This window comes from Massilia sp. PAMC28688, from assembly GCF_019443445.1.
Classification (GTDB): Bacteria; Pseudomonadota; Gammaproteobacteria; order Burkholderiales; family Burkholderiaceae_D; genus Telluria_A.
Map to the genome: position 1 here is coordinate 5163458 of NZ_CP080378.1, position 115343 is coordinate 5278800.

Genomic DNA, 115343 nt, shown 5'->3' on the forward strand with positions numbered 1-115343 from the left:
CGACTGCCTCCCCACTGTCGATGGCGTCGCTGTCGATGCGGCTGACAATGTCGTCAATGGTGCGTCCGAGGTCACCCGCAGGCTGGGACACCGGCGCTTGCGGCGCCGCCTGGCCCGGCCCCACCCAGTAACGCTCGCGCGCGAATGGATAGCCCGGCAGTACCATCCGGTTCGGCCGGCCCTGCGGGTACAGTGCATGCCAGTCGAACGCCAGCCCGCGGCACCACCAGCGCGCCAGGCTGCCAAGCTTGCCGCTGGCCAGCCAGGTGGACACTGCAGCGCGCATGCCTTCGTCTTCAAGCATGTCGGCCACGTCGCCTCCTGCCGGCTCCACCTGGCCGGCGTAACAGCCCGCGACATCGCTGTCTCCTGCAAGGTAAGCACGCAGCATCGCCGCCAGCCCATCGAGGGACGAGGCGACAAAGCCGGCACGCTGCTCCATCGCCTCGCGCCCCGTCTGCAGCGTGTAAGCGAGTGACGCAAGGCTGCACTCGGCACCCTCGCCGTCGATGAATGCCAGCAGCCGCACCGCGCTCTCGCGCAGCTGGGCAGCGCTCTTGGCCGACAGCGGCACCAGCACCGGCCCGGACGTGCCGGCGCCCTGGCGGTAGCGCGGCCAGGCTGCGGGGTCGAACTCCTTGACGATGACATGCGCGTTGGCCCCGCCCGCACCAAAGGCGGAGATGGCAGCAATGCGTGGCTGCGCACTGCCGTCAGCCGCCACCGGGTTCCATGGTGCCAGGGCGGTGTTGACCACGAACGGCGTGTTGGAAAAATCGATGGCAGGGTTGAGCTGGGCCGCATGCAGGCTCGGTGCCAGCTGGCGGTGCTTCATCTGCAGCAGAATCTTGGCCATGCCGGCCATGCCCGCCGCCGCCTCCAGGTGGCCGATGTTGGATTTGGCCGAGCCGATGCGGCAGTACCCTGCCTCGCCGGTATCGCGGGCAAACGCCTGGCGCAGACCTTCGATTTCAATCGGGTCACCCAGTGCCGTACCGGTGCCGTGCGCCTCCACATAGCTGATGTCACGCGCGTCGATCCCGGCCTTGCTGATGGTGTGGGCAATCAGCTCGGCCTGGGCGCGCGGACTTGGCACCGTGTAGCCATTGGTGCGGCCGCCATGGTTGACGTGAGTGCCAAGGATCAGGCCATGAATCACGTCGCCATCGGCCAGTGCCTCTGACAGGGGCCGCAGCAGCAGTACGCCCACGCCTTCGCCAGGCACAAAACCATTGGCTCCGGCGCCAAAACTGCGGCAGCGCCCGTCCGGCGAGAGTGCGTACTGGGATGCCATGTCCACGTAATTGGACGGGTGGGTGTACAGGTTGACGGCGCCGGCAAAGGCCAGCGCGCAGTCGCCGCGGCGAATCTGCTCGCACGCCTCGTGGATGGCGGTGAGCGAGGACGAGCACATGGTATCGATCGGCATGCTCGGACCGGTGATGTCGAGCAGGTAGGACAGGCGGTTGGCCAGTGAACCGAACGAGGTATGCGGGTGAAACTTGCGCTCGCGCCGCGCGCTCTGGGTGCCGTGCAGGTTGTAGCCCTGGCGGGTGATGCCGGCGAAGACTCCCACCTTGCGCTGGAACCTGTCGCGCAGGTCGGCCCGCGTGTAGCCGGCGCTTTCCATGCAGTGCCAGGCAGCCTGCAGGAACATGCGCTCCTGCGGGTCCATGCTCATCGCCTCGCTCGGGGCGATACCGAAAAACAGGGGATCGAACTGGTCAAACTGTTCCACGAAGCCGCCCCACTTGGAGTAGCTCTTGCCCTGCTCCACCGCGCGCATCATGTCCGCTTCGTAAAAGCCCTGCTGCGGCCAACGCACGGCAGGCACTTCACCCACGCAATCGAGGCCAGAGCGCAGGTTGTCCCAGAACTGTGCCAGCGATTCGGCTTGCGGAAAGGTGCCGCTCACGCCCACGATGGCGATTGGCTCCGTGCTGGTCGATGCGCGCAGCGGGGCCGGCATGGCCGGGACAGGTAGTGGTGGCAGTGGCGGCAGCGGCAGCGCCATTTGCGGGACCTGCTCGCCCACGCCAGTCCAGGCCTGGCACTGGTCACGGTGATGCTCCACAAAATACGCGCTCAACGCCGCCAGGGTCTTGTACTCGAATACCAGGGTCTTGGCGATGGCGCCGAACACCTTGGCGAATTCACCATTTAGCCGCGTGACCATCAGCGAATCAATGCCATAGGCCGACAGCTCCTTGTTCGCATCAATCCTGCCCGGCGCGAGCTTGATGACCGCGCCGAACAGCTCCTTCATCTTGAGCAGCGTCTGTTCTGCCAGCAGCCGGTCCAAGCCGGTGGATGGCGTCAGACGCGGCGCCATGCCGGCAGCCGGCGCCGCTCCACTTTCCACATACTGCAGCAGCTTGGCAACGTCGCCTGCCACTGCCATGCACTGGCCCTCGCCAAGTGCCAGCGCCTGATGGAAGGCAGCCATGCCAGCGGCCGTGGACAGCGGCCGCATGCCCGTCATGGCACCAAGCTGGTCGAGCGTGGCGGCATCCGGCCGCATGCCGCCGTCCTGCCACAGGGACCAGTTGATGGACACCGTAAGCGACGCCGCGCCGCTGGTGCGAAGCGCCGCGAATTGATCCATGAAGCCGTTGGCCGCCGCGTAATCCGCCTGGCCGGCATTGCCCAGTGCGCCGGCGATGGACGAAAACAGGACCAGGAAGTCGAGATCGAGCGCGTCGCACGCGCCGGCCAGGTGCAGCGTGCCAGCGACCTTGGGTGCCAGCACGGCGTCCATCTGCCCACCGTGATTGTGGATGATGAACTGGTCGGCGGTTTGTCCTGCAGCGTGCAGGATGCCGTCAAGCCGGCCATGGGTGGCGGCGATGTCGGCCAGCGTGCTGCGCACTGCGTCCTCGCACGACAGGTCAAGCTGGCGATAGCTGACGCGGCCAGCATCGCCACCGAGGTCACGCAACAGGGCCTGCCCCTGGACGGAGAGCGGACCGCGCCCGGCGAGAATCACCTTAGCGTGTCGTGCCTGGCGCAGGATTTCGCCGGCAAACAGCCGGCCCAGTGCACCCATGCCTCCGGTGATGAGGTAGGTGCCATGCTCCCTGAAGGCGATTGGCGCCCGGGTTGACGGCGCGGCCTGCCAGCGCAGCGCCTGCCGCCGCCCGTCGCGGTAACGCACCAGGGTTTCACGGGGAGTAGCGGCCTCCGACGCGAGCAGGCGCGCCAGCGCCGGTGTGGCAATCCCGGCATCGACCGTGATCACCTGCCCGGCAAAGCGGGGGTTTTCCTGCGCCGCGGTCTTGAGCATGCCCGCCAGGCCGGCCACCAGGCCCAGTTCCGGCGTGTCGCCGGCGACGATCTGCAGCAGACGGCGCCCGGGGCCGGCCAGCATGTCACGCACCAGCGCGTGGCAGGCCTGCGCCATGGCGCAGAAGCTGCCGGCCAGATTCGCCGCATCCAGCGCCGGCCATACCACGCAGCGGCCGGCCGGCACCAGCGTGGTCAGCTCGCCGGTATTGATGGCCACCGTGCCGCACAAGACCAGCACGTGCTGGTCGTACAGGACCTGTTGCTGCGGCGCGGCCGGCATGTCCTGCCAGCGCGGCAAGAGCACGGTTCCATCCGCTCCTGCAGGCGTGGGAGCGGGCCGCACCGGCGCCGTGGTCAGCGCCGGCGCTACATCGGCTGCGATCCAGTAGCGTTCACGCGCAAACGGATACAAGGGCAAGGCAATGCGACGCGGGCGCGTTCTGCCAGCATACAGCGATGCCCAATCTGCCTCGGCGCCGGCAAGCCATGCTGCCGCCAGTTGCGGCGCCACGTCCCCTGCCGGCTCCGGCGCCGCGCCCTGCAGCCAGGCGGCCAGCCTGGCTGCCAGCTCACCGGCTGAAGCAGCACTGAAGAGCAACCGGTGCTCCATCGGCGTCCTGCCCAGCTGCAGCGTGAATGCCAGCTCGGCCAGCGAGAAGGCAGCCGGCTCCTGTGACAGCACCGCCAGCAAGTCTTGCGCGCGCTGGCGCAGCTGCTCTGGCGTCCTGGCCGACAGGGGGACCAGCACCGGCCCTGCCGGGCCGCTTGCGGTGGTTTGGGGATGATATTCTTCCAGCACCAGGTGGGCATTGGTGCCACTGAAGCCGAACGAACTGATGGCCGCGCGGCGCCGAACGCCGGCGGCGCTTTGCCACGGACGCAGCTGGGCATTGATGTAAAACGGGCTGCCGGCCAAGTTGATATGCTCATTGAGCTGGTCGAAGTGGATGGTCGGCGGCAGCTGGCGGTGCTTGAGCGCCTGTACCAGCTTGATAAAGCCGGTGGCGCCGGCCGCCGTCAGGCAGTGGCCGATATTGCTCTTGACCGAGCCGAGGGCGCAGTGCGCGCCAGCCCCGGACAGGCCAAAGCTCTGCTTGAGCGCCTGCACTTCGATCGGATCACCAAGCTTGGTGCCGGTGCCGTGCGCCTCGATCAGGCCAATGGTGGACGGATCAATGCCGAAGCGGCTGTAGACGTCGCGCTGCAGCGCGGCCTGCGCCTGCGGGTTCGGCGCCGTGATGCCGTTGGTCTTGCCGTCCTGGTTCACTCCCCAGCCGCGGATCACGCCGTGAATGGTGTCGCCATCACGTTCTGCATCCGACAGGCGCTTGAGCATGATGGTGGCCACCGCCTCGCCAGGCACGAAGCCGTTGGCGCGCTGGTCAAAGGTGAAGCAGCGCCCGTCGGTGGACAGCATGCCCGCCTGGGCGGTCTGGATATGCAGGTCCGGACCCGTCATCACGTACACGCCGCCAGCCAGGGCTGCGTCGATCGTGCCCGCAACCAGGCTGTCGCAGGCCTGAGCAATGGCCACCAGCGACGACGAACAGGCCGTATCGATGGCAATGCCAGGTCCCTGCAGATTGAGGAAATAGCTGATGCGCGCGGCCAGGATGGAATTGGCGGCACCGGTGAATCCCTGGGCGCTCAGGCGCTGCGCCCCTGAACGCTGATGGTAATCGGTGCCGGCGCAGCCGACAAACACGCCGCACCGGCTGCCCGACAGGTCGGCTGCGTCGTAACCGGCATGCTCGATGGCGTGCCAGCTCGCCTGCAGGAACAGCCGCTGCTGCGGGTCCATGCTTTCCGCTTCGCTGGGCGAGATATTGAAAAACAGCGGGTCGAAGCAATCGAAATCTGCCATGGCGCCCAGCCAGCGGCTGTTGGTCTTGCCGGGAGCCGGCTCGCCTGGCTGATAAAAGACGCCGCTGTCCCAGCGCGAGGACGGTATCTCGCTGATGCAGTCGCGCCCCTCGGCGATATTGCGCCAGAATGCATCGATGTCCCCCGCCTGCGGGAACTGGCCGGCCATGCCGACTACCGCGATTGGCTCGCGCTGTGGCGTGGCCGGCATGCCGGCCTGCGTGCCGGTGGTGCGGGTGGTGCGCGTGAGCGGCGCTCTCGATGGCCGCGGTACTGAAGCCGGCGCCGTGGACGCGCCCGGGCTGGCCACGCCGGCGATCGCGGCGCCGGACCCTGCCACCTGCCGCACATGTTGGGCCAGCTGGTGCAGCGTGGGAAAGCTGTAAATCTGGGTTGCCTCGATATCGGTTCCAAACAGCGCATTGATCTTGCGCATCCAGGTCACGGCGCTCACTGAATCCAGACCCAGGTCGACGAACTGCATGTGTTCATCAATGTCTTCTGCGCGCATCTGCAGCTCGTCCGCCAGCAGCGCCGCCAGGCTATCGAGGATGGCAGCGGGCGCTTGCGGCGCCGCGACGCTTGCGGCGGCAGCCACAGGCGCAGGCGCCACCGGGGCGGCGCTGCCGGCCGCGTGGCGGACGTAGGATGCGAACTGTTTCAGGGTCGGATAGCTGTAGATCTGCGTCGCTTCGAGGGCAATCCCGAACTGTTCATTGATCTTGCGCACCCACGTCACGCCGCTCACGGAGTCGAGCCCCAGGTCGACAAACTGCATGTCGTCGTCGATATCGGCCGCCGCCATCTGTAGTTCCTGCGCCAGCAGCGCCTTCAGGCTTGCCTGCAGATCGCCCGTATCGACTGCCGCTTGAGCAGGCATTGCAGGTGCCTGCGGCTGCGGCGCCACGGTGCCGGGAGCCTGCGCGAAGCGTTCCTCGATACGCTGCAGCGTATCGGCGCGGCCGACGAACGTCTGGGCGTGCATTTCAAGTTCGAGCGCGCACACCTCGTCAATGGCAAGGCGCAGTGGCTCCGCCAGCTGGGATTTGTACGCCACCAGCAGGCTGCGAGGAAGGCTGGCGATCTGCAGCGCCAGGGCCATGGCCTGCGCCGCTACCTCGCCCTGCTCCAGCACCGGCAGGCATAGGCCGCGCCGGCGCAGCGCCGCTCCGCTGTACTGCTGGCCGGTGAGCATGGTTTCACGCGCCAGGTCATAGCCGATCCGTTCCGGGAATACCAGCGTGGCGCCGGCGCCCGGCGTGAAGCCATAGGCCATGTATGGGCTCGAGTATTCGCCACGTTCGCTGAACAGGGTGAAGTCGGCGTACATGCCAAGCGACCAGCCGGCGCCGATGCCGTGTCCCTGCATGGCGCTGATGACGGGCACCGGGCAGCGCAGCGGCAGTTCGAACAGGCGCGAGTCGGTAAACTGGGCGCTGCCCGCCTGGATCGCCAGCAGGTTTTCCTTGGTGCCCCCGCTTGCGAAGTAGCGGTCGTACCCGGTCAGGATCACGACCTTGTAGCCGGGAGATGAAGCCACGTGCCGGAACACTTCGTTCATGCCGGCGACAAGTTCGTCCGAAAACATGTTGCGGGCACGCCGGTCTTCCATGCGCACTTCCAGGATGCCGCCCGGGTGGGCCAGTGCTGCCACCACGCCGGAGGCGAGCGGCACGCACACCGGCGCAGCGCCGTCAGGCACGGCAAGCGGAGCATCGGCCACCCAGTCTGCAATCGGGGCCGCGACCACGCGCCCGGCGCTGGCGCAGGCATCACGCCAGGGTGCCAGCGCGGCTGGCGGCAGCGCCGACAAGGCGCGTGCCGCTGCCACGGCGGCCGTGATCACGCCCGCACGTTCGGTCGCAGTGATGCGCCCTGCCAGTGCTTGCAGCGCAGTGCCGCCGAGCCGTGCGCCGGTGAGCAGGATGTTCTTGCCGGCGGCGTCGCCGAAGCGCTGCGCCAGCAGCGGCGCGATGTCCCCTGCCATGCCGGCTGCCAGGCGCGTGGGCGATGCGCCGTAGTGCGCCTGGGCGCTGATGACGCAGGCGTCGGCAAGCAGGGCGAGCATGAAGGTGCCGTCATTCCCCTCGCCTTCCAGCGCAACCACCACGGGTACGGGCGCCTGCGCGATGAATGCTTTCAAAGACCGGAACAGGCCCGCAGCTTCATCTGCGCTCCAGAGCATGCCTTCGGCGCACGCCAGTACCAGGGCGCGCAAGCCTTCCTGTGCTTTCAACGCCTCGCTTGCCGTGATCCATACCGTATCGTTTAGCGCTGCCTTGTTGAGCTGAACGAGCGCGATTCCGTCTGCGTGCCAGGCCAGCGGCATTTGCTCTGGCCACGATGCGGCCGGCATTTCGCTGACAGGCATGGCGGCAGCTGCGGGGTGACGGGCGATGATGTCGCTGAAGCGGCGCGCGAGGTGAAGTTTGAGCAGGCGCAGGCCGTCGCTGGTGTGCGCAGCGAGCACCTTGGCCAGCTGTTCGGCGTGACCTTGCACCTCTGGCGCCGGCACCACCGCGCACGCCAGCCCCTTGCCTTGCAATGCGCGGCCGCTGTCCGGCTCACCGCGTGTGACAAGATGGTCGGCCACGACAGCACCGAAACGTTCGTAGACCAGCGCCAGTTCAAGCGCAGCCAGACCGCCGTCGCCGCCAGGCTTGGCGCAGCCATACTGGGCATCCTCGGCGCAGATCATGAAGTCGCACATGGCCGCGGCGATAAAGCCGGCACCGGCGGCTCCATCGGGCAGGACCGCGATGATGGGGAACGGTGCCCGTACCAGGGCCGCATACAGCTGGCGTGGCGCTGCCTCACCGGTGGCAGAGAGACGGGACAGGAATTGCCCTTCGGCGCCAAACAGAAGCAGTATTTTGGCCTGCCCTGCCAGGTCAGGACTGGACAGGGTGGCCAGCGCGGCGACCATGCTGGAGACGACGCTGCCCTCCTGGTCACGCTCAACAACGTGCAGCAAAAAGATACCGCCGCCCTGGTCAAACAGCCTGACCGGGGACACCTCACCCGGGGCAGGCAGCTGGAATGCGGGATCGGACAGCGCCACGCGGACCCTGGGCCGCGTGGCCATGCCCTGCCCGGCGACAGCGGCCGGAGCGGGCAGGGTCACATTGTCGGGCTTGGCGCGCACGGTGGCGGCCGGAACCGGCCCGGAAACGAAGATAATTTCGCGCTGCTGCAGTGGTACCGGCACGGCCACGACTGGGGCGGCTGCGACAGCCGGCGCCGGCACGGCGTCCGGCAGGCGGTTGGCCGCCATCACGACCAGGCCGCGCAATTCCAGCGCGACCTCGCCCTGTTCGTCCGCGATATCAATGTCAAAGTCACTGCTGCCAGCAAGGCGAATCCATGCCATCCCCTGGCCCGCCACTTGCCCTGCAAAGCGAGCAGATTGCACAGCGCAAGGAAGGCCGCCGCCGGATGCCAGTTGTACTGCCTGTGTTACAGCTTCCAGCACCCGCAATGTCACCGTCGCCCCATCATGTTCGGGCACGTTGACGGAAAACTCCATCAGCCACTGGTCCTGGCCCGCGAACAGCGCGCGAATGTCTGCGCTATCAGGCATGCCTGGGGAGCGCTGCGAAATGCCGGCCCGCAGGGCTACAGGATCGAGGCGCCTGGGCGCGGCCGCAGCGGTGCATGCCATGCCCTGGCAATGGACACGCTCCCTGGCGCCGGTGCCACTGAAGATATCAAAACTGGTATCAGCACCGGCAGGCAGCAATGCGATCTGCAGCGCGCTATCCGGCTGCGCCACGAAGGGCTCGCCCCAGCGCACGCCGCGCACTTCCAGCAGGCCGGTCCCGTTGGCGTCTCCCCGCGCCAGAGTGAGCGCTGCACGCGCCATTTCCAGCAACGCTGCTTCTGGCAGCACCCGCTCATCGCCGCGGGTGGCAAAGAAGGATTCGGTCCCATTGAAGCGGGAAGCGTAGCCATGCTGCTCCAGGGTCGAGGTATTGGCATGCACCAGTGGGTGCAGCGCGGCCGAGTGGGCGACGTTCGCCGCCGCGTTTCCCTGGCCTGCTTCGACCCAGTAGCGCTCGCGCGCGAATGGATACAGCGGCAGGCTGACGCGACGCGGCGCGGTGGCACCGTACATGGCACGCCAGTCCACCTCCACACCCTTGCCCCACAGATCCACCAGTGCCGGCAGCTTCTTTTCCGTTACCCACGTGCGCACCATCTGCTGCAGGTCGCCGTCGCTGCCGAACATGGACAGCGCCTCGCGGTGGCGCCTGGCCTGGTTGCGGGCCACGCCCTCGACTCCCTCTTCGCCCGCGATCCAGGCGCGCAGCCTGTCGGCCAGCTCGCCGGCGGAAGCTGCCATGACGCTCAGACGTTCGTCCATGGACTCGCGGCCGGTCTGCAAGGTGTACGCAATGCCGCGTATGGCAGCGGCGTCGGGCGCCGTGCGCTGAACGAACTCCAGCAGGGACAACGCTTTGGCAGTTAGCTGCTCGGGCGTGCGGGCCGACAGCAGCACGGCGTGCATGGTGGCGCCTTCAGGCTGCGCTTGCGCGTTCTCCACATATTCTTCGATCACCACGTGCGTATTGGAGCCGCCAGCCCCAAAGGATGAAATGCCCGCGATGCGTGCCGGTGGCATGCCGCCGGCGCTAACCGCACTCCACTCGCGCAGCGACTGGTTGACCTCGAACGGGCTGCCGGCAAAATCGATATTCGGATTGAGCCGCGTGGAATGCAGCGACGGCACGATCTGCCGGTGCTTCATCTGCAGCAGCACCTTGGTCAGGGCCGCGATGCCGGCGGCCGACTCGCAGTGGCCGATATTGGACTTGACCGAGCCAATCAGACAGCTCGCGCCAGGTGCCATATGCGGCTGGAACACGGCATGCAGGGCCGCGATCTCGATCGGGTCGCCCAGCTTGGTGCCGGTGCCGTGCGCCTCGATATAGCTGATCTGGCCCGGTTCCACGCCAGCGTCCTGCAGCGCGCGCCGCACGGCGTTGGCTTGCCCGCGCGGATTGGGCACCGAAATGCCGTTGGTCTTGCCGCCGTGGCTCAAGGCGCTGCCGCGAATGGTGCCGTAGATATGGTCGCCGTCGCGCTCTGCATCCGACAGACGCTTGAGCATGACCACTCCCACGCCCTCGCCCGGAATATAGCCGTTGCCACCCTCGCCAAAACTCTGGCACTGGCCGGCGCTGGAAATGAACTGGCTGGAACTGAGCAGCAGATATTTGTTGGGATGGACGCTCACGTTCACGCCACCTGCCAGCGCCGCGCTGATGCGGCCACTGCGCAGGTCCTGGCAGGCCAGGTGCAGCGCCGTGAGCGACGACGAGCACATGGTATCAAGCGTCATGCTCGGCCCATGCAGGTTGAGAAAGTAGGAGACGCGATTGGCAATGCTGGCGGTGCTGCCGTTTAAGCCCATGCGCTGGCCGCGCATGCTCGCCTCCACGCCATACATCTGGTATTCGCTGTACATGACGCCTGCATAGACACCCACTTCGCCGGGCTGCTCACCGCCAGTTTCAAGCGCCGCGCGGGTATAGCCCGCGTCTTCCAGGGCCAGCCAGGCGTGCTGCAGGAACAGCCGTTCCTGCGGATCGATCAGTTTTGCTTCGCGCGGGGCGATGTTGAAAAACTGCGGGTCAAATTCGTCGACGCCTTCGATGAAACCACCCCAGCGGCTGTAATGATGGCCGGCCAGCGTGCGGTCTTCGCTGTAGTAGTCGCGCCAGTTCCAGCGGCTGGCCGGGACCTCGGTGACGCAATCGCGTCCAGCGCGCAGGTTGTCCCAAAAGGCATGGACGTCGGGCGACTCGGGATAGCGCCCTGACAGGCCCACGATGGCAATCGGATCCCGGCTGGTGCTGTTCTGGCGCGGACGTTCCATGGGGCCGGGCGCCGGTGCGGCAGGCGCAGGCGTGCCGCCCAGGCGGCGTGTGCGCCCCGCTGCCGCGCGTGGCGGCGGCGCAGGCGGGGACGGCGGCGCGGCCGATGCCTGGTGCAACGCCGCCAGCTTTGCCGCATGGACCTGGCCGAAATGGACCGCCAGTTCGGCAATGCTCTGGTATTCAAAAAACAGGGTCTTGGACAGCGGCCCGAATGACTTCTCCAATTCGGCCGTCAGCTTCATGGCCAGGATGGAGTCGATTCCGTACTGCTCCAGCGGAGCGCGCACGTCGATCTTGTTCGGCGCCAGTTTCAGCACGCCGGAGAGTACCTTGCACAGGTACTGTTCGGCCTGACCGTGACCGGCGGGGCCAGGCGCGTGTGCTGCCGGCGCGGCAGGCGCCGTGGGCGTGCTGTCCTGGGCGGCAATCCAGCGCCGCAGCACGGGATTGGCGCCGCCCGTGGCCAGGCACTGGCTGCCCGGCATGGCCAGGGCCAGATGGAATGCACGCAGCGCCGCCCCTGTCTGCAGCGGCTGCAGCCCGGTCTGTTGCGCGATGGCGGCCATGCTGTCGGCATCGAGCTGCATGCCGCCGTCCTGCCACAGCGACCAGTTGACCGACACGATGCGGCCCTTGCGCCCCTGCGCACTCAGGCGCGCGTTCCCGTAGGCCGCAAACTGGTCCATGAAGCCGTTGGCCGCCGCGTAATCGGCCTGGCAGGCGTTACCCAGGGCGCCGGCAATCGATGAAAACAGCACCACAAAATCCGGCTCCAGTGCTTCACAGGCGTGCGCCAGGTGCAGCGTGCCGGCCACCTTGGGTGCCAGCACGGCATCGAATTCGCCCGGCAGCTTGCGGACAAGGTACTGGTCGGCGATCTGGCCGGCCGCATGCAGCACGCCATTGAGCTTGCCGTATTCCGCTGCCACTGTTGACACGCATTCGGTGACGGCGTCCCGGCTCCCCAGGTCAAGCTGACGGTAGGCCAGCCGGGCGCCTTCAGCGTCAAGCTCGCGCATTGCTGCCTCGCCTTTGGCAGAGAGCGGCGCGCGACCGGTCAGCACCACGCGGGCACGGCGCGTCTGGCGCAGGATCTCGCCGGCAAACAGCAATCCCAGGCCACCGAGGCCGCCGGTGATCAGGTACACACCGTCTTCCTTGAAAGCGATGCGCGCTGCGGTAGGGGCAGGAGCGAGCTGCCAGCGCAGCACTTCGCGGCGGCCGTGGCGATGCCGCACCAGCGTTTCGTTCGGCGCCGATGCTTCGGCTGCCAGCAGGCGCGCCAGCGATGGCGTGCAGGTGTGGGCGTCGACCAGGATCAACTGCCCGGCAAACTGGGGATTTTCCTGGCGCGCTGTCTTGAGCAGCGCCGCCAGGCCCGCCATCAGGCCCAGTTCGGGCGTGTCCGCCACGACCACCTGCAGCAGGCGCTGGCCATTCTTGCCACGCCCAAGCATCTCCTGCACCAGCTGCAGGCAGGCGCGCGCGCGGGTGGCATAGGCGCCGGCCAGATCGGCCTCGGGCAGCGGTGGCCACACCACGCAGCGGTCGGCGGGAATCAGAGTAGTCAGCTCGCCGGTATTGACTTCGGCCGTGCCGCACAGGACCAGCACATGCTCCGTGTGCAGGCCATGCTGCTGTTCCGGCACTGCCACCTGCTGCCAGCTCGGCACCATCAGCGCCAGCTCCCCACCCCCGCCCTTGAAGGCCCTGACCCGCTTGAGCGCCTCGTCTTTGCTGATTCTCTCTGCGCGTACGTCTTCGTAAATCTGCTTCAACTGATTATGCATTTCAAACATACCTCAAGCGTTTCGTGGGGCCGGACGCAATTGCGCAGACGTGCAAAAGAATCAATGTTTCTATCAATATACACTTACATTTCGACCACGTCCATGGACAATGGCGCACTCGTCAAACTGTCGTTTAATTGCCTCAGATAGAGCTTTTCCAGGCTGATCAAGAGCTCGCCACGCGCATTGCAGACCTGCACATTGAGCTTGCGAATATCCTGGCGGGCGCTTGAGGGCTGCTCGGCATACTCCACCAGCACGTAGCATTCGGGCGTCATCGGGCGGACCAGGTCCAGCCCGTCCAGCGCAAATGGCAGGAACGGGCCGCCCTGGTCCACCAGCAGGGCTGCGACACTGTGCAGGGCTCCGTCGAGCAGGGCCGGATGCAAGGTGTAGTCGCCAAATCCGTCCAGCAGCGCGGCCGGCAAGGCAAGGCGCAGCAAAGCATAGCCTTCACCGATATGGACTTCCTGGATCACGTGGAACGAGTCGCCGTACACCAGGCCGCCGCGCGCCATCTGCTCGTAGAACTGGGCGCCGCCGTAGTGCACCGTGCAAGCGCTCTCCAGTTCGTCCAGGGCGATTGGGGCGCTGCCCGCCGCGGCCGGGGTGGTGGCCCCCTCCAGCAGAAGGCGCCCTTCCGCGTGCACGATGCGTTCGTGGTCCGCGCCCATGGAAGTAACGGCAAACTCGACGCCGTCGGAGACCGGCGTGAGCATGGTGCGCAGCGTCTGCGATCCGTCGGCAAAACTGAGCGGCCGAATCCACACAATGTCCCGCAAGGCCACGACTGGCCGTTCTGCCGCCAGTGTGCCGCAGGCCACCGCGATCTCCATGCAGGCCGCCCCGGGCAGCACCGGCGCGCCATCCACGGCGTGATCAACGGCGTAAAACGCGGTATCGGGCAGCAGGGAGCTGAAGCTCACCTGCGTGAGCGTGGACGCATTGTGCGACACCATGGGGTGCAGCCCGCTGCTGGCAATGGCAGGCACCGGCGCGGGCACGGGCGCGGGCGCGGCGGCGGCTGCCCCCTCGGCCGCGAACCAGCAGCGCTGCTGCTCGAACGGATAGGTCGGCAGGCTCACGCGCAGCGGTGGCCTGGCGCCATACAGCGGCGCCCACTGCACGGCAGCACCTTCCACCCATGCCCTGGCCAGCGCATGCAGCTGTGAAGCCGCGGCGCCATGGGCGGCCACGGGCGGCTGCTTGGCGCGCGCCCTGCCTTTCTCCGCGCGGGCGTGATGGACACCATCGGCGTGCCCGTCGCGCTGCCAGGCCAGCAGGCGGGCGCGCAGCTCCGCGTGGCTGGACGCCACCACTGCCAGCCGCTCTTGCATGGCCTCGCGCCCCGTTTGCAAGGTGTGGCAGATGGCTGCCAGGTCGGTCTGTGGATGCCGTTCCAGGTAGTCCAGGAACAGGCCGGCGTACGTGGACAAGGTGCCGGTACTGCGCGCCGACAGGGTGAACACGACCGGGCCATCGTCGGCCGCCGGACAGGCTGGCTGCAGGTACTGTTCCAGCACCAGGCAGGCATTGACCCCACCCGCGCCAAAGGAATTGACCAGGGCACGGCGCGGCCGCGCTGGTTCGCTGTGCCACCCGGCCAGGGTGCGCTGCAGGTAGAACGGGGAATCGTCCCATTCAATGTTGGGATTGCGCTCGTCGGCGTGCAGGCTTGGCGCCAGCTGGCCGTGCTGCATCTGGAGCAGCACCTTGGTCAGACCGGCGATCCCGGCCGCCGACTCCGCGTGACCGATATTGGCCTTGACGGAACCGAGCGGGCACGATTGCGGCCGCACGGCGTCGCTCCGGAATGCCTTGGTCAGCGCCGCCACCTCGATGCCATCGCCCAGTGGCGTGCCGGTACCGTGGCCTTCGACATAGCCGACGGACGCCGGATCGACCCCGGCCTGTGCCAGGGTGTGCTCAATCAGGCTGGCCTGGGCATTCGGACTTGGCGCCGAATACCCATTCGAGCGCCCGCTATGCGCACTGGCGCTGGCGCGGATAACGGCGTAGATCCGGTCGCCGTCCGCAATGGCACGGCTAACTGGCTTGAGAATCACACTGCCCACGCCCTCGCCCGGTACGAAGCCGTCGCCGCCGGCGCCGTAGCTGCGGTTGACGCCATCGCCCGAGACCATGCGCCGGCCACATAGCGACTGGTACTTGGAAGGATGCAGGTACAGATTGACGCCGCCTGCCACTGCCACCTCGCATTCGCCGCTGCGCAGGCTGTTGCAGGCAAGGTGAATGGCCACCAGGGATGAGGAACAGGCAGTATCGACCGGCATGCTCGGGCCTTCAAAATCGAACACGTATGAGGTGCGGTTGGCGATGGACCACGGCAAGGCACTCGGCGTGACCACGCCCTCCGGCGCCGGGCCGGACAGATTGAGGTTGTAGGTATTGGTGGTCACACCCACATACACGCCCACGGCCGCACCCTTGCCGCGCGGGTGGCGCGCGCGCAGGGCTTCGCGGCTGTAGCCAGCATCTTCCAGCGCCGACCAGACCGACTGCAGGAACAGACGCTCCTGTGGATCGGTGGAGCGCGCTTCGTCCAGCGTCATGTTGAAAAGGGCCGGATCGAACCTGTCGGCATGGTCGACAAAGCCGCCCCACTTGCAGTAGATCTTGCCGGCAGCCGCAGCCTGCGAATCGGCGTCGTAGTGGGCAGCGTAATCCCAGCGCTCGGCCGGGACCAGCTCCACCAGATCGTTTCCTTGCTTGAGATTGTTCCAGTACGCTTCCAGGTCCGGCGAACCAGGGTAGCGGCCGTGGATGCCGATGATCGCAATCGGCTCCAGCTCGCCCGCCGCAGTTTGGACTGGCCGCGCCTCCTTTGGCACCGGCGCGGCCACGGCGGGAACCGGACCAGCATCCTGCGCGCCGAACATGCGCGTGACAGCGGCGCCGGCGGCGCCAACCAGGTAACTGGCCAGCTCCGCGATCGTTTCACGCTCGAACAAGAGTGTCTTGGGCAGTGCGCCAAAGTGCTCTTCCAGGCGCGCGTGCACCCGCGCCACCATGACCGAATCGAAGCCATAGGCTTCGAAGCGTTCGCCTGTATCGACGTGGGCTGGATCGAGCTTGATTTCCTCTCCCACCAGCGCCTGCAGGAAGCGTTCGGTGTGGCCCAGCAGGGAACCGGCGCCGGGACCGTCGCCGGTTGTTGAAGGCGCCGGCGAAGCTGAGGCGGCCCGCCGTACATGCGCGTCGATACGCGCAGCGTCGCCATAAACTGCCATGGCCTGGTCCACGCCAGATGCGAGCAGCGCTTCGAAGCACTGCAGGCCAAGGGCCGTCGGCAACGCGCGCAGGCCCGTTTCCTGGGCAATCAAGGACTCGGTGGCAGGGTCAATCCGCATGCCGCCTTCCATCCACAGCGGCCAGTTGATTGACAGGGTTTGCCCGGAACGCTGCCCCTGCCGGCGCCAGACTTCGCGCAGCTGTGCAAAGCTGTCCATGAAGTGGTTGCCGTAGGCGTAGTCGCACTGGCCGGGATTGCCCGTTTGCGCCGCCACCGACGAGAACAGCACGAACCAGTCCAGGGCATCCTCGCGCGTAGCCAGGTCCAGCTGAATGGTGCCGTCAATCTTGGGCGCCAGCACCTGGGCCATGTCTTGCGCGTTCTTCTTGAGCACAAAGGCATCGCGCGTGACGCCGGCCGCGTGGATGACGCCATCGATGGCGCCAAAGTGTTCCCGCGCCTGCCGCACCAGCGAGTCCACATCGGCGGCGCGCGATACGTCGGCGCGAATGTAGCGCACCTGCGCGCCGTGCGCGCACAGGCCGGCCATGGCCTGCTGCTGCGCCGGCCCCGCTTCGCCGCGCCCCGACAGGATCAGGCGCGCCTTGAACTGGCTGGCCAGGTAGCTGGCAAATACCAGGCCCAGTCCTCCCAGACCGCCAGTGATCAGGTACACCCCGCCCTGGCGCACCGGCAACGCCTCGCTTGCCGCGGGCGTGAACGGCAGCAGCGAGCGCACCAGGCGCTCGGTTCCTTTTTCGTTGTGCGTCATGCGCACTGCCCCTGGCGTCGCATGCAGTTCTGCCAGCAGGGCACCGGCCAGCGCTGTCCACGCAGGCTGCTGATCCTCGCTGTGCACTTGCAGCTCCAGCGTGGTACCGGAAAAACGGGGATTTTCAGCGGCGAGCGAACGGAAAAAGCCACCCAGCGCGCTGCCATATGGCGCTGGCGCTGCCGCCGAGGATACCGAAACCGACAGCATGCGCAAGTCTGAAGCAATCCGCTGGACTTGCCACACTTTACAAAGACGCATCAAGGCATACACGCCACCTTGCATCCTGGCGTCGCCAAGCGGACGTGCATGATCACTCCAGCAGGCGTTTTCATGAATGACCGCCGCCGGCAGCCGTCCCTGCGTCCGCAGCGCATCAAGCAGCTGGCCGAAATGCGCCTCGCTGGATGGATTGAGCACAAAGGAACCGGCACCATCTTCGCTGAACCCATCGCCCCATGATGCGTGCACCAGCGCCGCACCGGTATGGCGCAGGGAATCGGCCAGCCCACCGGAGACACCGAGCAGCAGGATTGGGCCGGCAGGCAGCTCATGCGCTTTAACTTGCTCCGGCGTCCACTGCGGGCGGTAGAACAGCAGGCTGTCTGACTGCGTGCCCCCCGCAGGCTTGGCCTGCACAATGGCGGCACCGCTGCCTGGCGTCACCCAGTAGCGCTCGCGCGCGAACGGATAGGTAGGCAGCGCAACACGCCGTGGCGAGGCATGGCGCGGCAGCTGGCGCCAGTCGATGTCCGCTCCCAGTGCCCATAGCTGCGCCAGCCGCGCAAGGTCGCGCTGTGCCAGCAGCTGGGCTGCAAAGCTTTCGCCGGCGCCCGAGAGCAGGTCGCCGACCTGGTCGCGCAGGCCACGCGCATCGCCCTGCACCACGCCGTCCGGCAGCGGCAGCTGCTTGCCACCTGTCTTTTCAGGCAGGGCAAGCCACTGTGCAAGGCGCTCTGCCAGCTCGGCGAAATCATTGGCCACGATGGCCAGGCGTGTGTTGAGAGCCACGCGTCCCACCTGCATCGTGTAGGCGACATCGGCCAGGCTGGCTGCGGCCGGGGTGGCCACCCAGCGGGCCAGCGCCGCCGCATAGCGGCGCAGGCCCGCGGCGTCCCGCGCAGAGATGATCACCAGCTGAGGCGCCGCCATTGGCGCCGGTGTACTGTGCTGCACCACTTGGTCCAGCACGATATGGGCGTTCGATCCACCGGCACCAAAGGAGCTGACGCATGCGCGCCGCACGTGCTGATCACGCGGCGTCCAGTCGGCCAGCTGCTTTTGCACCGCAAACGGCGAGGCAGCAAAATCAATGTAGGGGTTTTCCACCTGCGCGTGCAGGGAGGGCACCAGCTGGCCATGCTGCATCTGCAGCAGCACCTTGCTTACTGCTGCAACGCCTGCCGCAGCTTCCAGGTGGCCGATGTTGGATTTCACCGAGCCGATCGGGCAGGACTGCGGTGCGCAGCCGGCGTCGGCAAACGCTGCCAGCAGCCCCTTCATTTCAATCGGATCACCCAGTGCCGTGCCGGTGCCGTGCGCTTCCACGTAGTTGACGCTGGACGGCGCCACGGCGCCGCGTGCCAGCACCTCGCGGATCAACTGGCCCTGCGCGGAAGGATTGGGAACGCTGTAGCCATTGGTCTTGCCGCCGTGGTTGACGCCACTGGCGCGGATCACGGCATATACATGATCGCCGTCGCGCAGTGCATGATCCAGGCGCTTGAGCACCAGTGCACCCACGCCTTCACCCGGCACGTAGCCGTCACCGCCCGCGCCGAAGCTGCGGCAGCGGCCATCGCTGGCCAGGAATTTACCTTCACTCAGGCCCAGGTATTTCTGCGGGTGGATCGACACGTTCACGCCGCCGGCAATGGCGGCATCGCTGTCACCGCTGCGGATCGACTCGCACGCCAGATGGATAGCCGTCAGGGACGAGGAGCACATGGTATCGAGCGCCATGCTCGGGCCATGCCAGTCGAACACGTAGGAGACACGGTTGGCGATCGACGCGTGCGATGACCCGGCCACGCCGGTGCCGCCACGGTGCGCCGCATCGAGCCCCACCAGATCATACTGGGCCCACATCACGCCCACGAATACGCCCATGCGGCTGCCGGCCAGGTGCTGCCTGCTGTACCCGGCATCCTCAATCGCCTTCCAGGTGGTCTGCAGGAACAGGCGCTCCTGCGGATCGATGCGCTCTGCCTCCATTGGCGAAATGCCGAAGAACAGCGGGTCGAAGCAGTCCACATCGCTGATGAAGCCACCCCACTTGGCATAGCTCTTGCCCGCCTGGCTGCGGTCTGCGTCATAGAAGCCATCGAGCTCCCACCGCTCGGCCGGAATCTCGGTGATGCAATCCTTGCCCTGACTGAGGTTTTCCCAATACGCAGCCAGGTCGGCCGCCTGCGGATACTGGCCGCTGACGCCGACGATGGCAACTTCCACCCGTCCCGGGCCGACTTCTGGATCGGCAGCGGCGAACCGGCGCCGCGTACGGGCCGCCGGCGCCGGCTCAGGCGGTGCCGCCATCGCAGGCGCAGCCGCCGGGGCCTGGCCGGCGTGGAACAGCCGGCCCAGTGTGGCCGCATGGTCAAGCACGAAGTAGCGGGCCAGCGCTTCCAGGCTCTGGTATTCAAACAGCAGTGTCTTGGACAGCGGGCCGAAGGTCTGCTCCAGCACCCGCACCAGGTCCATCGACATGACCGAGTCGATGCCGTAGGTTTCCAGCGGTGCGCGCACGTCGATGCGGCTGGCGGGCATCTGCAGGATACCTGCCAATGCCTTGCGCAGGAATTCCTGCGCCGGCGCCTCCAGCGCTGCGGCTTGCGGCGCCGGCAGCGAGGCCGCCGCGGCGGGAGGCTCGGAGCGCGGGCCCTGTCCCAGGTAGCGGCGCAATTTGGCCGGTTCACCCTGCACCAGCAATACCTGGGCTGCGCCCTGCGCCAGTGCGCCGTACAGCGCCTGCAGGCCCGCGGCGGTGGACAGCGGCTGCATGCCAAGTGTGCGCAGGCGCGAAAGGCTGCCGTCGTCAACCGCCATGCCGCCCTGCTCCCACAGCGGCCAGTTGATAGCCACCGTGCGTCCCTGCCGCTCGCCGCGCGCCACCAGATCGTTGCGGTGCGCTGCAAACTGGTCCATGAAACCGTTGGCTGTAGCGTAATCAGCCTGGCCAGCATTGCCAAGCGCGGAAGCCAGTGATGAGAACAGCACCATGAAGTCGAGCGCCAGGTGTGCGCTGGCCGCGTCCAGGTTGACCGTGCCACTGACCTTGGGACCGAGCACGCGGTCAAATTCAGCCGCCGTCTTTTTAAGGATCAAGCTGTCCGACACCTGGCCCGCGCTGTGGATGATGCCGGCCAGCGGACCACGCTCGCGCACGATGCCGTCAACCAGCGCCGCAACGGCGCCTGCGTCCTCCAGGTCCAGCTGGCGGTAATGGGCGCGGACTCCAAGCTGGTCCAGCTGCTTCCGGCGTGTCGCATCCAGGGCGCCGCGCCCGGTCAGCACGACCTGCGCGCCCGCCGACCGGCCAAGGATTTCCCGGGCAAACAACTGGCCCAGGCCACCCAGGCCGCCGGTGACAAGGTAGACACCGTCGTCGCGCAAGGCCACCGGCCAGGCTGCGCCTTTCCAAGGCTGCTCCTGCCAGGCGCACACTTCACGGCGCCCGCCGTGGTAGCGCACCATGACGTCGGCGCCCTCATTGGCCAGCAATGCGGCCAGCGTATCGGCGCCAATGCCGGCTTCGACCAGCACCACCTGGCCGAGCAGCAGGGGATTTTCCTGGCTGGCCGTGCGCAGCAGGCCGGCCAGGCCAGCCAGCAGTGCGCCGCCGGCGTCCGGCACGACCACTTGCACCAGCGTGGGGCCGGCAAGCCTCGACTGAAGCAAGGCCTGGATCTGCTCAAAACAGGCCGTTGCCAGCGCCGCGAAACGAGCAGCCGTGCCATCTGCCTTGCTGTGCATATGCTGGCAGCGGCTCGTTGGCAGCAAGGCTTCCAGGGCGAGGACATCGACCTGCGGCAGCTCCAGCAGCCACACATGGCGCGGCCCGGCGGCCGGTGCCGGAGCTGCTGCCGCTTCCCACACAGGCACGGCCCACAGCAGGCCGGAAACCTCCGAATCCACCGCCCGCACACTGAAGCCGCGCAGCTGCACGCGGACGTCGCCCTGTTCATCGCACAAGTCGATGTCCAGCTTGCGCAGCGATGCAAGCGAGCCTTCGCTTTCACGCACCCATGCCCGCATGTTCGCGATGCAGGGCCCGTACACGCACACTGTCTCCACGGCATAGGGGAGCATCAGCGGCGCATCGACCTGTTCGCTCAGCAGGCCCATACAGGCTTGCAGGGCAGCGTCCACCAGGCTTGGATGGAGCACGTAGGCAGCGCTATCGGCTTCCAGCGCCGCTGGCAGCTGCAGGCTGGCCAGCAGCTGGCCGCTGCCCAGCGTCAGCGCCCGCACGGCGCGGTGCCCGGCGCCGTATTCCAGGCCCCTGGCGGCAAGTTGTGCGTACAGCGCTTCCGCTTCCACCACGCCACCCTGCATCTGCAATTCCAGTTCGGCCAGTGCCAGCGCGGCAGGCACCATCGCCGCCACATGGCACGCGCGGCCATGGCAATGCACGTGCTCATGGCCTGCGTCATCGCGGCTATAGACCTCGAACTCCACTTCGCCGCCTTCGCCAGCCTGCAGGCCTATGTCGATGCGGGTGCGTCCTGCCACAGTCAGCGGGCGGGCCCACACCACCTGGCGCAGCTCCATCGCCCCCTGCTGCCGCGGCAGCGCCAGGGCAGTGGCCGCGCGCGCCATCTCCAGGTACGCAACCGCCGGCAGCACGGCGCGCGTGGCCTGGCCGCCAAAGCGCACCTGATGGTCAGCCAAAAAGAATTCACTGCCTTCAAACCAGCTTGCATAGCCCTGCTCATGCAGGTCGGAAGTATTGGCGTGGACCAGTGGATGCAGCGCGGCGCCGGTGCCTGCGGCAGCTGGCGCCGTCTCGATCCAGTAGCGCTCCTGGGCAAATGGATAGGCCGGCAGGCTTACGCGGCGCGGGAGCGCGCCTGCATAGAGCTTGCTCCAGTCCAGGTCCAGCCCACCGGTCCACAGTTCGACCAGCTTGCCCAGCTTGCGGCGTGCGATCCATTTGTCGATCGCCTCCTTCATGTCTTCGTCCTGGCTGATCAGGCCCATGCCGTCGCGGCTGCGCCTTGCCTGGCCGGTGTGCAAGCCTTCAACCTCGTGCCTGCCGGCGACGAATGCCGCCAGCCGCTGGCACAGCTGGCCAGCGTCGGCGGCAAGGATGCCAAGCCGCTCATCCATCGCCTCACGCCCCAGCTGCAGCGTGGCTGCCACCGCCGCCAGGTCCAGCGTTTCGCCCTGCGCCTGCACATGGTCCAGCAGGTCCTGCGCCTTCTGGCGCAGCTGCGCAGCGGTACGCGCGGACAGCACAAAAACCGTTTGGGCATCGGAGGCCGGCACCGCCGGTGTGCGCTGCCGGTACTCCTGCACGATCACGTGTGCGTTCGAGCCGCCCGCGCCAAATGACGACAGGCCGGCTATGCGGTCGATCTCACGCCCGTCCACTACGGGACGTTCCCACGCCGTCAGGCTGCGGTTGACCACAAAGGGCGTCTGCTCGAAATCGATATGCGGATTGAGGGTGTCGGCATGCAGCGACGCGGCGATTTCGCCGTGGCGCATCTGCAGCAGCACCTTCATGAGGCCTGCGATCCCGGCGGCCGACTCGCAATGGCCGATGTTGGACTTGGCCGAGCCTATGCGGCAAAAGCCGGTGTCCTGCGTATGCTGGCCAAACGCCCTGGCCAGGGCCGCGATTTCAATCGGGTCGCCCAGTTTGGTGCCGGTGCCATGCGCCTCCACATAGCTGATGTGGCGCGCATCGATCCCGGCGTCGGCCAGCGTGCGCGCGATTGCGCTGCTCTGGGCCAGCGGATTGGGCACCGTGTAGCCATTGGTCTTGCCGCCGTGATTGAGGCCGCTGCCGCGAATCACGCCGTAGATCGTATCGCCATCGCGCTCGGCCTCGGACAGGCGCTTGAGTATCACGACGCCGACGCCCTCACCGGGGATGTAGCCATCGCCACCTTCGCCAAAGCTCTGGCAATGGCCGTCGCTGGAGATAAACTGGCCCGCCGACAGTGTCAGGTACTTGTGCGGGTGGATGGTCACATTGACGCCACCGGCAATGGCCATGTCGGTCCGGCCCAGTTTCAGGTCCTGGCACGCAAGATGGATGGCCGTCAGCGAGGAAGAACACATGGTATCGAGCGTCATGCTCGGGCCATGCAGGTTCAGGGCGTAGGATACGCGGTTCGCGATGCTGGCCGTGCTGCCGCCCACCGGCGTGCCCTGCCCCTGCGCCCCGAACAGCTGGTACTGGCTGTACATGACACCTGCATACACGCCGACCTGGCCGGCCAAATCGCCTTCTCGCGGCAGCTGCAGGCTGGCCCGCGTGTAGCCGGCGTCTTCCATCGCCATCCAGGCGTGCTGCAGGAACAGGCGCTCCTGGGGATCGATGTAGCGCGCCTCGCGCGGGGAGATGTTGAAGAATAAGGGGTCGAACTGGTCCACCCCTTCGATGAAGCCACCCCATTTGCTGTAGTGGCGCCCCGGCTCGGTGCGGTCGGCGCTGAAATACTCGCGCCAGTTCCAGCGTTCGGGCGGCACCTCGGTCACGCAATCGAGGCCGTCGCGCAGGTTGCGCCAGAAGGCGTCGAGGTCGCGCGCTTGGGGATAGCGCCCGCTCATGCCAATGATGGCCACCGCTTCATCAGTCCTGGCCGCGGCAACACGCGCCTGGCTGTTGCTGCGGCCGGACTTCCTGCGCCCGCTGGCAGGGGAACGTGCCGCCGGCGCGGGCGCTGCCGGCAACGATACAGGCTGTGCGAACAGGGTGGCCAGGCGCGCGCCGTGCGCGCCGATGAAAAAGCGCGCCAGCCCGGCCAGGGTCTGGTGCTCGAACAGCAGCGTCTTGGACAGTGCGCCGAAGGTTTTCTCCAGTTCCCGCACGAGACTCATGGACATGACGGAATCGATGCCGTATGTCTCAAGTGGCGCATGGACGTCGATCCGCCCGGACGAGAGCTGCAAAATGGCGGCCAGCTGCCTGCGCAGGTAATCCTGGGTCCGTTCTTCGAGAGCAGCGCCGGACATGGCTGGCGCCGCCAACGCGCTTGCCACCGGCGGCTCCGCCGGGGCAGCAAGCATGGAGCGGAGCTTGACCAGCTCGCCCTGAACGACCAGCACCTGGCTTGCGCCAAGCGCGAGGGCGCCGTGCAAGGCTAGCAGGCCCACCCGCGATTGCAGCGGGACCATGCCGCCGGCGCGCAGCAGTGCGACGCTGCCCGGGTCCAGCCGCATGCCGCCCTGCTCCCACAGCGGCCAGTTGATGGCAACCGTGCGCCCCTGGCGTTCACCGCGCGCCACCATGGCATTGCGGTGCGCCGCATACTGGTCCATGAAGCCATTGGCGCTGGCATAGTCGGCCTGGCCGGCATTGCCAAGCGCAGAGGCCAGTGATGAAAACAGGACCATGAAGTCCAGCGCCAGGTCGGCGCTTGCCGCATCCAGGTTGACAGTACCTGCCACCTTGGGCCCAAGCACGGCATCGAATTGGGCGGCGGTCTTGTTGAGGATGAAGCTGTCGGCTACCTGCCCTGCACTGTGGAGGATGCCGGCCAGCGGGCCCAGCTCGCGCCCAATGGCGGCGATGAGCGCCGCGACCGCGCCCGCATCTTCCACATCCAGCTGGCGGTAATGCGCCCTGCCTGCGCCGCCCAGCTCATCGAGCTGAGACTGGCGCCCATCGGGCGCGCCGCGCCCGGTGAGCACCACCTGGGCGCGCGCCGTGCTGGCGAGGATATCGCGCGCAAACAGCTGCCCCAGCCCACCGAGACCACCAGTGACGAGGTATATGCCATCCTCGCGAAACCCGACCGGCCACGGCGCATCCCGCCCTGGCTGCTCCTGCCAGGTGCGCACTTCGCGCCGTCCACCCTGGTAGCGCACCAGTGGCTCGCTGCCGCTACTGCGCAGCAGCTGCGCCAGCGCGGCTGCGTCCATTCCCGGCTCCACCAGCACGAGCTGGCCGAGCACGTGCGGATTTTCCTGGCTGGCCGTGCGCAGCAGACCCGAAAGGCCTGCCAGCAGCGCGCCGTCCGCGTCCGGCACGACCACCTGCACCAGGGTCGATGCGTGAACGCCGCCGTGCAGCAAGCCTTGCAGCTGTGCGAAACAGGCCATGGCCAGTTCGCGGTAGCGCCCCGCTGCATCCCCGGCAGCGCTGTGCAAGTGAGTGCACCGGGTCGATGGCAGCCCCATTTCCATCACGCTCGCGTCAAGCTGTGGCATCTGCAGCAGCCAGACCTGACGCTGTTGCACGCCCGGCGCGGCGGCCGGCCGCGCAGTTTCCCAGGCCGGCACTGCCCACAACAGCGAAGGCGCCCCGGTTTCTACCGCGCGTACGCTGAAGCCGCGCAGTTCCACGCTGACCTGGCCGCTCTCGTCGCACAGGTCGATATCGAGCTTGCGCATGGCAGCGCCGGATCCTGCACTCTCGCGTACCCAGGCCAGCATGCGCTCCGAGCACGCCGCTACCACGCGTACCGATGCAAGGGCGTATGGCAGCATCAGCGGCGCACCATCCTGCTCAGACAGCAAACCCATGCACGCCTGAAGCGCGGCATCGAGCATGCTCGGATGCAGGACATAGGCAGACGCTGCACCCTGCAGTTCACGCGGCAGCTGAAGCCGTGCCAGCAGCTCGCCCTGGCCGCGCGCCAGCGAAGTTACTGCCTGGTGCGCCGAGCCGTATTCCAGTCCCATCGCACGCAGCCGGGCATACAGTGCATCAGCCGGTACCGCGTCGCCCTGCATCCGCAATTGCAGCGCCGGCAGGTCCAGTGCATGCAGACCGGCCTCCACATAAGCCGCCTGACCCTGGCAGTGGACCCGTTCATCACCGTCCTGCCCCTCGCTGAAAATCTCGAAGTCAATCTCGCCCGGCGCGCCCGCCTGCAGCGCAATACTGACCTTGGTGGGACCATCGACCAGCACCGGCTGGGCCCATACGGTCTGCCGCAGTTCCAGGCACATTCCCGGCACAGCCGGCACCGCCAGGCGCACTGCCTCGCGCGCCATTTCGAGGTAAGCGACGGCGGGAAGGACCTTGCGGCTGCCGGCGCCGTCGATCCTCACCTGGTGGTGAGCCAGGAACGGCTCCTGTCCGTCAAACCAGCTGCTGTAGCTTTGCTCGAGCATGTCCGAAGTATTGGCATGCAGGAGGGGATGCAGGACTGCGGTGGCCTTGCGCTCACCCAGCAGCGACAAGTCGATCCAGTGGCGTTCACGCGCGAACGGATAGCTCGGCAGGCTCACGCGGCGCGGGGCAGTGCCGCTGTAAAGGCGCGACCAGTCCAGGTCCAGCCCCTTGCTCCACAATTCCAGCAGCTTGCCCAGCTTGCGGCGCGCAATCCACTTGTCGATCGCCTCTGCCATATCATCGTCCTGGCCAATCTGGCCAAGGCCCTCGCCGTTGCGCCTGACCTGGCCGCGGTACATCTCGCCCTGCTCCTGACGACCCTGCACGAAAGCGGCCAGCTGGGCGCGCAGTTGCGCCGCGCTGTCCACCACCATGGCGAGCCGTTCATCCATGGCCTCGCGCCCCACCTGCAGGGTGTAAGCGACGGCGGCAAGGTCGAGCGCGTCGCCTTCCTGCTCGACATGGTGCAGCAAATCGCGCGCCCGCTGGACCAGCTGTTCCCCGGTCCTGGCCGACAGCACGATCGCCTGCGCGCCGCCTTGTTCCGCAGCGTGGGCCGGGCGGCGATATTCCTGCACGATCATGTGGGCATTGGAGCCCCCGGCGCCGAATGACGACAGGCCGGCAATGCGGTCGATCTCACGCCCGTCCACCACGGGACGCTCCCACGCCATCAGGCTGCGGTTGACGACAAATGGGGTCTTGTCGAAATCAATGTGCGGATTGAGGGTGTCGGCATGCAGCGACGCGGCGATTTCGCCGTGGCGCATCTGCAGCAGCACCTTCATGAGGCCCGCAATGCCGGCGGCCGACTCGCAATGGCCGATGTTGGACTTGGCCGAGCCTATGCGGCAAAAGCCCTTTTCCTGCGTGTGCTGGCCAAAGGCCCGGGTCAGCGCCGCAATTTCAATCGGGTCGCCCAGCTTGGTACCAGTGCCATGTGCCTCCACATAGCTGACGTGGCGCGCGTCGATGTTCGCGTCTGCCAGCGTGCGCGCGATTGCGCTGCCCTGGGCCTGCGGATTGGGCACCGTGTAGCCATTGGTCTTGCCGCCGTGATTGAGGCTGCTGCCACGGATCACACCATGGATCGTGTCACCGTCACGCTCGGCCTCGGACAGGCGTTTGAGCACCACAATGCCCACGCCTTCGCCAGGGATGTAACCGTCGCCGCCTTCGCCAAAGCTCTGGCAGTGGCCATCGCTGGAGATGAACTGGCCGGCCGAGAGCATCAGGTACTTTTGCGGATGGATCGTCACGTTCACGCCGCCCGCAATGGCCATGTCGGTACGCCCGAGCTTGAGGTCCTGGCAGGCCAGGTGGATGGCGGTCAGCGAGGACGAGCACATGGTATCGAGCGTCATGCTCGGCCCGTGCAGGTTCAGGGCATACGAAACGCGGTTGGCGATGCTGGCGTAGCTGTTCGCAATCGGCATGGTGGTACCCGCGGCGGCGGCCTGCGCGCCAAAGAGCTGGTACTCGCCATACATCACGCCCGCATAGACACCGACCTGGCCCGCCAGGTCACCCTCGCGCGCCAGCTGCAGGCCGGCCCGCGTGTAGCCCGCGTCTTCCATCGCCATCCAGGCGTGCTGCAGGAACAGGCGCTCCTGCGGATCGATGTAGCGCGCCTCGCGCGGGGAGATATTGAAGAACAGGGGATCGAATTCGTCCACGCCTTCGATGAAGCCGCCCCACTTGCTGTAGTGGCGGTGCTGCTCGCTGCGGTCGGTGCTGTAATGCTCGCGCCAGTCCCAGCGCTCGGGCGGCACTTCGGTCACGCAATCGAGGCCGTCGCGCAGATTGCGCCAGAAAGCGTCCAGGTCGCGCGCCTGCGGATAGCGCCCGCTCATGCCGATGATGGCAATCGGCTCGTTGTGCTCATTGCGCTCGTTGTGCGCGATGCGCGCAGCACTGGCATGCGGCTGTGGCAGGCGGCCGCGCCTGTGGCGCCCGCGCGGGCTGGCGGCAGGCGGCGCAGCAACGGTGGCCACCGGCGCCTGGTCCGGCTGGGCAAACAGGGTGGCCAGCGTGGCGCCGTGCTCGTCGACGAAGTAGCGCGCCAGTGCGGCCAGCGTCTGGTATTCGAACATGAGCGTCTTCGACAGCGCGCCGAAGGTTTTCTCCAGCTCGCGGGTGAGCTTCATGGCCAGGATGGAATCCATGCCATAGGTCTCCAGCGCGGCCTGGGCGTCGATCCGCCCAAGGGGAATCTGGAGCAGATCTGACAGCTGGCGGCGCAGGTATTGACGGGTCGGTTCCTCCAGCGTGCCCGGTGCTGCCACGGCTGCGCTCTGCACCGGGGGCCGTGCTGGCGGCGCCGCCAGCGGCTGGCCTGCCAGCACGCGCCTGACCGGTTCGGCCGCCCCCTGCATCAGCAGTACCTGGGCCTGACCCAGCGCCACCGCGCGCTGCAAGGCCTCGATTCCCACTTCTTCCGGCAGTGCCTCCATGCCCAGGCTGCGCAGCGCGGCGCCCGTTGCGGCGTCCATCTGCATGCCGCCGGCGGCCCACAGTGGCCAGTTGATCGCCACCGTCAGTCCCTGCCGCTGGCCCTGGGCAGCGAGGGCATTGCGGTAGCCTGCATACTGATCCATGAAGCCATTGGCGCTCGCATAGTCGGCCTGGCCGGCATTGCCCAACGCCGACGCCAGCGACGAAAACAGGATCATGAAGTCGAGCGGGAGACCCCGGCTGGCCAGGTCCAGGTTGACCGTGCCGGCCACTTTGGGACCGAGCACGGCGCGCATGGCTGCAGCGTCCTTGTTGATGATGAAACTGTCGGCTAGCTGGCCGGCGCTGTGAATGATGCCGTCCAGCCGGCCGAGCGAGGCGCTGACTTCCGCTACCACGGCAGCTGCCTGCTGCGCGTCTTCCAGGTCCAGCTGGCGGTAATGGACACGGCCACTGGCGCCAAGGGCGGCGATATGCTGCTCGCGCACCGCATCGAGCGCTGCGCGCCCGGTCAGCACCACCTGCGCCGCAGCGGTGCGGCCCACGATATCAAGCGCGAACAGGCGCCCCAGGCCACCGAGGCCGCCTGTAATCAGGTACACGCCGTCGGCGCGGTAGGCCAGCGGTGCCGCGCCGCCTTGCCAGTCGTGCTGCTGCCAGCGCTGTACTTCGCGCAGCCCGGCGCGGTGGCGCACCAGTGCTTCGGTACCCTGCTCGCCTTGCAGCAGTTGCGACAGCCCGGCCGTGTCCAGACCGGGCGGCACCAGCACCAGCTGGCCGATCAGCTGGGGATGCTCCTGGCTTGCCGTGCGCAGCAGGCCTGCCAGACCGGCGGCCAGCGCCTGCTCACCGTCATCCTCCACCACAATCTGTACCAGCGCCGGGCCGGCCAGCTTGCTGGTCAGGAGCGTGCGCAATTGGTCAAGGCAGCCTGTCGCTTGTTGGGTGTAACGCGTGGCGCAATCATCTGCGTCACCTGGCAGGCGCAGGCCGGTGGCATTCATGGCCATGCCAATGCGGTCCGCGTCGATCTGCTGCATGCCGCACAGCCAGATATGGCGCTGTTGCGGCGCAGGTCCAGCCTGTACTGCCTGCACCGACCATTGCGGTGAGGCCCACGCAGTGACGGGACCGGCAGGAACGCTGGCATCGACCGGGCGCGCACTGAAGGCACGCATGCGCACGCACACCCTTCCCTGCTCATCGCACAGGTCAATATCAAGCTTGCGCAGTGCGGCCGTGGAATCGGGCGCGTGCCGCACCCAGGCCAGCATGCTGCGCGTGCATGGCTGCAGCACCTGCACTGCCTCCACCGCGTACGGCAGCAGCAGCTGGGCGCCGCTATCCTCCGGCGCCATGAGCCCGATGCAAGCCTGCAGCGCGCCGTCCATCAGGCTCGGATGCAGGCCATATGCCTGCCACTGCGTGGCGGCCGCATCCGGCACCGCCAGGCGCGCCAGCGCCTGGCCTTCGCCGCGCGCCAGGCTATCCAGCGCGCGGTGGGCCGGACCGTACTCCAGACCCATCTGCCACAGCTGGCTGTACAGCGCTTCCCCGGCAAGCGTCCCGCCACCCAGCTGCGCTTCAAGACTGGCCAGATCAAGGCCGGCGGCCGACCCCGTCACGTACTTGCCCCGTCCCTGGCAGTGCACGCGCTCTTCGCCATCGTCTGCCTGGCTGTAGACTTCAAAACCGACTTCGTCATCTTCGCCTGCCTGCAGGGCGATGCTGACCTTGGTCCGCGCGTCCACCACCACTGGCTCGGCCCATGCCACCTGGCGCAGTTCCAGCCAGCTGCCAGCCGGTGCCGGCAGCGCCTGGCCGATCGCGGCACGCGCCATTTCCAGGTACGCCACGGCCGGCAGCACGCGGCTGCTGCCATCGCCGCCCAGGCGCACCCGATGGTCCTCCAGGAAGAACTCGTGACCGTCGAACCAGCAGCTGAAGCTTTGTTCGGACAGATCGGACGTATTGGCGTGGAGCAGCGGGTGCAACCAGGCCGACTGACCAGCACCCGCGCCGCGGGCAAACTGCTCCAGCAGGGAGCGCGCACTTTCCTTAGGCAGACGTTTGCTTTTCAGTTCGGAAACAATGTACTTGATGAAGTCAGCCATACCCGATTCAACCTCTTATCCTAGTTTTACTGCTGCGTCGATGGAAACTTCCTCGTTCGCGATCTGGTCGATCAGCGATCCGTAGAACTCGGTATCAAAATCCATGTCCTCCTGCTCTGCCCTGGCGCCGTCCATACTGGACGCGGTTTTGGCCGCCGCGCCGTCATGCAAATGGCGGCAGATGAAGCCGCGCATCTGCACGCACACGCTGCCGTCAGCGCCGCACAAGTCAATGTCGACATGGGTCGCCGCTGCGCGCGCGTCGCTGCCGGGGGCGCGCCGCACCCATGCGCTCATTGGTCCGCTGCATGGCGCCAGGATGCGCAGGCTGGCCAGTGCAAACGGCAGCAGCGGCGCGCCGCCGGCACCATGTGCTTCCAGGCCCAGGCCGACCATGGCCTGCAGGGCGCTGTCGAGGGTGCCGGGAGGGAGCACGTACTGGCCCGCTTCATCGCACGGGCGCAGGCGGGCCAGCACCTGGTCCGCGCTGGCCAGCAGCGTGTCGATGCCCTGGTGCGACGGACCATACTGCAGGCCCATGGCCTCGAATGCCGCGTAGATGGCAGGCCCCGCCAGCACACCTTCGCGGCACTGCGCGGCCACCTGTTCCAGGTCGGCACTGGCGGCGCCAAGCTGCGGATGGACCACCGCCCGGCCCTGGCAGTGCACGATATCTTCACCCTCTTCCAGACTGTGGATGCGGAACTCGATCTGGTCCAGCAGGCCGGTCTGCGCCAGCGGCATGAGGGAGATGAACAGCTGGCGCGGCGCCCCCACCATCACCGGCCGCAGCCAGACGGTGTCGCACAGTTCCAGAGCGCCCGGCTCGCCGCGCAGCGCATCGGCCAGGGCCATGCGCGCCATTTCCAGGCAGGCCACGCCCGGCAGCACCTTGTGCACGGTGCCGTCCGGGAAGCGCACCCGATGGTCGAGCAGGAATGGCTCGTCGCCGCTGAAGGTCGCGCTGTAACGCTGGCTGGTGAAGTCGGACACGTTCACGTGCACCAGCGGATGCAGGAAGGCCGGCCCTCCGGCCGCCGCCTGGTGAGCAAACGGATCGCCGCTTGCGCTGTTCCAGTAGCGCTCACGGGCAAACGGATAGCCGGGCAAGGCGATGCGCAGCGGCTTGACCGCGCCATACAGCCGGTTCCAGTCCAGGTCCACGCCTTTGCTCCAGAGCTGCGCCAGTTTGGCCACCTGGCGCTTGGCCAGATGGGTGGCCAGCAGGCTTTCCTTGACGTCGGCGTCTTCCGTGATGAGGTCCACCTGGCCCTTGTTGGCGCTCACCTGGCCGCGGTACATCTCCGGCTGGCTACGCTGGTCCTGCAGGTAGGACAGCAAATGCTTGACCAGTTCCGTCAGCGACCCGGCCATGAAGGCGACCCGCTCATCCATCGGCACGCGGCCCGTCTGCAGGGTGTAGGACAGCTCGGCCAGCGACGGCAGCGGCCGCGCGCCGGACAGCTGCGCCAGCAGGTCTGCCACGCGCTGGCGCAGCTGTTCCGGCGTCTTGGCCGACAGCGGCACGATGGATTTTTCGCCCACTGCCACCAGCTGCACCTTGCGTACCGGGAGGTCCTCGGCACGGTATTCTTCCAGCACCAGGTGGGCATTGGTGCCGCTGAAACCGAACGAACTGATGGCAGCGCGGCGCACCTGGCGCCCGGGGCTGTCCCAGGCCCGCAGCTTGTCATTGACGTAGAACGGACTGCCGGCCAGGTTGATATGCTCATTGAGCTTTTCAAAATGGATGGTCGGCGGCAGCTGGCGATGCTTGAGTGCCTGGACCAGCTTGATGAAACCGGTGGCGCCGGCCGCCGTCAGGCAGTGGCCGATATTGCTCTTGACCGAGCCGAGGGCGCAATGGCCCGGGGCGCCGGACTGGCCGAAGCTTTGCTTGAGTGCCTGCACCTCGATCGGGTCGCCCAGCTTGGTGCCGGTGCCGTGCGCCTCGATCAGGCCAATGGTCCCGGGATCAATGCCGAAGCGGCTGTAGACATCGCGCTGCAGCGCCGCCTGGGCCTGCGGGTTGGGCGCCGTGATGCCATTGGTCTTGCCGTCCTGGTTCACGCCCCAGCCACGGATCACGCCGTGGATGGTGTCGCCATCGCGCTCGGCGTCCGCCAGGCGCTTGAGCATGACGGTGGCCACCGCTTCACCCGGCACAAAGCCGTTGGCGCGCTGGTCAAAGGTAAAGCAGCGGCCATCGGCCGACAGCATGCCTGCCTGCGCGGTCTTGATGTGCATTTCAGGACCGGCCATCACGTACACGCCGCCGGCCAGCGCGGCATCGATATTGCCCGCGTTCAGACTGTCGCAGGCCTGGGCAATGGCCACCAGCGACGACGAACAGGCCGTGTCGATGGCAAGGCTGGGCCCCTGCAGGTTGAGGAAGTAGCTGATGCGCGCGGCCAGGATGGCGCTGGCACTGCCGGTGAAGCCCTGGGCGCTCAAGCGCTCGTGCGCACTGTTCTGATGGTAGTCGCCAGTGCCGCAGCCAACGAATACGCCGCACTTGCTGCCCGAAAGCGCGCGGGCGTTGTAGCCTGCATGCTCGATGGCGTCCCAGCTCGATTGCAGGAACAGGCGCTGCTGCGGATCCATGCTTTCCGCTTCGGTGGGCGAGATATTGAAGAACAGCGGGTCGAAGCAGTCGTAGGCGTCCAGCGCCCCCATCCAGCGGCTGTTGGTCTTGCCGGCCACCGCATCGCCCTCGCGGTAATAGATACGGCTGTCCCAGCGCCCGGATGGCACCTCGGTGATGCAGTTGCGCCCTTCGGCGATATTGCGCCAGAAGGCGTCGACATCGGCGGCCTGCGGGAACTGGCCAGCCAGGCCCACGACTGCGATCGGATCACCGCGTACTGCGGTGCCGGGCCGCGTGGCCTGGCGCTTTCGGCGCGCCAGGGCAACGCCGGTCACGGCCGACGGCGCGGCCGGGCGTACCGCCGGTGCGGCTGGTACGGAATCGAACACCGGCGCGGGTACGGCTTGCTGCACGGGCTGCACGGGCTGCGCGGGCACCGCAAGCGTGCCCAGTTCCCGGGCCAGGTGGGCACTCAGTTGCCTGAGGGTGGGATGGCTGTAGATCAGGGTAGCCTCGATCGCCGTGCCGTACCGCTCATTGATCTTGCGCACCCATGTCACGCCGCTGACGGAATCGAGTCCGAGATCGACAAAGTCGATGGCGTCGTCAATTTCCTCGGGACGCATCTGCAGTTCGTCGGCCAGCAGCGCGCGCAGGCCTGCCAGCATGTCGGCCGCCGCCCCTGGCTGGATACGGGGCGACGCTACAGGTGCAGGCGCCGGCGGAGCCGCTTGTGGTGCAGGCACCGCCACATTTGACGCCTGCTGGCGCAGATGCTGGGCAAACTGCCTGAGCGTCGGATGGCTGTAGATGAGCGTGGCCTCGATAGCCAGTCCGAACTGCTCGTTGATCTTGCGGACCCAGGTCACACCGCTCACCGAATCGAGTCCCAGGTCAATGAACTCGATATCCTCACCAACGTCGGCGCTCGCCATTTGCAGCTCGTCCGCCAGCAGGCGCCTGAGGCCTTCCAGCAGGTCAGCCCCGGCATCCCGGGCCGGCGCAAGCGGCGCCTGAACCGGGGCAGCCGTGGCCGGCACGGCGGCAGCGTCAGGCTGTGCGAAGCGGCTGCGGATGCGCGCGAGCGTGTCGTCCCTGCCCACAAAGGTCCGCTCGTGCATGTCGAGCTCACGCTTGTAGGTGTCCTCCATGGCCGCCCGCGTGGCCGCTGCGAATTCGTCCTTGAGCGCAATCAGCAGGCCGCGCGGCAGGCCTGCAATGGCGCGTGCCATGGCCAGCGCCGCCTCTAGCACCTGGTCCTGGCGCAGCACAGGCAAGGCCATGCCGCGCTCGCGCAGGGTGCGGCCAGTGTACTGCTGGCCAGTGAGCATGGTTTCGCGCGCCAGGTCCATGCCAATGCGCTCGCCAAAGATGCGGGTCGCGCCCGCGCCCGGGGTGAACCCGTAGTTCATGTAGGGGCTGAAGTATTCGCTGCGCTCGCTGAACAGGGTCAGGTCGGCAAACATGCCCAGTGCCCAGCCGGCGCCGATTCCGTGGCCCTGCATCGCCGCCACCACCGGCAGACGGCAGCGCAGGGGCAGTTCAAAGATAGGCCGGTCGGTAAAGCGCACCGCGCCAGCCTGGATCGCCAGCAGGTTTTCCCGCGTTCCGCCGCTGGCAAAATAGTTGTCGTACCCTGTCAGGACCACGCTGCGGTAGGCAGGCGTCGCGTCGATGTGGGCAAATACCTCCGTCATGCCTGCTACCAGGTCCTCGGAGAACATGTTGCGCGCGCCGCGATCCTCCATGTGCACGGCAATCACGCCACCCGGATGCACGATTGCCCGCACCGCGCCAGAGCGCAGGGCCACGGCGCCGGGAGCTGCGTCAGGCACTGCGGCAGATGCCATGGGCGGCGCAGCGTGCAGGGCGGCGAAGGACAGCGGCTGGCGCCACCAGGCCAGCGCGTCGGCCGGCACGCGCGCCCAGCCACGGGCCGCCTGCAGGGCAGCGTCCATGGTCCGGCCACGTGGGGCAATGGCCAGCGTGGCGCCGTGGCGCCGCAGTTCGGATGCATTGAGCAGCCGGCGCTCGAACAGGAACTGTCGTGCCAGCACCGGACCGAAGCGGCGCGAGCAGGCCGCCACGGCCATCGCGGCCGGGCCGGAATCCTGCCATTGCAGCACAGCGGCGTCGAGTGCCAGCACGGCGTCGTCGGCCAGCACGCAGGCGTCGCAGTGCTGGGCGATGAAGCACGCCAGGCCATGTGCGCCCCGGTCCAGCATGGCGATGGCGGGCATCGGCAAGGCGAGCAGCTGGCGGCACAGGTCGGGCACGGCGCCGCCTTCGCGGTCCTGCACGGCCAGGAAGCCATCGAGTTCACTGGCCAGGATCAGCGCGCGGTAGTGCGGCGCCCCGGCCGCGTGGGCCAGCAGCGCGGACAGCTCCGCCAGCAGCGCGGCACCATCGGACGCCGCTGCGGCAGCGCCCACGGTCACCAGCAGCACCGTGCCGCTGGCGTCCGGCAGCTCGGCCGCCTGCGCGCGAATCCATGATCCGCTCCAGGTTTCCTCGCCGGTGCCGGCATCGGCCAGTACTGGCACCGGCGCCGGCAGGCGGGGCGCCAGCGCTGCAGCCAGCGGGGCCAGGTTGCGCGCCAGGTGGGTCTTGAGCAGCTGCAGTGCGTCCAGCGGTTTGTCTGCCAGCCGCTGCGCCAGTGCCGAGGCGAATGGCATGACATCCTGCGGCGCCATGACCGGGAAAGTCCAACCGGCTTCGTGGAAGTCGCTGCCGCTGCCCTGGCGGGCCAGGCATGCCAGGTCGAGCGCGCGCGAGCGGCCAAAGCGTTCGGCAAGCAGGTGCAGTTCGGGCAGCGCGGGCACAGTATTGTCGTTGTCGGCGGTGTAACCATACCAGGCCTGGCTGCTGCCCACCATGAAGTCGCACAGGGCGCCCACCAGCAGGCCCAGGCCCGTGGCGTCGCCCTGCATGACCGCAATGGTGGCCTGGGGCATGGATGCGAGCGCGTCAAACAGCCCAAGCGAGGCGGCGCGATTGAAGCTGTCCGCGCTCCCGCGCAGGAAAACCTGCTCGGTCCCACGCAGCATCAGGACCTTGGCGCCGGGCGCAGAGCGCACGCGGGCCAGGGCGGCCATCAACTGCTCCAGCAGCGCGGCACTTGCCGCGTTGACGCCGTCGGCAGTGGCCAGCGTTACGCCGAACACCCCGGCGCCGTGGTCGAACAACGCGACCGGGCCGCCGGATTCGTCGTGCAGCGCGGCGTCGGCCGGGGCCAGCGTCAGCTGCGGCTTGCCCCGCGTCGTGCGCGGCTGCGTCAGCGAGGCCACCGCCGCGTGCGGATCGCGCAGTGCCACGTCGCGCGGTTTGGCCAGTGCCACCGTGCGCGCCTGCGCGGCCGGCGCAAGGGCCGCCAGCTTCAACGCAACCGGCACCGGCTGCGCCAGTTCGGCCATGCTCTCTGCCTCGGGCGCCACCGCCAGGGTGTGCCACTGGTGCTGCACCCGCGTCATCTGCACGCAGACATTGCCGGCGCTGTCGCACAGGTCGATATCAAAGACCACAATGCCGCTATCCTGATCGTGGCCTGGTGACAGGCGCACCCAGGCCAGCATCTGGGCAGTGCATGGACGCACGCTGCGCAGCGATTCGATGGCAAAGGCGGCCAGGCGAGCCATGGCAGCAGGCGCCAGCGCCATGGCGCAGGCCTGGATTGCTGCGTCCAGCAGGATCGGGTGCAGGATGAACGATGCCGCTCCGGCTTCCACTTCGGCCGGCAGGCGCAGGCGGGCGAGCGCCTGCCCTTCCCCGCGCGCCAGGCCCTCGAGCGCCTGCTGGCCCTCGCTGTAATCCAGGCCCCAGCCGCGCAGCTCCAGGTAGAGCGCGTCCCGGCCAATCCAGCCGCCGTCCATCTGCTGTTCGAGCGCTGTCAGGGCCAGTGGGGACGCGTCGGCGTCAGCATAGGCGCCCCGTCCCTGGCAAATCACCTGCTGGTCGCCAGAGTCGGCCATGGTGTAAATATCAAATTCGATGGCGCCGTCGGCAGCATCCTGCAGGCCGATGCCAAGGACACAGGCACCATCGGTGACCAGATCCGGGGTCCACACCACTTCGGCCAGTTCCAGCACGCGTCCCGGTATTGCCTCCACCGCCAGGCTGATTGCCTCGCGTGCCATTTCGAGGCAGGCGGCGGCGGGCAGTGACCTGCCGCCGTCCGCCAGGCCGGCTGCGCCATGGCGCTGGACCATGAACAATTCGCGGCCGTCGAACCAGCTGGTGTAATTCTGTTCATTGAGCCTGGACGTATTCGCGTGCAGCAGCGGATGGAGCACGCCACTGCGCACCGCACCCGTGCCGGCTTCCGTGTCCACCCAATAACGGTCGGTGGCAAACGGATAGGCAGGCAGGCTGACCCGCTGTGGCCGGCCGTTGGTGTACAGCGCGTTCCAGTCCACTTCCAGGCCCTGCGACCACAACTCGAGCAGCTTGCCGAACTTGCCCCGCGCGATCCACTGGCCGATGGCCTGCTGCATGTCCTCGTCCTGACTGATCAGGCCCATGCCATCGCGGCTGCGTCTGGCCTTGCCGACAAACAGATACTGCCCTTCCTGGTCTTGCAGATAGGCTTGCAGACTCTCCCTGAGCTGAGCTGCGTCATCGGCCAGTATACCCAGCCGTTCATCCATGGCTTCGCGGCCCACCTGCAAGGTGCAGGCCACACCGGCCAGGTCCAGCGCCGCCCCCTGGCCTTCCACGTACGTGAGCAGGTCCTGGGCTTTCTGGCGCAGCTGCCCGGCAGTGCGGGCCGAGAGCACGAATACCGTCTGCGCCGCCGTGGCCGCGCGCTGCGGCCTGTGTTCAGGGTGCTGCCGGTGCTCGCGCACGATCAGGTGCGCATTGGAGCCGCCGGCCCCGAACGACGACAGACCGGCGATGCGCTCGACCTGGCGCCCGTCAACCGTTGGCCGCTCCCAGCTGGTGAGGCTGCGGTTGACCACGAACGGTGTCTGGTCAAAGTCGATATGCGGATTGAGGGTGGCGGCGTGCAGGGAAGCCGCAATCTCGCCGTGCCGCATCTGCAGCAGCACTTTCATGAGGCCCGCGATGCCGGCGGCCGACTCGCAGTGGCCGATGTTGGACTTGGCCGAACCAATCCGGCAGTAGCCTTTTTCCTGCGTGTGCTGGCCAAATGCCTTTGCCAGCGCCGCGATCTCGATCGGATCGCCAAGTTTGGTGCCGGTGCCGTGCGCTTCGACATAGCTGATGTGGCGTGCGTCGACGCCGGCATCGGCCAGGGTACGCGCGATCGCGCCGCTCTGTGCCTGTGGATTGGGGACCGTATAGCCGTTGGTCTTGCCGCCATGATTCAGGCTGGAACCGAGGATCACGCCGTGGATGGTGTCGCCATCGCGCTCGGCTTCGGACAGGCGCTTGAGCAGCACCACGCCCACTCCTTCGCCGGGAATATAGCCGTCGCCGCCCTCGCCAAAACTCTGGCAGTGCCCATCGCTGGAGATGAACTGGCCCGCCGACAGGGTTTGGTACTTCTGGGGATGGATGGTGACGTTCACCCCACCGGCCAGCGCCATGTCGGTGCGGCCATGGCGCAGGTCCTGGCACGCCAGGTGAATGGCGGTGAGCGACGATGAGCACATGGTATCAATCGCCATGCTCGGGCCGTGCAGGTTCAGTGCGTACGAGACGCGGTTGGCGATGCTGGCCGATATGCTGGAAATTGGCAGGTCGGCCCCGCCGGCGCCGGTACCAGCTCCCAGCAGCTGGTACTGGCTGTACATGACACCCGCATACACACCCACCTGCCCCGGCAGATCACCCTCGCGCGGCAGCTGCAGCGCGGCGCGCGTGTAGCCGGCATCTTCCATCGCCATCCAGGAGTGCTGCAGGAACAACCGTTCCTGCGGGTCGATCTGGTGCGCTTCGCGCGGGGAGATGTTGAAAAACAGTGGGTCGAATTCATCCACACCCTCGATGAAGCCGCCCCACTTGCTGTAGTGGCGTCCCTGCTCGCTGCGGTCGGCACTGTAATGCTCGCGCCAGTTCCAGCGGGCCGGGGGCACTTCGGTCACGCAATCGAGACCATCGCGCAGATTGCGCCAGAAGGCATCAAGGTCGCGCGCCTGCGGATAGCGTCCGCTCATGCCGATGATGGCGATGGGCTCCTCGCGCCGTGGGCTGGCTGTGGCAGGCAGGTCGCGCCCGCGCAGGCGCCCCGCCCTGCGCGGCGGTGGCGCCGGCAGCACGGGCGCACTGGCCGGTGGCGCCGCTGCCTGCGGCTGGGCGGCAAACGCCGGGCGCGCGAACATGGCCGCCAGCACGGCGCCATGCTCCTGCCCAAAATAGTCCGCCAGCGCGGCCAGGGTCTGGTACTCGAACAGCAGCGTCTTGGACAGCGAGCCAAAATCCTTTTCCAGCATGCGCACCAGCGTCATGGCCAGAACGGAATCCATGCCGTACGCTTCCAGCGGCGACTGCACGTCGATCCGGCTGGCAGGCAGGTGCAGCACGGCGGACAGCTGGCGGCGCAGATAATCCTGGGCCTGTTCCTGGAGTGCGCCGCCCGCCGCAGGTGCTGCTGCCGCCACGGCAGCGCTCGCAGGCGCCGCCGCTTGCAGTTCCATGGCGCCTTGCGCCAGCAATCGCTGCAGCTTGCGGGCGTCGCCCTGGAGGACCATGACCTGGGCCTGGTCCTGAGCCAGGGCACCATAAAAGGCCTGCAGACCTTCGGCGGCCCGCAGCGGCTGCATGCCGAGTTCACGCAGGTAAGCCAGGCTGGCGTCATCCACGCCCATGCCGCCCTGTTCCCACAGCGGCCAGTTGATGGACACCGTGCGGCCGTGGCGCTGGCCGCGCGCGGCCAGCTCGTTACGGTAGGCCGCATACTGGTCCATGAAACCATTGGCACTGGCGTAGTCGGCCTGGCCGGTGTTGCCCAGGGCCGAGGCCACCGACGAGAACAGGACCATGAAGTCCAGGGTCAGGCCCGCGCTGGCCAGGTCAAGATGGACGGTACCGGCCACCTTGGGCCCGAGCACGGCCGCAAAGTCGGCCACCGTCTTTTTGAGAATGAAGTTGTCGGCCACCTGACCTGCGCTGTGCACGATACCATCCAGGCGTCCGAGCGCCTGGCAGATGCCGCCCACCATGGCCTGCACTTGCGCAGGGTTTTCCAGGTCCACCTGGCGATAATGCACGCGCCCGGCCGCACCGAGGGCGTCGAGCTGTCCCTGGCGCTCGCCATCGAGCGCTGCGCGTCCGCTCAGCACGACCTGCGCGCCTGTTGTGCGGGCCAGGATCTCGCGCGCGAACAGCAGGCCAAGGCCGCCCATGCCGCCGCTGATCAGGTACACGCCATCGTCACGGAAAGCCACGGGCCAGCCGGCCCCGCTCCAGGGCTGCTCCTGCCAGCGCTGCACTTCGCGCCGGCCACGCCGGTAACGTACCAGCGCCGCCGTTCCCAGTTCCGGCGCCAGTTGCTGCGCCAGCGCGGCGCTGCTGGTGCCCGCTTCCACCAGCACCAGTTGCCCTGCCAGTTGGGGATTTTCCAGCGACGCGGTACGCAGCAGGCCCGCCAGGCCAGCCAGCAGCACCTCGTCACCACGGTCCGCCACAACCACCTGCACCAGCGTGCGTCCCTGCAGCTTTGCCTGCAGCAGCGCCTGTATCTGGGCGAAGCAGGCAGCGGCCTGCACCTGGTAGCGCGCGGCGGCGCCCTGCACACCGGCCGCCAGATGGCGGCAGCTGGCCGCCAGTACCCGTTCCATGAGCGCGGCGTCGATCCCGGGCATGTCGAGCAGCCACACATGGCGCTTCTGCACGGGCAGTGCGGCTTCCACAGGCGCGGCCTGCCACACCGGCGCGGCCCAGGCAATGGCCGGCATCGCCGCCTGCACCGGGCGCACGGTCAGACCACGCATGGCCACGCATACCTTCCCGTGCTCTTCGCACAGGTCAATGTCCAGTTTTAACATGCCGGCGCTGGAACCTGGCGCATGGCGCACCCACGCCCTCACCTGCGGCGGACAGGCAGACTCGATGCGCACCGATTCCAGCGCAAACGGCAGCAGCAGCTGCGGCGCGCCGCCCGGCTCCCCGGCCAGCGCCATGCAGGCTTGCAGGGCCCCGTCCATCAGGCTTGGATGCAGCAGATAGGCACCATCCATACCGGCCTGCGGCGGCAGATCGAGGACGGCCAGCACTTCACCACCGTCGGTGGCCACGCTCTGGAGCGCGCGATGCGCGGCGCCGTACTCCAGGCCCACTTCGTGCAGGGCGGCGTAAAAGGCGTCGCCTGTCACCATGCGGCCCTGCACGCGCTGGGCGACGGCGTCGAGATCCACCACCGCGGACGCGGCGGCGGCTGGAGCGGCGCGGCCGTGGCAATGCACGGTTTCTTCGCCGTCGGCTCCTTCGCTGTAGATTTCGAAATCAATGCCGTCCGCGCCAGCCTGCAGCGCGATACTGACCTTGATTCGCCCGTGCACCGTCAGCGGCGTTGCCCATACCGTGTGGCTGATCTCCAGCACGGCACTGCCCTGCTCCGGCAGCGCCAGACGGACAGCTTCGCGGGCCATTTCCAGGTACGCGACTGCGGGCAGCACCTTGTGGGCGAGCGGACCATCGAGCCGCACCTGGTGGTCGGCCAGGAAGAACTCCCGGCCGTCAAACCAGCTGCTGTAGCGCTGACCCAGCAGGTCCGAGGTATTGGCATGCAAGAGCGGATGCAGCACCGTGGCCAGCCCGCTGCCGCGGCGTGCAGTGTCCACCCAGTGGCGCTCGCGTGCAAATGGATAGGCCGGCAGGCGCACCCGGGCCGGTTTGCCGCCTGCGTACAGCGTATTCCAGTCCAGATCCAGGCCGCGTACCCACAGCTCGAGCAGCTTGCCAAACTTGTGGCGGGCGACCCACTTGCCGATCGCTTCGCGCATGTCTTCATCATCGCCAAACATTTCCACCGCGCCGCGCCGTACCTGGCCGTGCCAGGTATCCTCGCCATCGCGCTCGCCTGCCAGGAATGCGCGCAGGCGCTCCTGCAGCTGGGCGCCGTCACTGGCCAGCATCGCAAGCCGCTCGTCCATGGCCTCGCGCCCGACCTGAAGCGTGAATGCCAGGCCAGCCAGGTCAAGCGCGCCGCCCTGCTGCTCCACGTAGGCCAGCAGGTCCTGCGCTTTCTGGCGCAGCTGTTCGGCGGTACGTGCCGACAGCAGGAAAACGACCTGCGCCGCCGAAGCAGGCACGCTGGGCGCGCGCGGCCGGTATTCCTGCACGATCATGTGGGCGTTGGAGCCGCCCGCGCCAAATGAGGACAGGCCAGCTATGCGGTCAACCTCGCGCCCATCCACCACCGGCCGCTCCCACGCCATCAGGCTGCGGTTGACGACAAACGGGGTCTTGTCAAAATCGATATGCGGATTGAGGGTGTCAGCGTGCAGGGACGCGACGATTTCGCCATGGCGCATCTGCAGCAGCACCTTCATCAGGCCCGCAATGCCGGCGGCCGACTCGCAATGCCCGATGTTGGACTTGGCCGAACCGATGCGGCAGTAGCCCGTCTGCTGCGTGTAGCGGGCAAATGCCTTGGCCAGGGCTGCAATTTCGATCGGGTCGCCCAATTTTGTGCCGGTGCCGTGCGCCTCCACGTAGCTGATGTGGCGGGCGTCCACCCGCGCCTCGGCCATGGTGCGGGCAATGGCGCTGCTCTGGGCCTGCGGGTTGGGCACCGAATAGCCGCCCACCTTGCCGCCGTGGGTCAGGCTGCTGCCCAGGATAACGCCGTAGATGGTGTCGCCGTCGCGCTCCGCCTCCGACAGGCGCTTGAGTACCACTACGCCCACACCCTCGCCAGGAATGTAGCCGTCGCCGCCTTCGCCAAAGCTCTGGCAGTGGCCATCGCTGGAAATGAACTGGCCGGCCGAGAGCATCAAGTATTTCTGCGGGTGGATCGTGACGTTCACGCCGCCGGCAATGGCCATGTCGGTCCGACCGAGCTTGAGGTCCTGGCAGGCCACATGGATGGCAGTGAGCGACGAGGAGCACATGGTGTCGAGCGTCATGCTCGGGCCGTGCAGGTTAAGTGCGTACGAAACGCGATTGGCAATACTGGCAAAGCTGCCGAACAGCGGCAGTCCTTGTCCGGACACCCCGGCTTCTGCACCAAACAGCTGGTATTCGCTGTACATCACGCCGGCGTAGACGCCCACCTGCCCGGGCAGGTCGCCGTCGCGCGGCAGCTGCAGGCCGGCGCGGGTATAGCCGGCATCTTCCATCGCCATCCATGCATGCTGCAGGAACAGGCGCTCCTGCGGGTCGATGTTGCGCGCCTCACGCGGCGAGATGTTAAAGAACAGGGGATCGAATTCGTCCACGCCCTCAATGAAACCACCCCACTTGCTGTAGTGGCGGCCCTCTTCGGTACGGTCGGCGCTGTAATGGTCGCGCCAGTTCCAGCGTTCGGGCGGCACTTCAGTCACGCAGTCCAGCCCATCGCGCAGGTTGCGCCAGAACGCATCCAGGTCGCGCGCCTGCGGATAGCGTCCGCTCATGCCGACAATCGCGATCGCCTCGCCCGCGTCCGGCGCTTTCGCTGACGCTTCGGACGGCTGCGGCACCAGGCGCGTGGCATGCAAGCGCCCGGCGCTGCGCGCTTGCTGCGCCACCGCGGCCACCGGCGTGCTGCCCAGCGCCTTTGCCACGGCGCCGCTGTAATCGGCCAGCAGGCGGTCAAGCACCGCCTTCAGGGTCGGATGCTCGAAGAAAAAGGTGGGCGACAGGGCGACGCCGAGGCGCTGGTTGACCAGTGCGGTCAGCTCCGTCAGGCTGATCGAATCGAGGCCATAGCGGCCAAGTTCGCGCTGTTCGTCGAGTTCATCGGGGGGCGACTTGAGCAGGCGCCCCACCATGCCGCGCAGCAGGCGGCGCAGTTTGTCGCGCAGTGCCCCTTCGTCAGCGGCCGGCGCCGCGGCGTCGTTATCGACCTCTTTCGGCGCAATGGCGGCTGCGGCGATGAGGCCAGCGGCACCACCGGCCGCCATCCAGGCGCGCACCGGCTGCGCTTGACCATGCATGACCAGCGTCTGCCCGGCGTCGCTGGCGAGCGCCTGGTAGAACGCCGTGATGCCTTGTGCGGGCGGCAGGGCATGCAGGCCCTGGCTGTTCAAGAGACGCAAGACGGATGCATCCACCCCCATGCCGCCCTGCTCCCACAGCGGCCAGTTGATCGACACAATGGCCCGTGGCTGGCCAGCTGCTGCGCACTGGGCATTGCGCCAGTCCGCGTAGCGGTCCATGAAGGCATTGGCGGCGCCGTAGTCTGCCTGCCCGGCATTGCCCAGCGCGCCCGAGGTGGACGACATGCACACCAGCCAGTCAAGCATGCTGTCGCTGGCCTGCGCCAGGTTGACCAGGCCCGCCACCTTGGGACCGAACACATTGTCCAGGCGCGGCGCACTGCGCGAGGCCAGCAAGCCATCCTCGATCACCCCGGCGCCATGGATAATGCCGTGCAGTGCGCCGAAATCACGCTTGATTGACCGTAGCAGCACGCTGGCCTGGGTGGTGCTGGCCACGTCGGCCTGGCGATAGACGGCGCGCACACCTTCCGTTTCCAGCTGCGCCAGGACAGCGCGGCCTGCATCTTCCAGAGCGCGGCGCCCGCTGAGCACCAGCGTGGCACCCTTGACCCTGGCGGCGATCTCGCGCGCGAACATGATGCCCAGTCCTCCGAGGCCGCCCGTCAGGAGGTACACGCCCTGCTCGCGCCACGGCAGCCCGGCCGGCGCCGGCGCCGCGGCTTCCTGCCATGCTTCTTCCATGACCTGGCCGTCGGCGCAGCGCAGCATGACCGCGCGCGCGGCCGCGCACTGGCGCAGCTGTCCTGCCAGTTCCGTGCCAGTCGCCGCTGAGCTCTGCACGACCTGCCCCACCAGCTGCCCCTGCTCGATGCGCGCCGATTTGATCATGCCTGCCAGGCCCGCGAACACGGCGCCCTCGCCGTCCGCCGGCAGTACCAGCTGCACCAGAACCGGGGCTGCGGGACGGCTTGCGGCCAGCGCGTGCAGCTGCGCCCACAGCTGTTCGGCGCATGCCTGGTAGCGTGCCGCCAGCGTGCCCTGCGCATTGAGGGCAATGCAGCGCGCGCCGCTGGCCCGGGCCAGGGCTGCAGGATCGATGCTGTCCATCCCGCACAGCAGGACCAGATGCTGGTCCGTGACGGGCGTGGCCGCTGCGTTGTCCAGCGCCGCCGGGCGCCATTGGCGGCGCCACAGCGAAGTAGCTTTCTCCTCGCGCGGCGCGCTGCTGCGCACGCTCATGCCGCGCATTTCCACGCACACGCGGCCGCTGTCGTCGCACAGGTCGATGTCGAATTTTTCAACGGCCGCGCCGCTGCCCTGGCTGCGCCGGCAGGCCGCCCACATGGAAGGGCTGAGCGGCGCCAGCACCGCCACGCGCTCGATCGCATAGGGCAGCGCAAATACGCCATTGGCCAGCAGGCCCAGCGCGGCGGTCGACCCTTGTACGGCGGCGTCCAGCAGGCTGGGATGCAGGCCGAAGGCCTGGGCGCCGCCAGCCACGCAGGCCGGCAGCGCAAGTTGTGTCAATGCTTCGCTGCCGCTCCACCACAGGGCTGCTACGGCTCGCTGGGCCGGGCCATAGGCAAAACCGCCCGCGCGAAAGCGCGCATACAGATCCGGCGCTGTGCATTGGTGTTCGCCACAGCGCTCGCGCATGGCCGCCAGGTCCACCGGGGACGGTGCGGCGGCAGCCGCGAGCGTCGCACGGCCCTGGCAGTACACGATGCGCGGACCGCCATCGGGATCGGTGCCACCCACACTAAAGACAATGTCACCGGCGGCGCCTGGCACCAGCTCGATGTCGACTTCGACCGGCGTGCCGCCAACGGCGATGGGGCGCAGCCAGACGGTATCGGACAGCACAATGCCACAACCGCTTTCAATCCCTGCCGCAGCCGCTACGGCGGCGCGCGCCATTTCCAGGTACGCCACGCCGGGCAGGATGCGCTGGCCCTGCAGTACATGGTCAGCCAGGAAAAATTCGTCGCCGCTGAAGGTGCTGGCATAGCGCTGCACGTCAAAGTCGGAGCTGTTGCGGTGCAGGAGCGGATGCATGGTCTCTTGCGCCAGGGCTGCCTGCGCGGCCGTACCGGCAGGCACCCAGTAGCGTTCGCGCGCGAAAGGATACGTCGGCAGGCTGACCCGGCGCCCCGAACCTGCGGGTCGTACCCGCGCCCAGTCGATGGCCGCGCCACTGGCCCACAGGCGCGCCACTGCGCCCGCTTCCCCGCGCGCGAGAACGGCGCGCACGTATGCACTGCCTTCGTCGCCGTCCAGCAGTGCGGCGTCGCCGCCCACGGCGGCAGCACTGCCAAAATGCGTGCTGTCGCTGCCGGCACCGGCTAAAAACGCGCGCAGCGCCGCACCCAGCTCCTGCGTGGAGCCGGCCACGATTGCCAGGCGCGCCTGCATGGCGTTGCGTCCGCACTGCAGCGTCCAGGCCAGGTCTTCCAGGCGCGGCGCATGGGCGCCGTCCAGGACCTCGAGCAAATTGGCACAGGCCCGGCGCAGCTGTTCATCGCTGCGCGCCGACAGCGGCACGATCTGGCGCCCGCCCGCTGGCGTCACCCGCGTATCCTGGAACTCGCGTACCAGCGCATGAGCGCTGACGCCGCCAAAGCCAAAGGAACTGACGCTGGCGCAGCGCGCACGCCCGCCGGCCGGTGCCTCCCAGGGCCGGGTCGCGGCCACGACCTGGAACGGACTGCCGGACAAATCGATATGCGGATTGAGCGCCTTGAAGTGCAGGTTGCCCGGCAGGCTTTTATGGCGCAGCGCCAGCAGGATCTTGCCCAGACCGGCGATCCCGGCCGCTCCTTCAAGGTGGCCGATATTGGATTTGACGGAACCGATGTGGCATACCCAGTCCGGGGCCGGCGCAGCGCTGCCGAGCAGGCCGCTGAACGCTTCCTTCAGGGCCGAGATCTCGATCGGGTCACCGAGCCGGGTACCGGTGCCGTGCGCTTCGACATAGCTCACGTCGCGCGGCGACATGCCGGCATCAAGGTAGGCGCGGGTGATCACGTCGCTCTGGGCCTGGGGGCTGGGCGCGGTCAATGAACTGGCCTGGCCGCCGTGATTGACGGCCGAACCGGCCAGCACGCCGTACACCTGGTCGCCATCGGCCAGGGCCTTGGCCAGTGGTTTGAGCAGCACCATGGCGGCGCCCTCGCCGCGGATGTAGCCGTCGGCGTCGCGGTCAAAGGTATGGCAGCGCCCCGTTGGCGAGAGCATGCCGGCGCGCGCAAAGGCGCGCGTATTGGATGGCGTGCAAATCAGGTTGACCCCGCCCACCACGGCCTGGGCGCAGTCGCCGCGGCGCAGCGCCTGGGCTGCATCGTGCAGGGCCACCAGCGAGCTGGAACAGGCAGTGTCGATCAGCTGGCTCGGCCCCTTGAGGTCAAAGAAGTAGGAAATGCGGTTGGGCAGGATGGCGCCGGAGGTGCCGGTCGCGGTATGGGCCGACAGAGTGTCGCTGCTGGCGGCCATGTCGCGGTAGTCAAAATGGCAGGCGCCGATCCACACCCCGGTGGCGCTGGCGCGCTGGCTGTGCGGATCGTAGCCCGCGTCTTCAAACAGTTCCCAGGTCAGTTCCAGCAGCAGGCGCTGCTGCGGGTCGACCAGTTCGGCCTCGGCGCGCGAGATGCGAAAGAATGGCGCGTCAAAGCTATCCACGTCGTCCAGGTAGCCGGCCGCTTCAAAGCGGCGCGCCTCAGGCGCCGCCGCCGGCCACCACCAGCGGTTGGCCGGCACCGGCCGCACGGCATCGACGCCGTCGCGCAGCAGCTGCCAGAACCCCTCCGGGCCACCACCGGGCAGGCGCGCCGCCACGCCGACGATGGCAATGGCGCCGCCGCGCTCGCCGTCGCCATCGGCCTGGCCCGACGGCGAAGGGGCCGCGCAGTCCTCGGCCGGCGCTGGTGCGGCAGGCGCCGGGGCCAGTGCCGCCGCCACGGCAGCGACGGTATTGTGGCGAAACAGGAAGGACGAGTCGAGCGGCTGGCCGAACTGCTCGCTCAGCAGCGAGCGCAAATGCAATAGCTGCATGGAGCCAAGTCCCAGTTCCATGAAGGGCTGGGTGCGCGGCAAGGCGCGAGCACTGCCGTCTTCGCCCAGGGCCGTGCGCAGCAAGCGTTCCACCGTGGCCTGGACCTCGGCCGGCTGCAGGGCCACCTGCGGCGCCGCAGGCTTGGCAACCGGCCTGGCGGCGCCAAAATCGTAATGCACCAGCACGCCGCAGCCATCATTGTCCACGTCTTCCTCGCGGAAGTTGGGAACCAGGCCGACGATACTGGCGCCGTGGCTTTCGTGAAAGCTCAGCATGGGATCGGCCAGCTGGCCGCCCGGGCGGCGCAAGCCGATATAGTCCGACAGCGCCATCCGGGCGCGGTGGGCCGGGTAGCCGCTGCTGCGCGAAACGGCGCCAATGCGCTCGTACTGGCTGCTGGCCCGGGTGCAGTCGATTGCGAAATCGATCAGCTGGTCGCCCAGCGCGCTGTCACGCTTGCTGGGCAGGATATTGAGGCTGATGAACTGGCGCACCGCTCCACCGGCCTGCCGCACGCGGACAATGTCGCGCCAGTGGGAACGGTGAACATCATCCAGCGCGCCGATCGGCTGGGTGTACAGCACACCAATGGCGGCGCCGTCTTTTTCAAGCACGAACTGTTCGTCGGGATGCTCGCTCACCCGGCGCGCAAATTCGGCCGGTGCAATGCGCATCGCTTCGGCCCAGCAGCCATTGTCAATCTCGACCAGGGCATCCAGATCGGCCAGGCGCCCGGGACGAATGCAGTAGGCGCGCTGCTCCAGGTGCATGACGCTGGTGCGCTTGTACGGCCCGGCATCGAGCGCCAGTGTGCCCGCCTTGGGAAACAGGCCGCAGCGACCGGCCGCGAGCAGCGCCACATCGGCTTCGGCCAGGTGCTGGCCGCCAAAGGCCCGCAGGGCGTCGGCCAGGATGGCACCGCGCGCGCCGGGATGGCGCCGTGCGCGGGCCGGGCCAAGACCGTGCAGCGAGGCGACCAGGACGCCGTGGCCTCCTGCCAGTGCCCCCCACGCACGCCAGAATTGCAGCAGGCTGGCCGTGGCGCGCGCCGCCGTCACGCTGGCGCCATCGCCGTCCACGGCGGCCACGCTGGTGGCGATCGCACCATCCACGCCGGCGCCGGGCGCCTCGCGGTAGGCGCGTGCCTTGCCCAGCAAATCGAGGACCGGCAGCACGCTGTCAAGGGCTATGCCGTGCCCGGCCAGCGTAGCGGCAAGCGATGCTGGATCGCTGCTGTCGCCGGTCACCAGCAAGTGCGGCGTACCGGCCAGGCCATCGGATCCATCGCCCTCCATCGCGATCAGCGCGAGCGGGAACTGCGCCAGCACGCGCCCGCGCGCGGTATTGGCTTCAATGTGATCGTAGAGCGCGCGCAGCACGCTGGCGTGGCCGGCGCCCAGCAGGTAGCGCGGCTGCGCTGCGACCGGCTCGCGATCGAAAATGGTGCTGGCCAGCGCGCACAGCCTGGCCACCGCGGCTGCCACCTCCGGATCCGTCATGCATGGCGTCCACCCAATGCCAGGCAGGCTGGCCGCAGTGCCGAAGATGCGCTCTTCCATGCCCGCCAGCAGTGGCGCGTGGGCCATGGCCAGCGCCAGCGTATGACGGTCTGCCGGGCTGGCCTGCCCGTCCCATCCCTTTTGCTGCAGCAGCTGTTGCACCGGTGCGGCAAGCTCGTGGCCATCGCCGCCATCGGGCAGCGCCATCAGCAAGGGCAGCAGGACCGCGCCGTCGAGCAGTGCGCGCATGGGTGAGGAGGCGCCATGCCAGCCCCCGGCGCAGCGCGCCAGCCAGGTACTGTCGCCTTGCAGGAGGTGCCCCGGCGCCTGTGCGTACAGGGCACCGATGTCGTCCGGAATGCTGTCGGCGTCCAGGTCAGCGCCGGCGCGATAGCGCTCGCCGTCACGCTCGATCCAGCCCAGTGCTTCAAGCAGGTTCAACGCCACGTGCAAGTGCCCGTCGCGGGCGCCGGTCGCGCGCACCAGGTCGGCCGCAGTAGCGCCGTCTTGCGCCGCGAGCAACTGGAAAACGCCGCGCCGCTTGAACGCCAGCATGACCGGGATGGCAATGTAGCCATGAGCACATTGATTGATAACGTCAAACATCGCGAGACCTCAGGCAGTAGCTGGTAACAGGAAAACGGATTACTTGGGACGACGGGAGCCGACGGGGGCGCCACAGGGCGGCCCCGGAACGGACGATGCGGAATCAGCGGGGCCGCGGGCGGCCCCCGGCATCAAGGCTCGACGATCCAGTCGTACTTGACGTTGGCGTAGATCGCGCGGTCGAAGTAGCCTTGCAGCTTGGAGCCGAAATCGGTCATGATTTCGGGATGGACGTTGTTGATCATGAAGTAAGGCATGAAGCCGCCGATGTCCATGTCGATCAGCCAGTGAATTTCAATCTCGCCATTTTTGAGCGGAATGATCTGCCAGGCGTTGTCCATGCGCGGCACCCGCACGCAGCAGCTCTCCGGCGGGATCAGGTCCGGCAGCGATTGCAGCGCGTAGGTCACTTCCTTGTTGACGGGATTTTGAGTAAAGGTGTGGCGCACCACGAAATCGCGGTCCTTGAAGGGCGCCGGGAAGCCGCTGCGCCAGGTGGTGATCATCATTTGCGGGCCGTGGCGCTGCAGCTCGACGGCCTTGTAGAAGTCGACATCGAGCTCGCTGTCATTGTCCTGCATGAAGGCGGTCACGCGGCTCAAGGTGGACTTGACGCGGAACACGGCCTTGAAATGCTTGAGGCTGTTGCCGGGTACCTTCATGGCGTACACCTTCACGCCCTTGTCTTCGGTGACGAATTCCCACTGGCGGTTACCGGAATGCTTAAAGGCGAAATGGGCGACGATGGCCGTCACCAGCACCAGGGCCAGCAGGCCCAGGAAGGCGCGCCACAGTTTCCGGCGCCACGATGGCGCCTTGACGGCCGGCGCCGCAGTGTCCACTTCGTTCCTTACGATTTCCACTTGCTTTACCGCAGCGCTCATACGTCCACCTATCTCATTGAAGATCACACCAAAGAAAAAAACCGGCCCGCGCGGGCCTCCCACATGAATCTCATTGCACCGGCGCCAGTTGCGCGGCCAGGTATTTGCCAAGACAAACCAGCGTGAAAACGGGGGTGAGGCGGACGTTGGCAGGCAGCACGGAGCAGTCGCATACGTGCAGGTTGCCAACTTCGGTTTGCAAGGAAGCGTCCAGGTGGCGGCCGATCTGCAACAGCCCGCCCACGTGGGCGGCCGACAGGTCGCTGCGGATCACGCCCTTGGCGCCCGCCTTGGCCATGATCTGCTCGGCCAGTTCGCCGCCCTTGTCCAGTTTTTGCATGTCCTCGCGGGTAAATTCCTTGTGCAGGCGTCCGTCTGCGCGCAGTTCGCCGCCCATGCCGTCGCGGATCATCACGCCCAGGGCCACGTGCTTGCGGTGGCGGAACAGGTTGGCGATCTTGCCGTTGGCCAGCATGTAGCCGCGGTACATGGAGCGCGGCAGGCAGCCGTCGCCCACCATGATCCCGCCCTCTTCCGAGTTGGTGCCCATGCAGCCGGGGAACAGGTCTCCGCCGCGCACGCCATCGACATGGCCGATCAGCAGGAAGCCGGGGTCGCAGTAAAAGCCCTGGTCGCCCACCCCGCCCACGCCGCTGTCGCGCAGGATCTGCGGCGTGGCCACGGCGCCGGCCGCCATGATCACCCGCTCGCCATAGGCGCGCCGCAGTTCGCGCCGCCGGCCCAGGCGCAATTCGTATTCCACGCCCACGGCGCGCCCGCCTTCGACCAGTACCTTCCTGACGGTGGCGCGGTTGACCAGGGTGGCGCCCAGGCGCACGGCTTCCTCGACATAGCTCCTGGCGCGCCAGATTGCTTCGTGGGTGAAGCCGCCCCTTACTTTCGACTCGTCGATCATCATCGATTCAGTCTTCATCCACGGCAGTCCAATGCCCCTGGCACTCGCTTCCACGGCGCGCACCTGGGCCGACAGCAGGCGGTCCGACAAAGGTTCGACCATGGGCAGCTCGCGCCGCGCTTCCTCGAACGCGGGACCGAGCTCGATGCCCATGGCCCGGAATGCCGGCAGCGAGGGATACTCGGCCACGCCGAAATACAGCGAGGTCGTGCCGCCGGTGGTGATGGCACGCGCCATGGAAACGCCCTCGGCCACCGGGGCAAAGTCGCTCACCCTGGCCATGTACAACAGGCCGTCGCGCGGAACCGAATCGGCACCGCGCTCGAGGAGCAATACCTGCTTGCCGCGGCGCGCCAGTTCACGCGCCACGGTGGCGCCGCCGGCGCCCGAGCCGACCACGATGGCGTCGTACTCGGGCGCGGCCTCAGGGGCCAGGACGGCGCTCAATGGTGCTCCTCGCAGATTTCCACGAACCAGCGGTGGCGCGGGTTGTCCCACTTGAAGCCGGTCAACTCTTCGTCGAGCGCGGCCGAATTGCTGAATTCTTCCGGGAAGCTCTGGAACACGCTCAAAAATTCCGGCGACAGGCCCGGCTGGTCGATCTTGATGGCGAAGCCATAGGGCTCGAGGTGGCCGAAATGGTGGGTCGAATGCTGCCCCACGCGCCGAAATTCCAGCGGCAGGGTCGGGAAAATGCCGGGAATGAACTGGTGAAAATCAATGTCGCGCTTGACCTCGACGGTGTAGGCAAAGCAGGCCACCAGCGGGTTGTAGAACGGCGTGGGATAGCCCACGATGTTGCGCATCAAGCCTTCCAGGAAACCGTTGCCGGCAACGGCGATCAGGCCGGCCGGAATGGCATCGTGGTGCGGGCCGTGCAGGTAGACAAATTCCAGCTCCGAATTGTGGCCCAGCCAGTGATCGCGGTAGAACCACGCGTTGATCAGGCGGATGAACTTGAGGTGAACGGCCAGGTTGATCACGCAGGCAAGCGGCGCCAGCAGCACGGAAAACTGCCAGTGGCTGAGCACGAAGAACCAAGGCGCCAGCAGTACCAGGTGGGTCAGCAAGCCAGTGATATAGGCGTGCACGATTTCGTAGCGGATGTTGGTGCGCACCAGCCCGGCGTTCTTCCACGGCGAGGCCAGCAGCACCTTGCTCACCAGCGCGTGCTTGCGCAGATGGTCCACCAGGCTTACCGTGCGGTACACAACAATGATGCCAAGGTGCAGGTAGAACAGGGCAAAGCCCATGCTTTGCATGAAGCCGGTGTGATGGGGCCAGCTCGGCGTGAGCATGATCACCCAGTATTCAAGCAGTGCCGTGGCCAGCGCCGCCCAGTACACCCAGGGCAGATTCTCGACCTTGTGGGCCAGCATGAACAGCACATCCTGTGGCCGGCGCAGCAACAGCGGCACCTTGAATGCCACCCCGTGGCGGATGGCAAACGAAACCGCCATGAAGCCACACAGGGCAAATCCCGCCAGGCCCAGCACCGACAGCGGACCGTAGGCGACTGCGATCGCGCCGGCACAGATCAGGCACATCAGCAGGTAGTCCAGGAAATCCGACTTCGCGTAATTGATGCGCGCCTTGCGCTCGCCGAACAAGCGATGGTACCGGGCTTTGTCGGGCTGGTTTGCTGCCACACCTGCAATCATTCGTGCTCCTCGCACATCTTCAAAAACCACTGTTGGCGCAGCCTCCTGCCGTGGATGCCGCCGCCCCTTGTGCAGCAAGCCGCCCCTGCAAGGGGCGTGAAACACCCTCGCAAAATTAGCTTCTGAACCAGTTTAATTTTTTACCAATCTTGAACAATCATAAGACATAAATCCGTACCAATGTGCAATTTTGTAAGTCTTAGCGCTGCGGTGATGCGTGGCAGCCACGGTCATACTGGTGTCACATTTTTCCCTGCCGCGGTGCCCTTACCTGGGCGCCGGCGCATCGGCGGACGCGGCCAGCATCTGGTTGAGATTGACCAGGCTTTCGCGGTCCAGATTGCCGGTGACTGCTTCCAGCGCCAGGCTGCGCATGAGGACGTCGTAGCGCGCGCGGTCCAGTTCAATGCGGGTCTGGTACAGCAGCGATTGTGCGTTGAGCACATCAAGATTGGGGCGCAGGCCAGCCTTGTAGCCGCGCTGGGTGCCGGTCAGCGAACTGCTGCTCGCAGCCTCGGCCGCAGCGAGGGCCTTCAGGCGCGCCAGCGTGGTCTTCAGGCTGTAGTAGGCCCGCTCGGCGCTGGTCTGGCTGGCACGGTTGGCCGCCTCCAGGTTGTGGCGCGCCTGGTCGGCGAGCAGGACATTCTCCTTGACCAGGTTGGAACGGGTAAAGCCGGCAAACAGGGGCAAATTGAGCTCCACGCCCAGCGACGAATTGGTGCTGCGGCCGATGAGCAGGTTGCTGACCGGACTGGTGTCGCCTCCGACCCGGTTGCGGCTGGCCGAACCCACCAGGTCCACCGTCGGCAGACCGGCAGCGCGGGCGCGCCGGGTGTCCAGCCGCGCCCGTTCCAGCGCCAGCTCGGCGCGCCGCACCACGGGATGCTGCGCGGCCTGGGCAATCCTGGCGGCCAGTTCACCGGGCGCGAGCAGCGGGGCATCGAGCTGGGCCGGGATGGGGCGCGGCGCAATGTCGGGGCGGCCTGTCAGGCGCTGGAGGGCCAGGCGCGCCACCAGCACATCGTTTTCCGCCGCCGCTTCTTCGGCTTCAGCCAGGCTGTAGCGCGCCTGCGCGTCTTCCTGGTCGGTAATGATGGCCAGGCCCGACTTGAAACGGCGCACGGCAGCGTCGAGCTGTCCGGCAATCGAGGCCTTGCTCAGGCGCCTCGTTTCCAGCACATCCTGGGCGGCCAGGACATCGAAATACGCTTGCGCCACGCGCAGCGTGAAGTCTTGCAGGGCAATCGTATAGTCGAGCTGGGCACTCTGTTCGCCCACCTTGGCAATTGCGATGTCGGTGCCGACCGCGACGTTGAACAGGGGCTGACGCAGGTTGACGCTGAGTGACTTGGCATCGTTGTCGGTCCGGCCGGAAAATTCGCCGTCGGCCGCATCGATCACCGAACGCAGGCGGGTGGTCGATGCACTCATGCTCACGTTGGGCAGCAAGGCGCCCTTCGCACGCGCCAGCCTCGGCGCTGCCGACCGCCACTGGGCTTCGGCTGCGAGGATCGTGGCATCGTGGCGGCGTGCCAGGTCGAACACTTGCACCAGATCCTCGGCCCACACAGGGCCGGGGATCGATACTGCCACCAGGGTGGCCAACAGGGCAGATTTGACGCGGTGCAGAGGAAAAGCAAACGGCGGTGTGTAACAAATCGTCATCGGGTAACCGGTCTGACCTGCCGGCACACGCCGGACCAGGTCCACGTTAATGAATCAGAAAAACAAGCCAGGGTCCGGTCAGGCTGGGTGTTTCCGGCACCGTGCTTTCACAGTGTTACGCAAGCCATACGCCCCGCCAAATCAGCGGTTCTGCTCTTCACGAAGGATACTTGCGTTGCAAATACTGCCACCGGTGTTCAAAATACTCAAGAGAAATATCGAAATTAAAGCAACTTTGCCTACATGCATGGTTGCATGTTGCATAAGTGATTCATGTGTGATGTTGGACTTGCGGCGAGGGCCAATGCGTGGGATAAATTAACAATTTCGCCGACCACGGAAGGCGTGGTTGTTGCACGCGCGCGCCGCGCGTGCAGGAAAAAAGCAGGCGCAACTCCCCCACACCCATGCACGTGACATGGGGCATGGCGGCGGCAGGTAGCAGGCGCTTTACGGGCTCGGCCGACAAGGTCGCCGCGCCCGCGCCGATGCTCAGGAAAGGTCGCTGACCACGCGTGCGCCAAGCAGCTTGTAGTACTGGCACCAGAACTGGGCCGATTCGCGGGCGTTTTCAAGCGAAGGCGCAGACTCGATTTCAAAGATGCTGATGGCACCACTGTCACCGGCCTGGCGGACCCATTGGGCGATGTCGCCGCGGCTGCTGTTAGTCAGGTCCGACACGATGCCGGCCTGGTCGCCAAGGGCACGCTCGGTGCAGCCAATGTAGTGGAGGTGGTCTGCGCCCATCCCCATGCCGAAAACAAGGAAATCACGATTCATCATGTCGTCTGCCCGCTGAAGAACTGCGTTGTGGAAAACGGCCACGCTTGCGCACGGTCGCCAATGCGCGCCGTGCTTGCGGCGCGGTAATCATCCGACTGCCATGTTGCCAGCCACCGCAGGCCGTCGCGCGCAAGTGGCCGCTGCCGCCACGCCAGGCTGCGGCATGGGGACGAAAATGGAGGCGAGGACAGGAATCGAACCTATCTGCACGGCTTTGCAGGCCGCTGCATAACCTCTTTGCTACCTCGCCGGAAAACCTTGGGCGAACCCACTGCCACCGAAATCAATTTGGCAATTTTTATGTTCTGCAAAGTTGATACTAAATGACATGATTGCGATCTGTCCAGACAATCCAAACAGAACAATAAAAAAGCGTCAAGGTGTGGCAAAGCGGCACACATAGACGGAATCTGGCTGCCACGACGCGAGCGCGGCTCATCGCTCGGCGCACTGGCCCTCGTTGCTTTCATGCTGGCGTTAAAAAGATTTTCACGGGCCTACTGAGCTGCAATATGATCACGTATGGCGACGCCAGCCCAGGCGGCGAGCACACCAGCGAGGACACGATGACGTATCCGGGACTTCTTTTTCTTGCACTGCTGCTCGGCACGGCGCACGCATCTTCGCCGCGCGCCACGCGCGTGATGGTCGACAAATCCGATCGCTTGATGCAGGTCTTCGCGGGCGATAAAGTCATTGCGACCTACGCCATCGGACTGGGAACGGCGCCCGTGGGCCACAAGTTGCGCGAGGGCGACCGCCGCACGCCGGAGGGACGTTACCGGCTCGATTTCAAAAAGCGCGACAGCACGTTTTTCAGGGCCATTCATATTTCGTACCCCAACGCTGCAGACCGCGCGCGGGCACGCGAGGCTGGCGTGAGCCCGGGCGGCGACATCATGATTCATGGCGAGTCAAACGACCCCGCGCAGCGCGAGGCGATCCGGCGCCGGCCCTCGCGCGACTACACTTATGGATGCATTGCCTTGTCCAATGCAGACATGCAGCGCTTCTGGGATCAGGTAAGCGTGCCTATTCCGATTGACATCGTTCCCTGATGCCCGGTCGCGCCATGTTTGGGCGTGCCCAAGCCAATGGCGGCCCGATTGACTATGATGCGATAGACGCACGCAGCATATTCCCGTTGGTCAGCCGTGCGCCGAATGGAGGTCTCATGCGAAGCAAACCAGCCTGCCCGGCTTTCACCGATGGTGGCGTGCGCGCTCACCTGGGGTTCTTGTGCGCCCTGCTCTTGGGCGGTGCAGCACTCACCTGCAAGGCGGCCGAGGGCGTGCCTGCTGCCCTGGACAGATCTACGCCACCGGCGGTCCATGCAGCGATCGGCCCCGTGCAGATTGTCTGCCCCGCACCGCAAAAGCGCTTTCCCCAATACGACCGCGAAGCGCGCGCTGCGTTCTGGGACTTGTACCGGGCCGGCGGCGTCACTGTCTATTGCGCGGCCACGTTTAAAGCGGGGAAGCGCCGCACTGCAGCGAGCGCACTGCCGATCAATATCGAACACGTCGTGCCGCAGTCGCAGTTAAAGCGCATTCGCGGCGCGGCCGCCGATCCTCACAATATGTGGCCATCCATTGAAGAGGTTAATTCGGCCCGCCAGAACTGGCGCCTGGTCAATGACATCCCTGGCGAAACCCTGTTCTTCAAGAGGCGCCGCGAGCCGGAACTGGCGCAATGCGATTTCGAGGTCCTCGAAACGGGCAAGCTCGCCGTGGTGGAACCGGCGCCCCCTGCCCGCGGCAAGCTGGCCCGCGCGGTGCTGCACATGTACGTGGCATATCCGCAGCTGCGCATTGGCGCAGCCGACATCAGGCAGATGCTCGAGTGGCACGCCATGGTACCGGTCAGCGACGAGGAACGCCGGCGCAATGACGACATTGCAGCACTGACGGGCGTACGCAACGCCTTTGTCGATGCGCCCGACGAGGCAAGCCGGATCGTTACGCAGTGCCGCGCTACCCCCGGGCGCCTGGTGCAGGCACGGGTGGGACGTGAGGCAGGCAGGAAGTGAAGCCAAGGGCTGCAAGGCATGCGGCAGCCCCTGGTCTTTTCGTTGGCAAGCTGGGCGCCTTGCGTCGCCTTATTCCCGGATCTGGAGGTGGATCTGAGGGTAATTGGCCCTGAACTCCTGCGCGCGCGTCCACCAGACGTCATTGATCGTGAAACTGGTGTTCTGCCAGAAGCCATCACTGCGCGGAACCACGTTGTTGGCAACCGCGGCGATCTCCTGGTCGTTGCGCGTCTTGAAGGTCGCACTGCCAAAGCTCGCTGATTCCAGCGCCATCCGGTAGCTGCGGTTGGCGCCATAGCGCGCCGATTCATCCGCCTGCCACGACGCGGCCGCGCTGTAATGGCTGATGATGTCGGGCGCGTAGAATTCGCCCCAGTTCCCGAGAAACTCCACCCGGCTCTTGTCGTCCGCGCTGGCAAAGCGGAATGCATGCGTTCCCACGCCATCCTTGTGATACACGACGAGCGGGTGCGTCCCCTGCATCTGCACCTGGTTCAGCGCACGCGTGGTGTATTTGCCGTGGGCGCTGGTCGATACGTGGGTGACAAAGTCGTTGCCGCCATTGATCTTGCCGGTCCAGACGATCACGGTTTCCACATCATGCCGGTGCCCGCCCAGGAAGGACCACGGCAGCGCCTGGTCCTTTTCGAAATACAGCTCGTACAGGTGGGCGCAGCGCTCGACCCGGTTCGCCCCTTCCACCGTTTCCTTGCACACTTGGCGGTGGACGGTATTGGCGTAGGAGCGCCAGGCGGAATCCTTGCAGCCACCATGCAGGGACGAGGTTGCCTTGGTACCGGGATTCTGGCGCAGCCCTTCGTATCGATGAAACGGCGTGGCCGCATAGCAGCCGTCGGAGTCGAAATCAAACTTGGGGTGGAAGTTGCGAACTTGCCGCTCGTTGTACTTGGTGATCGACTGGTCCCACTTTGGAAAATCATCGGCGTTGGCCAGGGCCACGGGCAGCATGGCCAGGATGCCGACGCTGGCTTGGCCAATGGAGAGCGGGAGGGAGTGGAAGAGGTTTGCCATGTTCACTTTCTTGGTTGGAAAGGTCGGACGCAGCCGCAAGATCGAGGGTTGCGCTAGAGGCAATATTGTATAAGAGTTATGTGACAGTTTGTTGACCTGTTGCGGCCTGGCCGCGGTCAGGATTGCGCTACCGGACGCCGCCGGCGCCCGGCGTTATTCGACTATTGCACGAAGTCGTTTTGCTGAGGATCGAAAACGATCACGCCTTCCAGCTCCTTGAGGTAATCAAGCACGTAGATCATTTGATTGGTGTACTCCTGCGTTTCGTCGCTGCCAAATACCGCGCGTATGCGCCGCCGGATCCGGGATACATCGTGTCCGGAGTCGGCGCCGGTCCGCCTTTGAATTTCGATCGAATCATTGATGACCTCCTCGCCCTCCTCGTAGCTGATTCTCACCAGCCAGTCATCCCAGCGCAGGGCCAGCGATTTGTCCGATGCAAACGGCAACTGCTCGAATGTCAGGGAAAACCCTTCTTCATCACGGAAATGACGCTTCAGGTCTTCCGCCAGGGTGTCATTGGACATTGGCGGAGCATTGTCCTGCATTAAGGCATACACGGTAAATGTCATGGTTTTTTCCACGGGCCCGAGGTCCCGATATCAATAGTGGTAAATTGTCGCGTCACGGGATCATAGCGCATGACCCTGCCCCCGGTTTGACGGATGTTGTTGAGCAAAGGTTCGCTGATGGTCTGGGTGCGAGGCCCAATGATCGAATTGAACGGGAGATTGTTTTCCACCGCATATCGGTGGAATGCCCGCAGCTGCGGGCTGTTGCTGAGATCGACCACGTTCTTGACGTCGGTGACCCCATATTTGGGCCCGACCGGCAGGTCCGGCACAAAGCCTTCAATCGACGTCGGTTTCGATCCCGCGCCCAGCGGTGCCCCAAGGTCTGCCCGCACGCTTTGCTCAAAGCCATTGCCGCGCGAATTGTTGGCCCAGACGCGCTGCGCCGCGGCATACCATTGGTCCGGCGGCAGCTTCTTGGCCGACGGCCCGTTCAGGTAGCGGTCGTAGCGCGCCTGGTGTTCGCGCGGAATGTTGCCATACTTGGGGTCGCGTCCGCCCACCGGTACGCGCGGCGGCGTGTCCGCCGTTGCAGGCGGCTTGAGCCTCACGCGCAGATTGCCGCCGTTGGCACCCAGGGCGCCTGGTATCGGTGTCACTTCCACCCTCCTGGCCAGACTCACCACCCGCGGCGCGGCCTTGGCTCCCAGCAGGCCGCCAATCACGCTGCCGAGGATGCCGGACGCGATCTGGCCATCGCTGCCTTCCCCGAACAGTTTTCCGCCAGCCCATGAGCCGGCGTAGCCGCCGCCGAATCCCCCGGCCAGGCCAATTACGGCAATGGCCGGACCGGCCAGCACCACCGCGGACCCCAGGCCTACCACCAGGATGGTGTTGTGCACCCAGCCCGGCACCAGGTCTTCCGGATGGATGTCGTCGGTCTGCACGGTGCCGCCGCCAATGAATACGTTCGATGAGCCTTGCGTGAGGTCGGCGCCGCAACCGGTCTTGTCTTCCACCCGCGCCGCCGGGGCCCCGTTGATATAGACCGTTTCGCTGCCGGTGGCAATCGGGGCGGCGCCGGAATGCTTGTCGCACGCTACCTTGTCGAAGTGGGCACGCGCGGCGGCAAGGCCATTGGTGAAGACGTTGCCCGAGCAGGCGCCGGCGATGTGGCCGGTGACTTCCTTGTTGACCATGCTTAGGCCGCTGAGCGCTTCGCCCAGTCCGGCGCCCATGGCCGCGCCAGCGCCTACCATGGCGACCGCAGCCAGGCCGCCCGTGCCGACCACGGCGATTGATACCGCGGCAATGGCTGCGCCGGCAAGCACACCTACCAGCAGGCCGGTGAGCAGCCCTTTCATGGCCGGGGTGTGGCCGATTGGGTCGTTGATGCGGACTGCAGCTGCCATGCTTAGGCTTGCTCCAGGTGGCTCATCGGGCGCTGGCGGTGGGGAGGTTGTTGGTGTACGGCGGGCTGGGAATTAGGATGGATTGGAGGCATCTGTTATGGCTTCCGCTGCGGGTTTGTTTGCATGCCGTGTGGTGCGCCGTGGACTTTCCAATATTCCGGCGCTGTCATTCTGGCATGGTTGACATTTAGAACTTGGTTGATGATAACACATGGATTTTTTGTGTGGGTGGAGGGTGTTTATAGCCCTATGTCTAGAGCCCTATGGTTTGAGGATGTTGTTAGCGCGAAATTTCGGGGAGGCAACGGCGGCCTCCTCCGGAGGCCGAGGAGAGGGAGGCGGAGATGCGGCGCCTCAGGCGCCCCGCCGCGAAGCGGCGGAAGATGGGCGATTCGGAGAGGGTTGCCCCGGCACGGGGCAACCCTTCGAATCGACGCACGGGGCACCCGCCACTCCGTCCAGACCAAAAAAAAAGACACCCGCAGGGGTGTCTTTTTTTCTGGTTCTGGCGGAGATGGTGAGATTCGAACTCACGATACAGGTTTAAGCCCGTATGCTTCCTTAGCAGGGAAGTGCCTTCGGCCACTCGGCCACATCTCCTTTCTTACCCAGCAAACTTCGCTAGATCAGAAGACCGCAATGTTACCGGCTACACCGCCTCGCGGTCAATGGAACACACGGCTTTTTTGCAAAAAAAATCAGCCTTTTTCCAAATCAAATGCCTTGTGCAGGGCGCGTACCGCCAGTTCCATGTACTTTTCATCAATCAGCACCGAAATCTTGATTTCAGACGTGGAAATCATCAGGATGTTGATGCCCTCTTCCGACAAGGTACGGAACATTTGCGACGCCACACCCACATGGCTGCGCATCCCAACACCGACCACCGATACCTTCGATACCTTGGCGTCGCCCGAAATGCTGGCCGCACCCAGCTCGCCCTCGTTCTTCTCCAGCACCGCCAGCGCCTTGGCATATTCGCCACGCGTGACCGTGAACGTGAAGTCGGTCTTGCCTTCCACCGACTGGTTCTGGATGATCATGTCCACTTCGATGTTGGCGTCCGCGACCGGCCCCAGGATGTGATACGCCACGCCCGGACGGTCAGGCACGCCCAGGATCGTGATTTTTGCTTCGTCGCGGTTGAATGCGATGCCCGAAATGACAGCTTGTTCCATGTGTGTATCTTCCTCAAACGAAATCAGGGTGCCCGACTTGGCTTCTTCTTCAAGCGGCATCAGGGGGTCGGTCAGCGACGACAGTACGCGGGTCGGCACGCGGTAGTTGCCGGCAAATTCGACGGAGCGGCTCTGCAGCACCTTGGAGCCGAGCGAGGCCAGTTCCAGCATCTCTTCAAACGTGATCGTCTTCAGACGCCGCGCTTCCGATACCACGCGCGGGTCGGTCGTGTACACGCCGTCGACATCGGTGTAGATCAGGCATTCTTCTGCCTTCATCGCCGCCGCAATCGCCACCGCCGACGTGTCCGAACCGCCACGGCCCAGGGTCGTGATATTGCCGTGCTCGTCAATGCCCTGGAAACCGGTGATGATCACGATCTTGTTCTCGGCCAGGTCCGCCTTGACCTTGGCGTCGTCAATCGATTCAATGCGCGCCTTGGTGTACGCGCTGTTGGTCTTGATCGGTACTTGCCAGCCAGTGTAGGACACCGCTTTCTTGCCAATGGCTTGCAGCGCAATCGACAGCAAGCCTACCGATACCTGCTCTCCCGTCGCGGCAATCATGTCCAGTTCGCGCGGGTCGGGCGTGCCCGTGATCTGCTTGGCCAGGCCAATCAGACGGTTGGTCTCGCCCGACATGGCCGATGGCACCACAATGATCTGGTGTCCCGCGTTATGCCACTTGGCGACCCTTGCCGCAACGTTCTTGATACGGTCCGTCGATCCCATCGACGTACCGCCATATTTGTGGACAATTAATGCCATAAGAGAGAAGTTTCCGCTCAAGAATATTAAAAAGAGGGCTCAACTCTACATGTTGCGATGCAAAAAAACAAGGCAAAGCAGGGGGAAACCTATACCTAATGGGTATAAGGTAATTACCAATTTAATCAGTAGTTCAGGCCGCCGTGGATTCCCAGCGCAGCGCGATCAAGGGCCCGGATCCGGCCCCGAAGTGATGGCAATCCATGCCGATGCCGGCCGCGAACAGCAATTGCTTGCCGCTGCTGACAATTGGCAGGCGCTCGCGCTCCCAGGCCGGTACGTCGCACGCCTGGTAGTGATACTTGAGCGCCCGCGTGGGCCGGTTGGCTGCCGGCTTGAGCCGCTCGCCGCCCTTGCGAAAGTCGATCACGAGCGCCTGCTGGCGCAGCCAGCCCGCCTCCACGCCCTGCTCGGCCGTGTCGAAATGCAGCACGCCGCCGTAGGCAGGAAAGGCCAGGCTGGCTTCGCCATTCCAGCTGAAGCGCTCGCCTTCCTTGACGAGGATGCCTTCGTCGTCCGGATCGCGCTGGCCGGCCAGGTCGGCCAGCTTGGGCGTGATGAACAGGCGGTCGCGGTGGCGCCGGATGTGGCAGTCGGGATGCGTCACCAGCAACTGGGCGTCGCTGCGCGCCTCCACCAGCTGCGCCACCATTTCCGTCAGCCAGGCAGTCGATGGCATGCGCAAGCCCTGCTGGGCGAACCAGTGGCGCAGCATGTTGTAGGCGCGGTCCAGACTCATGCTGCGCAGGGCAGCAACGTCGATGTAGCCATCGACCAGGCAGCTGGCCAGGTCTTGCACGGCCAGTTCGCCCAGCAGGCGCTGGGCCGACTGCGCGTGCGCGGCGCTGCGCGCAAACCGTTCCTGGTAGCCGGGAAAGGCTTGCGCCAGCGCCGGCATCACCTGGTGGCGCAGGGCGTTGCGGGCGTAGCGCGGGTGGGTGTTGGATTCGTCTTCGACGTAGGCGATGGCGTTGGCGGCAACGTATTGCTCCAGCTGCGCGCGCGATACCGGCAGCAGCGGGCGCGCCATGACCAGGTCAGGGTTGCCCAGCAGCTCGGGCGCCGCATTGGCCGCGTCCATGCCGGACAGGCCGGCCGTGCCGGAACCGCGCAACAGTTGCAGCAGCAGCGTTTCAGCCTGGTCATCGAGGTGGTGGGCGGTGAGCATCAGTGGCACGCCGTGGCTGCGGCACATGGCGCCCAGCGCCGCATAGCGCAGCTTGCGCGCGGCCGCTTCCACGCCGGAGCTGGTCTTTTCCAGCACCACGCGGCACGCTTCAAAGGTGATGCCGAGCGCCGCGCAGGTGGCTTGGCAATGATAGAGCCACTCATCGGCATTCGGGCTGATGCCATGGTGGACGTGAAAGGCGAACACGGGCACGCCATGTTCTTTTCCGTAGGCATGGGCCAGGTGCAGCAGCGCGGACGAGTCCAGGCCGCCGCTGTAGGCAATGGCGATGGGGGAAGTATTGTCGCCGCGCAGGCTGGCGAGTGCACGCGCAAACACGGCCGGCACGGAGCCAGCCGCACTGGTCCCGCTATGCTGCCTGCTCACTCGTCGGCCGGCGTCGTTTCTTTGAACTTGCCGTAGCTCATCAGCTTCTGGTGACGGGCTTCGAGCAGGTCGCGCGTTTTCATGCCGTGGAACTGGCGCAGGCTGTCGGCCAGCGCCCGTTTGAGCAACACCGCCATCTGCTTCGGATCGCGGTGGGCGCCGCCCAGCGGTTCGTTGATGATCTTGTCAATCAGGCCCATGGCCTTGAGGCGGTGCGCCGTCAGGCCCAGCGCGTCGGCGGCGTCGGAGGCACGCTCGGACGTCTTCCAGAGGATGGAGGCGCAGCCTTCCGGCGAAATCACGGAATACGTGGCGTACTGCAGCATCAGGACGGCGTCGCCCACGGCAATGGCCAGCGCGCCGCCGGAACCGCCCTCGCCAATGATGGTTGCAATCAGCGGCACTTTCAGTTCGGCCATCACGTACAGGTTGTGGCCGATGGCTTCCGACTGGCCGCGCTCTTCGGCATCGATGCCGGGAAAGGCGCCGGGCGTATCGACAAAGGTAAAGATGGGCAGGCCGAATTTTTCCGCCAGTTTCATCAGGCGCATGGCCTTGCGGTAGCCTTCCGGCTTGGGCATGCCGAAGTTGCGCATGGCGCGCTCTTTGGTGTCGCGGCCTTTTTGGTGGCCAATGACCATGCAGGCTTGCCCGTTGAAACGGGCCAGGCCGCCGACGATGGACAGGTCGTCCGCGTAGGATCGGTCGCCATGGAGCTCGTGGAAATCGGTGAAGATTTCGTTCACGTAATCCATGGTGTAGGGGCGCTGCGGGTGGCGCGCGATTTGCGATACTTGCCAGGGAGTCAGTTTGGCGTAGATATCCTTGGTCAGCTGCTGGCTTTTCTTGGCCAGGCGATCGATCTCTTCCGAGATGTCCACTGCCGAATCATCCTGCACGAAGCGCAGCTCCTCAATCTTGGAATCGAGCTCTGCGATTGGCTGTTCGAAATTGAGGAAAGTTGTTTTAATCATTGTATCTCCCGAATGGATCCGGGCCGCGACTACTCCCGCCCCGCGGCCTGCTGTGGCGCTATTCTACCGGAACTGGGCTTGAAAAAGTGAATTCGTGGGGCTCGCCGCCGGCCATCGCCCGCTGCCGCAAGGCTTGCTCAGGCTGGGGAAACGGGATCGAGGCTGCGCCACAGATACCAGGTTGCCACCGTGCGCCACGGCTCCCAGTTGGCCGATACTTCGCGCGCATCGCTGCGCGAGACAGGTTCGCCGGAGAAATAGTTCTGGCTGATGCCCTGGATCAGGCCAGGGTCGTCCAGCGGCAGCACATTGGGGCGCAGCAGGTTGAAGATCAGGAACATTTCTGCCGTCCAGCGCCCGATGCCGCGTATCTGCACCAGCTCGGCAATCACGGCTTCGTCATCCATGCTGGCCCACTGGCTCGCATGCACGCGCTTGGCCTTGAAGTGGTCGGCCAGGTCGAGGATGTATTCGGTCTTGCGCTTGGACAGGCCGCAGGCCGACAGCTGTTCGGCGCCCGCCTTGATCACCTGGGCCGGCGTGATCTTGGGGCATGCCATGACCAGCTTGCTCCAGGCCGCGTCCGCCGCCTTGGTCGTCACCTGCTGGCCCACCACGGAGCGCGCCAGCGTGGTGAAGGGATCGCCATTGCCCACCAGGTGCAGGTCGCCAAACTGGGGAATGAGCTTTTTCATGATGCGGTCACGCTTCATGAGTTCGGCTTTGGCTTCTTCCCAGTACGCAGGCACCTCGAGTAGCAGCGAGGTGGTCCCCGCGCTGTCCTTGTGCAGGGCCATCATGCGCGACGCCAGTTGGTGGTGCCGTCCGGCTTGTCTTCGAGGACGATGCCGGCCGCCAGCAGCTCGGCGCGGATGCGGTCGGACTCGCCGAAGTTGCGCGCCTTCTTGGCGGCAATGCGCTCGGCAATCTTCGCTTCGATGTCCGCCGCGCCGCCGGCGCCCTCGCCTTCACCTTGCAAGAATTGCTGCGGCGTGCGGCCCAGCAGGCCAATCACGCCGGCCAGCGCCTTGTACTGGCGCGCCGTTGCCACCGACTTGGTCTTGTTCAGTTCCGTCGCCAGGTCAAAGATGGCGGCCAATGCGATCGGGGTATTGAAGTCGTCGTCCATCGCTTCGCGAAAACGCACGGCGTGGGCTTCGTTCCAGTCAACCTGGCATTCGCCGTCACCGAGGTCGATATCGCATAGCGCCGTGTACAGGCGCGTGAGCGCAACCTTGGCGTCGTCGAGGTGGGCGTCGGAATAATTGAGCGGGCTGCGGTAGTGCGCGCGCAGGATGAAAAAGCGCACGACTTCTGCATCATACTTTTTCAGCACGTCGCGGATGGTGAAGAAGTTGCCAAGCGACTTGGACATCTTTTCGTTATCCACACGCACAAAGCCGTTATGCACCCAGTAATTGGTCATGGGATGGCCAAAAGCGCCTTCCGACTGGGCGATTTCATTTTCGTGGTGTGGAAACTGCAGGTCGGCGCCGCCGCCGTGGATATCGAATTGTTCGCCCAGCGTCGCGCACGACATGGCCGAGCATTCGATATGCCAGCCCGGACGGCCGCTGCCCCATTTCGATTCCCATTTCACTTCGTCCGGCTCCGATTCCTTGGACGACTTCCACAGCACGAAATCGAGCGGATCGCGCTTGCCGGTATTGACGTCGACACGCTCGCCGGCGCGCAGGTCGTCGAGCGACTTGCCCGACAATTTGCCGTAGCCTTCAAAACCCCGGACGGCGTAATTGACGTCGCCATCGTCGGCGCGGTAGGCCAGGCCCTTTTGTTCGAGCAGTTCGATAATGCCCAGCATCTGCGGCACGTATTGGGTCGCGCGCGGCACCACGTCCGGCGGCAAGATGCCGAGCGCGCTCGTGTCTTCATCCATGTATTGGGTAAAGCGCGAGGTCAGCGAATAAATGGACTCGCCATTTTCCACGGCCCGCTTGATGATCTTGTCTTCGATGTCGGTGATGTTGCGAACGTAGGTCACCTGGTAGCCGGACGCCTTGAGCCAGCGGTAGATGACGTCGAATGCCATCATCATGCGCGCGTGTCCGATGTGGCAGTAATCGTAAATCGTCATCCCGCATACATACATGCCTACCTTGCCGGGATTGATGGGAACGAATACCTGCTTTTCACGCGCGAGCGTGTTGTAAATCTTCAGTTGGCTCATGGTTTCTACTGTTTTAGCGCGCGCGTCAAGCCCGGGCAATACCAAGCCGTCAGCGCGTTCGCCAGCGAGGCGCGCACCGGGCAACCGGGTATCACAACGAGATCGACAGCGCCCGCGGTCTTGTTCTTCTTTGATAGAATGGGGCGTTCCGAGCAAAGTATAGCATTGAAAAAATCCCGGCTGGCCGCATATGGATCAGGTTTATTTTTGCGAATAAGGCTTGACAGCCAAACCGCCACTTTATATCAATTGTTCAACAATTAGGAAGCCATGATGCAAGAATCGAAAATGTTCCGTATGCCCTTCCTCGCCCGCTTCCTGTCGGTATTCGCCGGCCTGACGCTGAGCCACGCCGTCATGGCAGCCGAAGCGCCACAGGTGTCGCTCAATACCTCCATGGGCGAAATCGTCCTCGAACTGGACCAGGAAAAGGCGCCCAAGACGGTCGCCAACTTCCTCGCCTACGTCAAGAGCGGCCATTACAAGGGCACCATTTTCCATCGCGTGATCGATGGCTTCATGATCCAGGGCGGCGGCATGGACGCCAAGCTCAATACCAAGCGCACCAACAAGCCGGTGGAAAATGAAGCAAAAAATGGCCTGAAAAACGTGCCGTATTCGCTGGCCATGGCGCGCACGGCCGACCCGCATTCGGCCACGTCGCAGTTCTTCATCAATGTCGCTGAAAACACCAGTCTCGATTATCCGGGCCGCGATGGTTTTGGCTACACCGTGTTTGGCAAGGTGGTATCGGGCCAGGAAGTGGTCGACAAGATCAAGGGTGTGCTGGTCGATGATGTGCGCGGCCAGCAGAACGTACCGGTGATCCCCATCGTTATTAAGAACGCGACTGTCGTCAAGTCTGTAAAATAACGCCTCTGACAATATTTAAACTGAACAGGATCTCTCATGACCGTACTGATCACCACCAACATGGGCACCATGAAAGTCGAACTGGACGCTGAAAAAGCGCCAAAGACGGTTGCCAACTTCCTTGACTACGTCGCCAAGGGCCACTACGCCAACACCATTTTCCACCGCGTGATCGCGGACTTCATGGTCCAGGGCGGCGGTTTCGAGCCAGGCATGAAGCAAAAGCCGGCCGACCAGCAAGTGGAAAACGAAGCCAAGAATGGCCTCAAGAACGACAAGTACACCATCGCCATGGCCCGCACTTCGGACCCGCATTCGGCATCGGCCCAGTTCTTCATCAATACCAAGAACAATGACTTCCTGAACTATCCAGGCCAGGATGGCTGGGGCTACACCGTGTTCGGCAAGGTAGTGGAAGGCACCGAGACCGTGGACAAGATGAACAAGGTCAAGACCGGCCGCAGCGGCATGTTTGCCGATGTGCCGACCGAGGCAGTCATCATCGAAAAAATCGAAGTCGTCTAAGCAATGACCGGGCATCGCAGTGTGACGTTCGCGCCATGACGATGCCCGCGCGTACCCTCGCGCTATTCATTTCCGACCTGCACCTGCAGGCTGCCCAGCCGGCCACGGCGCAGGCTTTCTTTGCCTTCCTGGCCGAGCGCGCCATGGCGGCTAAGTCACTCTACCTTCTCGGCGACCTGTTCGAATACTGGGCAGGCGACGACGATCTTCCCGATCCCTTTCATCAGCAGATTGCCGGCGCCATTCGCGCCGTCAGCGACAGCGGCGTGGCCGTGTACTGGATCGCCGGCAACCGCGATTTCCTGGTGGGCGCAGACTTTGCCGCGGCAGCCGGATTGACCTTGCTGCCGGAACCGCACACGGTCGACATTGGCGGCCAGCGCATTACCCTGGTCCATGGCGACGCCCAGTGCACGGACGATATCAAGTACATGGCCTTCCGGGCCCAGGTGCGCGACCCGGCCTGGCAGCAGCAGTTCCTGGCGCTGCCGCTGGCCCAGCGCAAGGCCATTATTGCCGGCATGCGCGAAGGCAGCCGCGAGGCGCACGCGGGCAAGACCATGGACATCATGGATGTCACGCCGGCCGCCATCACGGCCCTGTTTGACAGCAGCGCCAGCGACATCCTCATCCACGGCCACACCCACCGCCCCGCCCTGCACACGGATGGCGCGCGGCGCCGCTATGTGCTGCCCGATTGGGAACCCCTGTCCGAGCCGCCACGTGGCGGCTGGATCAGCGTCACCACAGACGGCGCCATCACCCGCTACGACCTCGACGGCAAGCCGCTGGCCTGACCACCCGCATGCATATCAAAAAAACCTTGGGCCTGCGTTAAACTGGTGTTATAGTTCACTACATCACCACTGCAACACATCACTACCATACCTCAAGGAGGCAACATGCAAGAGGAAGCATCCGTTCCGGAGTCGATCTCATGACCACGCCCTGGAACGACAACACACCCATTTACCGCCAGCTCAAGGACCGGGTCATCGGCATGATGCTCGACGGCGCGCTCAAGGCCGGCGACGCCCTGCCCTCCGTGCGCCAGGTGGCGGCCGAATACCAGCTCAATCCGATCACGGTATCGAAGGCATACCAGGAACTGGTCGATGAAAACCTTGTAGAAAAAAGAAGGGGAATAGGCATGTATGTGACCGACGGCGCGAGCGAAAAACTGCTTGCCAGCGAACGTGAGCGCTTCGTGCGCGAAGAGTGGCCTGCCATGGTTGAGCGTATTCGCCGCCTGGGCCTGGATCTGGAACAGCTGCTGCGCGCCAGCGCGCCGGGAGCGGCGCAATGAGTGCCGTCATCTCCGCCAAAGGCTTGTCCAAGCGTTATGGCAGCAGGGTGGCCGTCGACAATATCGATTTCGAGATTCCGGCCGGCCGCATCGTCGGCCTGATCGGGCCCAACGGCTCGGGCAAGACCACCACGCTGAAAGCGGCGCTGGGCCTGGTACCTTTCGACGGCCAGCTTACCGTGCTGGGCAAGGATCCACGCACCGAGCGCGATGACTTGATGGAAGAGGTGTGCTTCATTGCGGACGTGGCCATTTTGCCGCGCTGGCTGTCGGTGGGCAATGCTGTCGATTTCGTGGCCGGCGTGCACCCGCGCTTTGATCGCAAGAAGGCCGAGCGCTACCTGGCCAACACCAAGCTCACGCCCAATCTGAAGGTCAAGGAAATGTCCAAGGGCATGATCGTGCAGCTGCACCTGGCCCTGGTCATGGCGATTGACGCCAAGCTGCTGGTACTGGACGAACCAACCCTGGGCCTGGACATTCTGTACCGCAAGCAGTTCTACCAGAACCTGCTGGAAGACTATTTTGACGAAAACAAGACCATCGTCATTACCACCCACCAGGTGGAAGAAATTGAACACATCCTGACCGACCTGATGTTTATCCGTGACGGCAAGATTGTGCTGGCAACGTCAATGGAAGAACTGGGCGAGCGCTACACGGAAGTGATGGTGTCGAACGACAAGCTGGCGGCCGCCAATGCCCTCGCTCCCATCGATTCGCGCAGCGTCTTCGGCAAGTCGGTCATGCTGTTCGACTCCGCAGGCGGCGGCGCCACCCGCGCCCAACTCAGCGCCCTGGGCGAAACCCGCAACCCGAGCGTCGCCGATTTGTTCGTCGCGACCATGAAAGGAACTTACGCATGAATACGATGAAATGGCTGTTGCGCCGCGAATTCTGGGAACACAAGGGCGCCATGCTGTGGGCGCCGCTGGTAGCGGCGGCGCTGATCATTGCCGTCATGGGTGGCTCGCTCATGTATGGCGCGGCGACGGGCAAGTTCGACAGCAAGACCACGGTACGTTTTGATTCAGGCAAGGAAGTCACGGTGACCGAGGCGTTTGCAGGCCTGGCCGCCAACAAGAAGGAGCAGATCGCCGACGCCGTCTCCGGCGGCTTCATTGCGCCCGCCGGCCCGCTGTTCATCATGATGGCGTTCACGATCTTCTTTTACTGCCTGAACAGCATGAACGAGGAAAGGCGCGACCGCAGCATCCTGTTCTGGAAGTCTCTGCCCGTGTCCGATGGGGAAACGGTCTTGTCCAAGGCTCTGGTGGCGCTGTTCGTCATTCCCCTGATTACGGTGGTGGTGGCGGTGTGCATGTCGCTCATCCTGCTGTTCTTTGCCGGCATCGTGGCCGCCATGCTGGGCGTGAACATGTGGGGTGCCGTCCTGGGCAATGGTGACTTTTACCTGACCCCGCTGCGCCTGATCGGCCTGCTGCCGGTGTATATGGTGTGGGCGCTGCCGACCGTGGGCTGGCTGATGCTGGTGTCGGCCTGGGCCAAGTCGAAAGTGTTCCTGTGGGCCGTGGTGGCGCCCCTGATCGCCATGCTGATCGTCAAGTGGACCGCCTTCGTGCTCGGCGTGGGACTGAACCTCGACTGGTTCGCCCGGCACGTGCTGCTGCGCGGCCTGGCTGGCATCATCCCGGGGACCTGGATTCCAATGTCGGGCATGGAACACAACAATTCCCTGCCGCCGGCTGACGCGATCAGCGCCGTGTTCACCGGCTCCTGGGCCACGCTGGCCACCGCGCCCGCCATCCTGGGCGCAGTAGCAGGCATTGCCATGATCTACGGTGCTTCCCGCCTGCGCCGCTGGAAGGACGAAGGCTGATGGACCATGGGCCGCGCTTACTGCGCGGCCTTTTTTTTTGATTGTTTGCCGGCTACTCGAATTGCTGGCGGAATGCTTCAAACTGCTGCTTGAGCGCGTCCACTTCGCCGCGCAGGGCAGCAACCTCCTGTTCCAGCTGGGCCACGCGGCTGCCTTGCGCCGGCGCCGCCACCGTTCCGAATGAAGACTCCTGCTGCGCCAGCGCGGCGTCGCCACCGAGCAGCTGGCCGTAACGCGGCTCCTTGGCCCCGGGTGCCACTGCCAGCCTGGCCACAATCGGCGGATACTTGTCGATCAAGAACTGCAGGCACGCTTCCACGTCGGCCACCGATTTGAATTCGTGCACGCGCCCGCTGCGGGTGCGGATTTCGCCGGCCGTCTGCAGGCCGCGCAGCATCAGTACCGTCAGCACGGCCAGCTTGTCCTGCTCCAGCGAGAGCTTCACGCGCAGGCGGTGCTCGTACTTGGGCGCACGGGCGCCGGACTGCGACACGCCATTGACGTACTTGCGCTGCATGAGGCGCTGCAGCACTTCCTGCACCGTCTCGTCGGACAGCTGCATGACCGGGTCACGGCTCGAGAGCTGGTTGCAGCCATTGGTGATGGCATTGAGCGTCATCGGATAATTGTCCGGCGTGAGCGCTTCTTTCTCGGCCAGCACCGCCAGTACGCGGATTTCAAACGGGTCCAGGTGGGTGCTGCCGTCGCTTGCTTCTGTCATGCGGTATTCCTTACTCGACCAGTTTATTTAACTCTACCAAATCCAATCTATCACACTCGGGCATGCTGGAACACGGCATGCCGGCCGACTTCATGAGGGCGGTGAGCTTTTCGATCTGTTCATCCTGGCGCGCAGCGTGGTTGATGAGACCATGCAGCGCCTTGGACAGCGGGTCGTCGCCATTGGGTGTGACCCCGTAGGCAGAAAACAGATGTGCGCTGCGCGAATCGACTTCCTTTTGCACGATATGGGCCGGGTTGCCTACCGCGGTGGCACCGGCCGGCACCGGCTTGATGACGACCGCGTTCGAGCCGACCTTGGCGTATTCGCCGACCGTAAACGAGCCCAGCACCTTGGCGCCGGCGCCGATGATGACACCCTTTTCCAGCGTGGGATGGCGCTTGGCGCCGGCGTTGAGCGAGGTGCCGCCCAGTGTGACGCCCTGGTAGATGGTGCAGTCATCGCCCACATTGGCCGTCTCGCCGATCACCACGCCAAAGCCATGGTCAATGAAGACGCGCTGGCCGATGGTGGCGCCAGGATGGATTTCAATGCCGGTGATGATGCGCGCCAGGTAGGAGATGAAGCGGCCGATCCATTTGAGCTTGCGGGTCCAGCAGGCGTGCGCCCAGCGGTGCATCATGATGGCCTGGAAGCCCGGATAGCAGGTGATGACTTCCCATCCGTTGCGCGCCGCGGGGTCGCGCGCAATGATGCTGTTGATGTCGTCGCGCAGGTTGGAGAACATAAAAGGAAGGGAAAAACAGTTGCGATACATTCATGGTAGCGCATTCGAACCATGCTTGCTTACGAGGGGTCAAGAAGCCGCGGCCAGCCTCACCACGACGGGGCCCAGCCTGGCGCCGCCTTGCAGCAGCGCCCCGGCGTCACCCTTCCCTGGCGATGCGCTGGCGGCGCGCCTCGTACAGGCATACGCCCGATGCCACCGACACGTTCAGGCTCTCGACCGAACCAAACATCGGGATACCGACCAGCAGGTCGCAGGTTTCGCGCGTCAGGCGGCGCATGCCCTCGCCTTCGGAGCCCATGACCAGCGCGGTCGGGCCGGTGAAATCAGCTTCGTACAGGCCTTTTTCGGCGTCGTCGGAGGTTCCGATGAGCCAGATGTCGCGGTCCTTCAGGTCGCGCATGGTGCGCGCCAGGTTGGTGACGGTAATGTAGGGGACGGTTTCGGCAGCGCCGCTGGCCACCTTGGCAGCCGTGGCATTCAGACCCACGGCGCGGTCCTTGGGGACGATCACGGCATGGGCGCCGACGCCGTCGGCCACACGCAGGCAGGCGCCGAGGTTGTGCGGATCGGTGATGCCATCGAGGATCAGCAGCAGCGGCGGGCCTTCGATGGCGTCCAGCAGTTCGTCGAGGTTGCGCGCCAGCGCCAGCTGGCTGGCAAAGGCAATCACGCCCTGGTGGCGGCGGGTGCCCACGATCTTGTCGAGACGCGCGGAATCAACCGGCATCACGCGCACGCCGGCCGCCTTGGCGCCGGCGATCAGGTCGTGCATGCGGCGGTCGTTGCGCGTGGCGTCGACAAAGATCTCTTCCACCGATGCTGCCTCATGACGCAAACGCGAGGTCACCGCATGGAACCCGAAAATCATTTTGTTCTTCATTACTTCTTATCGCTTATTTTTGTTGGACTTGCCGGTTTTGGATGCGGTTTTAGAAGGTGCGCTTCTGGACGAGCGTGCAGGCCCCTTGCTGGCCGAGGTGGTCGACTTGCTGCGGCGCGGCTTCTTGACCTCTTCGCCGGCATCGATGCCGTCATCGAGGTCATAGCGCCCGGCCGTGTTCACCTTCGGCTCGCGCGACTTGCCCGGCTTGGCGTCGAGCGCCTTGTGGGCCGCGCTCTTTGGCTTGCCGGCACCGGTATCGGCAGCGACACTGCCGCCGGCGAGCACCAGGTCGATCTTGCGCGCTTCCAGATCCACGCGGGCCACCTGCACCGTCACGCGGTCGGTGAGCTGGTAGCGCTTGCCGGTGCGTTCGCCGCGCAGTTCGTGGCGCGCATCGTCGTACTGGAAGAAGTCGGTGCCAAGCTCGGTGATGTGGACCAGGCCTTCGACAAACAGCGCATCGAGCTGCACGAAGATGCCAAAGGTGGTCACGCCCGAAACCACGCCGGTGAATTCCTCACCCAGCTTGTCCTTGATGAAGTAGCACTTGAGCCATGCTTCGACGTCGCGTGAAGCTTCATCGGCGCGGCGCTCGTTGGCCGAGCAATGCACGCCGAGCGCGTCCCAGATGGTCAGGTCCTGCTCTTTTTTGTGCGTGCCCTGCGCCTTGTCCTTGGCCTGCTGCTTGCGCGTGGCGTTGGACACGGTGGTGTTCAGCCCCTTGAGGTCGATCCCCTTGGGCTCATACTTTTTGCCCAGCAGGATGGCCTTGATGGCGCGGTGCGTCAGCAGGTCGGGATAGCGGCGGATCGGGCTGGTGAAGTGGGCATACGCCTCGTACGCCAGGCCAAAGTGGCCAATGTTGTCCGGGCTGTAAACCGCCTGCTGCATGGAGCGCAGCAGCATGGTTTGCAGCAGGGCGGCGTCGGGACGCTCCTTGATCTGCTTCATCAAAGCCGCATAGTCGCCGGCGCTTGGCTTGTCGCCGCCGGCCAGGCTCAGGCCCACCTGGCCCAGGAAGGTGCGCACCTGGGTCAGTTTTTCCGTCGTGGGCGAGGCGTGGATGCGGTAGGTGCCGGGATGCTTGTGGCGGATCAGCAGGTCGGCCGCACACACGTTGGCAGCGAGCATGCACTCTTCGATGACCTTGTGCGCATCGTTGCGGGTGCGCGGGATGATCTTTTCAATCTTGCCCAGGGCGTTGCAGACGATGTACGTTTCGGTGGTCTCGAAATCGATCGCACCGCGCTCGGCACGCGCCTTTTGCAGCGCGTGGAATACGTCGTACAAATTGAGCAGGTGGGGCACGATGGCCGGGCGGCGCATCGCTTCCGGGCCTGCCGTGTTGCCGAGGATGTCGGCCACTTCATTGTAGGTCAGGCGCGCGGCCGAATGGATCACGGCCGGGTAGAACTGATAAGCCTTGATCTCGCCCTTGTCGCTGATGACGGCGTCGCACACCAGGGTCAGGCGGTCGACCGCCGGGTTCAGGGAGCACAGGCCATTGGACAGCTTCTCGGGCAGCATGGGGATCACGCGGCGCGGGAAGTACACCGAGGTGCTGCGCTCGAGCGCATCGACGTCGAGCGCATCGTTCGGCTTGACGTAGTGGCTCACGTCGGCAATGGCGACGATCAGGCGGAAGCAGTTGGCACGCCCTACTTTCACCGGCTCGCAGTAGACGGCATCGTCAAAGTCGCGCGCGTCTTCCCCGTCAATCGTCACCAGCGGGACGTCGCGCAGGTCGACGCGGTCGGCCAGGTCGGCGTCTCGCACTTCTGCGGGCAGTTTGGCGGCGGACTTGAGCGCCGCTTCCGAGAAGATGTGCGGCACGCCGAACTTGCGCACGGCGATTTCAATTTCCATGCCCGGGTCGTCCAGGTCACCCAGCACCTCGACCACTTTGCCGGCCGGCTGCTTGAAGCGCGACGGCTGCTCGATCAGTTCGACGCTCACGATCTGGCCCGCCTTGGCCTTGCCGGGCGAACCGGAGACCAGGATGTCCTGGCCAATGCGCTTGTCTTCCGGTGCCACGATCCAGACCCCGTTCTCGTTGAGCAGGCGTCCGATCACATGGCTGTTGGCGCGTGAGACCACTTCGACAATGGTGCCTTCCTTGCGCCCGCGGCGGTCGGTGCCGGTCACCTTGGCCAGTACGCGGTCGCCGTGCAGCACTTTTTGCATTTCCTTGTCGGACAAGAACAGGTCTTCGCCCGGTTCATCCGGGATCACGAAGCCGAAACCGTCGCGGTGGGCGCTGACCTTGCCGGCCACGAAGCCGGAATGGTCGGCCAGCGAGTAGTAGCCTTCGTCGTCGGCGCTGATCTGGCCGTCGCGCTCCATGGCATTGAGGCGGCGCGTGAGCACTTCAAGGGCGGCCGGCTTGACTTTGAGGGTCTGCGCCAGCGCAGCCAGGTCGAGCGGCGCAGCGGCGTCACGGAAGGTGCCGAGAATATCCTCGCGGCTAGGAATGGTGTGTGTAATTTGGTTCAAATGTTTTTCTATATTTGTTTTAACAGTAATCCCGGCGATTCCCGGGACTGGCACCGTGTTTTATTGACACAGTGATAGGCGTAGTGTAACGGAGTCGCACAGAATCGCCTAACGAAGCGTGCTCCAAAGATTCTTTTGGCGAAGCTTTGACATTTTAAAATGTTCCGCTATAATTTTGGTCTCTCGCGGCGACCCATGTCGAAGCGGAAGAAAAAGCTGGAGGAGTATGAACGGCAGGCAGCGAAAGTTAGTCTGGCGCAAAACTTCAAAGGCTAGTATGATAGCAGACTTCGGTGGCAACGCCGAACAGCAGCAAGCAGTTCCAGTGCCCACGTGGCGGAATTGGTAGACGCGCATGGTTCAGGTCCATGTGCCGCAAGGTGTGGGGGTTCGAGTCCCTCCGTGGGCACCATCTACCGGATGCAGTTTTCCGCAGAGTAGTTCGCAGTAGTCGTAAGACATTGCGCCGTAATCATCAGATTGCGGCGTTTTAGTTTGAGCAGCAGCAGTATCAGTGCCCACGTGGCGGAATTGGTAGACGCGCATGGTTCAGGTCCATGTGCCGCAAGGTGTGGGGGTTCGAGTCCCTCCGTGGGCACCACTCTACCGGGTTAGTATATTCCCGCCCAATTCGCAGTATCGAACGCCGCAGTCCTGGTTCCAGGCTGCGGCGTTTTGCGTTGTGCTGCGTCCGTGCGCGTATCCGTATTGACTGATTTGATCTACACTGGCGATATCTGCCGCGCGAGGACCATGCCGTGAAAATGTCGCCTCCCACCCGTGACGCCACCGTTCTGATCGCATCGGAAAGTCCGGCCGACCTCGCCCCTCTCACCGATGAACTTGGCCGCGAGGGCGTCAAGGTCGCTGTGGCCACCAAGGCCGACCACGCGCTGGCCCTGCTGGCCGACGGCAGCATCACCCTGGCCCTGATCGATATCGGCATGCGCCAGCGCGACGGCTTCGAGCTGTGCCGCCTGATCCGCAGCGCCGACGCCACAGCCGCCATTCCCGTGCTCCTGCTTGGCGCCAGCCTCGACCTGGATCAGCGCCAGCACAGCGCCGACGCCGGCGCCAGCGACTACATTGCGCGCCCGTTCGACCCGCGCCAGCTGATCGACAAGGTGCAGCAGCTGCTGGCCCTGCACCAGACCGACGTCAATCCCCTGTCGCTGATGGTCAACTACCATGCCTTGCTGTCCGGCTCGCCGGATACGGTGGTCCTGCTCGATATCCAGAGCGGCAAGCTCATTGACGTCAACGGCAATGCGTGCGCCCTGTTTGGCGTGAGCGAACGCGAGCTGCTCGGCAAGAAGCTGGTGGACCTGTGTCCGCCCACCCAGGCCAATGGCGAGCGTTCGCAGGCACTGCTTGACAGCTACATCGAACGGGTCAGCCAGGGCTTGATCCAGGTGCTGGAAGCAGAATTTGTGCACAGCAGCGGACGGCGCATGACGTGCGAGCTGCGGCTGGTCATCATGCCCACGCCAAGCCGGCGCCTGATGCATGTGCGCATGATGGATGTCACCAACCGCAACCGCGCCGAGCGGCTGCGCCTGGGCCAGGCCCGTCTGCTGGAAATGATTGCGCGCGGCGCGCCGCTCAAGTCCATCCTGGACGAATTGCTGCTGCTCATTGAAAGCTTGTCGCCGGGGGCGCACTGCACCGTGCTGCTGCTCGACCAGAACGGCAAGACCGTCCATCCCATCGCCGCGCCCAGCCTGCCGCCGGAATTCATCGCCGCCTTTGAAGGCTTGAGCATTGGCAGCGCAGCTGGGTCGTGTGGACGAGCCATGTTTTTGCGGGAAATGGTCATTACCGCAAACATAGAAACCGATCCATTATGGGACAAGTACCGGCAGCTGGCCCAGCCGTACGGCCTGCGCGCCTGCTGGTCCACGCCCATTGTCCTTGATGGCGCCGGCGTGCTGGGCAGCTTTGCCGTCTACTATCGCGAAGTGCGCACGCCAGACGAAGAGGAATTGCGCCTCATTGAGGTGGTGTCGCACCTGGCCGCCATTGCCATCGAGCGCACGCGGCGCGAGGAAGAACTCAAGCGCCACCGCGATCACCTGGAAGAACTCGTGTCCGAGCGCACCGAGGAACTTACCTCCGCCCTGGCCACCCTGTCGCTTACCCAGGAAGAACTGGTGCGGCGCGACAAGCTGGCCGCGCTCGGCACCCTGGTGGCGGGTGTGGCGCACGAACTCAATACGCCGATCGGCAACAGTCTCGTCATCGCCACCACCATGGCCGAACATGCCCAGGCGCTGGAGCAAGACATCGCCGCGGGCCTGCGCCGTTCGCGCCTGAACAGCTATCTCGAGCGGGCCCATGAGGCGAGCGATATCCTGGTGCGCAATCTGCACCGGGCGGCGCGGCTGGTGTCGAGCTTCAAGCAGCTGGCGGTGGACCGCACCACCTCCCAGCGGCGAATATTTTCCGTCAGCGAACTGCTGGATGAACTGGTGCTGCCGCTGCGCATTTCCATCCGCAAGCGCCCCATCGCCGTGGAACTGGTGATGGAACCGGGCCTGACCATGGACAGCTATCCCGGCCCCCTGTCCCAGGCCCTGAGCAACCTGTTTGAAAATTGCCTGGTTCACGCCTTTGATGCCGATGCCGAAGGCAGCATCCGTATCAGCGCGGTGCCGGTATCGGTGTCGGAGCTGGCCATTTCCATCGCGGACACGGGACACGGCATCGCGCCCGAGGTGGCAGCGCGCGTGTACGATCCCTTTTACACCACCAAACTAGGCTCGGGCGGATCCGGCCTCGGCTTGCACGTGGCCCATAACATTGTCACAGGCATTCTTGGGGGCAAGATTGACTTGCACAGCGTGCCCGGCAGCGGCACCACGTTTACGCTCACCCTGCCGCGCGTTGCGCCCAATGGGCAAGGCGCCAACCCGGCACTTTGACATCGGCATAACGTGCCGGACTTGACTTGCCGCCCGAACAAGCTATGCTCGGCCTTATGAAGACCATTCCAGCAATCGGTGTCGGCGCCCTCCTCGCATGCATGTGCGTGGCGGCGATGGCCGCGCCGGCAGCCTGGTTCAAATGGCGCAGCAAGGCCGACGGCAAACTGGTCTGTCACCAGACTCCGCTCGGCCCTGGCTGGGAAAAAGCCAGCGGCCCATTCCGCGACAGCCACTGCACAAAGGAAATCCCACCACATAAATGACCTGCCTGACCGGGGGAGATGAAGCAAGCCGTCTGTAGCATCCAATCAAACTGAGGAGAAGTTAATGTTTACGAATCCCGAACAATTTGCATCCGCCACCAAGACGCTTTTCGAACTTCAGATGATGACCTTCAATGCATTGACCAGCAAGGCGGTCGATGGGGTCGAGCAGGTAGTCGCCTTGAACATGGCCACGGCAAAAAATTCGGTAGCGGGCGCCATGGCCGCGGGCAAGGAAATGAGCCAGGCCAAAGATGCCAAGGCCGCCATGGACATTGCCACCTCCCATGCCAAGCCGGACATGGCGGGCGCCGTCCAGTATGGCGACGAGCTCAAGGTCATCATTGACGATATCCACAATGAATTTACCAGCGCGGCCGACGCCCACCTGGCCGAAGCCAAGAGCACGCTGACGGCACTGATCTACGACGTGACCAAGAATGTGAAACCGGGGTCGGAAAATGCGGTGCAGATCATCAAGACCGCGATTGACAATGCCTTCCAGGGCTACGAGCAGGTCACCCAGGCAACGCGCCAGGCGGTCCAGGTGGTGGAAGCGCAAATTGCCAAGGCAACCGAACAGGTGGGCGGCGCCGTGAAAGCCGGCGCCAAGGCCGGCGCGGCCGGCAAGCAGCCTTCCTGAACGCCGCCCCAAGGCCCGGCCAGACAGCACACTTGCCGCCGGCGTCGGTCCGGCGGCACGTTCCCTACAGCACGGCGCCGGCCGCCACGCCGCTGCACATGACCAGAAACAGCACAATGGCCGTGGTGCGCTGTCGTGCCGGCAGGTTGGCTACATAAATCCGGGTGGGTACTCTCATGACGTTCTCCTTGGGTGCTGGTTCGATCACTTGGCGGCCGATCCGTTCCGTGCCATGTCCTCGCGCAGCAGGCGGAACGGATCATCCTCGTCCGCCACGCGCGGTTTGAGCGCAGGCTGCCGGGGAAGGGGGCGCTTGACCGGCACGATGATGTCGCCGCCAATGCTGGTGCGCAGCAGCTTGGCCAGCTGCTGGGCTTCCGTCTTGACGGGCCCGGTCACATTGTTCTTGTGGGCCAGGTCGCGCAGGGCCTGGCTGGACACGCGCAGGCCGCTGACGGCAGCAATACTGTGCGCCTTGATATCGTCCGGATCACGCTCCAGCGCCGCCTGGGCAAAGGTGATCGCCTCACCGTACTGGTGACAGTCGAAGCTGACCTGTGCCGCCCGCAGCCAGGGCGCTTTCTCGCGGGGGAACGCCAGCGTCGCCTGCTTGAGGATGCCGATGGCGCGTGCCTCCTGCCTGGCGGCCAGGGCGGCCTCGGCCTGGGCCAGCAGGGCGGCCAGGGTTGGCGGCGCAGGCACTGGCGGCGCCGGTGGCGCACCGGCGCATGCACTCAGGACGGCGACGCAGGCAATGGCGGCAAGCGTAGAGTGAATTGACATAAGTGCCTTAGAGAAAACGTCGGAATGCCATTATTGGGCGAGGTTCCAAGGCCAGGATTGCGCCAGCTCAACCGATACGTCTGGCTGCACAGGCGGCTTTCTTCTCCGGCAAATCTTGTGCAAGGTCATCACGATCTTGTGTGGTTTGTTTCTAATCGGGAAGACAACATCTTTCCGGAGCCAGCCTTGCCTTCACCTGACGACCACCGCTCCCGCCGCACCATCACGGCCCTGAGCCATAGCAAACCCAAGCCCTACCGGCGCTACGCCTACAGCGACGAGCCGCAGCGCCTGTCGCGGATGCAGATTGCCGTACTGACAGCCGGTGGCATCGTGGTCGCCGGCTTGATGCTGACCGTGGCCGTGATCGCCCAGGAACATGAAAACGCCACGCGTGGCAAAGCAATCATTTCCGCGGAAATTGCGGGGGCGCCCTCGCCTGTTGCGCCGGTTCCGGTGTCAGCGCCCATGGCAGCAGGCGTGCCGGCAACGGACGTGCCGGCAATGGACGTGGCGCAACACGCGGCACAACACGTGCCGGCAGCACAGGTGCCGGCCGATCCCCTGCCCCCGGTGCTCGATGACTCCTCACTGCCCATTCCGGACCCCTTGTCGCCTCCTATGCACATGCCGGTGGACCAGCACCTGTCCTTGCCGGCACCGAAAAAGGCGTCAACGCCGGCTGCCCGGGCCGGAACCGGGGCCGCGACGCGCCCGCTCAAACTTTCGCTGCCACGGCCAGCCTTGCGCGCGAGCCCCGCGCCAGACCCGGATGTTGTCCTGATCGCCTCGATCCTGACCCTGACGCCGCTCCGCCCCCCGGATCAGGGCGCCGCTGCCCAAGAATGCACGCCGGGCGCCGTGCTGGAAAACCTGTGCGGTGCGCTGCACGGCATGCGCCCCTGAGCGGCAAAAAACCACACGGCAGCCGAAAGCGGGGAATCTTCTGGGTTTTGCCCGGGTCAGAAGTTATACTGTATATATTCACAGTCATGACGAAGTCCGGCAGTACAGATGCGCAAAGTTCTTGAAAATGAGTTCTATTACCTGGACAACTTCCACCGGGTACTGGAATGGATCGGCGAACGGTATGACGACCTGCTCAGCGATGAGGAGCGCGCATTTATCGGCACCTTTGCCGGCTTGCCGCAGCCTTCGCGCGCCCTGTTCGTCCGCATGGTCATGCGCAAGGGCACCCTATTTCGGGCCAGCAAGCTCAATTATGCGGAAATCGGCTGCCCCGTCGAGGCGGCGCGCGCCCTGCTGCCCACCGGCTGGGTGACGAGCGACCCGGTCATTACACTCGACGAACTGTTCGACCTGCTGCTCAAGCCAGAACTGGCCGCCGTGTTCCGCCTGTCGCTGCACGAAAAAGGGGCGCGCAAGGCGGACCAGCTGGAAGCGTTGCGGGCGCAATTTGGCGACCCGCGCACCTTTTCCGACTGGTACCGCGAATCAGGCGACGTGGCTTTCAGCATCCTCGTCAAGCCCCTGTGCGACCGCCTGCGCCTGATCTTTTTCGGCAACCTGCGCCAGGACTGGACGGAATTCGTGCTGTCCGACCTGGGCGTGTTCAAGTACGAGCAGGTGGAGTTTTCGAGCGGCTCGCGCGGCTTTCGCAGCCGCCGCGACGTCGACGACTACCTCGCCCTGCACACCTGCAAGGAACGATTCGAGCTCGGTGAAGCGCTGGACGAGGTGCTGCAAACGCTGCCGGCGGCAGTGTTCGACAATGACTGGATCAACAGCCGGCGCGAGCGGCTCGTCTTCCAGATCGCCCAGCACGTGGAAAAGCAGAAGGACTGGGCCAATGCCATCACCCTGTACCTGTCCTGCCGCTTCCCCGGCGCACGGGGGCGCGCCATCCGGGTGCTGGAAAAAGATGGGCAGTACGGGCGCGCTTTTGAGCTGCTGACCCGGGCGCAGGAAGCTCCCGAGAGCGACGCCGAACGCCAGCAGCTGGCCCGCATCGGGCCGCGCCTGCGGCGCAAGCTGGGGCACGACAAAACGCCCCGGCGCCGCAATCCGGCCATCACCCGCCTTGACCTGAGCCTGCCCATGCCGCAGGAATCGTGGTGGGTGGAAGGGGTGGTGCGCGACCACCTCCAGCGCGACGATGCGCCCGTGTTTTATGTCGAGAATACGCTCATCAACGCGCTGTTTGGCCTGCTGTGCTGGCGCGCCATTTTCAGCGCCATCCCCGGCGCCTTTTTCCACCCCTTCCATCGCGGGCCGGCCGACCTTCTCAGTGCCGACTTCTTTCACCGGCGCGAAGCGCTGTTTCGCCAATGCCTCGACCAGCTCGATGGCGAGGACTGGCGCACCACCATCCGCGCCAACTTCCACGCCAAGTGCGGCATCCAGTCGCCGTTCGTGGTGTGGGAGGCGCTGTCGGAAGAGCTGCTGGACCTGGCACTGGACTGCATCCCGGCCCTGCATCTCAAAAAGTGGTGCGAGCGCATCCTGCTCGACATCAAGGCCAACCGCACGGGCTTTCCCGACCTGATCCAGTTCTGGCCCACCGAACAGCGCTACAACATGATCGAAGTAAAAGGCCCCGGTGACCGCCTGCAGGACAACCAGCTGCGCTGGATCGAGTACTGCGCGGCGCACCAGATGCCGATTTCCGTGTGCTACCTGCAGTGGTCGGAGGCACACGCTTGACCTACGCTGTCGCCGTGCGCGCCCTGTGCGAATTCACCGCCAAACAGGGTGACCTGGATCTGCGTTTCACGCCCTCGCCCACCGCCCAGGAAGGCATTGCCGGCCACGCGGTGGTGGCGGGCCGGCGCGGGGCCACGTATCAGACGGAAGTGAGCCTGTCCGGCACCCACCTGGGCAGCAATGGCCTGGAACTGCTGGTGCGCGGCCGCGCCGACGGCTACGACCCCGGGCACAACCTGATCGAAGAAGTCAAGACCTACCGCGGCGAGCTGGCGCGCATGCCCGACAATCACCGCCACCTGCACTGGGCGCAGGTGCGCGTGTACGGCCACCTGCTGTGCCGGCAACTGGGGCTGGCACAGGTGAACCTGGCGCTGGTGTACTTCGACATCGGGCGTGAAACGGAAACCGTGCTGCGCGAAACGCAGAGCGCCGAGGCGCTGGCAGCCATCTTTGCCGACCAGTGCGAACGCTTTGCCGCCTGGGCCGCGCAGGAGGCGGCCCACCGCACCGCGCGCGACACGGCGCTGGGCGCCCTGCGCTTCCCCCATCCCGATTTTCGTCCGGGGCAGCGCGACCTGGCCGAGACCATCTTCAAGGCCAACGCCAGCGGCCGCTGCGTGATGGCGCAAGCCCCTACCGGCATTGGCAAAACCATCGGCACCCTGTTCCCGGTGCTCAAGGCCGCGCCAGCGCAGCAGATCGACAAGGTGTTCTTCCTCGCTGCAAAGACGCCGGGCCGGCGCCTGGTCATCGATGCTGCTGCCACCATCACCGGCAGCGCGCCGCTGCTGCCGCTGCGCGTGCAGGAACTGGTGGCGCGCGACAAGGCGTGCGAGCATCCGGACAAGGCATGCCATGGCGACTCCTGCCCGCTGGCCCAGGGCTTTTACGACCGCCTGCCGGCCGCGCGCAGCGCCGCCGCCGCCGTAGCGGTACTGGACCGCGATGCCATGCGCGAGGTGGCGCTGGCGCACGCGGTCTGTCCCTATTACCTGGGCAGCGAAATGGCCAAGTGGAGCGACCTGCTGGTGGGCGACTACAACTACTACTTTGACCTGGGCGCCATGCTGTACTCCATGACACTGGCCAACCAGTGGAAAGTGAGCGTGCTGGTGGACGAGGCCCACAACATGGTCGCGCGCGCACGCCAGATGTATTCCGCCGAACTTGACCGGGTGGCCCTGCGCGCGGCGCGTGCGGTGGCATCGGGCCCGGTCAGGACGGCGCTGGACCGGGTGGCCCGCGCCTGGCCGGTACACACGCATGCAAGCTACGAAGTGATTGCCGCCATCCCCGACAAGCTGCTCACGGCCCTGCAGGGCGCCGGCTCCACCATCACCGATTTTGTGTCCGACAATCCGGCCCCCATGGAGCCGGCGCTGCAGCGATTCTATTTTGACGCCCTCCACTTTGCGCGCCTGGCCGAGCAGTTCGGCGACCATTCGCTGTTTGACGCGACCATTGCGGACCCTAAGAATTCCACGCTCTGCATCCGCAACATCGTGCCCGCCCCCTTCCTCAAGGCGCGTTTTGCGATGTCGCACGCCACGGCGCTGTTCTCGGCCACGCTCAGTCCCTGGAACTACTACGGCGACATGCTGGGACTGCCCGACAATTCGCCGTGGGTGGACATTGCCTCGCCCTTCGCCGCCGAGCAGCTGGCCGTGCACGTGGTGGACACGATCTCAACGCGCTTCCAGCACCGTGCCAGTTCGGCCGCGCCCATCGCGCGCCTGATCGCCCGCCAGTACCAGCAGCAGCCCGGCAACTACCTGGCATTTTTCAGCAGCTTCGATTACATGGAGCAGGTTGCGGCGCAACTGGCGCAGCAGTACCCCGAGGTGCCCCTGTTCCGGCAGCCGCGGCGCATGGTGGAAGCCGAACGTGACCAGTTCCTCGGCCGCTTCACGCTCGACAGCCGCGGTGTGGGCTTTGCGGTGCTGGGCGGCTCCTTTGGCGAAGGCATCGACCTGCCCGGCGCGCGCCTGATCGGGGCCTTCGTGGCCACGCTCGGCCTGCCGCAGCTGAACCCTGTCAATGAGCAGATCCGCCAGCGCATGCAGGCCATCTTCGGCGCCGGCTACAACTATACCTATCTGTACCCCGGCATCCAGAAGGTGGTACAGGCGGCCGGGCGCGTGATCCGCACCGAACAAGACCGCGGCGTGGTCTACCTGATCGACGATCGCTTCGCCCAGCCTGACGTGCAGGACCTGCTGCCGCGCTGGTGGAAGGTGGACCGGCCGGGCATCAGCCGATCAGGCTCCTGACTTTCTGCAGGCCGCTGCGGCTGACCGGCAGGCGCGAGCCATCGAGCAGAATCGCGCTGTGGCTGTCCTTGCCCTGCTCGATGCGGCTGATGCGGCCAATGTTGAGCAGATAGGAGCGGTGAATGCGCACGAACATGTCGCCATCGAGCTGGTTCTCCAGCTCCGACAGGCGCTGGTGCTTGAGATAGCCCTTGCCTTCGGCATGGATTTGCACGTAGTCGTCCTGCGCCTCGATGAAGTCGATCTTGTCGGCTGCGATGACATGCACGCGGGCGCCGTCGCGAATGAGCACCCGCCCCAGCGGCTTGTTGCGGATCGCGGCATCGGCCACGGCCGCCGTCAGGCCAGCCTCGACCTGGCCCGCGCCCATTCTGCTGCGTGCGTGGCTGAGCGCTTCATCAAAACGCTGCTGGCTGAACGGCTTGAGGAGGTAGTCGATGGCATGCACCTCAAAGGCCTTCAATGCGTACTGGTCGAATGCGGTCACGAACACGTAGCGTGTCTTGCTGCCGGCCAGTTCCACCACCTCGAAGCCATTTAGCCTGGGCATCTGGATGTCCAAAAATACCAGGTCGGGCTCAAGCTCCGTGATGGCCTTTACCGCCTCGAAGCCGTTGGCGCATTCGGCCACGATGTCGACATCGGCATGGCGGCTTGCGAATTCGCGTACCAGGCCACGGGCCAGCTCTTCATCGTCCACTATGATCACTCGCATGTCTGCTCCGTTGTTTCAGCGGGCAGCGCCAGCGCCACCCTGAAGTTGTTGCCGCCGCGTTCCCAATGCACGCTGGCCTGGTGTCCATACAGCGTGGCCAGGCGCTCGCGCACGTTGACCAGCCCAATTCCCTTGCCCGGCTGGCGGGCCATGTCGGCGTCCACATCGTTGTCCACCGTAATGTGCAGGATCGAGCCGGCCCGGTGCGCCCTGACCCTGACGGTGCCGCCCTCGGGCAGGCTGCCGATACCGTGCTTGACGGCGTTTTCCACCAGCGGCTGCAGGATCATGGGTGGCAGCAGGCAGGCGCCGGCATCGTCATCGATGTCGCTGCTAAAGGTCAGGCGCGCGCCAAAGCGCACCTTTTCAATGGCCACAAAATGCGTCAGCAGGCGCACTTCGGCGTCGAGCGTGACCTTGCGGTGCGCCTCCAGGCCCAGGGTGTGCCGGAAAAAATCGGCCAGCTGCAGCGTCATGTCGCGCGCCCGCACCGGGCTGATCGAGGTCAGGGCACTGATCGAATTGAGACTGTTGAACAGGAAGTGCGGGTCTATCTGGGTGCGCAGCATGCGCAATTGCGCTTCCTGCGCCGTGAGCTGCGACTGCAGTTCGCGCCGTTCGGCAGCGCGCGCCTTGTCAAATTCGATCGCCAGGTAGTGGGCCACCGCGAGCAGCCAGTAAATGATGACGCCCAGTCCGAACACCGAATAATTCATGGCCCCGCCAGGGGTGATGCCGGCCTGCGGCCACAGACTGTTCCACGCCACGCACAGCAGCAGCCACAGCGCCCCCACGATCGCCGCCGCAAAACCGAACACCGTCATGATCGCACCGGTACTCTTGCTGGCCAGGGGATAGGCGCGGCACAGGTAGTAGGACGAAAAGCCGGCCGCGCAGCCATACACCAGCGTCACCGGCATCACCACACCCAGGGCCGGGCCCCAGGCGGCACCGGTGGCGCTGATTGTGAGCCCGGTGAACAGGACCCCGATCATGGTCCAGGCGACCAGGTACAGCGCCGCGCCACGCTGCGTGGAAAACAGCCCCTGCATCAGTTGGTAACCTCGACCCCACCCATGATCGCGTAGCCTTTGATGATCAGTCGCTTGCTGGCATCGGGCGGATTGACCGTCTTCTCGTCGAAACCTCCCATGATGGGAGTACCATGCAGCACCACTGTCCAGTCAGGAGGGACCTTCATCGAGATTCCACCCATGGCAGCGAAGACGTTGATGACAGCTTCGCCCTGGATCGAGGAACCGCGCAGGTCAAGTTCGCACCCGCCCATGACTGCCGTGATCTCGCCACCCAGGAAATTCTGGGTCGTGATGCGGCGGTCAAAGCCGCCAAGGATGGCGGTGACGTCGACGATCGAATCGCTGCCGTCGGCCGCCTTGACCAGCGAGACGCCCTTGCGCCGCTGAACCGACTTGTACACCACGGCGCCGCCGACGAAAATCAGTACCAGCGGCCACAGGGCGCGCAGGTTCACGTGCAGGTAGCCCAGGTTGCGCAGGATAAGCAGGCAGCCGATGCCGATCAGGATGGCGCCGCCCCAGTTGCTCTTGCCGCCATCGCTGTCGGCCAGTTTCATGCTGCCCACCACGATGAACAGCACCGGCCAGAAGCTCACGGCGTCACCGAAATTGAGGATATTGAGGTTATCGAGCAAAAAGCCGATGCCCAGGGCGATGACGATCGCGCCGATCACCATCTGGCTTGAAAAACTGCGCGGGGTATCACTTTTCATTGCGGCTCTCCTCATTGGCGGCAAAGCGTTTTTCAATCAGCGGGCGCAGGATGATGCTGACACCACTGGCGATAATCACGAACGGCCAGCTATTGCCGAATGTCAGACCGAACATGTTCTGGAGCACAGCGAACAGCCAGGCGCCCATGAACACCATCCACAGGCCGCTGCTGTAGTGGCGCGCAGTAGGGTAGCCGATCATCTTGTTAATGCCCAGTACGATCAGGACCAGCGGCCAATAATGCCAGAGGCCGCGCACTTCCACCACATCCATCAGGTCCAGGAAAATGGCGACACCGAATGCGATGAGCACCAGGCCCCACATCAGCTGGCGCCGCCATTCGTAAGAAGATTCTGCTGTCATATTGCCTCCTTGTTGAAAGAATGGAGTGACAATACATGGCTGGCGTGGCAATGAAAACCGGATTTCGGTGAATGGCGCAGGCAGCTCGGTGAATGGCGAATCATTCGGCCAGTGGCGCCAGTGGCAGCGTGCGCAGGCGCAAAAAAGCCCGCAGCGTTGCCGGTGCGGGCTTGGGTGACGGCGCTGGGAGCGCGTCAGGCTGCCTGGGCAGCGCGGGAAGGCTGGTTACGCACTTCCTTGTGATACTTGGCCTTGGCCGCAGCTTGCTTGACGGCTTCGCGGGCAATGTTCATTTGCTTGATCGCTTTTTTTTCTGCCTTACCGCGGTGCTGGGCTTCGTCTTTGTTACCGATACGCTTGGTCATTGTAGTCCTCCATTGTCAAATTTGATCCACATCATACTGGAAATTCAGGAACGGCTCTCCGCCATTTTGAATTCGGACGGTGCCAGCCCCCATCCCAGCTGGCGCCGGATTTCTTCCGGCGATGGCGGCGGCTTCGGGTCGCGTGAGCGACGCTCAAGATATTCACGCACGACATGCTTGGGTGGATGGTTACAGGTAGCCATGACAACCTCCGTGTTCCAGTTCGTTGTTCCAGCTTTACAGAAGCTGGGACTGTGTAATTGGTGCCGATCCTCGAGGCGACCGGCTAACCTGCTGAACGGGCTGCTCCGCTGGACTGTGCCACGCGGCTCCTCATTCACACAGCTTCATCTTATGCGGCAGCCCCCGGCTCGACCGTACGTTGCCGCACACTTCGCCCGCCCTCCTTGCGCGGACTCAGTACGCGCGAAAATGCAAGCGCGCCTACAGCCGTATGGCTTCCCTGCGTGCGCCGCATCCCCGAAAAACCGTCGTGACAGATCAATCCTACGTAACGAAGAGCATTTTTGCTGCGTCAGAGGACAGTTGTTGGCCTCGCGGGAACCCGCTACCATGTGATTTTTCCTTGCTCATTGCGTACCATGCGACTTGCCGCACTGCTGTTACCGCTTCTTGTCCTGGCTGCCTGCTCCTCCGATCCGCTGCCGGTCGACGAACTGGCAAAAAAGCCGCTGTTCGAGATGCAGCCACGGGATGTGCACCGCTACCTCGCCCATGTGCAGGCGAATGAACCCGACCTGCGCCAGCGTATCGTGCGCATCGGGCGCCAGAATATCGGGCAACCGTACGTACTGAATTTGCTTGGCGAATATCCGTTCGAACTGCACGATACCCTGCCCCTGTTCAGCCTGAAGGAGAGCGACTGCGTGGTCTTTGCGGAGCACACCTACGCCATGGCATTGAGCGGCTCGTGGGAAGAATTTTTCTGGATGCTGCAGCGGATTCGCTACAAGGATGGCGTAATTGGCGTGGCCAGCCGCAATCATTACACGGAAGTGGACTGGAACGTCAACAACAGCTGGCTGGTGTCGGACGTCACCGAGCAGCTGGCCGGCGACCAGGTGCGCTGGTACAAGGTGACAGTGGACCGCGCGCGCTTTTTGCGCAGCCGGCACAATACGGTGCGCAGCATGCCGGTGCAGACAGAGCGCGTCGCCTTTATCGGCAAGGAGCAGCTGGCGCCCCTGCTGCCCCACCTGCATGACGGCGACATGGTCAATGTCGTCTCGGCCCGCAACGGTGCCTTGTATGTCTCGCACGTGGGATTGATTGCGGTCGACGCGCAAGGGCGGCGCAACTTCCTCAATTCTGCCGAACCGAAGGTGCGCGAAGAAAGCTTTGACGATTTCTTCAAGCGTACCGCCGAGCGCGAGGAACGCAACGCCAGGGAAGGCAGGAACGGGCAGACCCTGGCCGGCTTCAAGCTGCTGCGCCTGAACGACAATATCGTCGTGCCGCCTGCCCTGCCCCAGCCGCGGCCCCGGTAAACGTCAGCTAGCGCCACACCCGGCGCGTGCGGCCGGTCCAGACAATCCGCTCCGGCAGGCCAATGCTGCCGCCGTTGATCAGGCGCGTGACTTCGGCCACATCATCCTGGTCTGCCGCCTGGTTGCAGCCCCGCGCAGCCCATTCCGCCGCCGCCACGTGCAGGCACCAGGCGGCCGACACCACCGCATCGGGCATCTCGACCAGGTCGGGCGCGTTGCGCTCCCATCGCTGTAAGAAAGTGGTCGCGCGCGCATAGCTGTCCTTTCCAGTCAGCTGCAACAATCCGCGACCACGGTAAAGGTAACCATCGCCAGGGCGGTCATTGCCCATCCTCCCGCCGTAGACCTCGTTTGCAAGCTTTTCAGGCTGGTTGGCGTAATGGCGGGGATCGAGGGGACCGGTGGGCTGGAAGCGCTGCGGCCACACTTTGGGCAGGCGGGCGGCGCTGTAACGCAGGTTTTCGTACTGCAGTGTGAGCGCGCCAGTCTCGTGCAGGACCTGGGCCATGAAATGGGCCACGCGCAGGGAATTGGCGTTGACGCCGTAGCGGGCCAGCACCGACTGGCCGGTGGCAAAGGCGGCGCGGTAGGCCGCCGCCGCATCCGGTGCGAGCCTGCCCAGCTGTTCGAGAGTGACGACTACCGCCATGGCCATTTCCTTCGCAGTTCACAGCTTCGATGGTATGGGTGCCACTGCATGCAGTGTCCACTCGTATCAAATCCCTGTGTAATTTCCCATTCAAATGTTCCTAATAGCGATGTGCATCTACCGGTGGGCTAATTGCTTACCATTAATCCGTCATAGCACAATTCCTCCGCTTATTTTTCCATTGGCCTGACCCGTGTTTAATCCGGGTCAAGCTGTTTCATAACCGCATTTAAATGGGGTATTTAACGATAGCGCTCCCGTCATCACGGCGACAAGTAAATCACTGGAAAGTTTCATCTTATTCCGTCGCTTGCGCATTATCAAATCGGCCACTTCTCATGACACGATAATAATAGACAGAAACCTGTCCAGGCATGGAAATGAGTGCTGCATCCAGATTGACATCGCTATGCCAATTTAAATGTCGGCATTAAACCATCCAGATTACCGCCCCTATTACTCAATAGTCTCCGCCATGCCGACGCCTACTCCAGCATTCACTCCCGTCACGCAGTTTTGTACCGACCTGGTGGCGATGCACCGACATGCAAAAATCGCCCTGATGGTGGGCGTCGACCTGATTGCCTTGCCCTTGTGCCTCATGGTTGCCCTGTTGTTGCGTGCCGGCGACCCTGCCCTGGCGACCCAGTACGGCCCCGCCACCTTTGTGACTGTCGCGCTGGTGACCGTGGCGGCGTTTTCGATGTCGGACCTGTACCGCGCCGTCATCCGCTTCATTGATCAGCGCCTGCTGACCGTCACCGGCCTGTCGCTGGGCGTGGCCGTGCTGTGCGTGTATTTTGTCTTGCTCGCGCTCAATGACGCCCGCTTTCCCCGCAGCGCCCTGGCCATTTACTGGTTCATCGCCTTTGCCTACGTCGTCACTTCGCGCATTACCGTGCGCAATTTTCTGCGCAACCATATGACGCAGCGCCCCCGGGCCGAAGACGCCGTGGCCATTTACGGGGCAGGCGAGCCCGGTGCCCAGCTGGCCTTGACCATGCGGACGAGCAAGGAATATCGCCCGGTCTGCTTCTTTGACGACAAGCATGTCATGCACGACCGCACCATCGCCGGCTTGCGGGTATTTAATACCGACCGGCTGGTGGAAACCGTCAATGCCCTGTGCATTCGCTCCATTGTCATCGCCATTCCCTCGGTGTCGCCCCCGCGCCTGCGCGACATCATGCAGCGCCTGGCCGCGGCCGGGGTCACCACCAAGATCCTCAGCCGCCTGATGGACCTGGCCGATGGCGAGCAGGCCACGCCCAGCATCCGCGAACTCAAGTTCGAGGACTTGCTGGGCCGGGCACCAGTGCCGCCGCGCGCCGAGCTGTTCGCGCGCTGCGTCCAGGGCAAGACGGTGCTGGTGACCGGCGCCGGCGGTTCCATCGGCAGCGAGCTGTGCCGGCAGATTGTGACCCTGTTGCCAGCGCAGCTGCACTTGCTCGACCATTCGGAATTTGCCCTGTACACCATCCGGCAAGAGCTGGTGTCGCGCTATCCCGACCTGCCCATCATTGCGCACCTGGGCTCGGTGTGCAGCGTGTCGCTTGTCGAGCGCGTCCTGCAGGACGAGCACATCGATACGATCTACCACGCTGCTGCCTACAAGCATGTTCCGCTGGTGGAAACCAATATCGTTGAAGGGCTGCGCAACAATGTCCTGGGCGCGCAGGTCGTGGCCGCGGCTGCCGCAAAGTTCTCGGTTGAAACATGCGTCCTCATTTCCAGCGACAAGGCCGTGCGCCCGACCAATTTCATGGGTGCCAGCAAACGCATTGCGGAACTGATCTTCCAGGCTGCCGCCTCCAAGGCGCCGCCGGCCACCACGTTTTGCATGGTGCGCTTCGGCAACGTCCTCGGCTCGTCCGGTTCCGTCATTCCCCTGTTCCAGCGCCAGATCGGCCACGGCGGCCCCCTCACCATCACCCACCCCGACGTGGCGCGCTACTTCATGCTCATTTCCGAAGCGGCCCAGCTGGTCATCCAGGCAGGCGCCATGGCCAAGGGTGGCGACGTCTTCGTGCTCGACATGGGCGAGCCGATCAAGATCGTGGACCTGGCCCGCACCATGATCGTGATGTCGGGCCTGCGCGAGAAAACCGCGGCCAACCCGGACGGCGACATTGAAATCAAATTCGTTGGCTTATTTCCCGGCGAAAAGCTCAATGAGGAATTGCTGACCGATGGGCTGGTGTATCCCAGCGATCATCCGCGCATCATGCGCATGAAAGAACACGCGCTCGATGCCGGCATTCTCGATACCTATATCACTTTCCTGATGATGGCTTGCGATACCAATGACCGCGCCATGATTGAATCGATGGTCAAGGCCATCGTCACCGAATATACGCCGCAGCCATCGATTGAGGCGCCAAAAAAAGCGGCCGCCATTTCGCGCAGCACCGCCGTCAATAAGATCATTCCCTTCCGAATTTAATAATTTAATATTTTTCAGAAACTGTGGAGATAATCCCATGCGCGACCAGAATATACCTGCTTATTTGGAACAGCTGATTGAACGGTTTGAGTCGCGCAGCGCCGTGGTGGCCATTATCGGACTCGGTTATGTGGGCCTGCCATTAAGCCTGCGCTATGCCGAAGCGGGATTCAAGGTAATCGGCATCGATATTCACCAGTTCAAGGTCACGCGCCTGAATCAGGGTAAAAGCTATATCGAGCATATCTCCCACGCATCCGTGGAACAGGCGCGCGCCGCCGGTTTCGAGGCGACCTGCGACTTTTCCCGCGCGCACGAGGCCGACGCCCTCATCATCTGCGTGCCTACCCCGCTCAATGCCTACCGCGAGCCGGACCTGTCGTTCGTGCTGGCCACGGCCGACGCACTGCTGCCGCACATGCGTGCCGGCCAGATCGTGTCGCTGGAAAGCACCACCTACCCAGGCACGACGGACGAAGAACTGCGACCGCGCCTGGAAAGCCGTGGCTTTACCGTGGGCCGCGATGTCTTCCTGGTGTTTTCGCCGGAGCGCGAAGACCCGGGCAACCCGGACTATCACACCCGCACCATTCCCAAGGTATGCGGCGGCGACACGGCCGCCTGCCAGCAGGCCGGCATGGCCCTGTACGGCCCCGCCATCGACCGCGTGGTCCCGGTCAGCTCCACCCGCGCTGCGGAACTGACCAAGCTGCTCGAAAACATCCACCGCGCCGTCAACATCGGCCTGGTCAACGAGATGAAGATCATCGCCGACAAGATGGACATCGACATCCACGAAGTGATTCGCGCCGCCGCCACCAAGCCGTTCGGCTTCACGCCCTACTACCCCGGTCCCGGCCTTGGCGGCCACTGCATTCCAATCGATCCCTTCTACCTGACGTGGAAGGCGCGCCAGTACGGCCTGCACACGCGCTTCATCGAGCTGGCGGGCGAAATCAACAGCGACATGCCGCACTGGGTGATCGGCAAGCTGACCGACGCGCTCAACGAGCGCTCGCGCTCAGTCAAGGGCGCGCGCATCCTGGTCCTTGGCATTGCCTACAAAAAGGATGTGGAAGACATGCGCGAGTCGCCCTCGGTCGAAATGATGGAGATCCTGCGCGCCAAGGGGGCCGAGGTGGCCTATTCCGATCCGCATGTGCCGCTCTTTCCGGCCATGCGCGAGCACCGCTTCAACCTGGCCAGCGTCGATCTCACCCCGGCCTCGCTGGCCAGCTACGACGCGGTGCTGCTGGCCACCAGCCACAGCGCCTTCAACTACGAACTCATTGCGCGCCACGCCGCCCTGATCATCGATACCCGCGGCGTCTATCTCAATCACCTTCCCAATGTAGTCAAAGCCTGAACTGACCAGAAGGACTCACCATGCGCCATTTTTCGCCGCCTGTCACCGACCGCAAGATCCGTTTCGCCCTGGTAGGCTGCGGCCGCATCGCCGCCAACCACTTCAACGCCATCGCCACCCATGAAAGCCGCTGTGAACTGGTCGGCGTGTGCGACGTCGATCCCGATGCCCTCGCCTCGGCAGCGCTGCGCACCGGCGCCCGTCCCTATCGCACCCTGTCAGAGATGCTCGCGCGCTGCAATGCCGACGCATTTATCCTGGCCACGCCGTCCGGGCTGCACCCGGAGCAGGCCATCCAGATCGCCGCCGCCGGACGCCACGTGATCACGGAAAAGCCCATGGCCACGCGCTGGGAAGACGGCAAGCGCATGGTCAGCGCCTGCGATGCGGCCGGCGTGCGCATGTTCGTGGTAAAGCAGAATCGTCGCAACGCCACCTTGCAGCTGCTGAAAAGCGCGGTCGAAAAAAAGCGCTTCGGCCGCATCTACATGGTCAACATGAATGTGTTCTGGACCCGCCCGCCGGAGTACTACCACAGCGCCAAATGGCGCGGCACCTGGGAGTTTGACGGCGGCGCCTTCATGAACCAGGCCAGCCACTATGTCGACCTGCTGGACTGGATCATCGGGCCGGTGGAAAGCCTGCAGGCCTACACCGCCACGCTGGCGCGCGACATCGAGGTCGAAGACACCGGGGTAATCAGCCTGCGATGGCGCAATGGCGCGCTGGGGTCCATGAACGTGACCATGCTGACCTACCCGCGCAACATGGAGGGCAGCATCACCATCCTCGGCGAAACCGGGACCGTGCGCATTGGCGGCGTGGCCGTGAACGAGGTCCAGCAATGGGAATTCGCCACGCCGCACGAGGACGACCGGCTGGTGGGCGACGCCAGCTACCAGACGACCTCGGTGTACGGTTTCGGCCATCCACTCTATTACGACAATGTGATCAAGGTCCTGCGCGGCGAGGCCGAGCCGGAAACCGACGGGCGCGAAGGCCTCAAGTCGCTCGAAGTGCTGGTGGCGGCCTACAAGTCAGCGCGCGATGGCAAGCGCGTGGCGCTGCCGCTGGAGTACTGACATGGAGCGGCCATGCGACCTGATACACGCCAGCGCCATTGTCGATGACGGCGCCGTGCTCGGCGACGGCACCCGCGTGTGGCACTTTTCCCATGTCTGCGGCGGCGCGCGCATCGGCGCCGCCTGCTCGCTGGGCCAGAACGTCTTCATCGGCAACGATGTCCGGGTCGGCGACCGCGTCAAGATCCAGAATAACGTCTCGGTGTATGACGCCGTCACCATCGAAGACGATGTGTTCTGCGGTCCCAGCATGGTATTTACCAACGTGTACAACCCCCGCTCGGCCGTGGTGCGCAAGGACCAGTACCGGCGCACCCACGTCGGGCGCGGCGCGACCATCGGCGCCAACGCCACCATCGTGTGCGGCGTGACGATCGGGAAGTACGCCTTCATTGCCGCCGGTGCCGTCGTCAACCGCGACGTTCCCGACTTTGCGCTCATGGCCGGCGTGCCGGCGCGCCAGATCGGCTGGATGAGCCGCCATGGCGAGCGGCTGCCGCTGTCGGTTGACGCCACCGGCCGCGCCTCCTGTCCGCATACCGGCGACACCTACACCATCCGCAACGGCGTTTGCAGGATCGCCCCTACCTGACCACGACTGGACATCAATCATGGACTTCATCGATCTCAAATCGCAATACCAGGCACTGCGCGCCGACATCAACAGCCGCATCCAGACCGTGCTCGATCACGGGCAATACATCATGGGGCCGGAAGTGGCGCAGCTGGAACAGACACTGGCCACCTTCACCGGCGCGCGCCATTGCATCACCGTGTCATCCGGGACCGAAGCGCTGGTGATCTCGCTCATGGCCCTTGGCATCGGGCGTGGCGACGAAGTCATTACCACCCCGTTTTCCTTTATCGCGACAGCCGAGGCCATTGTGCTGCTCGGCGCCACTCCCGTATTTGCGGATATCGACCCGGCCACCTGCAACCTCGACCCGGCGCGCCTGGAAGAAAAGATCACCGAACGCACGCGCGCCATCATGCCGGTATCGCTGTACGGCCAGTGCGCCGACATGGATGCCATCAATGCCGTCGCCTACCGCCATGGCCTGACCGTGATCGAAGATGCGGCGCAGAGCTTCGGCGCAACCTACCAGGGCAGGAAAAGCTGCAACCTGTCGCGCATCGGCTGCACCAGTTTTTTCCCGAGCAAGCCGCTCGGCTGCTACGGCGACGGCGGCGCCATCTTTACCAGCGACGACGAACTGGCCGGCGCCATGCGCGAAATCCGCGTGCACGGCCAGTCGCGCCGCTACGTCCACACCCGCATTGGCGTGGGCGGGCGCATGGATACCCTGCAGTGCGCGATCGTGCTGGCCAAGCTGGAACGCTTCGAGTGGGAGCTCGAACAGCGCGCGGCCATCGGCGCTGCCTACGATGCCCTGCTGTCCGGAAAAGTGGGACTGGTGGCGCGCGCCCGGGACCGCACCAGCGTGTTTGCCCAGTACACGGTGGTGCTGGAAGAGCGCGAGCGGGTGCAGGCGGTCCTGCACCAGGCAGGCATCCCCACCGCCGTCCACTATCCGGTGCCCATGCACATGCAGCCGGCCTACCAGCAATGGTGCACGCCCGAAGACGCGCCGGTGGCGCTGAAAATGGCGGGCCAGGTCCTGAGCCTGCCCATGGGTCCCTACATGGCGCTGGAAAGCGTGCAGACGGTGGCTGCAACGCTGCTGCGCGCCGTGGGCGCGACGGTCCCGGGAACGCGCTCTTTCCAGGCACTGGCGTAAGGCATGAAGCAGGCGTCCACCTACTGGAAGCATGTCGCCACGGTGCTCGGCGGCGCACTGGGAGCACAGGCCCTGCCGCTGCTGGCCGCGCCCTTCATCACCCGCTGGTGTACGCCGGCAGAGGTAGGCGCCTTCAGTGTCTGGCTGGGGATCGTCGCGGTGGCCGCGATTGGCGCCACGCTGCGCCTGGAAGCGGCCATGATCCTCGATCACGGCAGCGGCGACCAGCGTACCTGCTTTAATGTGGTGGCCTGGTCGGCCGGCGCGGTGGCCATTGCCATGACGCTGGCCGCCGTCCTGGCGCGGGCGGCCGGCTTGCCGATGGTTTCCAGCCTCTCGTGGGCGGCGCTGTTGACACTGGGCCTTGGCACCTGGCTCACTGCCTACATGCAGACCACTCTTGCCTACGCCACCTCGCAGGGAGCCTTTGGCAAGGCAGCCAAGGCAAAGATCTGGGGCGCGGGCAGCATCGCCGCCTTCCAGGTCGGCCTGCTGTTGGCAGGGGTCGGAGGCGTGTCGCTGCTGGCCGGCCAGCTGGCGGGACTGTTCATCGGCCTGCTGGCAGCCACCTTGCTGCTGAAGCCACCCCGTCCGCGCCCGGGACTGTGGCCCGGCGTACAAGAGCGACGCTACCTGCACCGGCGCAGCGCCTTCTGGCGCTTTTCGCTGCCCTCCAACCTGCTCAATGTGCTGGTCGGACAGCTGCCCCTGTTCATGATAGGGGCGCGTCACGGCGCCCTGGCCGCTGGCCTGTTCGCACTCACCCAGCGCGTTCTGTCGGCCCCCATTGCGCTGCTGGCGTCATCGGTGCTGGAAGTATTCAAGCGCCAGTCGGTCAAGGACTTCCAGGCGCACGGCAACTGCCGCGACGCCTACCGCTACACCTTCAAGGCCCTGGTCCTGCTGGGACTGGGGCCATCGCTGGTGCTGTTCTTTTTCTCGCCGCAGCTGTTTGCCTGGGCCTTCGGCGAGAACTGGCGTCCGGCCGGCGAACTGGCTCAGATCCTGGCGCCGCTGTACTTCCTCAACTTCATCGCCAGTCCGCTCAGCTACGTATTCTATGTCGCCGGCAAGCAGAAAATGGACCTGGTATGGCAGGTGGCGCTGTTCGGCATGACGCTTGGCGTGTTTGCCGTCCCCGCCAGCTTGCACCAGAGCGTGGGCTGGTATGCCACCGGCTACTCGGTGCTCTACGTCGTGTACCTGTACATGTCCTGGTACTGCTCGCAAAACCGGGTGGCGCCAGCATGAAGCGCTGGATGCAGCGTTTTACCTTTTCCGGCCACTCGGTCGGCATGACCGCTTTCCTGGCGCTGTTCCCGGGCTTCTTCTTTTATCACACCCTGCTGGGCCTGGGCATGATCGGCGCGGTACTGGGCGGCTACTTCGCCCCCGTGTCCCTGCTGGTGGCGCCGCCCCTATTGTTCTTTTACGCCTACAAGATCCGGCGCGACCAGTCGCACCTGGGGCACGCCGACGTCTTCTTCTGGCTCTACATCGCCTATTTCCTGACCGTGGTCGCCATCCAGGCCAGTGCCGGCGCCAACCCCGTCATTGTCGGCAACCATTTGCTGGGCGCGCTCTTCATCGCCAACATGTTCCTGGTCTTTCGCCTGACTGATTTCAACCGGGGCGATGTGCGCTTCCTGCTGCTGGCCACCCTGGCCGGCATGTCGGCCATCGTCTTTTCCTATTCGGTGGACGGCTCGTTCTACCTGGCGCCGCTGGGCACGGCCAAAAATCCCGAAAGCCTGGCCACCTACCAGGGCTTTTCGCGCTCCTACCTGTTCACCTTCATGGCTGCCATTGCCTATTGCCGCGGCAGGCTGCTGCGCATCGTCCTGTATTGCGCGGCCGCGCCCACCTTGTTTGTCAATACGGCGCGCAGTGAATTCGTGGCGATGCTGTTTGTGATCCCGATCATCGAAATCTACTATGCCCGCCACAAGATGGTCCTGGCCTCGGTGCTGCTTGCCATCTTCCTGGGCATTTATCTCAACCTGGAATACCTGCTGTCGCTGCTGCCCAGTAACCGCATCCTTGAACTGCTGGACCTGTCGCAGTCCACTTCAGCCAACAAGCGTCATCTGCTGAGCCTGTACGCGAAGAACACCATCGCCCAGTTTCCGATCTTCGGCGACTACGCCAGCTACACCCCGGGATTTTATTCGCACAACGTGCTCTCGGCCTGGGTCGATACGGGGGTTTTCGGCTTCTTCTTCGTCCTGGCACTGGTGATCCTGCCTTTGCTGCAAATGCTTGTCAAAGGCTATTTCCTGCCCCGCCCGTCCCCGGTTTTCATTCTCGGCTTCACCCTGGCCTGTATCACCCTGCTGCTCCTATTAACGTCGCATTACTTCACCGACATGCTGATCGGCGCCACGCTCGGCACCTATTCGAAATACCGGTATGGAAGAAAACATGGCAAGCATAGTCCACCTCACATCGGCCCATCCGCGCCACGACACGCGCATCTTCGTCAAGCAGTGCCGCAAGCTGGCAGAGTGCGGGCATGAGGTGGCGCTGGTGGTAGCTGACGGCATGGGACCGGCCTTCGAGCACGGTATCCGCATCCTGGATGTGGGGCGCCCGCCCGGCCGGCTCCAGCGCATGCTGCACACCACGCGCCGCGTCTTGGCACAGGCCCAGGCGCTCGATGCCGACATCTATCACCTGCACGATCCGGAATTGATTCCGGCGGGGCTGGCGCTGAAAAGGCGGGGCAGGAAAGTCATTTTCGATGCCCACGAAGACGTGCCGGTGCAGCTGCTCGGCAAGCCTTACCTGAACCAGGGCACGCGGTGCCTGCTGGCACGCATGTTTTCCGCCTACGAGCGCTTTGCCTGCAGCCGGTTCGATGCCATCGTGGCGGCCACGCCCTTCATCCGCGCCAAGTTCGCCAGCATCAATCCGCGCTCGGTCGACGTCAACAATTACCCCGTCGCAGGCGAATTTGACGCCGCAGCGCCCTGGGCCGCCAAGGAACGCCAGGTCTGCTACGTCGGCGGCCTGTCGGCGCCGCGCGGCATACGCGAGCTGGTGCGCGCCAGTGCCATGCTCCATTCGGGCGCCACGCTGGCCCTGGCCGGACAGTTTTCGGAAGCGCCGCTGGCGGCGGAAATCGAGGCCGATCCCGCCTGGCGCGCCGTGCGCAGCCTGGGCCACCTGGACCGCGCCGGCGTACGCGCCGTGATGGCCGGATCGATGGCGGGCCTGGTGACGCTGCATCCCCAGCCCAACTACCTCGACGCCCTGCCCGTCAAAATGTTCGAGTACATGGCTGCCGGCATTCCCGTCATTGCTTCCGATATCCCGCTTTGGCGCGGCATTATCGAACAGGCGCGCTGCGGCATGTGCGTCGATCCCCTCGACCCGGCCGCCATTGCCGCCACCATTGATTACCTGGTCCTGCATCCCGACCAGGCCCGTGAAATGGGCCAGAACGGGCGGCGTGCCGTGCTCGAGCAATTCAACTGGTCCATTGAATCCAAAAAACTGCTGGCCCTTTATGACTGTCTTTGATCGCCTGCGCGAATATCGCCGCCTGGCGCGGGTGGCATGCAGCCTGCTCACATTGCCCAGGGCGCGCCTGCGCTTTGACACGGCCATTGCGCCGACGAAGATCCGCTCGCAGTACGAACTGTTCAACCGTCCGCACGCGCGCTTCCCGCTGATGAAAAACAAGACGATGGGAATAGCGCTGATCGACTTAAGCAATTTCAAAAACTCGAGCGAGTATCTGGCTACAGTGAAGAAAAAGGATTACGCAGGACACCACGCCAGGCAGGCACGTAAGCGCGGTTACACGGTACGGCGCATCAACCGCAATGACCATGTCGCCGAAATATTCCGGATCAACACCTCGTCCGAGAACCGCCAGGGACGACCGATGGACCTGCCCTACCTGACGCTGCAGACCGAATACGAGGAAGGGCCGCCCATGCAGTCGTACGGCGTCTTCAATGCAGAGGGACTGTTGACGGGGTATTGCTGCCTGGGGATGTATGGAAACTTCGCCGCCACCGACCGCCTGATCGGCCTGAAAACCCCGGACGGCGCGATGTACCTGCTGCTGGTGGAAATAATCTGCACGCTGATCGACCGCGGACAGGTGGACTACTTCATGTACGACACCTTCCTGGGCGCCCAGCCGGGACTGAAAAGCTTCAAGCATCGCATCGGTTTCCAACCATTCCGGGTCAAGTACTCGCTTATCTAGAACACGATCATGCCAAACCTGTCGCAATCCATCACCCTGATCAAGACGCTGCTCGCCATGCCGGTCGCCCACCTGCGCTTTGAACGGCACCTGGAACCGGCCAATGTCCTGTCCACCTACCGCTACTACACCAAGCGCCATCCCAAATACTTCGTCATCGGCCACAAGAGCTGGGGCGCGGCCCTGATCGACCTGCAGCAGTGCACCACGCGCGCCGCCTACCTCGAACGCATCAAGGGCAAGAACGCCGGTGCCTACCATGCCAGGCGGGCACGCATGCGCGGCTACCACCTGATGGAAATTGACCGCAACAATTACGTCGATGCGATCCATGACATCAATACCTCGGTCGACCAGCGCCAGGGCCGCCCCATGGATGCGCACTACCAGGAAAAGCAGCTGCACTTCGAGGTGCTGGCGAACTACCGCTGCTTTGGCGTGTTCAGCGCTGCCAACGAGCTGGCGGCCTACGCCACGCTGGGCCGCTTCGGCAACTTCAGCGCCTTTTCCCAGCTGATGGGCTACCGCAACAACGACGGCATCATGCACCTGCTGGTGAGCGACATCGTCGGCCAGCTGATCGACGAAGGCCAGGTGCGCTACGCCATGTACGACACCTTCTTCGGCGCCCTGCCCGGTCTGCAGCAATTCAAGACCATGCTCGGCTTTGAGCCCTACCGCGCGCGCTACAGCCTCCAATGAAAACCATCCTCCACCGCTTCTACAGCGACTACCTCATGCCGTCGCGCATGGGCATCTACGAGGCGCTCATCGAGCAGGCCAGGGACGCCGGCTACCGCCAGCTGTCGGTGCGCGACTTCGTCAATGAACCGGCGGGCGAAGGCCTGCGCACGCTGGTGCACCGGCACGACATTGACAGCGACCTGCGCACCGCGGCCAAGATGTTCGCCATCGAAGCGAAGCACGGCATCAAGGCCAGCTACTACTTCAGGCTCTCGACGCTGGACATCGGCTTCATGCGCGAGATTGAATCCTACGGCAGCGAAGCGAGCTACCACTTCGAGGAAGTGGCGGACTTCGCCAAGCGCCACCACATCAAGGATGCGGACGTGGTGCGTACCCGCTTTCCCATCATCCGCGCCCAGTTCCGCCAGAACCTCGAACGCATCGAGCGCGCGCTGGGGCGCAAGCTCGTCACGGTGGCCAGCCACGGCGACTTCGCCAACCGCCGCCTGCAGGTCATCAACAACGAGATCCTCGACGACCAGGCCTTCCGCGCGCGTTGCGGCATTGCCTGCGAAGCTTACGATGCCGCCCTCCTGTCGCGCTTTGACATGTACATCAGCGACCGCCCGCACCCGCTCTACTACCACCCCATGCCGCCGGCGGCGGCGTTCGGGCGCTATCGCAGCATCTGCCTGCTCACCCATCCGGTGCAGTGGGAAACCAACTGGCGCGAAAACACGCGCTGCAACGTCCGGCGCCTGATTGAAGGCCTGGCCTGGTAACCCACCAAAGGATGCCCGTGAATATCCTCCTCATCAACCACTACGCCGGCTCGCTCAGGCACGGCATGGAATACCGCCCTTTCTACCTGGCGCGCGAATGGGTCAGGCTGGGGCACCGGGTGCGCATCATCGCCTCGGCCCAGTCGCACATCCGGGCCCAGGCGCCGCACCTGGCCGGTCGGCGTGAACTGGCTGAAGTGATCGACGGGGTGGAGTACCGGTGGATCGCCACGCCGGCCTACCGCGGCAATGGCGCCGCGCGCGTGCTCAACATGTTTTCCTTCGTCAGCCGGCTGTATCGGCAGGCGCAGGCACTGGCCGGCGACTTCCGGCCCGACGCCGTCATCGCTTCGAGCACCTACCCGCTCGATATCTGGCCGGCGCACCGCATCGCGCGCCTGGCCGGCGCGCGCCTGCTGTTCGAGCTGCACGACCTGTGGCCGCTCTCGCCGATGGAGCTGGGCGGTTACTCGAAGTGGCACCCCTTCATCATGCTGCTGCAGGCGGCCGAAAACTTCGCGTGCCGCCGCGCCGACGCCATTGTCTCGATCCTGCCCAAGGTGCGCGAGCACCTGGAAGCGCACGGCATGGCGCCGCACAAGCTGCACATTGTGCCCAATGGCGCCGATCCGGAAGAATGGCTGGCCGCGTCCCCGGCGCTGCCCGGCGTGGCCGGCGAGAAGATCGACGCCCTGCGGCGCCAGGGCAAGTTCATTGTCGGCTATGCCGGTACCCACGGCGTGGCCAATGCGCTCGACACGCTGCTGCAGGCGGCCGCCCTGGTGGGGGACGAGCGGATCGCCTTTGTGCTGGTGGGCGGTGGCCCGGAAAAGCTGCGCCTGCAGCGCATGGCAGGCGGCATGCGCCTGCGCAACGTGCATTTCTTCGACCCCGTCGCAAAGCAGCATGTGCCGGCCCTGCTGGCGCGCTTTGACGTGGCCTACATCGGCTGGCAGCGCCAGCCCCTGTACCGATTCGGCATCGCGCCCAACAAGCTGATTGACTACATGATGGCCGGCTGCACCATCCTGCACTCGGTCGAGGCAGGCAACGACCCGGTGGCCGAAGCACGCTGCGGCCTCACGGTGCCGCCGCAGGACCCGGCCGCCGTGGCGCGCGGCCTGCTTGCCCTGTTCATGCTGTCGCCATCCGAGCGCACGGCGCTGGGCGAGCGTGGCCGCACATTTGCGATGACCAACCTGAGCTACCCCGTCCTCGGGCGCCGCTTTCTCCAGGCCTGCGCCTGACACGAACCTGCAAAGGAAACATCATGCCCGACGACAGCATCAAACCCGACAACACCGAGGCATTCCTGCCTTTTGCCCTGCCCGACATCGGCGACGAAGAAGTGGCCGCGGTCGTGGAGTGCCTGCGCTCCGGCTGGGTCACCACGGGGCCAAAGACACGCCAGTTCGAGCAGGAGTTCGCGGCCTACCTCGGTGGCGGGGTCGAGACCATCTCGGTCAATTCTGCCACCGCCGGCCTGCACCTGGCGCTCGAAGCGCTGGGCATCGGCCCGGGCGATGAAGTGATCGTGCCGACCCTGACCTTTACTGCCACCGCCGAAGTGGTGCGCTACCTGGGCGCCCAGCCGGTGTTCGTGGACGCCGACCCGGATACCCTCAACTTCGACCTGCAAGCCGTGGAGCGCGCCATCGGCCCGCACACGCGCGCCATCATCCCGGTGCACTACGCCGGCCTGGCATGCGACATGGACGCCGTGCTGGCCCTGGCCCGTACTTACGGCCTGAAGGTGGTGGAAGACGCGGCGCACGCCTTCCCCACCAGGTACAAGGGCCAGCTGGTGGGCACCCTGGGCAGCGATGTGACGGTGTTCAGCTTTTATGCCAACAAGACCATGACCACCGGCGAAGGCGGCATGGTGGTCACGCGCGACGCCGAGCTGGCGCGGCGCGTCCGGGTGATGCGCATCCACGGCATCAGCCAGGACGCCTTCCAGCGCTACACCTCGCGCAAGCCGGCCTGGTTCTACGAAGTGATCGCGGCCGGCTTCAAGTACAACCTGACCGATCTGGCGTCGGCCATGGGCATCGCGCAGCTGCACAAGATCGACCGCTTCCTGCAGCGGCGCGAATTGCTGGCCGCGCGCTACCACGAAGCGCTGCGCGGCCTGCCATTGCGCCTGCCGACGGCGGCCAGCGGCGACAGCACCCATGCCTGGCACCTGTATGTGGTGCGCCTGACAGATCACGCGCCGATCGGCCGCGATGAGCTGATCGCCCGCCTGTCCGAGCGCGGCATCGGCACCAGCGTCCACTTCATTCCGCTGCACCGCCAGCCGATCTGGCGCGACAGCTGCCGCCTCAGTCCGGCCCAGTTTCCGGCCGCCGAAGCGGCCTACCACAGCATGCTGTCCTTGCCGCTGTACACCAAGATGAGCGATGCCGACCAGCAGCGCACTATCGACAACCTGAGGGAGTTACTGTCATGATCAAGCGCATCTTCGACTTTACGGCCGCCGTGGTGGGCCTGGTGGTCCTCTCGCCCATGTTCCTGGCCATCGCGGCCTGGATCAAGCTCGATTCGCCCGGCCCCGTGTTCTTCCGCCAGCCCCGCGTGGGCAAGAATGGCGAGATGTTCGACATTGTCAAGTTCCGCACCATGTATGACGACGCCCACGACGCCCTGCTCACGGTAGGCCACGACCGCCGCATCACCAAGGCCGGGCGCTTCCTGCGCCGCCACAAGCTCGATGAATTCCCCCAGCTGTTCAACGTGGTGGCCGGCACCATGAGCCTGGTCGGCCCGCGCCCGGAAGTGCCGCGCTATGTCGACTGCTATCCGGCCGATGTGCGCGAGGTGGTGCTGTCGGTGGCGCCCGGCATCACCGACTGGGCATCGATCTACTACAAGGAGGAAAACTCCCTGCTGAGCCGCTCGTCCAACCCGGAGCAGGCTTACCTGGAAACCATCCTGCCGGCCAAGCTCAAATACAACCTGCGCTATGTCCATGAGCGCAGCTTCTGGAACGATGTGCGCATCATCTTTACCACCCTGGCCACCCTGGTGCGCTAGGCGCCAGGCGCCGGGCGGCCTCGATGCAGCTGGTCGAACTGGGCGACCTGGGCCTGACGCTGCCCACCGCCATTGCCATGACTGCCCTGCTGGCGGCCTGGCGGGCCTGGCGCATGGCCTGGTGCTGGAGCCTGCTGTTCGCGCTTGGCTTCGGAACTGTCGCCTTCAGCAAGATTGTGTTCATGGGCTGGGGCGGCGGCTGGCAGGCGCTGTGTTTCAAGGCGCTCAGCGGCCACGCCACGGGCGTTACCGCCGTGTATCCGACCCTGCTTTACCTGCTGCTGCAAGGTGGCGGTGCAAGCCTGCGCCATGGCGCGGTAGTGGCCGGCCTGGGCCTGGGCGCCCTGGTGGCGGTGCAACTGGCCGTCAGCGGTGAACACAGCATGGCCGAGGCGGTGGCCGGCTGGCTCATGGGCGCCGTGGTGAGCCTGCTGGTGATTGCATTGTCCGGCCCCCTGCCGCCACCGCGCCCGCTGCCGGGGATGCTCGCCTTTGGCGCTGTGTTCGCGCTGTTTGCGTGGCTGATGCAGTGGGCCCATGTCGGCTACTGGATGGCGAAGCTGGCACGCCTGCTTTCGGGACAGCAGCAATTGTTCCCGCTCTAGACTGTCATAAGGATGCCGAGATGAACACCCCAAGCCTGCCCCGCCTGCGCCTGCTCGACCATAGTCAGCTGGACGAAGACACCTGGCATTCCTTCCTCATTTCCCTGCTGCGCGGCCTGGCCGCCCTGCAGGTGGCGGCCGCCCACCTGCGCGCCGATTTCTTTCCGGGCCTGCGCTCGCTCGACGATCCGGCCCTGTGGTACCAGGCGCTGGCCTTTGCCACCGGCTTTGCGCACCAGGCCGTGCTCGTGTTTTTCCTGGTCAGCGGCTGGCTGGTGGGCGGCAGCTTCCTGAACAAGATGGCCCATCCCGACGCACTCAAGATGTATGCCATTGACCGCGTCACCCGGCTGTGGACGGTGCTGGTGCCGACCTTCCTGCTGATTCTCGCCTTTGGCATCGTGAGCGGCGCGCTCGATCCACGCCATGCCGACTTTGGCCTGGACAATCCGTATTCGGTCTCTGCCTTTGCCGGCAACCTGCTGGGCCTGCAGACCATCACGGTCCCCCAGTTTGGCGGCAATTTCCCGCTCTGGAGCCTGGCCAACGAAAGCTGGTACTACCTGATGTTCCCGCTGCTGGTACTGGCGCTGACCGGCCGCGCCAGGCGCAGCCGGCTCCTGCTGGGGTCGCTCCTCGGCGGCGCGGTCCTGCTGCTGCCCGTGGCCATCACCCTGTACTTTTCCATCTGGCTGCTGGGCGCCGGCTTTTCCCGCGTGCGCCTGGAATGTGGCGCCATTACCCGTGCCACCCTGCTCACTGCGCTGCTGGGCCTGTCCGTCTACTTCCGTCTGTTTGGCAGCAATGACGACCTGGTGGCGGCGTCCTACCCCCAGGATCTGCTGCTGAGCGTGCTCTTCCTGCTGTTTTTGTCCAGTACGGTGACCAAGGCGCCGCCGGCCTCATTGATCGTGCGCGCCGTCAAGCCGTGGGCCACCACGCTGTCCAATTTCTCCTTCACGCTCTATGTGGTTCACATTCCCGTCATGGACATGCTCGCCTGGCTTGGCAGGGTCGTGCTGGGCAAGAACAAGCTCGCTGCCGCCAGCGTGGGCGACCTGGCCATCTTTCTCGCCATGCTGGCGGTGGTGGTGCTGTTCAGCTATGGCTTTTACCGCCTGTTCGAGGCGCGCACCTACCGCGTGCGCCGCTGGCTCAAGTCACAGCTGACAAAAAAGCCGCTGCCGGGTGTGGCAGCGGCAGGCAAGCGCTAGTCCGCAGGAACGCTCAGCCCGGCTTGCGCACCATGTACACGAAGTGGGAGCGCAGGGCCGGGACGCAGGCGGTCAGCAGCGCCGATACCAGATGGGGCGCATGCCCCAGGCGGCGGGCGACAGGTGGCGCCAGCAGCAAGGTGCGGTAGCGGCACTCCTGGCCCGGCCACCAGGCCGCCAGTTCACGGCGCCGGACCCGCTTGACTTCGGCGTTGTTGGGATTGTTGTAGCGGAAGTCAAACACCATGCACCAGCCACCGGGCATGACGATGCGCCACATCTCGGCGGCCAGGCGCGAGCGCGCGTCGGGTTCGAGGATGGACGAGAACACGGTATTGGCCACCGCCAGCGTGACACTGCCGTCGCCCGCGAAATCGAGGTCGCCCAGGTGCCAGTAGACGCCGGGCGCGGTGCGCTGGCGGGCCAGGGCCAGGCGCTCGGGCTGGTATTCGGTGCCGGCCAGGCGCGCGGGATCGGCGCCCCAGTCGATCAGCTGGCGCAAGAAGCCGCCGCTGCCACAGCCCACATCGACCACGCGCGCGTGGGCAAGATCGGCGCCGACGGTGGCGGCGAGCATCTGGCCCGCCACGCGCAGGCGTGCGGCGCTTTGCTCGAGCACGTCGGGCCGGTGCCAGGCGTACGCCGATACGCGCTCGCTGGCCAGCCACTGCTGGTACACCGCACGGATGCGGTCCTGTTCCTGGGAAGTATGGTCTGGAGGGTTCATGCTCCCATACTAAGTAAGGGAGCATGAACAGTGTTGATGACCGTCATGGCCGGCAAGGCCAGGAAGGCGCCCGGCGCCGGTGGCCGCTGCCACCGGCGAACCGGGATGGTGATGCTGGAGCAGCCGGAATACTGCGTGCTGCTCAGTGCTCCATACAACTGCCTGGTACTGCCTGGTGCTGCTTAGTGCCGCTTAGTGCTGATACGCGCCGATATCGTAGCCGGTCGTGGCGTTGCGTGGACGGCCGTCAAAGTCGGTCGCCGGTGCATTGGTCGCCGTGCCCTTGCCGATGGCCGGCGAGGTGGTGGTGATATGCAGGTCCGGCGTGCCGGTGCGGGTATAGCTCTTGAAGCCAGGCGCCGCGCCGATGGTACCGGAGTGCGTCAGACCATTCTTCAGCTGGAAGTTGTAGGTCGAGTTCTGGTACACCAGGTTGTTGGTGTAGCGGTTGCCCGTCCCGGTCTGGCCCTGCTCCGAAATACCCATCTTGTTGTCATACACAATGTTGTTGGCAACGATGGTGTTATTGTTCGGACCGCGGGTGTGGTAGTAGTCACCGCCGCCGACAATGATGCCCGTGTTCGAGGCCGTCACCGTGTTGTTGGTGATGATCACGTTCGTTGCATCGTGCCACAGGTGGATGGCGCCTTCGGCCACGCGGTACACCACATTGTTCTTGACCGTGCCCGAGGTGCTGACATAAATGCCCTGCACGAAACGGCAGCCCACGGGGCCGATGTCATGCACCAGGTTGCCCACCACATCGGACTTGATGCCGCGGTAGTAGCTGTCCACCCCAATGGCCGAGCCGCCGGCGCTGGTGCAGGCAGAGGTCTTGGCAATATGGTGGACCCAGTTGGCCTGGATCATGCCGTAGGAGCCGCCGTTGTAGATACCATGGGTCCACTTGGTGCCGCTCTGGGTGTTGGTGCCATCGATATGGAAACCGATGATCGACACATAGCTGCCACGGTTGTCCCAGGCGGTATCGTTGCTCGAGCTGGCAGGCGGCACAATCTTCACACCCCACTTGGTGGTGGCCACGTAGTAGATGCGGCCGGTGCTGGAACCGCTGGTGTTGGTGCGGAAACCACCGGCATACGTACCTGGCAGCACGCGTACCGTGGTGCTTGGCTTGGCCAGGCCTGCAGCCTTGGCAATGGAACGGAATGGCGCAGCCTGGGTGCCGGGATTGCTGTCGGAACCCGTCGGCGAGACCCAGTAGTTATAGGTCGTGGCCGGAATGACCGGTGGCCAGGCCGTTGCCGGTGGCGGCGGTGGTGCCGGATCGTCGCTTGGTGGCGGCGGTGGCGGCGGCGGCGGCGGGGTCGGCGTGGTGGTACCGGCACGCTGGTAGGCGCCCAGGTCGATGCCGACAGTCGTGTTGCGGGCAGTGCCTTCAATGTCCACGGTAGGCGCATCCAGTTCCAGGCCCTTCTTCACGGCAGGCGAGGTGGCGCTGGGGTGGTAATCGCCGCCGCCCGTCTTGACGTAATTGACAAAGCCAGGTTCGGCTGCCACGGTACCGGTCGCCACCAGGCCATTGTTGAGCACAACGCCCACGCTGCCGCTGCGGTATACCAGGTTGTTGGCATACTTGTTGTTGCGGCCGGTCGAGCCGATTTCATGGATGCCGTGGCGGGCACTGTCGTAGAACAGGTTGTTGCTGACACGGGTATAGTCATTCGGCGCCGTGCTGATATAACCGCCATCGCCACCCACCACCAGGGCCGTGTGGGTATTGAATACGGTATTGTTGACGATCACATTATGGGTCGCGTCATGCCACAGGCGGATGCCGGCATTGCTGATGTTGTAGATCAGATTATTGTCGACGCGGGTACTGGCCGTGTTGACGAACACACCCAGGAAGGTGGCGCAGCCGGTCGGGCCCACGTCATGCACGACGTTGCTGCTGATGATGTTGGCCCTGCCCTTGTAGTAACTGTCGGCACCAATGCCGCCCCCGCTGCCGGCGCAGGCAACGGTCTTGGCAATGTGATGCACATAGTTGTTCTTGATGGTGGCGAACGAGCCGGCGGTGTACAGGCCCATCAGCCATTTGGTTCCCGACTGGGTGGCCGAGCCGTTCACTTCAAAGCCTTCGATCTGCACGTAGCTGCCGCGGTTGTCCCAGGCGCTGTTGCTCACCGAATTGGCGGGAGGAACAATCTTGGCGCCGCGCGGGGTGGTCGACACATAGCGGATGGGCGCCTCGGCCGTACCGCTGGCCGTGGTCTGGAAACCGCCGGGATAGGTGCCGGGCAGCACGCGCACCGTGACGCCGGCCGTGGCCGCGCGCGAAGCGCGGGCAATGGTGCGGAAAGGCGCGGCCTGGGTGCCGGCAGCGGTATCGGAACCGGTAGGGGACACATAAATATCGGCAGGTGCCACGGTGCCGTTGTAAGTGACAGCGGCGCCCTGCACCAGTTGCTGCGTGGTCTGAGCCGGTGCACTGGTGGCCAGTGCGGCCAGCAAGACAGCGATGCTGCTCGAGACGAGGGCGTTGACACGGCGGTCGGCGTTGAAGCGGAGTGACTTGTTCATCAGAGTTTCCTTACTCAGGTGGGTATGAGCAAGGTTTGATGCAAATCAAGTTCCTAAGTTCAACGTTTTTCCAGAAAAATTTCTCTGCATAATCAAATGCTTAAAGGTATTTTCTCTCGTGAAATATCGATGGCAAAAATGGTAGCGTGAGCTTCCAGCCATGACATGTGTCTAGTCGTCATGGGCCAGTTGCGGGACGTGGCCGTAGGTAAAATCAAAGGCGCGGCCCCCGATGCGCAGCGGCATGTCATTGAACACCACGCCCTGCGGGGCAATGCCGGCATGGTTCAGGCGCTTGAGCGACTCCGTGATTTCCGCCTCGGTCGTCACGCCCGAGCGCGCCAGGATGAACACCGCTCCCACGTGGGCGCCAATGATCAGCGAATCGGACACCGCCAGCACGGGCGGCGGATCAATCACCACCAGGTCGTACTGCTCGCTGACGGCCTCCAGCAGATTGGAAAAATTCAGGTGCTGGAGGAATTCGGCCCGGTTGGGCGGCAGCGCCCCGGTGGGAATGAAGTCAAGGTTTTCCAGCACCCGGTGGTGGATGATGTGTTCCAGCGGCATGGAGCCGGAAATGGCCTTGGTCAAGCCCTGCTCGCGGCTGACGCCGAAGTAGCGGTGCAGGTGGCCGTTGCGCAAGTCGGCATCCATCAGCAGCACGCGCTTGCCGGAGGCGGCCAGCACCGCCGCAAAATTGGCGGCCAGGAAGGACTTGCCCAGGTCGCGCCCGGGTCCGGCAAACATGACGATATTGTTCTTGAGCGTAGGCAGGGAAAACATGAGCGCGGCGCGGAAGCTGCGCAAGCTTTCAATGGCAATGTCTTCCGGATAGGCGCGCGCCAGCAGGGGCAGGTAGCCCGGCGTGTTCCTGGCCTTACGCGCCAGCTTGTCCTGGTTGCTGCTGTGCGGAATGCTGGCCATCACCACGCGCGCACCGAGCAGGCGCTCGATGCGCTGGGGATCATCAATGCCGCCACTGAGGGCCTTGCGCACGAAGGCCACCAGCGTGCCCAAAAAGATGCCCGTCACCACGGCCAGCACCACGATCAGCGGCCGGTTCGGCTTGAGCGCCCTTTCAGGCGCCATGGGCGCGTCAATCAGGCGCACATTGCTCACGCGCCCCACGGAAATCAGGCGCAGCTGCTGGGCCGTATTCGACAGCGCTGTATACAAGTCGGTATTGACCTTGATTTCGCGCACCAGGCGCGCTTCATCCTGCTCCAGGGTGGGCAAGGTGCGGATGCGGCGCGCCACGCTGTCGATCTCGTCATTGACTTCCTGGCGCTGCTTGTTCAAGCCCACCAGCAGCGGATGGTCTTCCGTAAAGCGCATGAGCAGCTCAGTCTTCTTTTGATCAAGATCAAAGCGGCGCGCCTGGGCCGCCGCCGCTTGCTGCAAGCTCATGCGGGCTTCTTCACGCATGTCGATCGTGCCATGGCTGTTGCGAAAGTTGTTGTACTTTTCTTCCGACTGTTCCAGCTGGCGTTTCAGCGCCGGCAGCTGCTGGTTGAGGAAGGCCAGCGACTTTTCCGCTTCCTCGGTCTTGCGCGCCAGGTTCTGGCGCATGTATTCGCGCCCGATTTCACTGAGCAGGCTGTTGATGCGCTGGGCGTCATCGCCCTGCAGCCGCACCTCGATAATGCCGGACTGCTTGCCCTGCTCGGTAATCACCATCGCATTCTGGATGCGCTCGATGGTGGCAAGGCGCGACATGCGCTTGAGCGTGAACTGGGCGCCGTCGCGCGCGTCCAGCCGGTCAATGCGCAGCTCGATATTGCCGCCCCTGGCAGCGGCCTTGAGGGTGGTGCCGACAATGCCTTCATAGATGACCGGCAGGCCGGCCCCGCCGAGCAGGTAGCGCCCTTCCCCGCGCGCGGTAATGATGAATTCGCGGTTTTGCCACGCTTCGGGAATCTCGAATACCGACACGTCGGCCCGCTCCGGCCCCCATACAAAGCCCCCATAGCCGAAAATGCCCGGCTCCGACAGCTCCGTTGCATTGCGATTGGCGAACCAGAACCCGACCACGGGGAAGTATTTTGGCTTCGTTTCAATAAACAATTGCAGGTTGTCGACGGCATGCGAAATCACCATCCGCGAGCGCAGTAGTTCCATTTCCGCAATTGCAGCCTTCTTGGTTTCGAACAGGGACGACACTTCCGACAGGATGTTTTTCGAGGCGTTGGGGCTTTCCTCTTCCACGTGAATCATGAGGTTGGCTTCGTATACCGGGCTGGCAATGAGGGCATAGACAATCGCCACCGCCGTCACCAGCAAGGTGACGCCACCGATCAGCCAGCGGCTGTCGTACAGGATGTTGAAATAGCCCTTGATATCGATATCGTGGGCATCGCGTTCAAAATCCTGGGTGTGCGCCGACAGCGGGGTATTGAGTACCGGCACATTGTGCAGGACAGGCGACAGATGCTGCTCACCAGGGTGGTTCATCGTCATTCCTTCGCTCCAGTGGTCGACGGCGTCAGGGCCGGGTCACGCTGACCGCCTGGGTCAGGGCGCCAGGGAAAATCATGCTCAGGCTGCGGTGCCAGTTGG

At 65.0% G+C, this 115343-nt stretch carries 64 protein-coding genes and 4 tRNA genes (2 of these 68 running past the window's edge); 34 read left to right on the forward strand and 34 right to left on the reverse strand.

Features of this window, described 5'->3' with window-relative positions; all coding sequences use genetic code 11:
* The 9 genes from KY495_RS22880 to KY495_RS22920 all read right to left on the reverse strand — a co-directional run.
* Window positions 1–12817, reverse strand: the 5' portion of a protein-coding gene (locus KY495_RS22880; protein ID WP_219881566.1) for an SDR family NAD(P)-dependent oxidoreductase. Its footprint begins 32 nt before the window's first position; only the first 12817 of its 12849 coding nucleotides appear in the window; its start codon is at window positions 12815–12817; its stop codon lies beyond the left edge, outside the window.
* 83 nt (window positions 12818–12900) lie between these two features.
* On the reverse strand, window positions 12901–30702 hold the full coding sequence (locus KY495_RS22885) for an SDR family NAD(P)-dependent oxidoreductase (protein ID WP_219881567.1): 17802 nt from the start codon (window positions 30700–30702) through the stop codon (window positions 12901–12903).
* A 15-nt stretch (window positions 30703–30717) separates the two neighbouring features.
* Window positions 30718–50487, reverse strand: coding sequence for an SDR family NAD(P)-dependent oxidoreductase (locus KY495_RS22890; protein WP_219881568.1), 19770 nt, complete (start codon window positions 50485–50487; stop codon window positions 30718–30720).
* A gap of 131 nt (window positions 50488–50618) precedes the next feature.
* Window positions 50619–51371, reverse strand: coding sequence for an START domain-containing protein (locus KY495_RS22895; RefSeq protein WP_219881569.1), 753 nt, complete (start codon window positions 51369–51371; stop codon window positions 50619–50621).
* 70 nt (window positions 51372–51441) lie between these two features.
* Complete coding sequence (locus KY495_RS22900) at window positions 51442–52734, reverse strand: GMC family oxidoreductase N-terminal domain-containing protein (RefSeq protein WP_219881570.1); 1293 nt, start codon at window positions 52732–52734, stop codon at window positions 51442–51444.
* On the reverse strand, window positions 52731–53948 hold the full coding sequence (locus KY495_RS22905) for a hypothetical protein (protein ID WP_219881571.1): 1218 nt from the start codon (window positions 53946–53948) through the stop codon (window positions 52731–52733). The genes KY495_RS22900 and KY495_RS22905 overlap by 4 nt, the downstream gene beginning before the upstream one ends.
* A 267-nt stretch (window positions 53949–54215) precedes the next feature.
* The gene (locus tag KY495_RS22910; RefSeq protein WP_219881572.1) at window positions 54216–55613 is read right to left on the reverse strand and encodes a TolC family outer membrane protein; all 1398 of its coding nucleotides are present in this window, start codon (window positions 55611–55613) and stop codon (window positions 54216–54218) included.
* A 492-nt stretch (window positions 55614–56105) separates the two neighbouring features.
* A complete protein-coding gene (locus KY495_RS22915) occupies window positions 56106–56396 on the reverse strand; it encodes a hypothetical protein (protein ID WP_219881573.1) in 291 nt (96 codons plus the stop codon).
* 176 nt (window positions 56397–56572) lie between these two features.
* Window positions 56573–56646, reverse strand: a tRNA-Cys gene (locus KY495_RS22920).
* A 262-nt stretch (window positions 56647–56908) separates the two neighbouring features.
* Between KY495_RS22920 and KY495_RS22925 the strand changes: the two genes are divergently transcribed.
* Window positions 56909–57454 (forward strand): murein L,D-transpeptidase family protein, encoded by a 546-nt coding sequence (locus tag KY495_RS22925; protein ID WP_219881574.1) that lies wholly within the window; start codon window positions 56909–56911, stop codon window positions 57452–57454.
* 116 nt (window positions 57455–57570) lie between these two features.
* Window positions 57571–58425 (forward strand): endonuclease, encoded by an 855-nt coding sequence (locus KY495_RS22930; protein ID WP_219881575.1) that lies wholly within the window; start codon window positions 57571–57573, stop codon window positions 58423–58425.
* Between the two features lie 69 nt (window positions 58426–58494).
* Here the strand turns inward: KY495_RS22930 and KY495_RS22935 are convergent, their stop codons facing one another.
* The 9 genes from KY495_RS22935 to cysS all read right to left on the reverse strand — a co-directional run bounded on the left by KY495_RS22935 (window position 58495) and on the right by cysS (window position 68044).
* Window positions 58495–59457, reverse strand: coding sequence for an NPP1 family protein (locus tag KY495_RS22935; RefSeq protein WP_219881576.1), 963 nt, complete (start codon window positions 59455–59457; stop codon window positions 58495–58497).
* 161 nt (window positions 59458–59618) lie between these two features.
* Window positions 59619–60029: a hypothetical protein gene (locus KY495_RS22940; protein WP_219881577.1), complete on the reverse strand. Its 411-nt coding sequence runs from the start codon at window positions 60027–60029 to the stop codon at window positions 59619–59621.
* Window positions 60026–61381 (reverse strand): PAAR domain-containing protein, encoded by a 1356-nt coding sequence (locus KY495_RS22945; protein ID WP_219881578.1) that lies wholly within the window; start codon window positions 61379–61381, stop codon window positions 60026–60028. Before KY495_RS22945 ends, KY495_RS22940 begins: the two co-directional genes overlap by 4 nt.
* 506 nt (window positions 61382–61887) lie before the next feature.
* Window positions 61888–61981: transfer RNA gene (locus KY495_RS22950), tRNA-Ser, on the reverse strand.
* Between the two features lie 98 nt (window positions 61982–62079).
* Complete coding sequence (locus KY495_RS22955) at window positions 62080–63327, reverse strand: aspartate kinase (protein ID WP_219881579.1); 1248 nt, start codon at window positions 63325–63327, stop codon at window positions 62080–62082.
* Between the two features lie 133 nt (window positions 63328–63460).
* Window positions 63461–64843 (reverse strand): tRNA lysidine(34) synthetase TilS, encoded by a 1383-nt coding sequence (gene tilS / locus KY495_RS22960; RefSeq protein WP_229518656.1) that lies wholly within the window; start codon window positions 64841–64843, stop codon window positions 63461–63463.
* Between the two features lie 35 nt (window positions 64844–64878).
* Entirely contained in the window at window positions 64879–65856 is a 978-nt protein-coding gene (locus tag KY495_RS22965; protein ID WP_219881581.1) for an acetyl-CoA carboxylase carboxyltransferase subunit alpha, read from the reverse strand.
* 137 nt (window positions 65857–65993) lie between these two features.
* A complete protein-coding gene (locus KY495_RS22970) occupies window positions 65994–66653 on the reverse strand; it encodes a DNA-3-methyladenine glycosylase (protein ID WP_219884394.1) in 660 nt (219 codons plus the stop codon).
* Entirely contained in the window at window positions 66653–68044 is a 1392-nt protein-coding gene (cysS, locus tag KY495_RS22975) for a cysteine--tRNA ligase (protein WP_219881582.1), read from the reverse strand. The genes KY495_RS22970 and cysS overlap by 1 nt, the downstream gene beginning before the upstream one ends.
* Before the next feature lie 273 nt (window positions 68045–68317).
* Here cysS and KY495_RS22980 point away from each other — a divergent pair, with 273 nt between their 5' ends.
* The 6 genes from KY495_RS22980 to KY495_RS23005 all read left to right on the forward strand — a co-directional run bounded on the left by KY495_RS22980 (window position 68318) and on the right by KY495_RS23005 (window position 72588).
* On the forward strand, window positions 68318–68917 hold the full coding sequence (locus KY495_RS22980; RefSeq protein WP_219884395.1) for a peptidylprolyl isomerase: 600 nt from the start codon (window positions 68318–68320) through the stop codon (window positions 68915–68917).
* A 36-nt stretch (window positions 68918–68953) separates the two neighbouring features.
* Window positions 68954–69442 (forward strand): peptidylprolyl isomerase, encoded by a 489-nt coding sequence (locus tag KY495_RS22985; protein WP_219881583.1) that lies wholly within the window; start codon window positions 68954–68956, stop codon window positions 69440–69442.
* Between the two features lie 35 nt (window positions 69443–69477).
* Window positions 69478–70239: a UDP-2,3-diacylglucosamine diphosphatase gene (locus KY495_RS22990; RefSeq protein WP_374040972.1), complete on the forward strand. Its 762-nt coding sequence runs from the start codon at window positions 69478–69480 to the stop codon at window positions 70237–70239.
* Window positions 70240–70379: 140 nt separating this feature from the next.
* Complete coding sequence (locus KY495_RS22995; protein ID WP_219881584.1) at window positions 70380–70748, forward strand: GntR family transcriptional regulator; 369 nt, start codon at window positions 70380–70382, stop codon at window positions 70746–70748.
* Window positions 70745–71614: an ABC transporter ATP-binding protein gene (locus tag KY495_RS23000; RefSeq protein ID WP_219881585.1), complete on the forward strand. Its 870-nt coding sequence runs from the start codon at window positions 70745–70747 to the stop codon at window positions 71612–71614. Before KY495_RS22995 ends, KY495_RS23000 begins: the two co-directional genes overlap by 4 nt.
* Window positions 71611–72588 carry a hypothetical protein gene (locus tag KY495_RS23005; protein ID WP_219881586.1) on the forward strand — a complete coding sequence of 326 codons (978 nt, stop codon included), beginning with the start codon at window positions 71611–71613 and terminating at the stop codon, window positions 72586–72588. The genes KY495_RS23000 and KY495_RS23005 overlap by 4 nt, the downstream gene beginning before the upstream one ends.
* Window positions 72589–72640: 52 nt before the next feature.
* Here the strand turns inward: KY495_RS23005 and KY495_RS23010 are convergent, their stop codons facing one another.
* The 4 genes from KY495_RS23010 to rnr all read right to left on the reverse strand — a co-directional run bounded on the left by KY495_RS23010 (window position 72641) and on the right by rnr (window position 77436).
* Window positions 72641–73309, reverse strand: a complete 669-nt coding sequence (locus tag KY495_RS23010) for a YceH family protein (protein ID WP_219881587.1) — start codon at window positions 73307–73309, stop codon at window positions 72641–72643.
* Window positions 73310–73319: 10 nt separating this feature from the next.
* Window positions 73320–74057 carry a serine O-acetyltransferase gene (gene cysE / locus KY495_RS23015; RefSeq protein ID WP_219881588.1) on the reverse strand — a complete coding sequence of 246 codons (738 nt, stop codon included), beginning with the start codon at window positions 74055–74057 and terminating at the stop codon, window positions 73320–73322.
* 139 nt (window positions 74058–74196) lie between these two features.
* Window positions 74197–74940: a 23S rRNA (guanosine(2251)-2'-O)-methyltransferase RlmB gene (gene rlmB / locus KY495_RS23020; protein ID WP_219881589.1), complete on the reverse strand. Its 744-nt coding sequence runs from the start codon at window positions 74938–74940 to the stop codon at window positions 74197–74199.
* A gap of 6 nt (window positions 74941–74946) precedes the next feature.
* The gene (gene rnr, locus KY495_RS23025; RefSeq protein WP_219881590.1) at window positions 74947–77436 is read right to left on the reverse strand and encodes a ribonuclease R; all 2490 of its coding nucleotides are present in this window, start codon (window positions 77434–77436) and stop codon (window positions 74947–74949) included.
* Between the two features lie 327 nt (window positions 77437–77763).
* Between rnr and KY495_RS23030 the strand changes: the two genes are divergently transcribed.
* The 5 genes from KY495_RS23030 to KY495_RS23050 all read left to right on the forward strand — a co-directional run bounded on the left by KY495_RS23030 (window position 77764) and on the right by KY495_RS23050 (window position 81266).
* Window positions 77764–77848: transfer RNA gene (locus KY495_RS23030), tRNA-Leu, on the forward strand.
* 104 nt (window positions 77849–77952) lie between these two features.
* Window positions 77953–78037, forward strand: a tRNA-Leu gene (locus tag KY495_RS23035).
* A gap of 163 nt (window positions 78038–78200) precedes the next feature.
* Window positions 78201–80357 (forward strand): ATP-binding protein, encoded by a 2157-nt coding sequence (locus tag KY495_RS23040; protein ID WP_219884397.1) that lies wholly within the window; start codon window positions 78201–78203, stop codon window positions 80355–80357.
* Window positions 80358–80413: 56 nt separating this feature from the next.
* Window positions 80414–80623: a hypothetical protein gene (locus tag KY495_RS23045; RefSeq protein ID WP_229518429.1), complete on the forward strand. Its 210-nt coding sequence runs from the start codon at window positions 80414–80416 to the stop codon at window positions 80621–80623.
* 64 nt (window positions 80624–80687) lie between these two features.
* Window positions 80688–81266 (forward strand): phasin family protein, encoded by a 579-nt coding sequence (locus tag KY495_RS23050; protein WP_219881592.1) that lies wholly within the window; start codon window positions 80688–80690, stop codon window positions 81264–81266.
* 204 nt (window positions 81267–81470) lie between these two features.
* Here the strand turns inward: KY495_RS23050 and KY495_RS23055 are convergent, their stop codons facing one another.
* On the reverse strand, window positions 81471–82049 hold the full coding sequence (locus KY495_RS23055) for a tetratricopeptide repeat protein (RefSeq protein ID WP_219881593.1): 579 nt from the start codon (window positions 82047–82049) through the stop codon (window positions 81471–81473).
* Window positions 82050–82235: 186 nt separating this feature from the next.
* Here KY495_RS23055 and KY495_RS23060 point away from each other — a divergent pair, with 186 nt between their 5' ends.
* The 3 genes from KY495_RS23060 to KY495_RS23070 all read left to right on the forward strand — a co-directional run bounded on the left by KY495_RS23060 (window position 82236) and on the right by KY495_RS23070 (window position 86986).
* Window positions 82236–82955 (forward strand): hypothetical protein, encoded by a 720-nt coding sequence (locus tag KY495_RS23060; RefSeq protein ID WP_219881594.1) that lies wholly within the window; start codon window positions 82236–82238, stop codon window positions 82953–82955.
* A gap of 108 nt (window positions 82956–83063) precedes the next feature.
* Complete coding sequence (locus KY495_RS23065) at window positions 83064–84713, forward strand: VRR-NUC domain-containing protein (RefSeq protein WP_219881595.1); 1650 nt, start codon at window positions 83064–83066, stop codon at window positions 84711–84713.
* The gene (locus KY495_RS23070; protein WP_219881596.1) at window positions 84710–86986 is read left to right on the forward strand and encodes an ATP-dependent DNA helicase; all 2277 of its coding nucleotides are present in this window, start codon (window positions 84710–84712) and stop codon (window positions 86984–86986) included. The genes KY495_RS23065 and KY495_RS23070 overlap by 4 nt, the downstream gene beginning before the upstream one ends.
* On the opposite strand, the gene KY495_RS23075 is transcribed toward KY495_RS23070, so the two are convergent.
* The 6 genes from KY495_RS23075 to KY495_RS23100 all read right to left on the reverse strand — a co-directional run bounded on the left by KY495_RS23075 (window position 86967) and on the right by KY495_RS23100 (window position 90383).
* Window positions 86967–87701, reverse strand: coding sequence for a LytTR family DNA-binding domain-containing protein (locus tag KY495_RS23075; protein ID WP_219881597.1), 735 nt, complete (start codon window positions 87699–87701; stop codon window positions 86967–86969). The genes KY495_RS23070 and KY495_RS23075 overlap by 20 nt on opposite strands.
* Window positions 87692–88753 (reverse strand): sensor histidine kinase, encoded by a 1062-nt coding sequence (locus KY495_RS23080; protein WP_219881598.1) that lies wholly within the window; start codon window positions 88751–88753, stop codon window positions 87692–87694. Before KY495_RS23080 ends, KY495_RS23075 begins: the two co-directional genes overlap by 10 nt.
* Entirely contained in the window at window positions 88753–89451 is a 699-nt protein-coding gene (locus KY495_RS23085) for a LiaI-LiaF-like domain-containing protein (RefSeq protein WP_219881599.1), read from the reverse strand. Before KY495_RS23085 ends, KY495_RS23080 begins: the two co-directional genes overlap by 1 nt.
* Window positions 89441–89815, reverse strand: coding sequence for a LiaI-LiaF-like domain-containing protein (locus KY495_RS23090; RefSeq protein ID WP_219881600.1), 375 nt, complete (start codon window positions 89813–89815; stop codon window positions 89441–89443). The genes KY495_RS23085 and KY495_RS23090 overlap by 11 nt, the downstream gene beginning before the upstream one ends.
* A 194-nt stretch (window positions 89816–90009) precedes the next feature.
* Complete coding sequence (locus KY495_RS23095) at window positions 90010–90180, reverse strand: hypothetical protein (protein WP_219881601.1); 171 nt, start codon at window positions 90178–90180, stop codon at window positions 90010–90012.
* Window positions 90181–90224: 44 nt separating this feature from the next.
* Window positions 90225–90383, reverse strand: a complete 159-nt coding sequence (locus KY495_RS23100; protein ID WP_219881602.1) for a hypothetical protein — start codon at window positions 90381–90383, stop codon at window positions 90225–90227.
* Between the two features lie 399 nt (window positions 90384–90782).
* Here KY495_RS23100 and KY495_RS23105 point away from each other — a divergent pair, with 399 nt between their 5' ends.
* On the forward strand, window positions 90783–91688 hold the full coding sequence (locus tag KY495_RS23105) for an N-acetylmuramoyl-L-alanine amidase-like domain-containing protein (RefSeq protein WP_219881603.1): 906 nt from the start codon (window positions 90783–90785) through the stop codon (window positions 91686–91688).
* A gap of 7 nt (window positions 91689–91695) precedes the next feature.
* Here the strand turns inward: KY495_RS23105 and KY495_RS23110 are convergent, their stop codons facing one another.
* Window positions 91696–92337, reverse strand: coding sequence for a lytic enzyme (locus KY495_RS23110; protein WP_219881604.1), 642 nt, complete (start codon window positions 92335–92337; stop codon window positions 91696–91698).
* A 475-nt stretch (window positions 92338–92812) separates the two neighbouring features.
* Between KY495_RS23110 and KY495_RS23115 the strand changes: the two genes are divergently transcribed.
* The 16 genes from KY495_RS23115 to KY495_RS23190 are packed head-to-tail and all read left to right on the forward strand — an operon-like array spanning window position 92813 to window position 109510.
* Window positions 92813–94780: a nucleoside-diphosphate sugar epimerase/dehydratase gene (locus tag KY495_RS23115; protein ID WP_229518430.1), complete on the forward strand. Its 1968-nt coding sequence runs from the start codon at window positions 92813–92815 to the stop codon at window positions 94778–94780.
* Window positions 94781–94817: 37 nt separating this feature from the next.
* Window positions 94818–96146, forward strand: coding sequence for a nucleotide sugar dehydrogenase (locus KY495_RS23120; RefSeq protein WP_219881605.1), 1329 nt, complete (start codon window positions 94818–94820; stop codon window positions 96144–96146).
* A gap of 20 nt (window positions 96147–96166) precedes the next feature.
* Complete coding sequence (locus tag KY495_RS23125; RefSeq protein ID WP_219881606.1) at window positions 96167–97228, forward strand: Gfo/Idh/MocA family protein; 1062 nt, start codon at window positions 96167–96169, stop codon at window positions 97226–97228.
* Between the two features lies 1 nt (window position 97229).
* On the forward strand, window positions 97230–97820 hold the full coding sequence (locus tag KY495_RS23130) for an acyltransferase (RefSeq protein ID WP_219881607.1): 591 nt from the start codon (window positions 97230–97232) through the stop codon (window positions 97818–97820).
* A 19-nt stretch (window positions 97821–97839) separates the two neighbouring features.
* Window positions 97840–98967, forward strand: a complete 1128-nt coding sequence (locus tag KY495_RS23135; RefSeq protein WP_219881608.1) for a DegT/DnrJ/EryC1/StrS aminotransferase family protein — start codon at window positions 97840–97842, stop codon at window positions 98965–98967.
* Between the two features lie 3 nt (window positions 98968–98970).
* Entirely contained in the window at window positions 98971–100218 is a 1248-nt protein-coding gene (locus KY495_RS23140) for a lipopolysaccharide biosynthesis protein (RefSeq protein WP_219881609.1), read from the forward strand.
* Window positions 100215–101483 carry a hypothetical protein gene (locus KY495_RS23145; protein ID WP_229518431.1) on the forward strand — a complete coding sequence of 423 codons (1269 nt, stop codon included), beginning with the start codon at window positions 100215–100217 and terminating at the stop codon, window positions 101481–101483. The genes KY495_RS23140 and KY495_RS23145 overlap by 4 nt, the downstream gene beginning before the upstream one ends.
* Window positions 101389–102489, forward strand: a complete 1101-nt coding sequence (locus KY495_RS23150) for a glycosyltransferase family 4 protein (protein WP_219881610.1) — start codon at window positions 101389–101391, stop codon at window positions 102487–102489. The genes KY495_RS23145 and KY495_RS23150 overlap by 95 nt, the downstream gene beginning before the upstream one ends.
* Window positions 102476–103186, forward strand: coding sequence for a hypothetical protein (locus KY495_RS23155; protein ID WP_219881611.1), 711 nt, complete (start codon window positions 102476–102478; stop codon window positions 103184–103186). Before KY495_RS23150 ends, KY495_RS23155 begins: the two co-directional genes overlap by 14 nt.
* 9 nt (window positions 103187–103195) lie before the next feature.
* Window positions 103196–103888 carry a hypothetical protein gene (locus KY495_RS23160; RefSeq protein WP_219881612.1) on the forward strand — a complete coding sequence of 231 codons (693 nt, stop codon included), beginning with the start codon at window positions 103196–103198 and terminating at the stop codon, window positions 103886–103888.
* Complete coding sequence (locus tag KY495_RS23165) at window positions 103885–104655, forward strand: hypothetical protein (RefSeq protein WP_219881613.1); 771 nt, start codon at window positions 103885–103887, stop codon at window positions 104653–104655. The genes KY495_RS23160 and KY495_RS23165 overlap by 4 nt, the downstream gene beginning before the upstream one ends.
* An 11-nt stretch (window positions 104656–104666) precedes the next feature.
* Window positions 104667–105902, forward strand: a complete 1236-nt coding sequence (locus tag KY495_RS23170; protein ID WP_307728224.1) for a glycosyltransferase family 4 protein — start codon at window positions 104667–104669, stop codon at window positions 105900–105902.
* 23 nt (window positions 105903–105925) lie between these two features.
* Window positions 105926–107107 carry a DegT/DnrJ/EryC1/StrS aminotransferase family protein gene (locus tag KY495_RS23175; RefSeq protein WP_219881615.1) on the forward strand — a complete coding sequence of 394 codons (1182 nt, stop codon included), beginning with the start codon at window positions 105926–105928 and terminating at the stop codon, window positions 107105–107107.
* Window positions 107104–107691, forward strand: coding sequence for a sugar transferase (locus tag KY495_RS23180; RefSeq protein ID WP_219881616.1), 588 nt, complete (start codon window positions 107104–107106; stop codon window positions 107689–107691). The genes KY495_RS23175 and KY495_RS23180 overlap by 4 nt, the downstream gene beginning before the upstream one ends.
* Window positions 107692–107714: 23 nt before the next feature.
* Window positions 107715–108296 carry a hypothetical protein gene (locus KY495_RS23185; RefSeq protein WP_219881617.1) on the forward strand — a complete coding sequence of 194 codons (582 nt, stop codon included), beginning with the start codon at window positions 107715–107717 and terminating at the stop codon, window positions 108294–108296.
* Window positions 108297–108316: 20 nt separating this feature from the next.
* Window positions 108317–109510: an acyltransferase gene (locus KY495_RS23190; protein ID WP_219881618.1), complete on the forward strand. Its 1194-nt coding sequence runs from the start codon at window positions 108317–108319 to the stop codon at window positions 109508–109510.
* A 13-nt stretch (window positions 109511–109523) separates the two neighbouring features.
* Here the strand turns inward: KY495_RS23190 and KY495_RS23195 are convergent, their stop codons facing one another.
* Window positions 109524–110237, reverse strand: coding sequence for a class I SAM-dependent methyltransferase (locus KY495_RS23195; protein WP_219881619.1), 714 nt, complete (start codon window positions 110235–110237; stop codon window positions 109524–109526).
* A gap of 36 nt (window positions 110238–110273) precedes the next feature.
* Here KY495_RS23195 and KY495_RS23200 point away from each other — a divergent pair, with 36 nt between their 5' ends.
* On the forward strand, window positions 110274–110423 hold the full coding sequence (locus tag KY495_RS23200; protein WP_219881620.1) for a hypothetical protein: 150 nt from the start codon (window positions 110274–110276) through the stop codon (window positions 110421–110423).
* A gap of 6 nt (window positions 110424–110429) precedes the next feature.
* On the opposite strand, the gene KY495_RS23205 is transcribed toward KY495_RS23200, so the two are convergent.
* The 3 genes from KY495_RS23205 to KY495_RS23215 all read right to left on the reverse strand — a co-directional run.
* Window positions 110430–112784: a choice-of-anchor Q domain-containing protein gene (locus tag KY495_RS23205; RefSeq protein WP_219881621.1), complete on the reverse strand. Its 2355-nt coding sequence runs from the start codon at window positions 112782–112784 to the stop codon at window positions 110430–110432.
* A gap of 171 nt (window positions 112785–112955) precedes the next feature.
* Entirely contained in the window at window positions 112956–115238 is a 2283-nt protein-coding gene (locus KY495_RS23210; RefSeq protein WP_219881622.1) for a polysaccharide biosynthesis tyrosine autokinase, read from the reverse strand.
* 31 nt (window positions 115239–115269) lie between these two features.
* Window positions 115270–115343 carry the end of a polysaccharide biosynthesis/export family protein gene (locus tag KY495_RS23215; RefSeq protein WP_219881623.1) on the reverse strand. It continues 1033 nt past the right edge of the window, so the window shows 74 of its 1107 coding nt (coding positions 1034–1107); its start codon lies beyond the right edge, outside the window — the gene reads right to left on this strand; it ends in the stop codon at window positions 115270–115272.

Excerpts from the sequence above, each read along its gene's own strand:
- KY495_RS22885 (WP_219881567.1), bottom strand. The coding sequence starts at position 30,702 with ATGGCTGACTTCATCAAGTACATTGTTTCCGAACTGAAAAGCAAACGT.
- KY495_RS22890 (WP_219881568.1), bottom strand. The coding sequence starts at position 50,487 with ATGTTTGACGTTATCAATCAATGTGCTCATGGCTACATTGCCATCCCG.
- KY495_RS22895 (WP_219881569.1), bottom strand. The coding sequence starts at position 51,371 with ATGAGCGCTGCGGTAAAGCAAGTGGAAATCGTAAGGAACGAAGTGGAC.
- KY495_RS22905 (WP_219881571.1), bottom strand. The coding sequence starts at position 53,948 with ATGATTGCAGGTGTGGCAGCAAACCAGCCCGACAAAGCCCGGTACCAT.
- KY495_RS22910 (WP_219881572.1), bottom strand. The coding sequence starts at position 55,613 with ATGACGATTTGTTACACACCGCCGTTTGCTTTTCCTCTGCACCGCGTC.
- KY495_RS22915 (WP_219881573.1), bottom strand. The coding sequence starts at position 56,396 with ATGATGAATCGTGATTTCCTTGTTTTCGGCATGGGGATGGGCGCAGAC.
- KY495_RS22925 (WP_219881574.1), top strand. The coding sequence starts at position 56,909 with ATGATCACGTATGGCGACGCCAGCCCAGGCGGCGAGCACACCAGCGAG.
- KY495_RS22930 (WP_219881575.1), top strand. The coding sequence starts at position 57,571 with ATGCGAAGCAAACCAGCCTGCCCGGCTTTCACCGATGGTGGCGTGCGC.
- KY495_RS22935 (WP_219881576.1), bottom strand. The coding sequence starts at position 59,457 with ATGGCAAACCTCTTCCACTCCCTCCCGCTCTCCATTGGCCAAGCCAGC.
- KY495_RS22940 (WP_219881577.1), bottom strand. The coding sequence starts at position 60,029 with ATGACATTTACCGTGTATGCCTTAATGCAGGACAATGCTCCGCCAATG.
- KY495_RS22945 (WP_219881578.1), bottom strand. The coding sequence starts at position 61,381 with ATGGCAGCTGCAGTCCGCATCAACGACCCAATCGGCCACACCCCGGCC.
- KY495_RS22955 (WP_219881579.1), bottom strand. The coding sequence starts at position 63,327 with ATGGCATTAATTGTCCACAAATATGGCGGTACGTCGATGGGATCGACG.
- KY495_RS22965 (WP_219881581.1), bottom strand. The coding sequence starts at position 65,856 with ATGATTAAAACAACTTTCCTCAATTTCGAACAGCCAATCGCAGAGCTC.
- KY495_RS22970 (WP_219884394.1), bottom strand. The coding sequence starts at position 66,653 with ATGGCCCTGCACAAGGACAGCGCGGGGACCACCTCGCTGCTACTCGAG.
- cysS (WP_219881582.1), bottom strand. The coding sequence starts at position 68,044 with ATGAGCCAACTGAAGATTTACAACACGCTCGCGCGTGAAAAGCAGGTA.
- KY495_RS22980 (WP_219884395.1), top strand. The coding sequence starts at position 68,318 with ATGCAAGAATCGAAAATGTTCCGTATGCCCTTCCTCGCCCGCTTCCTG.
- KY495_RS22985 (WP_219881583.1), top strand. The coding sequence starts at position 68,954 with ATGACCGTACTGATCACCACCAACATGGGCACCATGAAAGTCGAACTG.
- KY495_RS22990 (WP_374040972.1), top strand. The coding sequence starts at position 69,478 with ATGACGATGCCCGCGCGTACCCTCGCGCTATTCATTTCCGACCTGCAC.
- KY495_RS22995 (WP_219881584.1), top strand. The coding sequence starts at position 70,380 with ATGACCACGCCCTGGAACGACAACACACCCATTTACCGCCAGCTCAAG.
- KY495_RS23000 (WP_219881585.1), top strand. The coding sequence starts at position 70,745 with ATGAGTGCCGTCATCTCCGCCAAAGGCTTGTCCAAGCGTTATGGCAGC.
- KY495_RS23005 (WP_219881586.1), top strand. The coding sequence starts at position 71,611 with ATGAATACGATGAAATGGCTGTTGCGCCGCGAATTCTGGGAACACAAG.
- KY495_RS23010 (WP_219881587.1), bottom strand. The coding sequence starts at position 73,309 with ATGACAGAAGCAAGCGACGGCAGCACCCACCTGGACCCGTTTGAAATC.
- cysE (WP_219881588.1), bottom strand. The coding sequence starts at position 74,057 with ATGTTCTCCAACCTGCGCGACGACATCAACAGCATCATTGCGCGCGAC.
- rlmB (WP_219881589.1), bottom strand. The coding sequence starts at position 74,940 with ATGAAGAACAAAATGATTTTCGGGTTCCATGCGGTGACCTCGCGTTTG.
- KY495_RS23040 (WP_219884397.1), top strand. The coding sequence starts at position 78,201 with ATGTCGCCTCCCACCCGTGACGCCACCGTTCTGATCGCATCGGAAAGT.
- KY495_RS23045 (WP_229518429.1), top strand. The coding sequence starts at position 80,414 with ATGAAGACCATTCCAGCAATCGGTGTCGGCGCCCTCCTCGCATGCATG.
- KY495_RS23050 (WP_219881592.1), top strand. The coding sequence starts at position 80,688 with ATGTTTACGAATCCCGAACAATTTGCATCCGCCACCAAGACGCTTTTC.
- KY495_RS23055 (WP_219881593.1), bottom strand. The coding sequence starts at position 82,049 with ATGTCAATTCACTCTACGCTTGCCGCCATTGCCTGCGTCGCCGTCCTG.
- KY495_RS23065 (WP_219881595.1), top strand. The coding sequence starts at position 83,064 with ATGCGCAAAGTTCTTGAAAATGAGTTCTATTACCTGGACAACTTCCAC.
- KY495_RS23075 (WP_219881597.1), bottom strand. The coding sequence starts at position 87,701 with ATGCGAGTGATCATAGTGGACGATGAAGAGCTGGCCCGTGGCCTGGTA.
- KY495_RS23080 (WP_219881598.1), bottom strand. The coding sequence starts at position 88,753 with ATGCAGGGGCTGTTTTCCACGCAGCGTGGCGCGGCGCTGTACCTGGTC.
- KY495_RS23085 (WP_219881599.1), bottom strand. The coding sequence starts at position 89,451 with ATGAAAAGTGATACCCCGCGCAGTTTTTCAAGCCAGATGGTGATCGGC.
- KY495_RS23090 (WP_219881600.1), bottom strand. The coding sequence starts at position 89,815 with ATGACAGCAGAATCTTCTTACGAATGGCGGCGCCAGCTGATGTGGGGC.
- KY495_RS23095 (WP_219881601.1), bottom strand. The coding sequence starts at position 90,180 with ATGACCAAGCGTATCGGTAACAAAGACGAAGCCCAGCACCGCGGTAAG.
- KY495_RS23100 (WP_219881602.1), bottom strand. The coding sequence starts at position 90,383 with ATGGCTACCTGTAACCATCCACCCAAGCATGTCGTGCGTGAATATCTT.
- KY495_RS23105 (WP_219881603.1), top strand. The coding sequence starts at position 90,783 with ATGCGACTTGCCGCACTGCTGTTACCGCTTCTTGTCCTGGCTGCCTGC.
- KY495_RS23110 (WP_219881604.1), bottom strand. The coding sequence starts at position 92,337 with ATGGCGGTAGTCGTCACTCTCGAACAGCTGGGCAGGCTCGCACCGGAT.
- KY495_RS23115 (WP_229518430.1), top strand. The coding sequence starts at position 92,813 with ATGCCGACGCCTACTCCAGCATTCACTCCCGTCACGCAGTTTTGTACC.
- KY495_RS23120 (WP_219881605.1), top strand. The coding sequence starts at position 94,818 with ATGCGCGACCAGAATATACCTGCTTATTTGGAACAGCTGATTGAACGG.
- KY495_RS23125 (WP_219881606.1), top strand. The coding sequence starts at position 96,167 with ATGCGCCATTTTTCGCCGCCTGTCACCGACCGCAAGATCCGTTTCGCC.
- KY495_RS23130 (WP_219881607.1), top strand. The coding sequence starts at position 97,230 with ATGGAGCGGCCATGCGACCTGATACACGCCAGCGCCATTGTCGATGAC.
- KY495_RS23135 (WP_219881608.1), top strand. The coding sequence starts at position 97,840 with ATGGACTTCATCGATCTCAAATCGCAATACCAGGCACTGCGCGCCGAC.
- KY495_RS23140 (WP_219881609.1), top strand. The coding sequence starts at position 98,971 with ATGAAGCAGGCGTCCACCTACTGGAAGCATGTCGCCACGGTGCTCGGC.
- KY495_RS23145 (WP_229518431.1), top strand. The coding sequence starts at position 100,215 with ATGAAGCGCTGGATGCAGCGTTTTACCTTTTCCGGCCACTCGGTCGGC.
- KY495_RS23150 (WP_219881610.1), top strand. The coding sequence starts at position 101,389 with ATGGCAAGCATAGTCCACCTCACATCGGCCCATCCGCGCCACGACACG.
- KY495_RS23155 (WP_219881611.1), top strand. The coding sequence starts at position 102,476 with ATGACTGTCTTTGATCGCCTGCGCGAATATCGCCGCCTGGCGCGGGTG.
- KY495_RS23160 (WP_219881612.1), top strand. The coding sequence starts at position 103,196 with ATGCCAAACCTGTCGCAATCCATCACCCTGATCAAGACGCTGCTCGCC.
- KY495_RS23165 (WP_219881613.1), top strand. The coding sequence starts at position 103,885 with ATGAAAACCATCCTCCACCGCTTCTACAGCGACTACCTCATGCCGTCG.
- KY495_RS23170 (WP_307728224.1), top strand. The coding sequence starts at position 104,667 with ATGCCCGTGAATATCCTCCTCATCAACCACTACGCCGGCTCGCTCAGG.
- KY495_RS23175 (WP_219881615.1), top strand. The coding sequence starts at position 105,926 with ATGCCCGACGACAGCATCAAACCCGACAACACCGAGGCATTCCTGCCT.
- KY495_RS23180 (WP_219881616.1), top strand. The coding sequence starts at position 107,104 with ATGATCAAGCGCATCTTCGACTTTACGGCCGCCGTGGTGGGCCTGGTG.
- KY495_RS23185 (WP_219881617.1), top strand. The coding sequence starts at position 107,715 with ATGCAGCTGGTCGAACTGGGCGACCTGGGCCTGACGCTGCCCACCGCC.
- KY495_RS23190 (WP_219881618.1), top strand. The coding sequence starts at position 108,317 with ATGAACACCCCAAGCCTGCCCCGCCTGCGCCTGCTCGACCATAGTCAG.
- KY495_RS23195 (WP_219881619.1), bottom strand. The coding sequence starts at position 110,237 with ATGAACCCTCCAGACCATACTTCCCAGGAACAGGACCGCATCCGTGCG.
- KY495_RS23200 (WP_219881620.1), top strand. The coding sequence starts at position 110,274 with ATGACCGTCATGGCCGGCAAGGCCAGGAAGGCGCCCGGCGCCGGTGGC.
- KY495_RS23205 (WP_219881621.1), bottom strand. The coding sequence starts at position 112,784 with ATGAACAAGTCACTCCGCTTCAACGCCGACCGCCGTGTCAACGCCCTC.
- KY495_RS23210 (WP_219881622.1), bottom strand. The coding sequence starts at position 115,238 with ATGAACCACCCTGGTGAGCAGCATCTGTCGCCTGTCCTGCACAATGTG.